The sequence below is a fragment of the Janthinobacterium sp. 67 genome, assembly GCF_002797895.1.
Classification (GTDB): domain Bacteria; phylum Pseudomonadota; class Gammaproteobacteria; order Burkholderiales; family Burkholderiaceae_D; genus Janthinobacterium.
On sequence record NZ_PGES01000001.1, the window covers coordinates 5,435,287 to 5,545,576 of the forward strand.

112 protein-coding genes (2 of these 112 running past the window's edge) are annotated in these 110,290 nt (G+C 63.5%); 71 read left to right on the forward strand and 41 right to left on the reverse strand.

Annotation, left to right across the window (positions count from 1 at the left end; all coding sequences use genetic code 11):
• Both CLU90_RS24310 and CLU90_RS24315 read right to left on the reverse strand, forming a co-directional pair.
• Window positions 1-1,186 carry the 5' portion of an MFS transporter gene (locus tag CLU90_RS24310; RefSeq protein ID WP_100429066.1) on the reverse strand. 65 nt of this gene lie to the left of the window's left edge, so the window shows 1,186 of its 1,251 coding nt (coding positions 1-1,186); it begins with the start codon at window positions 1,184-1,186; its stop codon lies beyond the left edge, outside the window.
• 80 nt (window positions 1,187-1,266) lie between these two features.
• Window positions 1,267-2,292, reverse strand: coding sequence for a CDP-6-deoxy-delta-3,4-glucoseen reductase (locus CLU90_RS24315; protein WP_092716155.1), 1,026 nt, complete (start codon window positions 2,290-2,292; stop codon window positions 1,267-1,269).
• A gap of 12 nt (window positions 2,293-2,304) precedes the next feature.
• Here CLU90_RS24315 and CLU90_RS24320 point away from each other — a divergent pair, with 12 nt between their 5' ends.
• The 4 genes from CLU90_RS24320 to CLU90_RS24335 all read left to right on the forward strand — a co-directional run bounded on the left by CLU90_RS24320 (window position 2,305) and on the right by CLU90_RS24335 (window position 4,494).
• Window positions 2,305-3,222 carry an SDR family oxidoreductase gene (locus CLU90_RS24320; RefSeq protein ID WP_100429067.1) on the forward strand — a complete coding sequence of 306 codons (918 nt, stop codon included), beginning with the start codon at window positions 2,305-2,307 and terminating at the stop codon, window positions 3,220-3,222.
• Window positions 3,223-3,305: 83 nt separating this feature from the next.
• Complete coding sequence (locus CLU90_RS24325; protein WP_086139611.1) at window positions 3,306-3,566, forward strand: hypothetical protein; 261 nt, start codon at window positions 3,306-3,308, stop codon at window positions 3,564-3,566.
• Between the two features lie 176 nt (window positions 3,567-3,742).
• Window positions 3,743-4,012: a hypothetical protein gene (locus tag CLU90_RS24330; RefSeq protein ID WP_092716222.1), complete on the forward strand. Its 270-nt coding sequence runs from the start codon at window positions 3,743-3,745 to the stop codon at window positions 4,010-4,012.
• A gap of 242 nt (window positions 4,013-4,254) precedes the next feature.
• On the forward strand, window positions 4,255-4,494 hold the full coding sequence (locus tag CLU90_RS24335; protein ID WP_029496207.1) for a hypothetical protein: 240 nt from the start codon (window positions 4,255-4,257) through the stop codon (window positions 4,492-4,494).
• Window positions 4,495-4,581: 87 nt separating this feature from the next.
• Here CLU90_RS24335 and CLU90_RS29760 read toward each other — a convergent pair whose 3' ends face one another.
• From CLU90_RS29760 to CLU90_RS24345, 3 genes are all read right to left on the reverse strand, one after another.
• Window positions 4,582-5,295 carry a glycine-rich domain-containing protein gene (locus CLU90_RS29760; RefSeq protein ID WP_198511258.1) on the reverse strand — a complete coding sequence of 238 codons (714 nt, stop codon included), beginning with the start codon at window positions 5,293-5,295 and terminating at the stop codon, window positions 4,582-4,584.
• A gap of 202 nt (window positions 5,296-5,497) precedes the next feature.
• Window positions 5,498-7,345, reverse strand: a complete 1,848-nt coding sequence (locus CLU90_RS24340) for a sensor histidine kinase (RefSeq protein WP_232731323.1) — start codon at window positions 7,343-7,345, stop codon at window positions 5,498-5,500.
• 215 nt (window positions 7,346-7,560) lie between these two features.
• Window positions 7,561-9,327, reverse strand: coding sequence for a glutamine--tRNA ligase/YqeY domain fusion protein (locus tag CLU90_RS24345; RefSeq protein ID WP_092716161.1), 1,767 nt, complete (start codon window positions 9,325-9,327; stop codon window positions 7,561-7,563).
• 161 nt (window positions 9,328-9,488) lie between these two features.
• On the opposite strand from CLU90_RS24345, the gene CLU90_RS24350 reads away from it, so the two are divergent.
• From CLU90_RS24350 to CLU90_RS24365, 4 genes are all read left to right on the forward strand, one after another.
• Window positions 9,489-9,782 carry a DnaJ domain-containing protein gene (locus tag CLU90_RS24350; protein ID WP_092716163.1) on the forward strand — a complete coding sequence of 98 codons (294 nt, stop codon included), beginning with the start codon at window positions 9,489-9,491 and terminating at the stop codon, window positions 9,780-9,782.
• Between the two features lie 98 nt (window positions 9,783-9,880).
• Window positions 9,881-10,393, forward strand: coding sequence for a hypothetical protein (locus CLU90_RS24355; RefSeq protein ID WP_092716165.1), 513 nt, complete (start codon window positions 9,881-9,883; stop codon window positions 10,391-10,393).
• Entirely contained in the window at window positions 10,383-11,171 is a 789-nt protein-coding gene (locus CLU90_RS24360) for a hypothetical protein (RefSeq protein WP_092716167.1), read from the forward strand. Before CLU90_RS24355 ends, CLU90_RS24360 begins: the two co-directional genes overlap by 11 nt.
• 19 nt (window positions 11,172-11,190) lie before the next feature.
• Window positions 11,191-12,063: a hypothetical protein gene (locus CLU90_RS24365; protein WP_100429068.1), complete on the forward strand. Its 873-nt coding sequence runs from the start codon at window positions 11,191-11,193 to the stop codon at window positions 12,061-12,063.
• Window positions 12,064-12,170: 107 nt separating this feature from the next.
• Here CLU90_RS24365 and CLU90_RS24370 read toward each other — a convergent pair whose 3' ends face one another.
• Window positions 12,171-13,073, reverse strand: a complete 903-nt coding sequence (locus CLU90_RS24370) for a LysR substrate-binding domain-containing protein (RefSeq protein ID WP_100429069.1) — start codon at window positions 13,071-13,073, stop codon at window positions 12,171-12,173.
• 107 nt (window positions 13,074-13,180) lie between these two features.
• On the opposite strand from CLU90_RS24370, the gene CLU90_RS24375 reads away from it, so the two are divergent.
• Complete coding sequence (locus CLU90_RS24375) at window positions 13,181-14,455, forward strand: MFS transporter (RefSeq protein WP_092716173.1); 1,275 nt, start codon at window positions 13,181-13,183, stop codon at window positions 14,453-14,455.
• 6 nt (window positions 14,456-14,461) lie between these two features.
• Here CLU90_RS24375 and CLU90_RS24380 read toward each other — a convergent pair whose 3' ends face one another.
• Entirely contained in the window at window positions 14,462-15,100 is a 639-nt protein-coding gene (locus CLU90_RS24380; RefSeq protein ID WP_092716175.1) for a hypothetical protein, read from the reverse strand.
• A 173-nt stretch (window positions 15,101-15,273) separates the two neighbouring features.
• Between CLU90_RS24380 and CLU90_RS24385 the strand changes: the two genes are divergently transcribed.
• Complete coding sequence (locus CLU90_RS24385; protein ID WP_092716177.1) at window positions 15,274-15,600, forward strand: hypothetical protein; 327 nt, start codon at window positions 15,274-15,276, stop codon at window positions 15,598-15,600.
• Between the two features lies 1 nt (window position 15,601).
• On the opposite strand, the gene CLU90_RS24390 is transcribed toward CLU90_RS24385, so the two are convergent.
• Entirely contained in the window at window positions 15,602-16,483 is an 882-nt protein-coding gene (locus CLU90_RS24390) for a LytR/AlgR family response regulator transcription factor (RefSeq protein WP_092716179.1), read from the reverse strand.
• Window positions 16,480-17,598 carry a sensor histidine kinase gene (locus CLU90_RS24395; protein WP_100429070.1) on the reverse strand — a complete coding sequence of 373 codons (1,119 nt, stop codon included), beginning with the start codon at window positions 17,596-17,598 and terminating at the stop codon, window positions 16,480-16,482. Before CLU90_RS24395 ends, CLU90_RS24390 begins: the two co-directional genes overlap by 4 nt.
• A gap of 196 nt (window positions 17,599-17,794) precedes the next feature.
• Between CLU90_RS24395 and ugpQ the strand changes: the two genes are divergently transcribed.
• The gene (ugpQ, locus tag CLU90_RS24400) at window positions 17,795-18,535 is read left to right on the forward strand and encodes a glycerophosphodiester phosphodiesterase (RefSeq protein WP_092716183.1); all 741 of its coding nucleotides are present in this window, start codon (window positions 17,795-17,797) and stop codon (window positions 18,533-18,535) included.
• 179 nt (window positions 18,536-18,714) lie between these two features.
• Here ugpQ and CLU90_RS24405 read toward each other — a convergent pair whose 3' ends face one another.
• Complete coding sequence (locus CLU90_RS24405) at window positions 18,715-20,766, reverse strand: TonB-dependent receptor domain-containing protein (protein ID WP_175539339.1); 2,052 nt, start codon at window positions 20,764-20,766, stop codon at window positions 18,715-18,717.
• Between the two features lie 158 nt (window positions 20,767-20,924).
• Between CLU90_RS24405 and CLU90_RS24410 the strand changes: the two genes are divergently transcribed.
• The 6 genes from CLU90_RS24410 to CLU90_RS24435 all read left to right on the forward strand — a co-directional run bounded on the left by CLU90_RS24410 (window position 20,925) and on the right by CLU90_RS24435 (window position 28,492).
• On the forward strand, window positions 20,925-21,365 hold the full coding sequence (locus CLU90_RS24410; protein ID WP_092714770.1) for a Fur family transcriptional regulator: 441 nt from the start codon (window positions 20,925-20,927) through the stop codon (window positions 21,363-21,365).
• A gap of 121 nt (window positions 21,366-21,486) precedes the next feature.
• Entirely contained in the window at window positions 21,487-24,096 is a 2,610-nt protein-coding gene (alaS, locus tag CLU90_RS24415; protein ID WP_092714772.1) for an alanine--tRNA ligase, read from the forward strand.
• A 238-nt stretch (window positions 24,097-24,334) separates the two neighbouring features.
• The gene (locus CLU90_RS24420) at window positions 24,335-24,562 is read left to right on the forward strand and encodes a sulfurtransferase TusA family protein (RefSeq protein ID WP_010395510.1); all 228 of its coding nucleotides are present in this window, start codon (window positions 24,335-24,337) and stop codon (window positions 24,560-24,562) included.
• 243 nt (window positions 24,563-24,805) lie between these two features.
• The gene (locus tag CLU90_RS24425) at window positions 24,806-25,555 is read left to right on the forward strand and encodes an electron transfer flavoprotein subunit beta/FixA family protein (protein ID WP_092714774.1); all 750 of its coding nucleotides are present in this window, start codon (window positions 24,806-24,808) and stop codon (window positions 25,553-25,555) included.
• A gap of 121 nt (window positions 25,556-25,676) precedes the next feature.
• A complete protein-coding gene (locus CLU90_RS24430) occupies window positions 25,677-26,609 on the forward strand; it encodes an electron transfer flavoprotein subunit alpha/FixB family protein (RefSeq protein ID WP_092714776.1) in 933 nt (310 codons plus the stop codon).
• Window positions 26,610-26,701: 92 nt separating this feature from the next.
• Complete coding sequence (locus CLU90_RS24435) at window positions 26,702-28,492, forward strand: acyl-CoA dehydrogenase (protein WP_092714778.1); 1,791 nt, start codon at window positions 26,702-26,704, stop codon at window positions 28,490-28,492.
• Window positions 28,493-28,691: 199 nt separating this feature from the next.
• Here CLU90_RS24435 and CLU90_RS24440 read toward each other — a convergent pair whose 3' ends face one another.
• Window positions 28,692-29,318 carry a glycine zipper 2TM domain-containing protein gene (locus tag CLU90_RS24440; RefSeq protein WP_092714780.1) on the reverse strand — a complete coding sequence of 209 codons (627 nt, stop codon included), beginning with the start codon at window positions 29,316-29,318 and terminating at the stop codon, window positions 28,692-28,694.
• A gap of 125 nt (window positions 29,319-29,443) precedes the next feature.
• Entirely contained in the window at window positions 29,444-29,878 is a 435-nt protein-coding gene (locus CLU90_RS24445; protein WP_092714782.1) for an NINE protein, read from the reverse strand.
• 299 nt (window positions 29,879-30,177) lie between these two features.
• Between CLU90_RS24445 and rpsP the strand changes: the two genes are divergently transcribed.
• The 10 genes from rpsP (at window position 30,178) to CLU90_RS24495 (ending at window position 37,539) form a co-directional block, all read left to right on the forward strand.
• Window positions 30,178-30,429 (forward strand): 30S ribosomal protein S16, encoded by a 252-nt coding sequence (rpsP, locus tag CLU90_RS24450; RefSeq protein WP_076567307.1) that lies wholly within the window; start codon window positions 30,178-30,180, stop codon window positions 30,427-30,429.
• Window positions 30,430-30,442: 13 nt separating this feature from the next.
• Window positions 30,443-31,000 carry a ribosome maturation factor RimM gene (gene rimM / locus CLU90_RS24455; RefSeq protein ID WP_034759867.1) on the forward strand — a complete coding sequence of 186 codons (558 nt, stop codon included), beginning with the start codon at window positions 30,443-30,445 and terminating at the stop codon, window positions 30,998-31,000.
• Between the two features lie 50 nt (window positions 31,001-31,050).
• Window positions 31,051-31,797 (forward strand): tRNA (guanosine(37)-N1)-methyltransferase TrmD, encoded by a 747-nt coding sequence (gene trmD, locus CLU90_RS24460; protein ID WP_092714785.1) that lies wholly within the window; start codon window positions 31,051-31,053, stop codon window positions 31,795-31,797.
• Window positions 31,798-31,929: 132 nt separating this feature from the next.
• Window positions 31,930-32,313 (forward strand): 50S ribosomal protein L19, encoded by a 384-nt coding sequence (rplS, locus tag CLU90_RS24465; protein ID WP_035825414.1) that lies wholly within the window; start codon window positions 31,930-31,932, stop codon window positions 32,311-32,313.
• A gap of 81 nt (window positions 32,314-32,394) precedes the next feature.
• Entirely contained in the window at window positions 32,395-33,054 is a 660-nt protein-coding gene (locus CLU90_RS24470; RefSeq protein ID WP_092714787.1) for a CoA pyrophosphatase, read from the forward strand.
• Between the two features lie 97 nt (window positions 33,055-33,151).
• Entirely contained in the window at window positions 33,152-34,111 is a 960-nt protein-coding gene (locus tag CLU90_RS24475) for a CobD/CbiB family protein (protein ID WP_092714789.1), read from the forward strand.
• 204 nt (window positions 34,112-34,315) lie between these two features.
• Complete coding sequence (locus CLU90_RS24480) at window positions 34,316-34,651, forward strand: DUF3579 domain-containing protein (protein WP_092714791.1); 336 nt, start codon at window positions 34,316-34,318, stop codon at window positions 34,649-34,651.
• Between the two features lie 81 nt (window positions 34,652-34,732).
• On the forward strand, window positions 34,733-35,182 hold the full coding sequence (locus tag CLU90_RS24485; protein WP_092714793.1) for a CBS domain-containing protein: 450 nt from the start codon (window positions 34,733-34,735) through the stop codon (window positions 35,180-35,182).
• Window positions 35,183-35,260: 78 nt separating this feature from the next.
• Entirely contained in the window at window positions 35,261-36,079 is an 819-nt protein-coding gene (locus tag CLU90_RS24490) for an AraC family transcriptional regulator (RefSeq protein ID WP_092714795.1), read from the forward strand.
• Window positions 36,076-37,539, forward strand: coding sequence for a carbon-nitrogen hydrolase family protein (locus CLU90_RS24495; RefSeq protein WP_092714797.1), 1,464 nt, complete (start codon window positions 36,076-36,078; stop codon window positions 37,537-37,539). Before CLU90_RS24490 ends, CLU90_RS24495 begins: the two co-directional genes overlap by 4 nt.
• 190 nt (window positions 37,540-37,729) lie before the next feature.
• Here CLU90_RS24495 and CLU90_RS24500 read toward each other — a convergent pair whose 3' ends face one another.
• Window positions 37,730-38,470 carry a GntR family transcriptional regulator gene (locus tag CLU90_RS24500; RefSeq protein WP_034759852.1) on the reverse strand — a complete coding sequence of 247 codons (741 nt, stop codon included), beginning with the start codon at window positions 38,468-38,470 and terminating at the stop codon, window positions 37,730-37,732.
• A gap of 388 nt (window positions 38,471-38,858) precedes the next feature.
• Between CLU90_RS24500 and CLU90_RS24505 the strand changes: the two genes are divergently transcribed.
• From CLU90_RS24505 to CLU90_RS24515, 3 genes are all read left to right on the forward strand, one after another.
• On the forward strand, window positions 38,859-41,543 hold the full coding sequence (locus tag CLU90_RS24505) for a TonB-dependent receptor (protein ID WP_092714799.1): 2,685 nt from the start codon (window positions 38,859-38,861) through the stop codon (window positions 41,541-41,543).
• A 177-nt stretch (window positions 41,544-41,720) separates the two neighbouring features.
• The gene (locus CLU90_RS24510; protein ID WP_198511259.1) at window positions 41,721-44,420 is read left to right on the forward strand and encodes a TonB-dependent receptor; all 2,700 of its coding nucleotides are present in this window, start codon (window positions 41,721-41,723) and stop codon (window positions 44,418-44,420) included.
• 65 nt (window positions 44,421-44,485) lie between these two features.
• The gene (locus tag CLU90_RS24515) at window positions 44,486-45,607 is read left to right on the forward strand and encodes an acyltransferase family protein (RefSeq protein WP_092714801.1); all 1,122 of its coding nucleotides are present in this window, start codon (window positions 44,486-44,488) and stop codon (window positions 45,605-45,607) included.
• Here CLU90_RS24515 and CLU90_RS24520 read toward each other — a convergent pair.
• From CLU90_RS24520 to CLU90_RS24570, 11 genes are all read right to left on the reverse strand, one after another.
• Window positions 45,604-46,797 carry a DUF5009 domain-containing protein gene (locus CLU90_RS24520; protein ID WP_157808891.1) on the reverse strand — a complete coding sequence of 398 codons (1,194 nt, stop codon included), beginning with the start codon at window positions 46,795-46,797 and terminating at the stop codon, window positions 45,604-45,606. The genes CLU90_RS24515 and CLU90_RS24520 overlap by 4 nt on opposite strands.
• An 80-nt stretch (window positions 46,798-46,877) precedes the next feature.
• A complete protein-coding gene (locus tag CLU90_RS24525) occupies window positions 46,878-48,194 on the reverse strand; it encodes a tetratricopeptide repeat protein (protein WP_092714805.1) in 1,317 nt (438 codons plus the stop codon).
• Between the two features lie 161 nt (window positions 48,195-48,355).
• Window positions 48,356-49,489 carry an ABC transporter ATP-binding protein gene (locus tag CLU90_RS24530; RefSeq protein WP_100429071.1) on the reverse strand — a complete coding sequence of 378 codons (1,134 nt, stop codon included), beginning with the start codon at window positions 49,487-49,489 and terminating at the stop codon, window positions 48,356-48,358.
• Window positions 49,490-49,503: 14 nt separating this feature from the next.
• A complete protein-coding gene (locus CLU90_RS24535; protein ID WP_092714809.1) occupies window positions 49,504-50,832 on the reverse strand; it encodes an MFS transporter in 1,329 nt (442 codons plus the stop codon).
• Between the two features lie 26 nt (window positions 50,833-50,858).
• Window positions 50,859-51,695: a carbohydrate ABC transporter permease gene (locus tag CLU90_RS24540; protein WP_046685314.1), complete on the reverse strand. Its 837-nt coding sequence runs from the start codon at window positions 51,693-51,695 to the stop codon at window positions 50,859-50,861.
• A 2-nt stretch (window positions 51,696-51,697) separates the two neighbouring features.
• A complete protein-coding gene (locus CLU90_RS24545) occupies window positions 51,698-52,567 on the reverse strand; it encodes a carbohydrate ABC transporter permease (protein ID WP_092714812.1) in 870 nt (289 codons plus the stop codon).
• Window positions 52,568-52,574: 7 nt separating this feature from the next.
• Window positions 52,575-53,834, reverse strand: a complete 1,260-nt coding sequence (locus tag CLU90_RS24550) for an ABC transporter substrate-binding protein (protein ID WP_100429072.1) — start codon at window positions 53,832-53,834, stop codon at window positions 52,575-52,577.
• Between the two features lie 131 nt (window positions 53,835-53,965).
• Window positions 53,966-54,979, reverse strand: a complete 1,014-nt coding sequence (locus CLU90_RS24555) for an SIS domain-containing protein (RefSeq protein WP_092714816.1) — start codon at window positions 54,977-54,979, stop codon at window positions 53,966-53,968.
• Window positions 54,969-56,081, reverse strand: a complete 1,113-nt coding sequence (gene nagA, locus CLU90_RS24560) for an N-acetylglucosamine-6-phosphate deacetylase (protein WP_092714818.1) — start codon at window positions 56,079-56,081, stop codon at window positions 54,969-54,971. The genes CLU90_RS24555 and nagA overlap by 11 nt, the downstream gene beginning before the upstream one ends.
• Entirely contained in the window at window positions 56,078-56,812 is a 735-nt protein-coding gene (locus CLU90_RS24565) for a GntR family transcriptional regulator (RefSeq protein ID WP_052140116.1), read from the reverse strand. The genes nagA and CLU90_RS24565 overlap by 4 nt, the downstream gene beginning before the upstream one ends.
• Window positions 56,813-56,814: 2 nt before the next feature.
• Window positions 56,815-57,687 (reverse strand): BadF/BadG/BcrA/BcrD ATPase family protein, encoded by an 873-nt coding sequence (locus CLU90_RS24570; protein ID WP_100429073.1) that lies wholly within the window; start codon window positions 57,685-57,687, stop codon window positions 56,815-56,817.
• A 336-nt stretch (window positions 57,688-58,023) separates the two neighbouring features.
• Between CLU90_RS24570 and CLU90_RS24575 the strand changes: the two genes are divergently transcribed.
• A complete protein-coding gene (locus tag CLU90_RS24575) occupies window positions 58,024-58,311 on the forward strand; it encodes a hypothetical protein (protein WP_092714822.1) in 288 nt (95 codons plus the stop codon).
• A gap of 51 nt (window positions 58,312-58,362) precedes the next feature.
• Here the strand turns inward: CLU90_RS24575 and CLU90_RS24580 are convergent, their stop codons facing one another.
• Window positions 58,363-58,641, reverse strand: coding sequence for a hypothetical protein (locus CLU90_RS24580; RefSeq protein ID WP_139178316.1), 279 nt, complete (start codon window positions 58,639-58,641; stop codon window positions 58,363-58,365).
• Window positions 58,642-59,064: 423 nt separating this feature from the next.
• On the opposite strand from CLU90_RS24580, the gene CLU90_RS24585 reads away from it, so the two are divergent.
• From CLU90_RS24585 to bufB, 8 genes are all read left to right on the forward strand, one after another.
• The gene (locus tag CLU90_RS24585) at window positions 59,065-59,589 is read left to right on the forward strand and encodes a hypothetical protein (protein ID WP_092714827.1); all 525 of its coding nucleotides are present in this window, start codon (window positions 59,065-59,067) and stop codon (window positions 59,587-59,589) included.
• Window positions 59,590-59,640: 51 nt separating this feature from the next.
• Window positions 59,641-61,284, forward strand: coding sequence for an ExeA family protein (locus CLU90_RS24590; protein WP_092714829.1), 1,644 nt, complete (start codon window positions 59,641-59,643; stop codon window positions 61,282-61,284).
• A gap of 1 nt (window position 61,285) precedes the next feature.
• A complete protein-coding gene (locus CLU90_RS30160) occupies window positions 61,286-61,948 on the forward strand; it encodes a general secretion pathway protein GspB (protein WP_092714831.1) in 663 nt (220 codons plus the stop codon).
• A gap of 100 nt (window positions 61,949-62,048) precedes the next feature.
• Window positions 62,049-63,509 carry an alkaline phosphatase family protein gene (locus CLU90_RS24600; protein WP_092714834.1) on the forward strand — a complete coding sequence of 487 codons (1,461 nt, stop codon included), beginning with the start codon at window positions 62,049-62,051 and terminating at the stop codon, window positions 63,507-63,509.
• Between the two features lie 95 nt (window positions 63,510-63,604).
• A complete protein-coding gene (gene mobB, locus CLU90_RS24605) occupies window positions 63,605-64,141 on the forward strand; it encodes a molybdopterin-guanine dinucleotide biosynthesis protein B (protein ID WP_092714836.1) in 537 nt (178 codons plus the stop codon).
• A gap of 57 nt (window positions 64,142-64,198) precedes the next feature.
• A complete protein-coding gene (locus tag CLU90_RS24610) occupies window positions 64,199-64,399 on the forward strand; it encodes a YjfB family protein (protein WP_034781856.1) in 201 nt (66 codons plus the stop codon).
• Window positions 64,400-64,636: 237 nt separating this feature from the next.
• Window positions 64,637-64,939, forward strand: coding sequence for a BufA1 family periplasmic bufferin-type metallophore (locus CLU90_RS24615; RefSeq protein ID WP_092714838.1), 303 nt, complete (start codon window positions 64,637-64,639; stop codon window positions 64,937-64,939).
• Window positions 64,940-64,956: 17 nt separating this feature from the next.
• Window positions 64,957-66,579 (forward strand): MNIO family bufferin maturase, encoded by a 1,623-nt coding sequence (gene bufB / locus CLU90_RS24620; RefSeq protein WP_100429074.1) that lies wholly within the window; start codon window positions 64,957-64,959, stop codon window positions 66,577-66,579.
• Between the two features lie 4 nt (window positions 66,580-66,583).
• Here the strand turns inward: bufB and CLU90_RS24625 are convergent, their stop codons facing one another.
• The 3 genes from CLU90_RS24625 to fumC form a co-directional block, all read right to left on the reverse strand.
• Complete coding sequence (locus CLU90_RS24625) at window positions 66,584-66,868, reverse strand: hypothetical protein (RefSeq protein ID WP_092714842.1); 285 nt, start codon at window positions 66,866-66,868, stop codon at window positions 66,584-66,586.
• A gap of 105 nt (window positions 66,869-66,973) precedes the next feature.
• Window positions 66,974-67,195, reverse strand: a complete 222-nt coding sequence (locus CLU90_RS24630) for an RNA-binding S4 domain-containing protein (protein ID WP_035825476.1) — start codon at window positions 67,193-67,195, stop codon at window positions 66,974-66,976.
• A 94-nt stretch (window positions 67,196-67,289) separates the two neighbouring features.
• Window positions 67,290-68,684, reverse strand: a complete 1,395-nt coding sequence (gene fumC, locus CLU90_RS24635; protein ID WP_100429075.1) for a class II fumarate hydratase — start codon at window positions 68,682-68,684, stop codon at window positions 67,290-67,292.
• A gap of 172 nt (window positions 68,685-68,856) precedes the next feature.
• On the opposite strand from fumC, the gene CLU90_RS24640 reads away from it, so the two are divergent.
• Window positions 68,857-69,990: a type IV pilus assembly protein FimV gene (locus CLU90_RS24640; RefSeq protein WP_100429076.1), complete on the forward strand. Its 1,134-nt coding sequence runs from the start codon at window positions 68,857-68,859 to the stop codon at window positions 69,988-69,990.
• A gap of 415 nt (window positions 69,991-70,405) precedes the next feature.
• On the opposite strand, the gene CLU90_RS24645 is transcribed toward CLU90_RS24640, so the two are convergent.
• Together CLU90_RS24645 and CLU90_RS24650 are read right to left on the reverse strand one after the other, a co-directional pair.
• Window positions 70,406-70,657, reverse strand: coding sequence for a flagellar protein FliT (locus tag CLU90_RS24645; protein WP_314607443.1), 252 nt, complete (start codon window positions 70,655-70,657; stop codon window positions 70,406-70,408).
• A 222-nt stretch (window positions 70,658-70,879) separates the two neighbouring features.
• On the reverse strand, window positions 70,880-71,707 hold the full coding sequence (locus tag CLU90_RS24650; protein ID WP_092715282.1) for an HDOD domain-containing protein: 828 nt from the start codon (window positions 71,705-71,707) through the stop codon (window positions 70,880-70,882).
• A 138-nt stretch (window positions 71,708-71,845) separates the two neighbouring features.
• Here CLU90_RS24650 and CLU90_RS24655 point away from each other — a divergent pair, with 138 nt between their 5' ends.
• The 3 genes from CLU90_RS24655 (at window position 71,846) to CLU90_RS24665 (ending at window position 74,997) form a co-directional block, all read left to right on the forward strand.
• On the forward strand, window positions 71,846-73,921 hold the full coding sequence (locus tag CLU90_RS24655) for a M13 family metallopeptidase (RefSeq protein WP_100429557.1): 2,076 nt from the start codon (window positions 71,846-71,848) through the stop codon (window positions 73,919-73,921).
• Window positions 73,922-73,991: 70 nt separating this feature from the next.
• The gene (locus CLU90_RS24660; RefSeq protein WP_092715286.1) at window positions 73,992-74,636 is read left to right on the forward strand and encodes a class I SAM-dependent methyltransferase; all 645 of its coding nucleotides are present in this window, start codon (window positions 73,992-73,994) and stop codon (window positions 74,634-74,636) included.
• Window positions 74,637-74,811: 175 nt separating this feature from the next.
• The gene (locus CLU90_RS24665) at window positions 74,812-74,997 is read left to right on the forward strand and encodes a CsbD family protein (protein WP_034759763.1); all 186 of its coding nucleotides are present in this window, start codon (window positions 74,812-74,814) and stop codon (window positions 74,995-74,997) included.
• Between the two features lie 70 nt (window positions 74,998-75,067).
• On the opposite strand, the gene CLU90_RS24670 is transcribed toward CLU90_RS24665, so the two are convergent.
• Together CLU90_RS24670 and CLU90_RS24675 are read right to left on the reverse strand one after the other, a co-directional pair.
• Window positions 75,068-77,275 carry a S9 family peptidase gene (locus tag CLU90_RS24670; protein WP_092714851.1) on the reverse strand — a complete coding sequence of 736 codons (2,208 nt, stop codon included), beginning with the start codon at window positions 77,273-77,275 and terminating at the stop codon, window positions 75,068-75,070.
• 202 nt (window positions 77,276-77,477) lie between these two features.
• Window positions 77,478-78,872 (reverse strand): MATE family efflux transporter, encoded by a 1,395-nt coding sequence (locus CLU90_RS24675; RefSeq protein ID WP_092714853.1) that lies wholly within the window; start codon window positions 78,870-78,872, stop codon window positions 77,478-77,480.
• Between the two features lie 189 nt (window positions 78,873-79,061).
• On the opposite strand from CLU90_RS24675, the gene CLU90_RS24680 reads away from it, so the two are divergent.
• The 5 genes from CLU90_RS24680 (at window position 79,062) to CLU90_RS24700 (ending at window position 83,158) form a co-directional block, all read left to right on the forward strand.
• Window positions 79,062-79,724: a beta/gamma crystallin-related protein gene (locus CLU90_RS24680; protein ID WP_092714855.1), complete on the forward strand. Its 663-nt coding sequence runs from the start codon at window positions 79,062-79,064 to the stop codon at window positions 79,722-79,724.
• Between the two features lie 267 nt (window positions 79,725-79,991).
• Entirely contained in the window at window positions 79,992-80,975 is a 984-nt protein-coding gene (locus CLU90_RS24685) for a beta/gamma crystallin-related protein (protein ID WP_175539341.1), read from the forward strand.
• 160 nt (window positions 80,976-81,135) lie between these two features.
• Complete coding sequence (locus tag CLU90_RS24690) at window positions 81,136-81,825, forward strand: beta/gamma crystallin-related protein (protein ID WP_092714859.1); 690 nt, start codon at window positions 81,136-81,138, stop codon at window positions 81,823-81,825.
• 97 nt (window positions 81,826-81,922) lie between these two features.
• Window positions 81,923-82,843 (forward strand): DnaJ C-terminal domain-containing protein, encoded by a 921-nt coding sequence (locus CLU90_RS24695; RefSeq protein ID WP_092714861.1) that lies wholly within the window; start codon window positions 81,923-81,925, stop codon window positions 82,841-82,843.
• Between the two features lie 3 nt (window positions 82,844-82,846).
• Window positions 82,847-83,158, forward strand: a complete 312-nt coding sequence (locus CLU90_RS24700; RefSeq protein WP_046685292.1) for a MerR family transcriptional regulator — start codon at window positions 82,847-82,849, stop codon at window positions 83,156-83,158.
• A 3-nt stretch (window positions 83,159-83,161) separates the two neighbouring features.
• Here the strand turns inward: CLU90_RS24700 and CLU90_RS24705 are convergent, their stop codons facing one another.
• Both CLU90_RS24705 and CLU90_RS24710 read right to left on the reverse strand, forming a co-directional pair.
• Window positions 83,162-83,389, reverse strand: a complete 228-nt coding sequence (locus CLU90_RS24705) for a hypothetical protein (RefSeq protein WP_092714863.1) — start codon at window positions 83,387-83,389, stop codon at window positions 83,162-83,164.
• A gap of 109 nt (window positions 83,390-83,498) precedes the next feature.
• On the reverse strand, window positions 83,499-84,413 hold the full coding sequence (locus CLU90_RS24710) for a LysR family transcriptional regulator (RefSeq protein WP_092714865.1): 915 nt from the start codon (window positions 84,411-84,413) through the stop codon (window positions 83,499-83,501).
• A gap of 133 nt (window positions 84,414-84,546) precedes the next feature.
• On the opposite strand from CLU90_RS24710, the gene CLU90_RS24715 reads away from it, so the two are divergent.
• The 3 genes from CLU90_RS24715 to CLU90_RS29990 all read left to right on the forward strand — a co-directional run bounded on the left by CLU90_RS24715 (window position 84,547) and on the right by CLU90_RS29990 (window position 86,303).
• Window positions 84,547-85,152, forward strand: a complete 606-nt coding sequence (locus tag CLU90_RS24715; RefSeq protein WP_058051372.1) for an FMN-dependent NADH-azoreductase — start codon at window positions 84,547-84,549, stop codon at window positions 85,150-85,152.
• A gap of 194 nt (window positions 85,153-85,346) precedes the next feature.
• Window positions 85,347-85,799, forward strand: coding sequence for a hypothetical protein (locus CLU90_RS24720; RefSeq protein ID WP_139178317.1), 453 nt, complete (start codon window positions 85,347-85,349; stop codon window positions 85,797-85,799).
• 360 nt (window positions 85,800-86,159) lie between these two features.
• Complete coding sequence (locus CLU90_RS29990) at window positions 86,160-86,303, forward strand: hypothetical protein (protein WP_232731324.1); 144 nt, start codon at window positions 86,160-86,162, stop codon at window positions 86,301-86,303.
• Here the strand turns inward: CLU90_RS29990 and CLU90_RS24730 are convergent.
• Complete coding sequence (locus tag CLU90_RS24730; RefSeq protein WP_092714869.1) at window positions 86,285-86,524, reverse strand: TIGR02450 family Trp-rich protein; 240 nt, start codon at window positions 86,522-86,524, stop codon at window positions 86,285-86,287. The two genes, CLU90_RS29990 and CLU90_RS24730, sit on opposite strands and share 19 nt — an antisense overlap.
• Window positions 86,525-86,596: 72 nt before the next feature.
• Between CLU90_RS24730 and CLU90_RS24735 the strand changes: the two genes are divergently transcribed.
• Both CLU90_RS24735 and pncB read left to right on the forward strand, forming a co-directional pair.
• Entirely contained in the window at window positions 86,597-87,460 is an 864-nt protein-coding gene (locus tag CLU90_RS24735) for a cysteine hydrolase (RefSeq protein ID WP_092714871.1), read from the forward strand.
• 79 nt (window positions 87,461-87,539) lie between these two features.
• Entirely contained in the window at window positions 87,540-88,742 is a 1,203-nt protein-coding gene (pncB, locus tag CLU90_RS24740; RefSeq protein WP_092714873.1) for a nicotinate phosphoribosyltransferase, read from the forward strand.
• Window positions 88,743-88,854: 112 nt separating this feature from the next.
• Here the strand turns inward: pncB and CLU90_RS24745 are convergent, their stop codons facing one another.
• The 3 genes from CLU90_RS24745 to CLU90_RS24755 all read right to left on the reverse strand — a co-directional run bounded on the left by CLU90_RS24745 (window position 88,855) and on the right by CLU90_RS24755 (window position 90,160).
• Entirely contained in the window at window positions 88,855-89,154 is a 300-nt protein-coding gene (locus CLU90_RS24745) for an antibiotic biosynthesis monooxygenase family protein (RefSeq protein WP_092714875.1), read from the reverse strand.
• An 83-nt stretch (window positions 89,155-89,237) separates the two neighbouring features.
• Window positions 89,238-89,711, reverse strand: a complete 474-nt coding sequence (locus CLU90_RS24750; RefSeq protein ID WP_157808892.1) for a host attachment protein — start codon at window positions 89,709-89,711, stop codon at window positions 89,238-89,240.
• Window positions 89,712-89,737: 26 nt separating this feature from the next.
• Window positions 89,738-90,160, reverse strand: a complete 423-nt coding sequence (locus CLU90_RS24755; protein ID WP_092714880.1) for a hypothetical protein — start codon at window positions 90,158-90,160, stop codon at window positions 89,738-89,740.
• A 171-nt stretch (window positions 90,161-90,331) separates the two neighbouring features.
• Here CLU90_RS24755 and CLU90_RS24760 point away from each other — a divergent pair, with 171 nt between their 5' ends.
• The 4 genes from CLU90_RS24760 to CLU90_RS24775 all read left to right on the forward strand — a co-directional run bounded on the left by CLU90_RS24760 (window position 90,332) and on the right by CLU90_RS24775 (window position 93,744).
• Complete coding sequence (locus CLU90_RS24760) at window positions 90,332-90,913, forward strand: DJ-1/PfpI family protein (RefSeq protein WP_092714882.1); 582 nt, start codon at window positions 90,332-90,334, stop codon at window positions 90,911-90,913.
• 64 nt (window positions 90,914-90,977) lie between these two features.
• Window positions 90,978-92,210, forward strand: coding sequence for a GAF domain-containing sensor histidine kinase (locus CLU90_RS24765; RefSeq protein ID WP_092714884.1), 1,233 nt, complete (start codon window positions 90,978-90,980; stop codon window positions 92,208-92,210).
• A gap of 32 nt (window positions 92,211-92,242) precedes the next feature.
• On the forward strand, window positions 92,243-92,890 hold the full coding sequence (locus tag CLU90_RS24770; RefSeq protein WP_092714886.1) for a response regulator: 648 nt from the start codon (window positions 92,243-92,245) through the stop codon (window positions 92,888-92,890).
• Between the two features lie 155 nt (window positions 92,891-93,045).
• Window positions 93,046-93,744 carry a Crp/Fnr family transcriptional regulator gene (locus CLU90_RS24775; RefSeq protein ID WP_046685278.1) on the forward strand — a complete coding sequence of 233 codons (699 nt, stop codon included), beginning with the start codon at window positions 93,046-93,048 and terminating at the stop codon, window positions 93,742-93,744.
• Here CLU90_RS24775 and CLU90_RS24780 read toward each other — a convergent pair.
• Window positions 93,741-94,931, reverse strand: coding sequence for an MFS transporter (locus CLU90_RS24780; RefSeq protein WP_092714888.1), 1,191 nt, complete (start codon window positions 94,929-94,931; stop codon window positions 93,741-93,743). The two genes, CLU90_RS24775 and CLU90_RS24780, sit on opposite strands and share 4 nt — an antisense overlap.
• Before the next feature lie 91 nt (window positions 94,932-95,022).
• Here CLU90_RS24780 and CLU90_RS24785 point away from each other — a divergent pair, with 91 nt between their 5' ends.
• Window positions 95,023-95,475 (forward strand): winged helix-turn-helix transcriptional regulator, encoded by a 453-nt coding sequence (locus CLU90_RS24785; RefSeq protein WP_092715288.1) that lies wholly within the window; start codon window positions 95,023-95,025, stop codon window positions 95,473-95,475.
• Window positions 95,472-96,674, forward strand: a complete 1,203-nt coding sequence (locus CLU90_RS24790; protein WP_092714890.1) for a D-amino acid dehydrogenase — start codon at window positions 95,472-95,474, stop codon at window positions 96,672-96,674. Before CLU90_RS24785 ends, CLU90_RS24790 begins: the two co-directional genes overlap by 4 nt.
• Here CLU90_RS24790 and CLU90_RS24795 read toward each other — a convergent pair.
• Both CLU90_RS24795 and CLU90_RS24800 read right to left on the reverse strand, forming a co-directional pair.
• Window positions 96,671-97,750: a hypothetical protein gene (locus CLU90_RS24795; protein WP_092714892.1), complete on the reverse strand. Its 1,080-nt coding sequence runs from the start codon at window positions 97,748-97,750 to the stop codon at window positions 96,671-96,673. The genes CLU90_RS24790 and CLU90_RS24795 overlap by 4 nt on opposite strands.
• 67 nt (window positions 97,751-97,817) lie before the next feature.
• Window positions 97,818-98,852, reverse strand: coding sequence for a MerR family transcriptional regulator (locus CLU90_RS24800; RefSeq protein WP_092714894.1), 1,035 nt, complete (start codon window positions 98,850-98,852; stop codon window positions 97,818-97,820).
• A 339-nt stretch (window positions 98,853-99,191) separates the two neighbouring features.
• Here CLU90_RS24800 and CLU90_RS24805 point away from each other — a divergent pair, with 339 nt between their 5' ends.
• The 12 genes from CLU90_RS24805 to CLU90_RS24860 form a co-directional block, all read left to right on the forward strand.
• Window positions 99,192-100,202: a zinc-binding alcohol dehydrogenase family protein gene (locus tag CLU90_RS24805; RefSeq protein WP_092715291.1), complete on the forward strand. Its 1,011-nt coding sequence runs from the start codon at window positions 99,192-99,194 to the stop codon at window positions 100,200-100,202.
• Window position 100,203: 1 nt separating this feature from the next.
• Window positions 100,204-101,340, forward strand: coding sequence for a D-mannonate oxidoreductase (locus tag CLU90_RS24810; protein WP_092714897.1), 1,137 nt, complete (start codon window positions 100,204-100,206; stop codon window positions 101,338-101,340).
• Between the two features lie 114 nt (window positions 101,341-101,454).
• Window positions 101,455-102,372, forward strand: coding sequence for a GntR family transcriptional regulator (locus CLU90_RS24815; protein WP_092714899.1), 918 nt, complete (start codon window positions 101,455-101,457; stop codon window positions 102,370-102,372).
• 25 nt (window positions 102,373-102,397) lie between these two features.
• Entirely contained in the window at window positions 102,398-102,733 is a 336-nt protein-coding gene (locus CLU90_RS24820) for a UxaA family hydrolase (protein ID WP_092714901.1), read from the forward strand.
• Window positions 102,730-103,953 carry a UxaA family hydrolase gene (locus CLU90_RS24825; RefSeq protein WP_092714903.1) on the forward strand — a complete coding sequence of 408 codons (1,224 nt, stop codon included), beginning with the start codon at window positions 102,730-102,732 and terminating at the stop codon, window positions 103,951-103,953. The genes CLU90_RS24820 and CLU90_RS24825 overlap by 4 nt, the downstream gene beginning before the upstream one ends.
• Before the next feature lie 11 nt (window positions 103,954-103,964).
• The gene (locus CLU90_RS24830; RefSeq protein ID WP_092714905.1) at window positions 103,965-104,984 is read left to right on the forward strand and encodes an aldo/keto reductase; all 1,020 of its coding nucleotides are present in this window, start codon (window positions 103,965-103,967) and stop codon (window positions 104,982-104,984) included.
• A complete protein-coding gene (locus CLU90_RS24835) occupies window positions 104,981-105,811 on the forward strand; it encodes an amidohydrolase family protein (protein WP_198511260.1) in 831 nt (276 codons plus the stop codon). Before CLU90_RS24830 ends, CLU90_RS24835 begins: the two co-directional genes overlap by 4 nt.
• 100 nt (window positions 105,812-105,911) lie before the next feature.
• Window positions 105,912-106,241: an L-rhamnose mutarotase gene (locus CLU90_RS24840; protein ID WP_100429077.1), complete on the forward strand. Its 330-nt coding sequence runs from the start codon at window positions 105,912-105,914 to the stop codon at window positions 106,239-106,241.
• An 83-nt stretch (window positions 106,242-106,324) separates the two neighbouring features.
• Window positions 106,325-107,080 (forward strand): SDR family oxidoreductase, encoded by a 756-nt coding sequence (locus tag CLU90_RS24845; RefSeq protein WP_100429078.1) that lies wholly within the window; start codon window positions 106,325-106,327, stop codon window positions 107,078-107,080.
• Between the two features lie 188 nt (window positions 107,081-107,268).
• On the forward strand, window positions 107,269-108,135 hold the full coding sequence (locus CLU90_RS24850; RefSeq protein WP_092714912.1) for a fumarylacetoacetate hydrolase family protein: 867 nt from the start codon (window positions 107,269-107,271) through the stop codon (window positions 108,133-108,135).
• A 54-nt stretch (window positions 108,136-108,189) separates the two neighbouring features.
• Window positions 108,190-109,728 (forward strand): sugar ABC transporter ATP-binding protein, encoded by a 1,539-nt coding sequence (locus CLU90_RS24855; RefSeq protein ID WP_092714914.1) that lies wholly within the window; start codon window positions 108,190-108,192, stop codon window positions 109,726-109,728.
• Window positions 109,729-109,748: 20 nt separating this feature from the next.
• Window positions 109,749-110,290, forward strand: partial view of an ABC transporter permease gene (locus CLU90_RS24860; RefSeq protein ID WP_092714916.1) — the 5' portion only. It continues 433 nt past the right edge of the window; 542 of the gene's 975 nt are visible here — the first part of the coding sequence; the start codon lies at window positions 109,749-109,751; its stop codon lies beyond the right edge, outside the window.

The window sequence follows — 110,290 nt, forward strand, 5'->3', positions numbered from 1 at the left end:
TGCGCGACAGCACGGGGAACAGCACGGCCCAGATGCCCGTCACGGCCAGGGTGGCGGCGCCGCCGAAGAGTACGGCGCGCACCAGGCCGAACCAGCCGGCCGTCAAGCCCGATTCGAATTCGCCCAGCTCGTTCGAGGCGCCGATGAAGACGGCGTTCACGGCGCTGACCCGGCCGCGGATCTCGTCCGGTGTCTCGAACTGCACCAGCAGGTGGCGGATGTAGACGCTGACCATGTCGCCTGCGCCCATCAGGAACAGCGCTACCAGCGCCAGAGGGAAATAGCTGGTGCTGCCCAGCACCAGGGTGCCCAGGCCGAAGACGGCCACGCCGCCGAACATCCACGGACCCACGCGGCGCGTGATGGGGAAGATGGCCAGCAGAATCGAACACAGGGCCGCGCCGGCGCCCGGCGCCGTGCGCAGCAAGCCCAGGCCGCTGGGGCCGATGTGCAGCACGTCGTGCGCGAGCGCCGGCAGCAGGGCCGTGGCGCCGCCGAACAGCACGGCGAACAGGTCGAGCGAAATGGCGCCCAGCACGATGGGTTTCGACCAGACGAAGCGCAAGCCTTCGAGCAGGGTATGCCAGCTGGCCGGTTCCCGCCTGACCACTTGCGGCGCCGGCGTGGTGGCGCGCATCAGCAGCACGGACAGCACCAGCAAGGCCGAAGAAATCAAATACACTACCTTGGGGCCGAAGTAATACAGCAAGCCGCCCAGGGTAGGCCCCAAGATGATGGCCACGTGCGAACTCGACGAGCTGAGCGCGACGGCGCGGCTGAAGTGTTGCGTGGGCACCATGTTGACCAGCACGGCTTGCGTGGCCGGCATCATGAAGGCGCGCGCGCTGCCGAACAGCACCAGCACGACAAACACGGGCCAGACGATGGCAAGTCCACTCAGGGTGAATGCCAGCAGGGCAAGCGCGCAAGCGAGCTGCGCTGTCATGCACCAGGCGATGATGTTGCGGCGGTTGTAGCGGTCGGCCACGTGGCCGGCCGGCAAAATCAAGACGAGGAAGGGGGCGAACTGCGCCAGGCCGATCAAGCCCAGGTCGAACAGGCTGCCCGTGATCTGGTACACCTGCCAGCCGATGGCCACGCTTTGCATCTGCACGGCCACGGTGCCCAGCACGCGGGCGGAAAGGTAAAAGGCGAAGTTGCGGTGACGCAGGATGGCGAAAGACATGAACACTTTCCAGGGAGCGGCGGGATGGGGCGGGTGGCGGCAGCGGATGCCGCACCTGCAGCATCCCGCTGTCTGGATGCTTACTTGGCCAGGTCGGCTTCCGTGGTGAAGGCGTCGGCGTAGAACTCGTCGGCCGGCAACCGGCACAGCTGCACGAAATCGCGGTGGGCCGAATCGACCATCACGGGCGCGCCGCAGGCATATACCTGATACGCGGACATGTCCGGAATATCGGCGATGACGGCCTGGTGCACGAAGCCCGTGCGGCCGCTCCAGCCGTCTTCCGGCAAGGCGTCCGACACGACGGGAACATAGGTGAACTGCGGCAAGTCGGCGGCCCACTGGCGGCACAGCGCATCCATGTACAGGTCGTGCGGACGGCGCCCGCCCCAGTACAGGGTGATCGGGCGCGTGGAGCGCTCGTTGATCATGTGCTCGACGATGGCTTTCAGCGGGGCGAAGCCCGTGCCCGAGGCCAGCAGCACGACGGGCTTGTCGGAATCTTCGCGCAGGAAGAAGGTGCCCATCGGGCCTTCGAAACGCAGGATGTCGCGCTCTTTCATGGTGCCGAATACTTGGTCGGTGAACAGGCCGCCCGGCAGGTGGCGGATGTGCAGGGTCACGGGGCCGCCGTCGGCGGGCGCGCTGGCCATGCTGTAGCTGCGGCGTTTGTTGTCGCGCAACAGGATTTCGATATACTGTCCGGCGCGGTAGTTGAGGCGCTCGCTGGCCGGCAACTGCAGGGTCAGCACGACGACGTCGGGAGCGACTTTCTCGATGGTGGTGACGCGCGACGGCATTTTCTTGATCGGATAGTCGCTGCTGCCCGCCACTTCGCGCGCTTCGATGACGAGGTCGGCGTTCGTGGTGGCGCAGCAGAACAGGGAAAAGCCGGCCGCTTCCTCTTCCGGCGTCAGGGCGCGCTGCTGGTGCGCCTTGTGCTGGACGGTGCCGGAAAGCACTTTGCCCTTGCAGGAACCGCAGGCGCCATTTTTACAGCCATACGGCAAGCCCACGCCGGCGCGTATCGCCGCCGCCAGCACGGTTTCGTCCGCTTCGCAGCTGAACTGGTGGCCGCTGGGCTGAACAGTAACTTGAAAAGTCATACAATCCTTGAGATGAAAAATATGTTAACGCATTCTTTGCGCAAGCCCTCAGGCTTGCCGCGCCTGCTGATCCTCGGTTGCGGCGACGTCGGCATGCGCTTGCTGCCGCAGCTAGCGGCGCGCTTTCGCGTCTTTGCCGTCACCAGCCAGCCGGCGCGCTGCGCGCAGTTGCGGGAAGCCGGCGCCGTGCCCATCGTGGCCAACCTCGACGACCGCGCCAGCCTGAAACGGCTGGCCGGACTGGCGGCCAGGATCGTGCACCTGGCGCCGCCCATGTCGTCGGGCTTGCTGGACCGCCGTACGCGCAATCTGGCCGCCATTTTACCCGAGCATGCACGCATGGTGTATGTGAGCACCAGCGGCGTGTATGGCGATTGCGGCGGCGCCTGGGTCGATGAAACGCGGCCGACGGCACCTGCCAATGCGCGCGCGAAGCGGCGCGTGGATGCCGAGCAGGTCTTGCGCAACTGGGGCGCGCGCCGCGGCGCCACAGTGGCCATCCTGCGCGTGCCCGGCATCTATGCGGATGACCGCCTGCCGTTGAAACGCTTGCGCGAAGGCACGCCGGCCCTGGCCGCGGATGACGACGTGTACACCAACCATATTCATGCGGACGACCTGGCGCGCATCATCGAGCGGGCCTTGTGGCGGGGCAAGCCGGGACGCGTGTATCACGCCAGCGACGACAGCGAACTGAAAATGGCCGAGTATTTCGACGCCGTGGCCGATACGTTCGGCTTGCCGCGCCCGCCGCGCCTGCCCCGTGCCGAGCTGCGGCAAGTGGTTACGCCGATGCTGCTGTCGTTCATGTCCGAATCGCGCCGCCTGCACAATACGCGCATCAAGCGCGAGCTGGGCGTACGCCTGCGCTACGCGCGCGTGGCCGATGCCTTGCAGGCGATGGCGGCCGGCGGGGCCGGCATCGGGTAAAATGGCCGGTTATCTGCGCACTTTGCTGGGCCGGCGCGCAGCGCGCCGTTCCCGCGCCGCGCCACTCACTTAAGGAATACAGCATGAGCACCCTCACTTACGAAGCATACCTGGACGAGGTCACCACCGTCCTGACGGAACTGTACGACCTCGATGACGACGCCGCCATCAAGCTGGTCGTGGCGGCGCAGGACGCCGAATTCTTTGTCCCGCACGATGCGCATGAAGAAATGCGTACCGTCGAGCAAGCCAAGAAAGATGCGGTCACCCTGTTCGAGCGCAAGCAGAATCGGCAGCAAACGCAGGAAAAACAGCAACAGCGCGTGCGCCAGCAAAAGAAATAAATGGATGGGGCAGTACGGGCTTCGGCGCAACACCGGGGCCTTGCCATTGATGCAACGCAAACGTGTCATCGCGTGCTGGCGATATGGTGAGCAATGTCGTCGCGCGCCTGGGCTCTTGTGGCGGGCTCTGCATCTACAACCAGCGTGACGCTGTTTCCCGTCAGCAGGAGCGAGCCATGCGAGCTACGAATCACCCCAGCAAGGAACAAGTGCGCGCCTATATGCGGCGCCGCGAACATGCGCTGCAGCCGCCGCCACCGCCCGATGAAATTCGCCGGCAACTGGCCTGGTGCCACACGGACGATTTTCTCTGTACCTGTCTTCCTGCCACCCCGGCCGGCATGGCTGCGCGAGGCTGGCATCTTTCCGCCGAAATGGCTCGCTTGGGTGCCCTCATGGCGATTGCCTGGCTCATGCGTAGCGGCGTTCCTCATTGTAAAAATTGATGACTTGCAGCAAATTTTTCCGATTTGAGTTATCCTCTAGCACATCCCAAGTGCGTCAATTCTCTTCAATTATCACAATTTTGCTTTAAGTTACGCAAAAATCAACAATAGCGTGTATTATATTGTTTGCGGCGTAAAATCCGCATAAGTGATGGCGCTTTTTAGTGTGTTTACCCTGAATTAGTGCAGAGGAGACATTCTGTTTTTTCTTGCTCTAATACAACAAGTACGGATTTTTGATCATGTCTCTCAAACAAATTACCTCTTTGCCTACCTACAACCCGAATCGCGTCCTCGATGCGATCATCGACAAGCTGCAGTTGAAAAACGATGCCGCCTTGTCGCGAGCTCTGGAAGTGGCGCCACCTGTTATCAGCAAGATTCGTCACAACACCTTGCCGATCGGCGCCACGATCCTCATCCGCATGCATGAAATCAGCGATTTCAGCATTCGTGAACTGCGCGAGTTGATGGCTGCCTAAGAGCGCCTGACAGACGGCAAACTGAGAGGTGCCGTCTGGGTAAGTCAGGCTTGCCGCGTGCGGCAGCCACATTTGTTTTCCGCTTTTCTATTGCGTGTCGCGGTTCAGTACCGGACGATCAACATAGAAGCGCCCCAATTCCAGGCCAGTCGAAGACGATTTGACCACCGCCGCCGTCAGTGAGGCAGGCGCGCTGGAAAATGCGGTGCCGGCAGCCCCGGTCGCGCGGCCCGAATACGCCGTCGCCTGTACCGCCGCACTGGAAAACGCCGTTTGCACGGCCCGGCCCGAGTATGCCGTCGCCTGTACCGCACGTCCCGAATACGCCGCCTGTACCGCACGTCCCGAATATGCCGCCTGCACGGCACGGCCCGAATACGCCGCCTGTACGGCGCGCCCCGAATACGCCGTTTCTGCGCGGATATAATCTTCCCCGAACGTTTGCTCATACAGTTGCTTCATGCGCTCGCCCACGCGATGGTGCGCCGCTTCGTCGTCTTCGCCGCGCAAGCCGATGTAGGGGAAGTGATGGAGGAAGTAGCCAAACACCTGTTCGCAGTCCGCCGCATATTTCAGGGTGTCGAGGATGTGGTAGTGCCAGAAGGTATCGACGTCCATCAAAGGCGCCGTTTCTTCTTCCGGAAACTGTTTCATCAGGATCAGGAAGCGGCGGTATTCGAATTCCACCGCATTCGCCTTTTCCAGGCTCCATCCTTCGCCTGATTCCCGGTGCATCAGCTTGACCTTGATCGCGTCCAAATTCAAATCGGCAATTGCCTTGAAACTGTCGTTCGTATCCATGAATGTCCTTTGGTAAAAAAGAGCGTTGTGGGAAATACGGTGAAACAAGGGAGAGCGGCGCTTGTGTGGCGGTTGTGTACTCCTGGCAAATGGTCGAGGAATGCCTGGCCCATGGCGGGCGGGCGCTGAATTGTTCTACATCAATATTGCATCTAATTACGAAATATGCAAGCTGAGCTTGTTTCATGCGGGCACCCGCCTGTCAGCTGCTGGCCCTGCTTTCTTCCTGGTAGGGAAACGCGGTGGCGTCCGCGCCCAGCGGCACGCTGACGTGCACGCTCATGCCGGCGCCGGGGCTGCTTTCGATGTAAAAAGTTCCACCTAACAACTTGATGCGTTCCTCGATGCCTACCAGGCCAAACGAGCCCAGCTTGTTGCGCCCGTCGATGGCCGCGCCCACGCCGTTGTCGCTGATGCTCATCGATACGGTATCGCGGCACTTTTCCAGCTTCACTTGCACGCGGCTGGCATGGGCATGCTGGGAAATATTGCTCAGCGACTCTTGCAGGATGCGAAACAGGGCCGTCGCGCATTGATCGCTGAGGCAAATGTCGTCGTGGCTTTCGCTCACCTCGCAGTCGATGCCCGTGCGCAGGCGAAATTGCGCCACCTGCCATTCGACGGCCGCATTCACGCCCAGGTCCAGCACGGTAGGGCGCAAGTCGTTGATGATTTGCCGCACGCTCTTGATGGTGGCGTCGATCTGTTCCAGGGTCGAGCGGGCGCGGGCATTCAGGCGCGGGTGGCGGCGTTGCGTGCGCGAAGCGAGCATGTCGGCGTCGATGCGCAAGACCAGCAGGTTCTGCCCCAGGTCGTCGTGGATTTCGCGCGCGATGCGCTTGCGTTCTTCTTCCTTGATCTGGTCGGCGTGGGCCGCCAGGCGGCGCAGTTTCTGGTGCGACAGCTGCAAGCGAATCTGGCTGGCGCGCAATTCCTCCGTCATGCCGTTGGCCATCTGGATGGCGCGCCGGCGCGACGAGGCCAGGGTATGGAACAGCATGTAGAGCAGCATGGCGCTGGCGAAACCGGTCAGCAGGGCCAGCCATGGCAAAAAGGCGTCGAAGCGCGTGTACAGGTCGCTCTTGCGCACGCTGAACAGCGCTTGCCAGACGCGGCCATTGTGTTTGATTAGCATCGTGCTGCTCAGGTAGCGGCCCGAACTGCCGGGCAGCCACCATGGCGCATGCATGCCCGCCGTCGTGCTGTCGAAGATGGGGCGCATGTCGTGTGGTAAGTCTAGCGGTGCGCGCGCCTGCGGGCCGATATCGAACAGGGTCAGGCGGACGTTGCGCACCGGCATGTCGGCCAGCGCGCTGCGCATCATCGTCACCAGGTCGTAGCCGATGCCGACGGAGCCCTGGTACGCCGCGCGCCTCTGCTCCACGGTATCGGTCGGCATGCCGTAGCGGTACACAGGCAGGCGCATGGCCATGCCCGTCAGCTGGGGACGGCCTTGCATCGGCACGGGCACGCCGGAATTGCTGATGTTGCCGGAATCGCGTGACTGCGCCAGCGCTTCGGCGATCAGGGGACGCGAGGCGATGTCATAGCCATATTTTTCCGGGGCGCTGGCAATCGGCTCGATGTACACGAGCACGGAATAATGGGAGCGCGGGGCGGGCGGATGGATGGCAAACGCCGGATAGCCATCGCGTCCGGGCGGATAGTCGCGCCGCATGGCCGCTTCGAAGACGGGGCGCTGCGCTTCGTCCAGTTCCTGGCTGTAATTGAGGTTCATCACACCCGGGTAGTTCTGTTGCAGGGCGATATTTTCCACGTAGCGGTGGAATTGCTCGCGGCTCACGTGTTCGTTGGCGTGGAACAGGCTGGCCGTACCGCGCAGCAGATTGGCATACGACTGGACGCGCGATTCGATGTTTTTCCGGGTATTGCGCGCCAGGTTGTCGAACAGGTCGCTGGCGTCGCTTTCGACCGACAGCGAGGCGGCCATGTAGAACAGCAGACCTGCCATCATCGACATCACGAAGCCGAGCAGCCACAGCGGTCTTTTTTCAGCAGATAAGGGGTGTTCGCCGGCAGTAGAAGACATTGCCATCCGCATCAGGAGGAGGAATCGGGTGCCGCCTGGATGGCGGTGGCTGGACTGCGTTGTACAAGCGCTATCGAAATTGCAAATTGCTCAATAGCTGCCTAATATACAAAATTATTGTGAATGTAGTCAACAGGCAATATTCTCAGTGACATATGTTGTTGAAACGAAAAAAAAACCGCCGCAGCGGTTTTTGTGTGTGTGCCATCCAGCTCTTATTTGGCGGGCTGCCAGCTGTCTTTCAGGGTGACGATGCGGTTGAAGACGGGCTTGCCCGGCTGGCTGTCGACCCGGTCGGCCGCGAAGTAGCCGTGGCGCTCGAACTGGAAGCGCTCTTCCGGCTGGGCCAGTTCCGCGCCCGGTTCCAGCCACGCTTGCACGACTTCCTTGGCCAGCGGATTCAGGGCCAGCTTGAAGTCCTTGCCGCCCGCGTCCGGTTGCGGGTCCGTGAACAGGCGGTCGTACAGGCGCACTTCGGCGGGAATGGCCGTCGGCGCGCTGACCCAGTGCATATTGCCCTTGACCTTGTAGTTGGCGCTGCCTTCCGTGCCCGACTTGCTGTCCGGGAAATAGGTGCAATGCACGGCGATGACCTTGCCGTTTTCATCCTTGTCAAAGCCCGTGCACTCGATCACGTAGCCGTAACGCAGGCGCACGCGGCTGCCCGGCTTGTCGTCGATCGGCGGATACAGGCGGAAATAGCCCTTGTTCGGCACTTCCATGAAGTCGTCTTCCTCGATCCACAGCTCGCGCGAGATGGGGAAGGTGCGCAGGCCGCGCTCGGGGAAGTGCGGGTGCACGGGGGCCGTGCATTCCACGCTTTCGCCTTCGGGGAAATTGTCGATGATCAGTTTCAACGGACGCAGCACGGCCACCGTGCGCGGCGCTTTCGGGTCCAGGTCTTCGCGCAAACAGCCTTCGAGCACGCTGTAGTCGATCCAGCCGTCGGACTTGGTCACGCCCGTGCGCTCGCACATCAGCTGGATCGCTTCCGGCGTGTAGCCGCGGCGGCGCATGCCCACCAGGGTCGGCATGCGCGGGTCGTCCCAGCCGTCGACGATCTTTTCTTCCACCATCTGGCGCAGCTTGCGCTTGCTGGTGACGATGTAGGTCAGGTTCAGGCGCGAGAATTCGTACTGGTGCGGCACCGGCTTGGCGAAGAAGCCGCCGGCCGACAGGGTTTCCAGCAGCCAGTCGTAGAACGGGCGGTGATCCTGGAATTCCAGGGTGCAGATTGAATGCGTGATGTTTTCCAGCGCGTCCGAGATCGGGTGCGTGTAGTCGTACATCGGATAGATGCACCAGGCGTCGCCCGTGCGGTGGTGGTGCGCATGGCGGATGCGGTAGATGGCCGGGTCGCGCAAGTTCATGTTCGGCGAACTCATGGCATCTTCGCTCATCTTCGCACGCAGGATGTGCTCGCCATCCTTGAACTGGCCCGCCTTCATGGCGCGGAACAGGGCCAGCGATTCGTCGCGCGGACGGTCGCGGAACGGCGAATTCTTGCCGGCCTGGCCGAAATTGCCGCGGTTGGCGGCCATGTCTTCGGCGCTCTGGCTGTCCACATAGGCAAAGCCGGCCGTGATCAGGTATTCGGCCATCGCGTACAGCTGGTCGAAATAATCGCTCGCGTAATGCAGGTGGCTCTGGCCGTCGCCATTTTTCGGTTCCCAGTCAAAGCCCAGCCATTTCACGCTGTCCATGATGGTGTCGACGTATTCCTGCTCTTCCTTGGCCGGATTGGTGTCGTCGAAGCGCAGGTTGCACTGGCCGGCGTAATCGCGCGCCAGGCCGAAGTTGACGCAGATCGACTTGGCGTGGCCCACGTGCAGGTAGCCGTTCGGCTCCGGCGGGAAACGCGTGATCACCTGGGGCAGGCCGGGACGCACGTGGGCGCCGGCGGCCAGGTCGGCTTCGATGATGTTACGCAAGAAATTGGGCGCCAGCGCTGGCGCGGCGGTATTCGGTTTATCGTTGCTCATTGATCAATGCGGAAGAGTGACAGTAAAGAGCATTTTACCGTACCGCAAGCGCTTTATAAGCACGTATTTGACCCCATATCCGAGCATCCAAGCGACGCGGACGCCGTTCTATAGGATAATTCGCCTTTAATTAGTAGAAAAACGTGACCCCGGAGCCTTTTATGGAAAATTTGTATAACGTCCTCGGTGTCGCGCCCAATGCCAGCGACGATGAAATCAAGAAGGTTTACCGTTCGCTGGCCATGCGCTACCACCCCGACCGCAACCAGGCCCCCGGCGCCGAGGCGCGCTTCAAGAGCGTCACCAAGGCGTATGAAATCCTGGCCGACCCGGCCAAGCGCGCCGAATACGACCAGAGCGTGAACCACCGCATCATCATCGATCCGGAAGCGGAAGCGTATGCGCTGTGGTGCGGCGTGTTCCGTCTGCATGGCACCGCGCTACCCGCAGACTGAATCGCTGCGGCCCGCTCGGCAGGCCTGATTTACTTGAAAAACAACAACAACGGCGCTTTTAATTTAACAGCGCCGCGCATCACATTCGAAAGCACAGCATGAGAAGAGTACACCCTGAATTCGCGTACCAGTCGCGCGAGCTGGAAGGCCAGATCGAAGGCATCCTCGGCGATCCGCCGAACCGCAAGAACTACAAGAGCATGGTCGATGCATTGGTCGGCGAATATGCGAGCGGCGGCGGCATCGAAGACGTGAACATGCTGGCCTTCGCGCTGGTCGACCACATAAGCTTCAGCGACCCGAAAGGCTTGCTGGCCGAAAGCGAAGACTACGAGTTCGGCGACCCGGCCCGCGTGTTTTCCATGGCCAGCTGTGCCGATCCGGAAGCTGCGAAGATGTACGCCGCCATCGAGGACAGTTTCCCCGACCTGGCGCGCCAGGCCATCATCACGGCCTTTTTGCACAAGAACCCGCGCCTGTGGGACGACGACGACCAGTCGCTCGACCAGCTGGCCGCCAATGACGATGGCGACGACGATCACGACGAAGACGAAGCCACCGACGATTTCGCCCAGATGTTTGACCAGGATGGAGATGACCATGGCCGATAATAATGAACAAAAGAGCAATCTTCCCGCGCTGACGAAACAGGTCACGGAATTGGTGCTGTCCGGTTCCCTGGGCCACGCCGAGCAGGCGTTTGCCGACGCGGCCGACCAGTACGGCGACCTGGCCGTGGTGGAAGTGCTGAGCGCCATTCCGCCGCAAGTGACGGCCCTGCACCTGGCCGGCTTCGACGGCGGCAAGATGTCGCTGGCCACCCTGCTGGTGCCGCCGAAGGCGTGGGCCGACAGCCTGGCCTTCATCGCCGCCACCTGGAGCGACGACCAGATCGAGGATGATCCGGAACGCATCGCCGAGGCCCTGTTCGCGCACATCCATGGCGTGGTGTTTTCCACCGACGACGCCGAGCGCCGCCGCGAGCTGCTGCTCGAAGCGTCCGCCACCGACTGGGGCGCCACGGCGTTCGCCATCCTGTTCTCGATGGCGCCGAAGGAAATCCTCGAAGTGGCGGGCGAGATCGTCATCAAGGGACCGTACGTGACGGGCGTGACCTCGTCCGACAACGACGTCGTGCCGCTGGCCATCGAACTGGCGCAAGCGAATGAAGACGGCTGGGACCGCTCGCTGTTCGAACTGTTCCCCGACTTCCGCCACAGCGCCGACCTGGCCGACGCGGAGTACTCGGACGATCCGGACGAAGAGCCGACCATGTTGCAGCGGAGCACCAAGGAATTGCTGTACCGCCTGCGCAAGCAAGTGCCGAGCACGCGCAGCGCGCCGCGTTCCAGCACGCGCCGCAGCCTGGGCACGGGCATTTTCTCGTAATGAAAGCAGGGAACGTCTAATGCTGCCAGCAATTGTTGTAGAGAATCTTCCGCGCCTCGTGCGCGCCATCAAACTGTTGCCGGGCGACCCGCGCGAAGACGCGGCCCTGAACCTGGCCGACGAATTGACGGGCATCACGGCCATGGTGGCCGAGAAGTTCACGAATGAACGCACGGCCGACGGCATCCAGAAAGCGCTGTACCTGACGGTGGGCGGCGTGTCCCTGGGCCTGGAACAGGCCGTCACGCATGAAGGCGACCAGGCCGCCCTCGACTTCCTCGTCGAGCACGGCGCCGAGCACGCGTTCCAGGTGGGCTTTCGCCTGATCAAGGAATTGTCGCAACTGCCCGAAGACGCTCTCGTCGGCGAATACGACCAGGACCCCGTCTACCTGGCGCGCCGCCTGCGCGAGCTGTTCATCGATATTTGCCAGGCCGACCCGAACCAGAACTGGGCCGGCTATGAAAAGTATGCGGTTCAATTGCAACAGCGCAAGGAAGTGCAAGCCGTCGTGCGCCTGGCCGGCTGGCTGCGCCGGCACCATGACAACGGCCCCGTCTGCGACAGCGACTTGAATGCCGAGGGCGTCATCGCCCTGGCCATCATCTTCGCCATCGAAGGCGGCGGGCGCATCATCGCGCGCACGGGCCAAAAGGAGTTTGAACGCTTCGTGCGTTCCGTGCGCAAGAACAAGCCCGACTTCGAAGAAGGCTGGGCCGCCCTGGTGGCCAAGGTGCCCGCGCAGCACCACCCTGTGTTGCTCGACCGCATCGATTCCTACCGCCGCAGCTGCACCGTCGTGCATAAAATCCTCACGCGGGCCAGCATGAAAAGCCTGTTCGAGGACCTGGAAAATTATGCGGGTTCGGAGCTCGATGCGGATTATTCGTGACCGCTGGTGTCGGATTACGGCCTGCGGCCTAATCCGACCTACGCCGGCGCGCGTCCCGTAGGTCGGCTTAGCTGCGGCACAGCCGCAGCGTAAGCCGACACGGCAGCTTATGCTCCCCCTTCCATGGCCGCTTCCTCGGCCAGTTTGACAAACGCCGCCACCAGCGGCGACGTCTCTTCTTCCCGTTGTGCAAGTAATAAGCTCGTGGTCGCCTGCGGGTCGGCGATGGGGCGGTAGCACACGCCATCCATGCGGATGCGGTCGAACGAAGAGGGCAGCACGGAAATGCCGCAGCCGGCTGCCACCAGGCCGATGATGGTCGATGCCTCGCCCGCTTCCTGCGCCACCTGGGGCACGAAGCCTGCCGCCTTGCACAGGCGGAAGATCTGCGGATAAATCCCCGTGCCCGCATCCTTGGGATACATGACAAAACCTTCGCCCGCCATGTCGGCAATCGCGATCGCGTCCTTGGCCGCCAGCGCGTGGGCGACGGGCAGCACGAGGAAGAGCGGGTCCTGGCGCAATTGCGTCAGGCGGATATCGTCCGGATACGTCGTTTCCGGCGGGCGCACGAAACCCAGGTCCATCGTCCGGCCACTGATCGCTTCGAGCTGATGCAAGGTCGCCATCTCGTGCAGGGTCAGGGTGACGTGCGGAAACTGCTGGCGGTAGCGGTTGATGACGGTGGCGAAGTAGGGCGTGAACGGCGTGGAAAACGTAAAGCCGATGCGCAATTCGCCCGCTTCGCCCCGCTGGGCCCGGCGCGCCGTGACGGCCGCCTGTTCCGACAAGGACAGGATGCGCCGCGCATCGTCGAGAAACAGTGCACCTGCTTGCGTCAGCCGCACGGAGCGCTTGTTGCGCTCGAACAACTGCGCACCCAATTCCGCTTCCAGTGCCTGGATTTGCTGGCTCAGCGGCGGCTGGCCGATGTGCAGGCGCTCGGCCGCGCGCGTGAAGTGCAGCTCCTCGGCAACGGCGACAAAGTAACGGAGGTGGCGCAGTTCCATATTGTCCAGTAATCGTTTTAAAGTATGAGTTGGGCCTTGAATATATATTGGACGATATGAGTTGGCAATCCTAAGATGAAGACTCGCTCCTTCTTCGAAACACGGCCATGTCTGATTCATCGCTTGCCTTTGCCCCCGCTGCCCCATCCGCCATTCCGGTTTCCGCTCCCGCTCCCCGCACGGCCATCGCCAAGGGTTCCATCGAATTCAAGCGCAGCAACCGCGCCCTGTTCTTCGGCGGCTTTTCCACCTTCAGCTTGCTGTACTGTATCCAGCCCCTGTTCCCGCTGCTGTCGCACCAGTTTCAACTGACGCCGGCGCAAAGCAGCTGGTCGCTGTCCGTGTCGAGCGGCTTGCTGGCCATCTCGCTGGTGCTGCTCAGCGCCGTCTCGGACCGGGTGGGCCGCAAGCCGCTGATGGTGGCGTCGATGTTTTCCGCCGCGATACTGACGATCTTGTCCGCGTTCGCCCAGGATTATGCGCAGTTGCTGGTCATCCGCGCCGCGCTGGGCATTGCCCTGGGCGGCATGCCGGCCGTGGCCATGGCTTACCTGGGCGAGGAAATCGAGGGCCCGTCCCTGGGCTTGTCGATGGGCTTGTATATTGCGGGCAGCGCCTTTGGCGGCATGTCGGGGCGCTTGATCGCTTCCATGCTCAGCGATTTCCTGTCGTGGCGCTGGGCTTTGGGCGTGCTGGGCGTGGCCGGCGTGCTGGCTGCCGCGGAATTCTGGCGCAGCCTGCCCGCATCGAAAAATTTCGTGCCTACAACCCGTGGCTGGAATGCCTTGCCGCACGCCATCAAGCAGCATTTTTCCGACCAGGGCTTGCCGTGGCTGTTCTGCCTCGCGTTCGTGCTGATGGGCTGTTTCGTCAGCCTGTATAACTACATCGGCTACCGCCTGCTGGCAGCGCCATTCGGCTTGCGCCAGAGCACGGTCGGCTTGCTGGCCTTCTTGTACCTGATCGGCATTTTCAGTTCCGTCTGGGCCGGTCGCCTGGTGGACCGCCTGGGACGCCGGGGCGTGCTGTGGATCATGCTGTTGGTGATGTTGTCCGGCATTTTATTGACCCTGTTCGACTCGCTGCCGCTGATCGTCATCGGCATGGCGCTGGCCACCTTCGGCTTCTTTGCCTCGCACTCGATCGCCAGCAGCTGGGTCAGCCGCAGGGCCCGCGCGCCGCAGGCGCTGGCCTCGGCCTTCTACCTGCTGTTCTATTACCTGGGCTCGAGCCTGATCGGCTCCGCCTCGGGCATGATGTGGGGCTTCGACGGCTGGACGGGCGTCATCATCATGCTGGGCCTGTGCCTGGGCGGCGGCGTGCTGATCGCCTTGCGCCTGCGCCATCTGCAGCCGCTGGGCGCGCGCGAAGCGGTGGGCTGAGTCCGGTTATTTGGGGCACATGCCGATCATCGTTTCCCCCTGCTTGCCCGCGCGCGTGGTCACGCACAAGCTGCCCAGCGCGCTGGTGATCTTGTAGGTGCGGCTGCCCCTGGCCTCGTTCGCGCCGATTTCCTCGATCTTTGACGCCTCGTACCATTTCGGCGGCACGGCCGCATAGGCTTCGGCAAAGCCCTGCTGCATGCGCTTGTAGCCCGTGTCGTCGAATTTCTCGCCGCCCCGCTGCGGGAATTCCTTGCGTAAATCCTTGTCGATCTTGCCTACGTCGCGCTTGGCTTGCGCCAGGATATCGGCCGCGCTGGGCGGCGCGACGGCCGTGATCGCTTCCGGCGTTGCCGGCGCCGGCTCGGCGGCGGGTGGCGGCAAGGGGCGGCTGATGGGCACTGGCATTGGCAGGCGCGGCACTCTTGCGGTGGCTGGTTTGGCGCTGGGCAACGCCGCAGGTACGGGCTTGGGCGGCGCAGGCGCGCTGTAGCGCAACCAGGTGATGGCCGGACCCTGCGGCAAGTTCTCGTCTGTGACGGCACGGGGTCGCGACTGCAAGACAACATATGCCAGGCCTACATGCAGCAGGATGATCAACAGCAGGCCGGGAGCGCGGCGGGGCAGGGACGGCAGCGAGGTCATGGGTGGTGTGGTGGTTCAGGTACGCCAATGTATATGAAGGATTTGATAATTATCTAGAATGTCACAAGCGCTTACAAAAAAGTGCCGCATGGAAATTTCGACCTTGTGGCCGCCAGCGGGGAACCCTGTGCGGCCTTGACGATCCAACTCCCTACACTGTGGGAGGACACATCATGATGCAGGTAAAGGAAGTGGCACGGCGCTTTGGCGCCATCGAACACGCAATCGGCCAGGCGGCCCAGCTGTGCGGCCAGCAGCAGGGCATGCCCATGGATTTGAAGGATTGCATCAACCAGCTGGACCAGCAAAAGAGCGCCGTGCGGCAAGCCATCGATACGCAGGACGATACGCGCATCCGGCAAGCCGTCGACCAGATGGAGTCGCTGGGCGACCGCGCCAAGCGGGCCTGTGGCACGGCAACCAGCGTGACGCCGGAAATGAAGAGTGCCGTGCTCAAGGTCCACGATGAGTTGTCGGACTTAAAACATCAGCTGCATTAGCTTACATCTGGCGGAACAGATGCGCATATAAAGGGCTGACGCGCAGTTGTGCCGGGTGCTGGCGCAGGGTCAGCGACAGCTTGCCCGCCTCGTCGCGCACGGCCGTGGCGATGGCGCTGGCGTTGACGATGGTGCCCCGGTGGATTTGCCAGAATTGCTGCGGGTCCAGCTGGGGCAAGAGCTCCTTCAGGCTCGTGCGTATCAATGATTCGCTGTCCTGGCACACGACGTTGATGTATTTGTCCAGCGCTTCGAAATACACGACGTCGGCCAGGGCGATCATGCGCACGCTGTTGCCCACGGCCGCCCGTATCATTTGCAGGCGCGGCGCGGGCGGCAGCATGGCTTGCAGCTGGCTCAGCAGGCGGGCCATGTTGTCGTCGCTGGCGGTTCCGGCTGTTGGCGCTGCCGTGGCGGTCGTCGCTGGCGCTGCTGCTGCCGTGACTGTGGCTGTAGCGGTGCCGTTGCCGCCGCCTTTGCCAGCACCGCTGTCGCGCAAGCGCTGTTGCAGCCGTTCTACCGTCTTGCCCAGGCGCGCATCGTTGACGGGTTTTAAGACGTAGTCGGCGGCCGCGTGTTCGAAGGCGGCCAGCGCGTATTCGTCGTAGGCGGTCACGAACACGATGTGGGGAAATGGAATGCCGTCGGGCCACTGTTCCGCCAATTCCTCGGCCGCTTCCAGGCCCGTCTTGCCTGGCATTTTGATGTCGAGAAACAGAATGTCTGGCTGCAGCGCCAGGCCTTGGCGCAAGGCTTCCACGCCGTTGGGGCAGGTGGCAACGATGTCGAGTTCCGGCCACAGCCGCTGCAAGGCGTGCGCAAGGGCGGCGGCAAGTATGGGTTCGTCTTCGGCGATCAGGGCGCGCGGTGAGGTGCTGGTCATGGCGTGGGGCTCGCGGTGGTGGAGTGAATGGGGAATTGAAGGCGGGCGACGACGCCTGCCGGCGTGTTGGCGGCCAGCGACAGGCTGGCGTCATCGCCATGCATGCCGCGCAGGCGCTCGCGGATATTCGCCACGCCCAGCTGCGTACCCTTGGTCTGGCCCGGATGGTCGAGGCCCAGGCCATCGTCGCTGACGGTGAGCAGCAGCGCGCCGCCATCCATGGACGCCTGCACGTGGATATGGCCGCCTTCGATCTTCGGCTCCAGGCCGTGCTGGATGGCGTTTTCCACCAGCGGCTGCAGCAGCATGGGAGGGACCTTGATGTGGCGTAAGGCATCGGGCAAGTCCAGCGTAAAGCGCAGGCGCGCGCCCATGCGGATGGACATCAGGCCCAGGTAGGCTTGCATCAGGGAAAACTCCTGCGCCAGGGTGGTGGACTCGGCGCGCGAGGACGAGAGGGTGGCGCGCAAGTACTGGATCAGCTGGTCGAGCAGCTGCTGGGCGCGGTCCGGATCAAAACTGATCAGGCCTTGCAGATTGGCCAGGGTATTGAACAGCATGTGCGGTTCGATTTGCGCCTGCAGCAACTGCAGCTGGGCCTGCATGGCCTGGCGCGCCACGGATTCGGCGCGGGCCTTTTCCTCGGCAGCCGCCATTTGCAGGCGGGCAATCTTTTCGCGGCTGGAGAAAAACAGCACGGCGCCGCCCGTGGCCAGCAGGGTGAACACGAGGGTGCCCATCATTTGCGTAGGCAGCATGTTTTCAAAGCCGCCCACGTCCACGCCCGTCAGCCAGCTGAACAGCGTCAGGCCCAGCATTTGCGCGACGGGCACGGAAATGAGGATGATGAGCATGAAAGGCAGGAATTTCGGCCGCCGGTCCGCGCCCCATAAGGTCAGGCGCATGCCGTCGATCAGCAGGAAGGCGATCGTGCCGATGCACATCGAGGCGACCAGGTTTTGCCCAAAATGGCTGCCCGGACTGAGGATGAAGGTAATGACCAGCGCACAGATCACGTTCAGCGCCAGCGCATAGCGCGCGTCGTGCAGCATGCGGTAGTACGGAGACCTGGCCTTGGCTGCTGGCGCATCGGCGGATGGAACGTTGGATTTCATGGAGTTGTCTGCTGGTAGCGATGGGGCATTGTGTGCCAGCGCAGGCCAGCGCGCAACAGGGCTGCGACGAAACGGGACTGGCGCGCCGCCATTCGCTGGGGCGCGTCGCCAAACGGGGCCGCTTTACTTTTCGGGACTGGCACGCGATAGTGTGGCAAGACAGTCTTGCTTCCAAAGAATTGCTTAAAGGAATCCCATGTGGCCCTATCCACGCACCCTCGCGCACCGCGGCGGCGGCACCCTGGCGCCTGAAAACACCCTGGCCGCCCTGCGCTGCGGCCTCGCCTACGGCTACCGCGCCGTGGAATTCGACGTCATGCTGGCGTCCGACGGCGTGCCCGTCGTCGTGCACGACCCCGAGCTGGGCCGCACCGTGGCCGGCAGCGGCCACATCAACGATTACACGGCCGCGCAGCTGGGAGCGATGGAGGCGGGCGCCTGGTTCGGCCCCGCATTCGCCGGTGTAGGCGTGCCCACGTTCGAGGCCGTAGTGGCGTATTGCAAGGCGCAGCGCATCTGGATGAATATCGAAATCAAGCCGGCGCCCGGCTTCGATGTGCAAACCGGGACGGTGGTGGCGCACGCCACGCGCGATTACTTTGCGCAGGAAATCGCGGCTGGCGAATTGCTGCCGCTCTTGTCGTCGTTCAGCATCGCAGCCTTGCAGGCGGCGCGCCAGGCGGCCCCGGAACTGGCGCGCGGCTGGCTGGTCGAAGCGATACCTTCAGATTGGCTGAAACAGGCAAAGGAGCTGGGCGTGGTGGCCATCCATTGCGACCATCAGCAGCTGACGCCGGAACTGGCGCGAGAGATCAAGGGGGCGGGATACGGGCTGTTCTGCTACACCGTCAACACCTCGGAGCGGGCCAGCGAATTGCTGGCCTGGGGCGTGGACGGGTTTTGTACGGACAGGATCGATTTGATCACGCCGGTCTGAACGTAACCCAAAGCAACATCTGGGGTCGTACCCTGCAGGGTACGACCCCAGCCTTTGCCGTTGGGTTTAGGCGTAGGTCGGATTAGGCGCGCAGCGCCGTAATCCGACAACATTGTTGGCGCCGCTGGTGTTGTCGGCTTACGCGCTTGCGCGCTAAGCCGACCTACGTTTCAAACAGCTTAGAAAGTTACACGCATGCCGACCGTCAAGTTGCGCCCCGTCAACGGCGCCGCATTCTTGATGAACGAAGTGTGACTGTACGCCAGTTCATTCGTCAGGTTATTCGCCTTGATGTAGAACTGCGCCGGCGTCGTGCCGATGCGCGTGTCGTAGTTGGCGGACAGGTTCAGCATGTTGTAGCCCGGCGTTGCCGTTTCGAATGCCGCCACTTTATCCTGCTTGCCCACGCGGTGGAACTCCGCCACGCCGCTCCATGCCTGCCAGTTGGCGTCGAACTTCACGCCGAAACGCTGTGCCGGGATGCGTGGCAAGTTGCCACCGCCGTCGGCCAGCTTGGCCCGCACGTAGTCGCCGAACACGCTGGCGCCGAACATGGGGTTCAGTTGCTGGCGGATCTGCCCTTCGACGCCCGTAAACGTGGCGTCGCGCTGGGCGTACTGGATCAGCTGGAAGCCTTCGTGGTTGTCCAGGGTGGAACCGAAAATATAATTGTCCACCTTGTTGCGGTAGGCGCTGGCCGAGAAGGTCGTGGCGCCCGCATATTTGCGCAAGGTCAAGTCGATATTGTTCGACGTTTCCTTGCCCAGGTTTTGATTGCCCAGTTCATAGGTCGCCGTGGCCATGTGCACACCGTGCGCATACAGTTCCTCGGCGCTCGGCAAACGGTGCGTGCGCGAAATGGTCGAACCGAGCGAATACTGGGGCGCGAATTTCCACACGGCGCCCAGCGAGACCGAGGTGCCCTTGGCGCTGCGGTCCTGCAAGGTGGCGCTGTCGACCGTGATGTCTTGCCATTCGTGGCGCAAGCCCGCTTCGAAGCGCCATTGGTCGAGCTTGTATTCCTCGACCAGGAAGGCCGCGTGTTTCTTGGTGACCGTCGGCGCCACGTACGCTTCTTCGCCCAGGGCGGAGAAATCGCGCTTCGACGTTTGCAGGCCGACCACGCCGCGCCAGCCGAAGACGGGATGGTGTTCCATTTCCAGGCGCGCGTCGTGGCCCTTGTTCTTGAAGGTAGTGGCGATTTGCCTGCCTTCGATTTCATCGTGCTTGTAGTCGGTGAACGCGGCGCGCAGGCGCAGCTTGGCGAAGCCGGGCACGGGATCTCGCAACTCGCCGCGCACGTCCCAGCGCTCGCTCTTCAGCTTCACGTAGGGCACGCTTTCGTGTGCATGGTCGTGTTCCTCTTCATCACCGTGATCGTGGCCTTCGTGGCCGCCGCAATGCAGGTGCGTGCCGTGCGGGTGGCAGCTTTCGAATTCGTGGTTGTGGCCGGGCAAGCCGTATTCCGCGTGCTGGCTGGTGAAGGCCAGGCCCAGGAAGCCGCGCTGACCTACCCACGACACGCCCACGCTGCCCGTGTCCGTCTTGTTGTAGCTGCCGGCCACCCTGGAACCGCCTTCCCAGCCGCTGCCGACCTTGTATTCCTTGGCGTCGCGCTTGACGCCTTCCGCGTGAAAGGCGATGTTGCCGGAGCCGCCGGTCACTTCAAAGGCGCCCGCCTTTTCGCGCGCGGCCGAATTGGCGCGCACTTCGGCGCTGCCTTCAAAGCCTTTCGCCGGCACGCGCGTGGGGATTTTCTTGTCGATCACATTGACGACGCCGCCGACGGCGCCGCCGCCATAGGCCAGGGCGGACGGACCGCGCAAGACTTCAATCTGTTCCGACAGCATCGGCTCGGCCGCGACAGCATGGTCGGGGCTGATGGTTGACGCATCCTGCACTTCGGCGCCATCGGACAGCACCTTGACGCGCGGGCCATCCATGCCGCGGATGATGGGGCGGCTGGCGCCGGCGCCGAAATGGCTGGACGTGATGCCGGGCTGGCCCGCCAGGGTTTCACCGAGGGTCGCCTCGCGGGCGCGCACCAGTTCCTCGCCTTCCAGTACGGTGACGGGCGTGCTCATGTCGTCGCTGCCCAGGGCCAGCGCGCTGGCCGAGACGGTGACGGCAGGCAAGGTTGTCGCCTGCTGCGCCAGCGCGCTGGCGGGAGCGGCAAAGGCCAGCATGATGGCCAGCGCGAGGGGAGTGGGTTGCTGTGGACGTACGGACATGGGCAGGAATTCCTTATTCGCTATCGGTGTTGGCAGGGTTGGGGCAGTGCGTTGACGTGAAATGGCCTGCCCTAAGTTGATAATGATAACCCATTATCATTACTGTGTGACAGTTTTTCCGGCAGGGAGATACAGGCGGATGGTGTATTCTGTTGGCTATGGAACGCACAACACGTCAAAAAACCGCCATTCAAGCCGCCATCGAGTCGGCCCAGCGCCCCTTGTCGGCGCAGGAAATCCTCGAACAGGCCAGCTTGCAAGTGACGCAGCTGGGCATCGCCACCGTTTACCGCAACTTGAAGTCGCTGGTGCTGGAAGAAAAGGTGCACGTGGTGACCTTGCCGGGCGAAAACCCGCGCTACGAGTCGAACACGGTTGCCAATCACCACCACCACCACTTCCAGTGCACCACGTGCCAGCGCGTGTTCGACGTGCATGATTGCCCGGGCGACTTGAAGCGCATGGCGCCGCAAGGCTTTGTTGTCGAGCGCCACGAACTGACCCTGTACGGCCGCTGCGCCGACTGCAATGCGGCCGCCGGCGCCAGTGTGGCTGGCACAGCCCCGCACGCCTGCGCCAGTCACCACGACCCGGCGTGAACGGACAGGGGGGCATTGCCGGGCAGGCTTGCAACAATGCTGCCCGCCCGGCGCCAATTCCCGTACCTAGATCACGTATAATCTTCCCTTTAAAGCTGCCGCCACTCTTTGCCAAAAAAACATGAAATCAACTGAAATCCGCGACAAGTTCCTCAAATTTTTCGAGTCCAAGGGCCATTCCATCGTCCGTTCCAGCTCCCTGGTGCCAGGCAACGATCCGACCTTGCTGTTGACGAACAGCGGCATGGTGCAGTTCAAGGATGTGTTTACGGGCACGGACAGCCGCCCGTACACGCGCGCTACTTCCGTGCAGCGCTGCGTGCGCGCCGGCGGCAAGCACAACGACCTGGAAAACGTCGGCTACACGGCGCGCCACCATACTTTCTTTGAAATGCTGGGCAACTTCAGCTTTGGCGACTATTTCAAGCGCGATGCGATTCAATACGCGTGGGAACTGCTGACCAAGGTGTATGGCTTGCCGGCTGACAAGCTGACCGTCACCGTCTATATCGAAGATGACGAAGCCTACGATATCTGGGCAAAGGAAATCGGCGTGCCTGTCGAGCGCATCATCCGCATCGGCGACAACAAGGGTTCGCGTTACGCTTCGGACAATTTCTGGCAGATGGCGGACACGGGCCCATGCGGTCCATGCACGGAAATCTTCTACGACCATGGCGCCGACATTCCTGGCGGCCCGCCGGGCTCGCCTGACGAAGACGGCGACCGCTTCATTGAAATCTGGAACCTCGTGTTCATGCAGTTCAATCGCGACGAAGCCGGTGTCATGCACAAGCTGCCGAAGCCATGCGTCGATACGGGCATGGGCATGGAGCGCCTGGCCGCCGTGCTGCAGCACGTGCATTCGAACTATGAAATCGACCTGTTCCAGCATCTGATCCGCGCCGCCGCGCGCGAAACGGGCGCCACGGACCTGGAAAACAAGTCGCTGCGCGTGATCGCCGACCACATCCGCGCCGCCGCCTTCATGATCGTCGACGGCATCATCCCGGGCAGCGAAGGCCGCGCGTATGTGCTGCGCCGCATCATCCGCCGCGCCTTGCGCCACGGTCACAAGCTGGGCCAGACGAAACCGTTCTTCTACAAGCTGGTGGCCGACCTGGCCATCGAGATGGGCGGCGCCTATCCGGAGCTGGAAGAAGCGAAAGACAACGTCGCCAACATGCTCAAAGCCGAGGAAGAGCGTTTCGGCGAAACCCTGGAAACGGGCATGAAAGTGCTGGAAGCGCAGCTGGCCAAGGATGCCACGGGCATCGACGGCGCCACCGCTTTTACTTTGTACGAAACCTACGGCTTCCCGCCGGACCTGACGGCCGATATCTGCCGCGAACGCAATATCACGTTCGACCAGGCCGGCTATGACGCGGCCCTGAAGGAAAGCCAGGAGCTGTCGCGCAAGGGCGGCAAGACGCACAAGGACAGCAAGGTCGAGTACACGGGCGAGAAAAACACCTTCGTCGGCTACGATCAACTGACGTTCAGCAGCAAGGTCGTCGCGCTGTACGCGGCCGGCACCTCTGTGCAGGAACTGAAGGCGGGCCAGGATGGCATCGTCGTGCTCGACACGACGCCGTTCTACGCGGAATCGGGCGGCCAGGTGGGCGACCAGGGCGTGATCGCCTCGGGCGCCGGCAGCTTTGCCGTCAGCGACACCCTGAAAATCCAGGCCGACGTGTTCGGCCACCACGGCGTGCTCGAGTCGGGCGTGCTGAAGGTGGGCGACGCCGTCTCGGCGCAAGTCGACACGGCCAAGCGCGCGCGCACGATCCGCAACCACTCGGCCACGCATTTGATGCACAAGGCCTTGCGCGAAGTGCTGGGCAGCCACGTGGCGCAAAAGGGTTCGCTGGTCGATCCGGACAAGACCCGTTTCGACTTCAGCCACAATGCGCCGATGACGGCCGAGCAGATCGCCGCCGTGGAAACCATCGTCAATAAAGAGATCCTGGAAAACCGCGCCACGCAAGCGCACCTGATGTCGTTTGACGATGCCGTCAAGCATGGCGCGATGGCCCTGTTCGGCGAGAAATACGGCGACGAAGTGCGCGTGCTCGACATCGGCAGCTCGAAAGAGCTGTGCGGCGGCGTCCACGTGCAGCGCACGGGCGACATCGGCCTGTTCAAGATCACGGGCGAAAGCGGCGTTGCCGCCGGTATCCGCCGCGTGGAAGCGGTGACGGGCGAGGGCGCGCTGGCGCTGGTGCAAACCATCAACCGCCGTCTGGTCGAAGCGGCCAACGCGCTGAAGGCGCAGCCGGAAGAACTGACTGCCCGCATCGGGCAAGTGCAGGACCACGTGAAGGCGCTGGAGAAGGAACTGGCCGCGCTGAAATCGAAACTGGCCTCGGGCCAGGGCGATGAACTGGTCACGCAAGCCGTCGACGTCAACGGCATCAAGGTGCTCGCCGCCGTGCTGGACGGCGCGGACGTGGCCCGCTTGCGCGAAACCATGGACAAGCTGAAGGACAAGCTGAAAACGGCCGCCATCGTGCTGGCCAGCGTGGCGGACGGCAAGGTCAGCCTGATCGCCGGCGTGACGGCGGACGCGACTGCCAAGGTCAAGGCCGGCGAGCTGGTGAACTTCGTTGCACGGCAAGTGGGCGGAAAAGGCGGCGGACGCCCCGATATGGCGCAGGCCGGCGGCACCGATCCGAGCGGCCTAGCGAACGCCCTGGCCGGTGTCCCGGCCTGGGTCGGCGAACGCGCGTAATAAGGCGTAAGCTAGAGGGCATGCGGGGTTTTCGCCCCACAGCCCCTTGAAAACGGCCCGCAGACGGTGTTTGCGGGCCGTTTTGCCGTGTGGAATCTCGTTGTGACACCACAACAGCCGATGAACTATTTTGGTGCAGCGCGTCAATGCCCCCGATTTAGAGTAGTATGTCGAAAATCAGTACAACAAATATGGTGGGATATTGATGATGAGCGACACACTACTTGATACCGAGATTATGGAATTTCACAAAGAACTCGACGCGCGGGGCTTGAATTGCCCCTTGCCGATTCTGAAGGCGAAAAAGGCTTTGTCAGAGCTGCAAAGCGGCGAAGTGCTGCGCATCATGGCAACCGATCCCGGTTCCGTGCGCGACTTCCAGGCTTTCGCCAAGCAAACGGGCAATGCCCTGCTGTCGCATGTGCAGACGGGTACCGAATTCGTCTTCCTGATGCAACGCAAATAATTCTGCCAGCCGGGGCCGCCGTGGCGCGGCCTGGTTTTCCTTCCCGCGCCAGCCCTTTTGCTGCCTTGCAGCGTAGCGGCGCACTCCCCTGAAATCCCCGAAGCTGGACAGTTTAGATGGATTGCTCTAACAAAAAATCGCACGATCGTGCTTAAATTCGGTCCAGGATTCAAATTTCTCTTATAATCGAACGCACAATCAGCACTTGATCCGTCATTTTTATAATTTCCCAAAGGCATAGCTATGAAAGTCTTGGTACCCGTCAAACGCGTGGTCGACTATAACGTCAAAGTCCGCGTCAAGAGTGACGGCACTGGCGTCGATACCGCCAACGTCAAAATGTCGATGAACCCTTTCGATGAGATCGCGCTGGAAGAAGCGATGCGCCTGAAAGAAGCCGGCAAGGTCACTGAAGTGGTCGCCATCTCCTGTGGCGTGACGCAGTGCCAGGAAACCCTGCGCACGGCCATGGCCATCGGCGCCGACCGCGGCATCCTGGTGGAAACGACGACCGAACTGGAACCGCTGGCCGTGGCCAAGCTGGTGAAATCCCTGGCCGAGAAAGAACAGCCGCAACTGATCATCCTGGGCAAGCAAGCCATCGATGACGACAGCAACCAGACCGGCCAGATGCTGGCAGCCCTGCTGGGTTGGCCGCAAGCCACGTTCGCCTCGAAAGTCGTGCTGGAAGACGGCAAAGTCACCGTCACCCGCGAAGTCGACGGCGGCCTGGAAACCCTGGCATTGACCTTGCCAGCCATCGTCACCACCGACCTGCGCTTGAACGAGCCACGCTACGTGACCTTGCCGAACATCATGAAGGCAAAGAAAAAGCCGCTCGAGACCGTCAAGCCGGAAGACCTGGGCGTCGACGTTGCGCCACGCCTGAAGACCCTGAAAGTCGTCGAGCCAGCCAAGCGCTCGGCCGGCATCAAGGTCCCGGACGTCGCTACCCTGGTCGCCAAGCTGCGTACCGAAGCCAAGGTTATCTGAGCGGTTTTGCCGCCAAAACATAAAATCTGGGGTCAGACCCGACGGGGGTATCAGTTCCAATGGAACTGATACCGATCTCGAAGAGACTGACCCCGGCACTTGCTAACTATTAGGAATAATCATGGTCGCATTAGTTATTGCTGAACACGACAACGCTACCTTAAAGGGCAGCACCCACCACACCGTGACCGCGGCTGCCCAGTGCGGCGGCGACGTGCACGTGCTGGTCGCAGGTTCGAACGCCTCGGCCGCTGCCGCTGCCGCCGCGCAAATCGCCGGCGTGACGAAAGTCATCGTCGCCGACGCGCCATACTTTGCCGACGGCCTGGCCGAAAACGTGGCCGAGCAAGTGCTGGCCATCGCCGGCAACTACAGCCACATCCTGGCGCCAGCCACCGCCTACGGCAAGAACATCCTGCCGCGCGTGGCCGCCAAGCTGGACGTGGCGCAAATCTCGGAAATCACCAAGGTCGATTCCCCTGACACCTTCGAGCGCCCGATCTACGCCGGTAACGCGATTGCCACCGTGCAATCTAGCGACAAGGTCAAGGTCATCACCGTGCGCACCACCGGTTTCGACGCCGCTGCCGCCACCGGCGGTTCGGCTGCCACGGAAACCGTTGCCGCCGTTGCCGACGCGGGCAAATCGGCCTTCGTGGGCCGCGAACTGGCCAAGTCCGACCGTCCTGAACTGACCGCCGCGAAAATCATCGTGTCGGGCGGCCGTGGCATGGGTTCGGCCGAGAACTTCCACATCCTGGAGCCGCTGGCCGACAAGCTGGGCGCCGCCATGGGTGCCTCGCGCGCCGCCGTCGACGCCGGCTTCGTGCCGAACGACTGGCAAGTGGGCCAGACGGGCAAGATCGTCGCGCCATCGCTGTACATCGCCGTCGGTATCTCGGGCGCGATCCAGCATCTGGCCGGCATGAAAGACTCGAAAACCATCGTCGCCATCAACAAGGATCCGGAAGCGCCGATCTTTGCCGTGGCCGACTACGGCATCGTGGGCGATCTGTTCGAGATCGTGCCGCAACTGGTCAAAGAACTGGGTTAAGTCACACCCCTTCCGGTTTTGTTACTGACAAAGCCACGCCGGCCCGCCCCACACGGCGAGCCGCGCGTGGCTTTTTTCTTGGAGAAAAGAAGATGAGCTATCAAGCCCCGCTGAAAGACATGTTGTTCGTGATGAACGAACTGGCCGGCCTGGCCGAAATCCACACTTTGCCCGGCTGCGAAGACGCCACGCCCGACACGGCCGAAGCCGTGCTGGAAGAGAACGCCAAGTTCTGCGGCGGCGTGGTGGCCCCCTTGAACGGCCCCAGCGACAAGGAACCGAGCTTCTGGCACGACGGGCAAGTGACGACCTCGAAAGGCTTCAAGGAAGCGTTCAAGGCGTATGGCGAAGCGGGCTGGCAAGGCGTGCAGCATCCGACTGAATTTGGCGGCCAGGGCTTGCCCAAGCTCCTGGCCACGCCCTGCATTGAAATGCTCAACTCGGCCAGCATCTCGTTCGCCCTCGTGGCCCTGCTGTCGGACGGCGCCATCGAAGCGCTGTTGACGGCCGGCAGTGACGAACAGAAAGCCGTCTACCTGGAAAACCTGGTGTCGGGCAAATGGACGGGCACCATGAACTTGACGGAGCCGCAGGCCGGCTCCGACCTGGCCGCCGTGCGCACGCGCGCCGTGCCGCAGGAAGACGGCACCTATAAAGTGTTCGGCACGAAGATTTTCATCACCTACGGCGAGCACGACATGGCGGAAAACATCGTCCACCTGGTGCTGGCCCGCACGCCGGACGCGCCCGCCGGCGTGAAAGGCATTTCGCTGTTCATCGTGCCGAAATTCCTCGTCAATGCGGACGGCAGCCTGGGCGCGCGCAACGATGCCCATTGCGTGTCCATCGAGCACAAGCTGGGCATCAAGGCCAGCCCGACGGCGGTATTGCAGTTTGGCGATCACGGCGGCGCCATCGGCACCCTCGTGGGCGAGGAAAACCGCGGCCTCGAATACATGTTCATCATGATGAACGCGGCCCGCTTCGGCGTGGGCCTGCAAGGCATTGGCCTGGCCGAGCGCGCCTACCAGCAGGCCGTGGCGTTCGCGAAAGACCGCGTGCAGTCGCGCGACCTGGCCGGTTCGCCCGGCCCCGTGTCCATCATCCACCACCCGGACGTGCGCCGCATGCTCATGTCCATGCGTTCGCAAACGGAGGCGGCGCGCGCGCTGGCCTACGTGGGCGCGGCCATCAGCGACGTGGCGCACCACCATCCGGACGCGGACGTGCGCGCGGAAAGCCTGGCGACGTATGAATATCTGGTGCCCGTCATCAAGGGCTGGTCCACGGAAATGTCGCAGGACGTCACGCGCGACGGCGTGCAAGTGCATGGCGGCATGGGTTTCATTGAGGAAACGGGCGCCGCCCAGCATTACCGCGACGCCAAGATTCTGACCATCTACGAAGGCACGACAGCCATCCAGGCGAACGACCTCGTGGGTCGCAAGACGGTGCGCGACGGAGGCGCCGTGGCGAAAGCCATCATTGCCCAGGTGCGCGCCACGGAAGCCCAGCTGGGCGAGCTGACCGGCGCCGACTTCCAGGCCATGCAGCGCCACCTGGCCGAAGGCAGCGCCGCGCTGGAAGCCGTGGTGGAATACGTGGTGGCGAACATGAAGTCGGACATCAAGGCCGTGTTTGCGGGCAGCGTGCCGTATCTGAAACTGGCCGGCATCGTGCTGGGCGGCTGGCAAATGGCCCGCGCGGCCGTGGCTGCGCAGCAAAAGCTGGGCGAGGGCAGCGGCGACGCGGCGTTCTATAATGCAAAAATCGCCACGGCCCGCTTCTTTGCCGACCACATCCTGTCGCAAGCGCCGGGCTTGCGCGCCACCATCATCGACGGCAGCGCCGGCGTGATGGCGCTGTCGGAAGAGCAGTTTTAACCGGGGTTAGACCCCTCGTCCGCTAACGCCGAGCTTCGATGTTAGCGTTGGCGAGGGTCTGACCCCAGCAGTTTGCTGAAGGCAGTCTGAATGCAAAAAAGCGCTGGAGATCACTCTCCAGCGCTTTTTTTAACCCCAAACGTAAGTGCCGGGGTCGGACCCTGAGGGTCCGACCCCAGTCCTTGCTCTTGGGTTCAGCTTACCTTCTGGCAATACCATTACCCGAATTGCGCACCAAGTCGCCAGCAGCCAGCCCTGGATCCTGGTCAAACGCGAAGTCGGCCTTGGCGCCCGTTTCGTATTGCACGGTCACGGTCCACGTCTTGGCGTTCTTCATGTGGCCTTCAACTTGCTTGCCGGCATATGCGCCGCCAGCGGCGCCGGCCAGGGTGGCCAGATCCTTGCCGCGTCCGCCGCCGACCTGGCGGCCCAGCAGGGCGCCGGCCACGCCGCCGCCGATCATGCCCAGCGCGCCGCCTTCACCGGCTTTTTCGGTGACGTTCACTGCCAGCACCTTGCCGCATTCGGCGCAGATCTGGTGTTGCGGCTGTTTGTTTTGCTGGGCAACACCGGAGTTGCCGGCCTTTTGCGCGGCCTTGGCGTTGATGATGGCCTGGTCGTATTCGCCCTTGGCGTCGCGCAGGCATTGCATGCGGGCTTTCGAGCTGCTTTCTTCGGCGCACAGTTTCTTGTCGTCCGCATAGCGCGTGTTGGCTTGTTTCGTGTCGTACGCGTATTGCGCCTTCGGCGACAGGTTCTGTGCAAAGGCGGAGGTGCTGAACAGGGCCGTGATGGCGACTGCGAGGATGAGTGGGCGACGAATCATGATCTTCTCCTGTGGGGTGTTAAATGTGCCAGTAATGTCGACATTGTGAATGCAGTATAGAGGAAAATCATGATTGCTTACCAACACTTACATGTGCGCGCGTTGCGTTGATTCCCGCGCGGGAGTTAACCGTAGGCGCCGCCCGTGTACAGCAAGTCGAACAGGCGCGCCATGGTGGCGATCAGCACGCCCGCGCCTAGCATCAAGGTAGCGACCAGCACGACGGCCAGAGGCCAGCCCGTGTCCGACTGGCGGCTTGATGCGGCGTTGTAGCGCGCGTCCCATTTGTCGTCCGGCATCAGTCCCAGTACCAGCGCTTCCAGGAAACCGCCCAGGGCGGACAGGGTCAGCGGCAATATTTGATAAAACCAGTCGGCGTCTGGAAACAGCTGGCGCAGCAGCAGGCTGGCGGGCAGGGCGGCCAGATGTAGCCAGCCCCAGCGGTCCTTGGCGCCGTGCAGGTAGAAGCGGTGCGCGCCCAGCATGCCCAGCAAAAAGGCCAGCAGGCTGGTGAATGCCTTGTTCTTGTGCGACTGTTGCAAAATGGTAGCGGTGGTCATGGGACTCCAGAGTTGCTCATCGGTAAAGATTGCCAGTATCGGTCATTGCCTGCCGCAACGATAGCACTTTCGTGCCGTGTTCAGGCGATGCTGTCGCGCAATATCATGGCCTGGTCGCCGCCTGGGCGTGGCATCGGCGGCACGATAGACGCACGCGCCTATTGCGTCTTCGGCCATGACTGGTCATAATGTTTGATTAGCCCAAATTACACGCCCGTCATCATAACGCTTGCTGCATGGCGGTAAAGCGCGCTATAATTTGCGGCTTTTTCCGCCTCAGCACACTTTTTGGAAATATTATGGTCGTTATTCGTTTAGCTCGTGGAGGCGCCAAGAAGCGCCCGTTCTTCAACATCGTCGCTACTGATTCGCGCAATCGCCGCGATGGTCGCTTCATTGAGCGTATCGGTTTTTACAACCCGATGGCGCAAGGTGGCGAAGTCCCACTGCGTATCACCGCAGACCGTCTGGCCTACTGGCAAGGCGTTGGCGCACAATTGTCGCCAACCGTTGCTCGTCTGGTTGCCAGCAACGGCAAAGCAGCAGCTTAATTAGATCACTGGTTTGACGGTCAAGACTGCATCCGGGGTGAAAGTCCCCGATGACCTGGTACAGGTAGGCTATGTCTCCGGTGCCTATGGCATTGCTGGCGGAGTCAGGATCACTCCTTTCTCCGACGACGCGGATGCATTATTAAGCGTCAAAACCTGGTGGTTTGATAAACCGACCTTGCATGATGTTCAAGTCAGGCAAGCGAAGTTACACGGCGGCGACGTCGTGGCCCAGCTGGTGGGTGTGGTCGGGCGGGATGCCGCAGAAGCGCTGAAAGGCGTCTCTGTGCAAATTCCGCGTAGCCATTTCCCGACGCTGACGGCCGATGAATTTTATTGGTCCGATCTGATCGGACTGACAGTCGAGAATTTGCAAGGCGAGTGCCTCGGCACAGTGCACGACATGATGAGCAACGGTCCGCAGTCGATCTTGCGCGTTACGCCCGTCGCCACTGCCGATGAGACCGTTGAAAAGGCGCCTGAGCGCCTGATCCCGTTTGTCGGCCAGTTTGTCATTAACGTTGACAAGGCTGCCAGCAAGATCACGGTCGACTGGGGCCTCGATTATTAAACCGCCTGCGCTTAATTTTGCGCCGGGCAATGTTTTCAGGATGGTGAGCGATGCAATTTGATGTCGTGACCCTGTTCCCGGAAATGTTTGCCGCGCTGACGCAGTCGGGTGTGACCCGGCGCGCCTTCGAGCAGGGGAAATGTGGCTTGTCGCTGTGGAATCCCCGTGATTTCACGACCGACAATCACCGTACCGTGGATGACCGCCCCTATGGCGGCGGCCCTGGCATGGTGATGATGGCCCGTCCCCTCGAAGCGACAATTAATGCCGCGAAGCAACGCCAGACCGATCTCGGCCTGGTGGCGCCCCGCGTGGTGTTCATGTCGCCGCAAGGCCGTCCGTTGACGCACGAGCGCGTCACGCAGCTGAAAGCCGAACCTGGTCTGGTGATCCTGTGCGGCCGCTATGAAGCCGTGGACCAGCGTTTGCTGGACCGTTGCGTCGACGAGGAAATCAGCGTCGGCGACTTCGTCCTGTCGGGCGGTGAATTGCCTGCCATGGCGCTGATGGATGCGGTGATCCGCCTGTTGCCGGGTGTCTTGAACACCGAGGCATCGGCCATCGAGGACAGCTTCGTCAATGGCTTGCTCGATTCGCCGCACTACACGCGGCCGGAAACATATGAAGGCATGGCCGTGCCGCCCGTCTTGATGGGCGGCAATCATGCCGAGATCGTCAAGTGGCGCCGCCAGCGCATGCTGGAAGCGACCGCGACAAAGCGGCCTGACCTCTTGCTCAGTGCGCGCGCCGCCGGCTTGCTTAGCAAGGCCGACGAACAATTCTTGGCCAGCCTGTAGGCCGTCTTCGGACGGCCGGCAGGGTGGCCAGTAGTGCCGGGCATGTTGCCCAAATTGGTAATACCCATCCTCTACCGGGCGGATACTTGCTATCCACAGTGCGCCGGCATGATGGTTTTCGGAGTGTTAAAAATGGACTTGATTCAACAATTAGAGCAAGAAGAGATCGCCCGTCTGGGTAAATCGATTCCTGACTTCGCACCAGGCGATACCGTTATCGTCAGCGTCAACGTAGTCGAAGGTACGCGCAAGCGCGCCCAGGCTTACGAAGGCGTCGTTATCTCCCGTCGTAACCGTGGCCTGAACTCGAACTTCATCGTTCGCAAGATCTCGTCCGGCGAAGGCGTTGAGCGTACGTTCCAACTGTACTCGCCGCTGATCGCTTCGATCGAAGTGAAACGCCGTGGTGACGTTCGCCGCGCCAAGCTGTACTATCTGCGTGAGCGTTCGGGTAAATCGGCGCGTATCAAAGAAAAATTGCCAAATCGCCGCGTTGTGGCGAAAGCAAGCGCGTAATATCAGCGTCTGCGTTGGAAAAAGGGGTGCCTCTGATGGTGCCCCTTTTTTTATTCTGAATTGCTATTGAGGCAAGCTGCCATGGCCACCATTGCATTTGATCCAAAACAATTAGCCATCGATTCGATCGCCGGCGAAGCGGCGCTGGACGCCGCGCGCCTGACGCCCGAGTGGCTGCGCCAGCGCCTGGCCGAACAGCCCGACTGGCAGCCCGAGATTACCCAGGATTTTCTTTCCGCCCGCGCCGTGCCCGTGCGCGCCGCCGTGCTCATTCCGCTCGTGCAGCGCCCGGACGGCCTGACCATCTTGCTGACCCTGCGCACCGACCACCTGAGCAGCCATGCGGGCCAGGTCAGCTTTCCCGGCGGGCGCAGCGAAGCTTTCGATGCGTCGCCCGTCGCCACGGCCCTGCGCGAAACGGAAGAAGAGGTGGGCCTGGCGCGCGAGCACATCGAGGTGCTCGGTTGCCTGCCCGATTACCTGACGGGCACCGGCTACCAGGTCACGCCCGTGGTGGGCCTGGTGACGCCGCCGTTCGAGCTGCGCGCCGACCCGTCCGAAGTGGCGGAAATCTTCGAAGTGCCGCTGGCCTTCCTCATGGATGGTCTCAACCATCAGCGCCTGTCGGTGGAATTGCCCGGCGGGCGGCGCTCGTTCTACGCCATGCCCTACGAACGCTTCTATATCTGGGGCGCCACCGCCGGCATGCTGCGCAATCTGTTTCACCTCTTGCGCGCGTAAAATGGCGCCCCGCACGTAATAAGTTTGATTCCAGCACTGCACTGCGCTATCGTAGCGGGCATTGCGGTATTGCTGAAAAAGACAAAAAGGACGTTTGATGACATTTCTCTCCATACTTTGCGCATTGCTGATCGAGCAGCTCAAACCTTTGCGCGCGGACAATCCGATCTACGCCGAAATCAAGAGCCTGGCAATGCGCATGGAGACCTGGTTCAATGCCGGCCACGCCAACCACGGCCGCATGGGCTGGTTCCTCATGATCGGCGTGCTGATGGTGCCGACGGCAGGCATCTACTGGCTCTTGCTGCATTATCAGCTGACCCTGCTGGCCTTTGCCTGGAACGTCCTCATCGTCTACCTGACCCTGGGCTTCCGTCACTACAGCCATTACTTTACCTCCATCCAGCTGGCCCTGAGCGCCGGCGACGAAGCGACCGCGCGCACCTTGCTGGCCGACTGGACCAAGCTCGACACGGTGGGCATGGAAGCGAGCGAAATCGCCCGCATCGCCGTGGAAAAAGCCCTGGTCACCACGCACCGCAATGTCTTTGGCGTGTTTTTCTGGTTCCTCATGCCGCTGGGCCCTGCCTGCGCCGTGATGTACCGCGTGGCCGAATACCTGGCGCGCGCCTGGAACGAACCCGAGCACATGCGCAATGAAGCGTTCGGCCAGTTCGCCGCGCGCGCCTTTTACTGGATCGACTGGATTCCCGTGCGCCTGACGGCCGTGGCATTTGCCGTGGTCGGCAATTTCGAGGACGCCATCTATGCCTGGCGCAATTTCGCCCAGCGCTGGCAGGACGAGGCCATCGGCATCATCCTGACGGCCGGCGGCGGCGCCATGGGCGTACGCCTGGGCACGCCAGCGGAAACGGCGGCCCGCGTGCTCGTCACGCCGGACATGGCCGTCGATGACAGCGACAGCGAAAGCGATATCCTGCCCGGCGAAGAGCCGGGCGCGCGCGCCTTGCAGAGCACGGTCGGCCTTGTGTGGCGCGCCTTGCTGCTGTGGATGCTGCTGCTGTTGCTGATGTCGGGCGCCGTTTTCCTCGGCTGACGCGGGGCCTGGCGCGTGGAACAGGGTTAAAATAGGGGCTGGCGCGCAAGCGTGCCGGCCCCTGTTTGCATCGTCAGGGCAGATCGAGGTAGAACCCAAGTCTTCTATAAGATATAATACTGGCTTACCGCAGCAAACGTAGTTGAATTACCAGCCCGGCCTACCCGCCGGGGCCATTCACGCAATCCAGTCCCGACAAGCCACATGGCCGAGTTATCTCAAAAAACAGGGGAACTCTCAGACGAGTTCTTCATCCTTGGTCTCACCAGCAATGGCAAGCAATTCCGACCCAGCGATTGGGCCGAGCGCCTTTGTGGAGTGATGTCCTGTTTCAATCCCGAAGGCGGCGGGCGCAATGCGCACCTCCAGTATTCGCCCTACGTGCGCCCGACCGTCGTCAATGGCGTCAAGTCGGTGGTGGTCAACACCAAGCTGCGCGAGATCGAGCCGATGGCGTTTCACTTCGTGCGCGAATTTGCCAAGGATAACGACCTGCAGATCGTCGAAGCCTGCTTCCTGCCGCCCCCCGAAGATAAGTAAGATCGTTTCAATTGATTTGCCTCAAACCCGCCACGGCGGACTGGCGTAGCGTGGACACTCTGCCTCTAACGGAGTGGCGACATGCGCATCGGCGACATCTGTACCCTGCATACCATCCATTGCCAGCGTGACACCAGCGTGCAAGACGCGGCGCTGCTGATGCGCCAGCACCACGTGGGCGACCTGATCGTGGCCGAACAGCCGAACGGCGAGCGCGTCCCCATCGGCATCCTCACCGACCGCGACATCGTCATTTCCGTCATCGCCCTGGGCCTCGACCCCGCCAGCCTGCTGGTGGGCGACATCATGAGCGAGCAGCTGCTCACGGCCAGCGAAGACGAAGACGTCTACGACATCATCGAACGCATGCGCGTTAACGGCATCCGCCGCCTGCCCGTCGTCAATAGCCTGGGCGCGCTTTCCGGCGTCGTCAGCATCGACGACCTGCTTGCCTTCCTGGCCCAGGAAATGGCCGAACTGGCACGCATCAGCAGCGGCCAGCTCGTACATGAAAAGCGCACCAGAAAGTAGGCCTGCATTGCGCAATTCCGGTCAAGTCACGCCTGCCTGAAAATGCTACAGTCGCTGCTCGTTCAACGGGAAGCGTTCATGCACACTCTGGCCAAGGCACTCTGGTATATCGAATCGCATTATGCGGAGAATATCTCGCTCGGCGATATCGCCCGCGTGGGCGGCGCTTCACCGTGTCACCTGACGCGCGCGTTCGGCCTGGCCACGGGCCACTCCGTGATGCGCTATGTGCGGGCGCGCCGGCTCAGCGAGGCGGCCCGCGCGCTGGCCCAGGGCGCGCAAGACATCCTCGCCGTCGCGCTGCAGGCCGGCTACAGTTCCCATGAAGCATTTACGCGGGCCTTTCGCGACCAGTTCCAGGTCACGCCGGAAAAGGTGCGGGCCCGGCGCCACGTCGCCAACCTCGCGCTGGTCGACGCCATCAAGATGGATGTGGCGCGGGGTATGCCTTTGGAAGCGCCCCGTTTCGAACAGGGACCCGCCTTGCTCGTGGCGGGCCTCGTCGAACGGTATCGCGCAGAAACGGCCGCCGGCATTCCCGCCCTGTGGCAACGCTTCCTGCCCCATGTGGCGCCCGGCCAGCTGGTGTATGGCGTGTGCTGCAACAATGACGACGCAGGCAATTTCGATTACCTTTGCGCCATGCCGGTGAGCGACTTCTCCCAGGCGCCCGACGACTGGATGCGGCTGCGCATCGTCCCGCAGCGCTATGCCGTGTTCCAGCACCGCGGGCATATTTCCACCATCCGCACCACCTGGCATGCGGTGTGGAACGAGTGGCTGCCCCAGTCGGGCCTGGAAGTGGCCGACGCGCCCGACTTCGAACGCTACGACCGGCATTTCGATCCCACCAGCGGCAACGGCGGCGTGGAAATCTGGCTCCCCTTGAAAGCATGAGCATGCTCAATACCTTGTCTGCACCAGCCCTGTTCGCCGGTGGCGCCGCGCTGCGCCAGCGTCTGTTGCAAATTGCCGCCGCGCTGGCGGCGGGCTTGCCCCTGTACTGGGTGCTGGGGCCGCAGCCGCTGGGCCCGCTGGCCTGGTGCGCGCCGCTGCCCGTGCTGTGGCTGGCCCTGCGTTCGTCGCGCCGCGATGCGGCCTGGATGACGTTGCTGGCCGCCATGCTGGGCTTGTCATCGAACTTTACTTATTTCCGCCTGCTCATGCCCTTGCCGGCCGTGCTGGTCGTGATGCTCGTCAAGGCACTGTTGTGGATGCTGGTGGTGCTGGCCACGCGGCGCCTCGTGCTGCGCTACCGGGCACCCTGGACGGTGCTGGCCTATCCCGTGCTGTGGGTGGCCATCGATACCCTGATGGCGACCCTGCTGCCGGACGGTAACTGGGGCAGTCTTGCGTATTCGCAAGCCGATAACGTTGCCGTGCTGCAGGTGACGGCCCTGGCGGGCGTGCCTGGCCTGCTGTTTTTGCTGTGCCTGGCGCCCTCCGCGCTGGCCTTGCTGCTGGCGGGAGGCCGCGCGTATGCGCCAGCGGCGGGCATGACCGTGTTGCTGCTGGCGGCCGCGTTCGCCGGCGGCGCCTGGCGCGTGCACGGTGCGCCGGCGCCAACCGGCCCGCTGGCAGGGCTCGTGGCCATCGATGACTTTATCGGTCCGGCCACGCCGCCGGCGCGCGCGCAAGCCATCTGGGACCAGTACGCGCGCCATGTCGAACGATTGGCGGGGCAGGGCGCCAGGCTGGTGCTGCTGCCGGAAAAGATCGCCGTGCTGGCGCCCGCGCAGGCGGACGCCGTGCGGCGGCGTTTCCAGGCGCTGGCACGCGACACGGGCGCGTGGATCACCGTGGGTATCGGCGTGCAGGACGCTGCCGGCCGGCGCAATCTGGCCTGGCTGTTCGCGCCCGATGGGAGCGCGCCCGTCAGCTACCAAAAACACCATCTGGCGCCGCCCGAGCGCGAGTTTCTTGCCGGCAGCACGTATGCCGTGCAGCCGGTGGAGGGGCTGGCCATGGGCCTGGCCATCTGCAAGGACATGCATTTCGCTGCCCTGGGGCAGGCGTATGGCGCGGCCGGCGCGCAAACGATGCTGGTACCGGCTTGGGATTTCCAGCTCGACGCCTGGATGGGGGCGCGCATGACGGTGGTGCGTGGCGTGGAAAACGGTTATGCCGTGCTGCGCGCGGCGCGCGAGGGCGTGCTGACGGTCAGCGATGCGTATGGACGGGTGCTGGCGGAGCGGGCCAGCAGCGCCATGCCGGGCGGCACCTTGCTGGCGCCGCTGCCGGCACACCCGTCCGTCGCCACCCGGGCAGGATGGCTGGGGCCGCTGTTCGGCTGGTCGTGCGTGGCGCTGGGCGTGCTTTTGCTGTGCGTCGGCCGCCGCGCCGCGCCCGCCACCTGACGAGATTATCTATTTTGCTGCGGAGCACAAAAAACAGCTGGCGCGTGCATTTTCATATTATTCGCGGCGCAGCCATATAATGGCCGATCACCATTTCACCATTGCAGTGCATATACAGGCGCGATGCCCGTTATATATTGCACTGCAATAAGTGGTTTTCTCTGGTATTGAGAAATGCGTGAAACTGGTATTAATTGGTACTTAATTCCGCCACGAAGTCATACATATCGCCGCGGAAGTAGGAGCGGCAAAATTCCACGGCGCGTCCATCGCGCAAAAAGCCCAGCCTTTCCACCGACAAGCCCGCGTCGCCTTCCTCCGCCTGCAGCAGGCTGGCCTGCTCCCCCGTCAATAAAAGCGCGCTGAGCCGCTGCAAGGCGCGCACGGGCCGGTTGCCCGCCTGTTCCAGCGCGTCATACATCGATACGTCGACGGCGTCGAGTGCCGGCAGGCAGCTGGCGACGATGGTCGCGTACTCGAGGCACATCGGCACCTCGTCCGCATAGCGGATACGGTGGAAGCGGTACACGGGCGCGCCCGGCGACAGCCGCAGGCGCAGGGCCTCTTCCGGCGTCACGGTGCCCTCCGCGCGCTTGAGCCACACGCTGCGCGGCGTGCGTCCGCGCGCCCGCATGTCCTCGGAAAACGACGTCAGTTTGGCGAAGTTTTTCTCGATGCGCGTATTGATGAAATTGCCCGAGCCGGGACGGCGCACCAGCAAACCCTCGTTGACGAGGCCATCGATGGCCTTGCGCACGGTGATGCGCGAGACGGCCAGGTCGCTGGCCAGCTGGCGTTCGGCCGGCAGGGCTTCGTCGGGGCCGAGGATGCGCTTGTCGATCGCTTCGCGCAGCGCGCGCTGCAGTTGCTGGTACAGGGGCAGACTGCTCGTCTGCCCCAGGCCTTGCATGATGTGAGCCAGGGTTGTCATACGCTGAGGGTCTCCGTTACGGCGCGTTGCAGACGCGCTCTGTATCTGTTTTGTGTCGCTGGATAATACCAAAAAAGACCGTTGTAAAACCAATTTGAATTATCAGGCCGGCAATTTATACCTGCCCTCGCTGGTATTTACCCCGGCCATACGGGCTATAGATTGATTCAGCTGAAGTGGTCTGTGTGATTCAAACAACGTTATAAAAAAAAAGTTGCAACTGGTAGTATTCTGGTATTGGATAGTAGTATATTGGCGTTGAATTGGTTTTGTAAGTGGTTGTGCCGAAGGGTCTGCAGCGTGCTGGCAAGAATGGGCGGGCTGGAAAGAAGACCTACGTTAAAAATGAAAAGGTTCCAATCCTGGAGCCTAAATCAAGGGGGAGTACATGAAACGCAATTTGACACCTGCAGCTGCCGTCGTGAAATCGGGCTCGCGTAGCCGTACGCCGATCGCTGCGGCCGTTGCCGTGATGGTCGCCGGTCTGTCCTTTTCGGCACAGGCGCAGCAAGCAGCCGCCGAAGACGTGGCCACCGTGGTGACGGTGACCGGCGTGCGTGCCTCGCTGGAAAAATCGCTGAAGCAAAAACGTAATGCGGATTCCGTGGTGGAAGTGGTCACCGCCGAAGATATCGGCAAGATGCCAGACCGTAACGTGGCTGACGCGATCCAGCGCCTGCCAGGTGTGAATACCCAATCGTCCGCCGGTGGCGAAGGCGGCTTCGGCGAAAACGACCGCGTCAGCCTGCGCGGCACCAGCCCCAGCTTCCAGCAAACCTTGTTCAACGGCCACGCCATCAGCACGGGCGACTGGTTCGTGCTGAACCAGTTCGGCGGCAACGTCGGCCGCAGCAGCAGCTTTTCCCTGCTGCCATCGGAACTGGTGAGTTCCGTTGTCGTGCACAAGAGCGCCACGGCGGACCTGCCTGAAGGCGGTGTCTCGGGCGTGATCGACGTGATCACCCGCCGTCCGCTGGAATTCAAGAACCAGATCACGGCGGAAGGTTCGATCCAGGCTTTCCACAACGACCTGGCCGGCAAGACCGATCCGCAGTTCTCCGGCCTGGTGAACTGGAAGAATGACACGAATACCCTGGGCATCATGGTGCAGGGTTTCTCGCAAAAATCGACCGTGCGCCGCGATGGCCAGGAAATCCTCGGCTACACGCCGATCGCCGCAGGCAGCAACGCGGCCAAGGCCCATCCTGAACTGGCCGGCGTGAAAGTGCCGACCTTTATCGGCGCCAGCCTGTTCGAGCAAAAGAAAACCCGCGAAGGCGGCGCGTTCGACGTCGAATTCAAGCCCAGCAAGGACTTGACCCTGGACGTGAACGGCTTCTACTCGCAACTGAAGGCGCCGCATCAAAATACCAACTGGCTGGCCGCGCCTGCCAACTCGATCAACAGCACGGACGACAAAGGCGTGTCGACGGGCCAGGTGCCGACCAACTACACGGTCAAGAATGGCACGCTGACCGGCGCCACCTTCGCCAAGAACGCAGGCGAGGTCGATAATATCTACCGTCCTGATGCTGGCGGCGAATCCTACTATCTCGATTTCAACTTCAAGTACCGTGCCACCAAGGACCTGACACTGACGGGTAAACTGGGCAAGACCCACGGCGTCGGCTATGACCGCGACGATGTGTACTACCAGAACAACGTCGATGGCGGCATGGTGTATCAACTGAATGGCTTGAGCCCTGCCAGCGTTTCCTATCCGGGCGGCACCACCACCAAGCCAGGTTCGACGGCATGGGCCGGCGGCGGCGAATCGCGTTCCGTCGATCAGGAAAAATATGCGCAGATCGATGCCGAGCTGCGCCTGTCTTCCGGTATCTGGGATTCGGTCAAGTTCGGTGGCCGTCTGACCGATCACAAGCGCGATGCCGAGCATCCGTTTGAAACCCGTCCGGGCGCCCTGGGCTTCTCCAATCCTGGCCCTGCCTGGAATGGCACGATGTACCCGAGCGACTTCGCCAAGGACCTGGGCGGCAACCTGTCGAGCAACTACTTCAAGTACGACGGTTCAGCACTGGGTGCCTGGGGCGCCGCACCGGGCAACCGCCTGTTCGACTACGTGCGCCGCCATAACTGGACCGACGAGTTCAAGTTGAAGGAAAAAACTTCGGCCATCTATGCCATGGCCAACCTGACGGGCGACAACTGGAGCGGTAACTTCGGCCTGCGCGCCGTCCACACCAAGCAGTCGACCCTGGTGAACCAGGCCGGCGGTCCGATCACCGGTTCCGACTGGGGTGCGTACTCGCAGCATCTGTACGAGCGCAGCTACAACGACTACCTGCCGAGCGCCAACATCAAGTTCGACGTGCGCAACGACCTGGTCGTGCGCGCCGCCGTGGCCCGCACCATCGCCCGTCCCGACTACAGCGCGCTGGGCGGTTCGGTATCGCTGAACGACGACGCCTTGAGCGGCAGCGGCGGCAACGTCAACTTGAACCCGGTCAAGTCGGACAACGCCGAAGTCAGCGCCGAATGGTATTTCGCACCGAAGTCGGCTTTCTCGGTGGGCCTGTTCTACATGGACCTGAAATCGGTCGTGTCGAACGGTACCGTCAACGCCACGTACTTCAACAGCAAGCGTAATGCCAATGCCGTGTACCAGATCACGTCGCCATTCAATACCAGCGGCAAGAACAAGGGCGCGGAATTCAGCTACCAGCAACCGCTGTTCGGCGACTTCGGCATCCTGGCCAACTACACCTATGCCGACGGCAAGCTGGACAATGGTGATGAACTGGTCAATGCATCGCGCAGCACGTACAACCTGACGGCCTTCTACGAAGCCAACGCCCTCAGCGCACGCCTGGCCTACAACTACCGTTCCGCTTACAAGGCGGGCGTGGACCGTGGCGCCAGCCAGCACGTTGCCGGCGCGGGCGGCCTGGCCGGTTCGCTCAACTACAAGATCAACGAACACTTCACGATCACGTTCGATGCGCTTAACTTGACGAACACGACCATCAAGATGTACGCGGAAAACAAGGATCAGCCACGCGCTTTCTATAGCAACGGCCGTACCTTCTACCTGGGCCTGCGCGCCAAACTGTAAGCACGACGATCAGGCCTGATGCGCCCGCGTCAGGCCCGGTCTTCCTCGGTCTTTTCAAGGCAAGTTCCTGTTACGGGAGCTTGCCTTTTTTTTCGACGCCCGCTGACTGGGCGCCTGCCGTCTGTACTCATATAAAACCGTCCCGCCACGATGGCGGACATCTATAACGAGGAGTCTATGAACAGTCGTTTGCACCCCGTACTACACCCCATCGCCGCCGCTGCGGCCTTGCTGTCCATGAGCATGGCGGCCCAGGCGCAGCAATCCCCCATGCAGGAAGTGGTCGTCACCGGCATCCGCGCCTCGCTGGAACAGTCGCTGAGCCAGAAGCGCAACAGCGATTCCGTGATCGACGTCGTCAGCGCGGAAGACATCGGCAAGCTGCCCGACAAGAACGTGGCCGACGCCGTGCAGCGCGTGCCGGGCGTGAACATTTCCTCGTCGGCCGGCGGCGAGGGCGGCTTCTCGGAAAATGACCGGGTCAGCATCCGCGGCACCAGCCCCAGCCTGACGCAAACCCTGATCAATGGCCACGCCGTGGGCACGGGCGACTGGTTCGTCACGGACCAGGTGGGCACCGTGGGGCGCAGCGTCAGCTTTGCCTTGCTGCCGTCGGAAATCGTCAGCCGGGTCACCGTGCAAAAGAGCGCCCAGGCGGACCTGGTGGAAGGGGGCGTGGCCGGCTCCATCAATATCGAGACGCGCAAGCCGCTCAGTTTCAAGCAGCCGTTTACGGCCGAGCTGGCCGTGCAGGCCATCTATGCGGACTTGCCGGGCAAGACCGATCCGCAAATGAATGCCTTGTTCAACTGGAAGAACGAAGCGAAGACCATGGGCGTGCTGTTCCAGGTGTTTTCCGAAAAACGCCACGAGCGCCGCGATGGCCAGGAATTCTTCGGCTATGGCGCCATCGACGCCAACAGCCCGGCCGCGCAGAAATATCCGGAACTGGCCGGCGTGCTGGCGCCGCTGGGCATCAACTCGGCCCTGTTCGAGCAAGTGCGCAAGCGCCAGGGCGGCAGCGTCGACCTGCAATTCAAGCCGACTTCCGACCTGATGCTCGACGTCAACGGCTTCTATTCCAAGCTGGACGCGGCCAATTACAACCGCAGCTTTTATAATCAGCCGGGCGCCAACCTGAATGCCGTCGACAATGACGGCAAGCACGTGGGCGTGATTCCCAGTATGTTTACGGTCAAGAACAATACCCTGGTGGCGGCCGATTTTCCCGCGTCGCAATTTCCTGCGGCCAACGCCACCACGCCGTATAACGGTCAGCTGTATCCGGCCCTGGTCGACCAGATCTACCGTCCCGGCTCGAACTCGTCGACCGCCTACATCGATGTCAATGGCAGCTACCGCGCCAGCGAGCGCCTGCGCATCACGGGCAGCCTCGGCTACACGCGGGGCATCGGCGAGACGCCCGTCGACCTCGGCTATGAGGCGGGCTTGACGGGCGTCGGCGTGTCCTACCAGCTGAACGGCCTGTCGCCGGCCAGGCTGAATTTCCCGGGTCTCGACATTTCCAAATTCTCCAACGCGGTCACGGCATCGGCCTGGGGTTCGCATGTGGAAACCCTGGATACGGAAAAATATGGCCAGGCCGATGGCGAGCTGAGCATGGACTATGGCGTGCTGGAGTCGTTGAAGTTCGGCGCGCGCTACGCGGAACACCACCGCAATGTGTCCTGGCCGGAAAACCGCAGCTGCGCCGTGTGCGACGGCACGACGAACGCGCCCTTGCCGAAGTGGAATGGCGGCACCTATCCCGGTGATTACGGCAAGGGCCTGGGCGGCAGCGCACAGGGCCGCTACTGGCAGCTCGATCCGGCCGACCTGGTGGCGTGGGCCAACAAGTACGACAATTCGGGCGGGCCGAATTCGCGCAACTGGCCGGCCGAGCTGGACGTGAAGGAAAAGGATAGCGCGGCCTACCTCATGGCCAACCTGGCGGGCAACAAGTGGCGCGGCAACGTGGGTGTGCGCGTCGTACGCACGCAGCAGACGACGGTGACGAACGTGCCGGGCGGCGAAAATCCGATCGGCCAGGAGAATATTTTCGGCACCTACACGCCCACCGTCGTCAAGCACAGTTACACGGATGTGCTGCCCAGCGCGAACATCAAATTCGACTTGAGCAAGGACTTGGTGGCCCGCGCGGCTGTGGCGAAAACCATGGCGCGCGCCGACTACAGCGCACTGGTGGGCGCCGTCAACCTGAATGACCAGTTGCTGACGGGCACGGGCGGTAATCCGGATTTGAAACCGATACGCTCGACCAACTACGACGCCACCCTGGAATGGTATTTCGCGCCGAAGGCCATGCTGTCGGTGGGCGCCTTCTATATGGACATGAAATCGTACGTGACGTTTGGTACGGCGCCCGTGAGCTACTACAATAATACCTTCAAGAAATTCAACACCTACGTGATCCAGTCGCCGACGAATATCGGCGCCAAGAACAAGGGTGTGGAACTCAGTTACCAGCAGGGCTTGTGGGGCGGTTTCGGCGTGGTGGGCAATTACACCTATACGAATGGCAAGGCCGACGATGGCGCCGCAGTCGTGGGCAGCTCGCGCGGCACCTACAACCTGGAAGGCTATTACGAGGACGCGCGCCTGAGTGCGCGCCTGGCCTATACCTACCGCTCCAGCTTCCTGGCCGGCCTGTTCAGCAGCTCGCCCCAGTACGTGCACGGCGTGGGCAACCTGGCCGCGTCGATCAACTACAAGATCGACGAGCGCTATTCGCTGACCTTCGATGTGCTGAACCTGAATAACCCGGTGCTCAAGTATTACGGCGCCAACCAGGACCAGCCGACGGCCCTGTATTCGAACGGCCGTCAGTTCTACTTTGGCCTGCGCGCCAAGTTATAGGTTTTTTTTACCGGCTTTCCGCCACAAGCGGGGAGCCGGCTTTTATCTTTTGGAATTGCTTGACCATGACTATTGCTTCCCAACGCTACCTCGCCCTCGACGTCCTGCGCGGCCTGACCGTCGCCCTGATGATCGTTGTCAATACCCCTGGCGACTGGGGCAGCGTGTATGCGCCGTTTTTACATGCCGAATGGCATGGCTTTACCCTCACGGACCTCGTGTTTCCCAGTTTTCTGTTTGTCGTCGGCAATGCGCTGGCCTTTGCGCTGGGCAAGTATGAAAATCTGGGCCATGGCGCCGTGCTGGCCAAGCTGTGCAAGCGCAGCGCGCTGATCTTTTTGCTGGGCTTCCTGCTGTACTGGTTTCCCTTCTTCAAGATCGACGACGCGGGCCAGTTCGCCTGGTCGCCGCTGTCGCACACGCGCATTCCCGGCGTGCTGCAGCGCATCGCCGTGTGCTACCTGGCCGCCGCCCTGATCCTCCACTACTGGAAGACGCGCGGCGCGCTCGTCTTCAGCGCCTGCGCCTTGCTCGGTTACTGGGCCATCCTCGCGACCTGGGGCGACTACAGCTTGCACGGCAACGCGCCGGCCAAACTCGATTTGATCTTGCTGGGCGACAGCCATCTGTACCACGGCGAAGGCATCGCCTTCGATCCGGAAGGCATCCTCGGCACCTTGCCAGCGATCGTCAATGTGATTGCCGGCTACCTGGCGGGCAGTTTCGTGCGCCGCACGGCACCGGCGCAGCTGCGTGCCGCGCTGTATCGGCTGGTGGCGGCCGGCATCATCTGCGTGGCCGTGGCCCTGTGCTGGAACGAGGTATTCCCGATCAACAAGAAGCTGTGGACCAGCTCGTACGTAATGCTCGGCATCGGCCTGGACTTGCTGCTGCTGGCGCTGCTGATGTTCGTCATCGACGTGCGCAAGATCACGGGCTGGACCTACTTTTTTGAAGTCTTCGGCAAGAACACGCTCTTCATTTACCTGGTGTCGGAAGTACTGGTGATCATCGCGTTTACCGTGCGCATCGGAGGCGGCAATCTGTACCAGTGGCTGTACCAGCACTGGTTTACGGGCTGGGTGCCGGCGCGCGTGGCTTCCTTGCTGTTTGCCGTCAGCTTCATGCTGCTGTGCTGGCTGATCGCCTACGTCATGGACAAGCGCAAGATCTACATCAAGGTCTAGAATTTCAATTTCAGGCCGTAGCGCGTGGCCAGTGCGGTGAAGAGCAGCATCAGGGCGGTGACGGCCGCCGCATTCCACAGGCCGGCCGCGCCGCCCGTTTCCCAGTACGGCCACCAGAAGCGCGGCAAGTGCAGCACGGCCGCCAGTTGCTGCCACAGGTCGGGCACGATGTAGGCGAACAGGGCATTGGTGCCAGCGGGCAAGAGCACGACGGCCCAGGCGCGCCAACGCCACACGTCGATGACGACGTAAAACACGAGGAAGAGGGCCAGGATGAGGGCGCCGCACACGAGCGTGTAGGATTCCGTCGCCGCGATCTTGTTGATGTGGTGATACGGCCGCAACAGCATGCCGGCCGCGAACATGCCCAGCGCAAACCACGCCATGAAGCGGATGCGCTGCCCATGGTCCAGGGCGGCGCCGCGCAGGAAGAGCTGGCCCACCAGCGTGCCGGCCAGCACATTGGCCGTCGTCGAACCGAGCACTTGCGGCACGTTGACGATGGCGTTGATGCCTGCAGGCAGGAAATCGAGGCTGCCCGCCGTGCCGCCCATGTACAGCACGAGCAGCAGGGCAAACATACCCATCAGCGCCGTGCCGCTGCCCCGGCACGCCAGGTACAGCAGGCTGCACAGCAAATAGGACCAGCCTATCATGCCGAGGATGCCCCACCACGACGGTTGCAGCCAGGTACTGGAAAATTCCGCATTCAATTCGCCACGGAACGTCGCCAGCAGGAACAGCATCAGCGCGCCGCCGGCGGCCAGTTCCAGCTTGCCCGCGCCCTGGCGCCACAGCAGTATCATGGCCACATAAAACAGCAGGAAGTACACAGCCTGCGGCAGCGGCGCCGCCTGCGCATCGTAGCGGTAGGCATTGGCCATTACCACGCCGGCCAGCATCAGGCTCGCGGAGCGCCACAGCAGGCGCCCCAGCAAGGCTGGCGTGACGTGGCCGCAATGGCGTTGCAAGGCCAGCGGTATGGCCATGCCGACCATGAACAGGAAGCCGGGAAAGACCAGGTCGGGCAAGGTGATGCCGTCGGCGCGAGGCCCCGCATGCTCGAGCCACCAGGCGATGCGGGGCATGCCGGCCAGGTAGTTGACCCAGATCATGATGACGATCACGCAGCCGCGGAAGGCGTCCAGGCTGGTCAATCGTTCGGCGGTGGCGGTGGTGGCTGGCGGCATGGGACAATGGCAAAGGTCGAAAAAAAAGCAGCCCCGGCGTGAGCCGGGAACTGCCTTGCGCATGCTGGCGGGAGCGGGAATTACTGTGCCGCTGCTGCCGGTGCCGCCGCTGGGGTGGCAGGACGGTTCAGCCACAGGATCCAGTAGCGGGCCAGGTCGCCCACGCCGTCGCCGCCCTTGACCGTTTCCAGGACCTTGATGGCTTCATCTTTCTTGCCGGCCATGGCGTAGGAATAACCGAGGCGCAGCTTGGCGTCTTCTGGACGCTTCAGGCCGCCCTTGGCGATGCCTTTCTGGATCAGGTCGATACCTTTGTCGAACTGGTCCATCGTGACGAAAGCGTAGCCGAGGTTGATCAAGCCCGTGCCATCCTTGCTCTTCATGGCCGATGCTTCGCCGCTGGCAATGTTTTTCGCATCGTCGGCGGCACCCTTGTTGGCCTGGTCGCGCAGTTTCTTGTGCTTGGCGGCATTCGCGCCCGTGCCCAGCACGCCTTTGGCAAAGCCCGCGTCGAGGACTTTTTTCGCTTCCGTCGGGAAGGCGTTCTGCAGGGCGATTTCAGCCATGTCGCTGTAATCTTGCGGCGGCATCGTGCCCACGGCCTTGAATTGCAGGCGCAGCACGTCCAGGGCGAAACGGTCGGAATAGCCGGCCTTGCCTTGCGTGCGGCTCAGCAGATCGCTCCAGTAGTCATCGGATGGGTAGTAGCGCACCAGGTTTTCCATGGCGACCAGGTAGGTGGCCGGATCCTTGCTTTTCGAACCCGTGTTGGCCAGCAATTGCAGTTCTTCGATCGTCGGCGTCTTGCCGGCCGCTTGCTTGGCCGTCAGGTCGGCCATCAGTTCCTGTTTCGCGCGCGCGAAATCATTGCTGAAGTAGTAGGCGCGGATGATGTACTGGCGCACGCCAGCGACGTCACCGGTTTCCGTCTGGTAACGGGTGAACCATTTGATGGCGTTCGGATAATCCTTGGCGTTGTAGTGGTAGTTGGCCAGCGCCTGGATGAAATCGCCTTGTACCTTTTTTTCCAGCTTGCCCGATTCGATGACCGCTTCCAGCGCCGTCATGGCCATCGGCGCATTGTTGGTGGTCGACGCCAGCGCCACGCGCAGGCGGTTCAGCACGAACAGTTCGTACGGTGTCAGGGCGGGAATGGCGGCAGCCTGGTCGATGCGGCTTTGCACGTCGGCGTAGTTTTTCGCATCCATCGACGCTTTCACGGCGTCCGGATCGAGCAGTTTGAACACTTCAGGACGCACCGTGTCGGCAGGTACGGCGGCGGGCGCACCGGCGGCAGCGGCCGGCTTGGCATCCTGCGCGTGCGACACGGCTGGCAGGACATTGAGGCCGATGGCGGCCAGGAGCAGGCTAAGGCGTGCAAGACGGAATTGGGACATGGGTTACCCTTCAATCAATAACAAAAATACGCACCGGCACTGGCAGCCGCAACAATCGTGCAGTGGCATTGCCAGAGGGGCAAGGAAGCTCGAAAAAACATCATTCTGCCAGTCTGCCTGCACAAGTCAAACAGAAGCGGCATGATACAAAACGGCTATTGTCACATAAACGGCTGAGCGGGTGCGGCAAACGTGCGCGCCAGGGCTCGCCCTTTGGCATCGAACAGCAGGCAGCGCTGCGGCGGCAGATGCAACCGCATGGCGTCGCCCGCGTGGCGCAAGCCTTCCTCGGCCGGCAGCTTGACTGCCAGCATATCGTTCACCCCCGGCATGCTGGCGTAAACGATGGCCACGTCGCCCAGGTATTCCACATGGCTGACGGCCGCGTCGACCACGTTGTCGCCCCCATTGGCACCGTGCCGCAGGCTGACGTGCTCGGCGCGCACGCCCAGGGTCAGCGGGTCGCCGGGCGTCACGCCATCACCCTGCGCCTCGACGTCGATGACGGTGCCGCCGGGCAGGCGCACGGCTACGGAGCCGGGACCACAGGCGACGGCCTCGCAAGCGACGAAGTTCATCTTCGGCGCGCCAAGGAAGCCGGCCACGAACAGGTTGCCGGGATTGTTGTACAACTCGTGCGGACTGCCTACCTGCTCGATGCGCCCGCCGTTGAAGACGACGATGCGCTCGCCCAGGGTCATGGCCTCGACCTGGTCGTGCGTGACGTAGATCATGGTCGTCTTCAATTCCTGGTGCAGGCGCGAGATTTCCACGCGCATCTGCACGCGCAGCGAGGCGTCGAGGTTCGACAGCGGTTCGTCGAACAGAAAAACCTTGGGTTTGCGCACGATGGCGCGGCCGATGGCCACGCGCTGGCGCTGGCCGCCCGACAGGTCCTTCGGCTTGCGTTTCAACAGCGGCGTGATCTGCAGGATCTCGGCCGCGCGTTCGACGGCGGCGCGCACCTCGGCCTTTTTATGTCCGGCCAGCGAGAGGGCAAAGGCCATGTTCTCGTACACCGTCATGTGCGGATACAGGGCGTAGCTCTGGAAGACCATGGCCAGGCCACGTTCGGCCGGCGCGACGTCGTTGGCCAGCTGGCCGCCGATATGCAGCTCGCCGTCCGTGATGTCTTCCAGGCCGGCGATCATGCGCAGCAGTGTCGATTTGCCGCAGCCGGACGGCCCGACGAAGACGACGAATTCGCCGTCGCGGATATCGAGGTCGATGCCGTGGATGACGGGGTGCTTGTCGTCGTACAGCTTGACGATATTTTTTAAAACGATATGTGCCATGGCTTGTGCGATTCCTAGCTGGCGCTGGCCGGCGCGGATGTGGCGCCGGCGTCAGATGGGTCGGAGGTATCCTTCGGGCCGATGCGCATGAAGCGCGACAGGATCAATACGGGCACGGCCGACACCAGCACCCACAGGAAGAAGGTCTTGTAGCCGAGCGCCGTCTGGATGTCGCCGCTGATCATCTTGAACAGCACGAAGCCCAGCTGCATCACGCCGGTGGCGAACGCATAGTGGGCCGTCTGGTATTTGCCGACGGAGACCACCTGCATCATGAACAGGATCAGGCCGACGAAGCCGAAGCCATAGCCGAACATCTCCACGCTGAGCGCGGCCGTGATCAGGGTCAGGTCGGTGGGCATGCTGTGGCTCAGGTAGTAGAACACCAGGTTCGGCAAGTTCATGGCCAGGATCAGGAAGAACATGGCGCGCTTGAGGCCCAGCCACGACGTGAAGTAGCCGCCGCCGATGCTGCCCAGCAGGAAGGCGACGGTGCCGGCCGTGCCGTACACGGCGCCCACTTCCGTCGTCGACAGGCCCAGGCCGCCCAGTTCGCGCGCTTCGCGCAGGAACAGCGGGCCGATGGTCTGCACTTGCGCCTCGCCCGCGCGGAACAGGATGATGAAGGCGATCATGCCCCAGATGCCGGGCTTTTTCAGGAAGTCGACCAGCACGTCCCACAGGGTGCGGCTGATGCCCGCGACACTCTTGTCGGCCACGGCCGCATTGCGCACCTGCGGCAGCGCCCACAGGTGGTAGGCGGCCAGCGACAGCATCATGGCGCCGATGATCAGGAAGATGACCGACCATGCCGGCTTGATGCCGATTTTTTTCTCCAGGTAGCCGGCCAGGATCACCAGGCCGCCCAGCGAGATGAATTTTCCGGCATTGAAAAAGGCGCCTTGCCAGCCCGCGTAGGCCGCCTGCTGCTTGTCCGACAGGCTGGCGATATACAGGCCGTCGCAGACGATGTCGTGCGTGGACGAGGCCAGCGCGGCGACGAACAGCACGGCGATGCAGGCGGCGAACCACAGCGGCGTTTGCAGGGCCAGCGCGATCAGGCCCAGGCTCAGGCCGCCAAGGAACTGGAACAGCACCACCATGGTCTTCTTGCTCGACGCCAGTTCCAGGAAGGGGCTCCACAGCGACTTGAAGACCCAGGCAAAGCCGATCAGGCCCGTCCAGCGGGCGATCAGGTCGTTCGGCACGCCCATGCTCTTGAACATCAGGCCGGCCACCAGGGCCACGGCGTAGAACGGCAAGCCCTGGGCGAAGTACAAGGTGGGCACCCAGGTGATCGGGCTGCGGACTTTCTTGCTGATGCTGATGCGCTGGTCGTGCATGGGGGCTTCCTTATCGAGAGACGTTTTCATTTGACTGCGCCGTCCATGCCGCGCATGAAGAAGCGTTGGGTAAACAGGAAGGCGAGCAGGGTCGGCACGATGGTGATCAGGGTGCCGGCCGCGATCACGCGCGTGCTGCTGCCGAAGGTGCCGCGCAAGTACAGCACGCCCACCGACAGGGGAAATTCATCGGGCTTGCTCATGACGATGGAGGGCCAGATGTATTCGTTCCACGACTCGACGGCCGTGAGGATGCCGACGGTGGCCAGCCATGGCGTAATCAGCGGCAGCATGATGCGGCTGAAGATCACCCACTCGGACGCGCCATCGACACGCGCCGCGTCGATCAGGTCTTGCGGCACTTCCTCGAACGCCTGCTTGAGCAGCAAGATGGCCACGGCCGTCACCACGTTGGGCAGGATCACGCCCGTGTAGGTGTCGACCAGGCTCATTTGCGTAATGGTGATGAAGTTGACGAGGAAGTTGACCTCGGACGGCAGCACCAGGGTGGCCAGGATCAGGCCGAACACGAGCTTGCGGCCGCGGAACTTCAGGCGCGCCAGCGGATACGCGGCCAGTGAACACAGCAGCAGTTTCCAGAACACGGTGAACACGGCGATCAGCACGGAATTCTTGAAGAACGACCAGATCGGGATCGCCTTGAACACTTCGATGAAGTTGTCGAATGAGGGCGCCTTGGGCCAGAAGGTGGGCGGGAAGGCGAAGATATTGCCTTCCGTGGAAATGGCCGTCACCAGTGTCCACCAGAACGGGAAGACGCAGACGACGGCGATCGCGCACAGCACGGCGTAGTGGCCCAGGATGTGCAGGCGCGTTGTCAGGGGACGGGATCGTTTTTTCATGGTCAGCGGTGCTTCGGTTTCAGATAGCGCAGGCACAGCAGGGCGATGGCTATGCAGAACAGCGAGACGACGAAGCTGGCCGCCAGCGCGCGCGGCAGTTTCAAGTGTTTCAGGCCCTGGTCATACGCGTAGTACAGCGCCGTGAAGGTGGAATTCATCGGCCCGCCCTGGGTCAGCACGTCGACTTCCTGGTACGCCTTCAAAGCCGCCAGCACGGACAGGATGGAGCACAGCATGATGGTGGGGCGCAGCATCGGCACGGTGATCTTCCAGAAGCGCTGCCAGCGGTTGGCGCCATCGAGCATGGCCGCTTCCTGCATGTCCGAGGGGATAGCCTGCAGGGCCGCCAGATACATCACCATGTACCAGCCCAGGCCGCGCCACAGGGTGACGAACATCACGGCAAACAGGGCCAGGCTGTCGTTCGACAGCCAGCCCACGGGCGCGTTCACGAGTTTCAGGGTCATCATCACGTAGTTGAGCGCGCCCTGTTCGTGGAACATGAAGCCCCACATGATGCCGACCACGGACACGGTGGTGACCACGGGCACGTAGAAGGCGGCGCGGAACAGGCGGATGCCGGGCAGGCGGTTGTTCACCAGCACGGCCAGCACGATGGCGCCCACCTGCACGAAGGGCACCATCAGCAAAAACATCAGCGAGTTTTTCAGGCCCGAGACGAACATCTCGTTGTTGAAGATGTAGCGGAAGTTGTCGAGGCCGACGAAGCGCGTCTCGCGTATCAGGCTGTAGTCGGTGAAGGCCAGCACGGAGCCGTAGCCGACGGGCCAGAAGGAAAAGGCGGCCAGCAGCAGCAGGGCGGGAGTCAGGAACAGCCAGGCTTGCACGGTATGGCGGTGGGCGAGTTTCATGGTGTCCTCAGTGACGCGGCAGGGTGGCCAGCTTGCGGTTCCAGATGGCGACGGCCTGGTCCAGCGCCTGCTTGACGTCCTGCTTGCCCGTGACCCCGGCCTCGACGGCCTTCACGAGCGAGCGGCGCAGCTCGTCGTAGTCGTCGATGCCGGCCACGTACAGGGTGCGCGCGTGGCCCATCGACAGGGCGCCGGCGGCCACCGCCTTTTCGGCCGCGCCCGCGTTTGCTGGCGTGGCGAGAAAGAACGGGTCGGCCGCCGCCTTCACGGTGGTGGGAAAGACGCTGGCCTGTTTGGCGAAGGCCAGCTGGTTCTCGTCGTTCGTCAGGAAGCGCGCGAACTTGCCGACCGCCGGCAGCTGGCGCGCCGGCACGCCTTTCGGAATGGCGAAGTGCACGAGCCAGCCGCCATCGGCGATGCCGGTCGGGCCCAGCGGCGCGGGCGCCACGTCGGTGATGGCGTAGATGTCTTTCGCATCGCCGCGGATGCGCTGCATGGCCGTCGGCGGCGCCAGCAGCATGCCCAGGCGACCGCCCTTGTAGGCGTCGATCACGGCCGGGAAATTGTCTTCGGCGAACAGGCTTTCTTTCAACAGGCCTCCCACCTTGTAGGTGTCGGCCAGTTTCTGCACCAGCGCCACGTGCTGCGGCGAATTGAAGACGGCGCGGTTGTCGGTGATGACGGCCAGGCCCTGTTGCATGAACAGGCCGTCGATCTTGGACAAGGCGGGGGCGATGCCGGCCTTGCCCGTGCGTTGCGCGATCTGGCGCGCGTACGCCAGCTGTTCATCGAGGCTGGCGGGGCCGCGCGTGAGGCCCGCCTGCTTGAAGATGGCGGTATTGAAGGCGATCACCGCGACATTGCTGTACATGGGAAAACCGTAGGTGCGGCCCTTGAAGCGCAAGTCGTCCAGGGCGCTGGGAATGTAGCTGGCGCGCGCTTCCCCGATCAGGCCATCGACGGGGCTGAGCAGGCCGTCGCGCGCGAATTCGTCGGCCCAGGGCACGTTCAGGCTGACCAGCGCGGGCGGCGTGCCGGCCACGATGCGCGTGACCAGCTTGGTCTGGATGACGTCCCACGGGAAGTCGATCCATTCGATCTTGACGCCGGGATTCTGCGCCTCATAGCGCGCCACCACCGCATTGAAATACGGCGTGAACTTGGGCTTCATGCTGAAGGTCCAGAATTCGATTTTCTCGGCAGCCCATGCCTGCGGCGCGAGCAGGCCCGCGCAGGCAACAACCGCCAACAGTCTCTTGATCGTCATTTTTATCCTGGAGCGCGAAGCTCCAATGTCCATGAGTCCGCGGCGCGGGTACATGCCCTTGCCGTCGCTTATATGCGTGCTGCTGCCGGCAGCCGCGCCCCATGTGGGGGGGCGCAGCTGCCGGGTAGTGCTTAATTGGTCTTGGTGACCTTGCTCAAGTGACGCGGCGCATCCGGGTCCATGCCGCGCGCGGCCGACAGTTTTGCCGCCATCACGTAGAAGGACTGGATGGCGACGATCGGATCGAGGTCCGGCGTGGCCGCCACGGGCAGGGTCAGGTCGCGCTCGGCCACGTCGGCGGGCGCCGCCAGCAAGACCTTGGCGCCGCGGCCGCGCATTTCGCTGGCCAGTTGCAGCAGGCCGGCCTGGGTCGGCCCGCGGGTGGCGAAAATCAGCAGCGGGTAGCCTTCTTCGATCAGGGCCATCGGGCCGTGCTTGATTTCGGCGCCGCTGAACGCCTCCGCCTGCAGGGCCGACGTTTCCTTGAATTTCAGGGCCGATTCCAGCGCCACGGGGAAGCTGATGCCGCGTCCGACGACCATGATGTTGCGGGCCGGGGCCAGCACGTCGATGGCCGGCGACCAGTCGACGCGGGTCGCTTCAAGCAGCGCCTCCGGCAGCGCTTCCAGGCCGCCCAGCAGCTCGGGGTCGTTCTGCCACTGTGCCACCATGCGCGCACCGGCGACCAGGCTGGTAATAAAACTTTTGGTGGCGGCGACGCTTTGCTCCTTGCCGGCGCGCAGGGGCATGGCCCACTCGGCGGCGTGCGCCAGCGGCGAATCGATGTCGTTGACGAGGGCCACGGTGGTGGCGCCGCCGTCGCGGAAATAGCGGATCGGCTCGACCACGTCCGGGCTCTGGCCCGATTGCGAGATCGAGATGGCCAGGGTGTCGCGCGTCACCAGCGGCGATTTGTTCAGGGTCACCAGCGACATCGGCAGCGATGCCACGACACGGCCCAGGCGCGCCATGATCAGGTAGGCGACGTAGTTGCAGGCGTGGTCGGAGCTGCCGCGCGCGATGGTCAGCGCGGTCGAGAATGAGGTGCTCCTCAATTTGCGGCCCAGTTCCGCGTAGCGTTCCGTGTCGCTGGCCAGTTGCAGGGCGACGCATTCGGCGGCGGAAATGGCTTCTTTAAGCATCATTGAGGTCACAGATTTCTCCTTCTATATACACAGCTTTGAGTTTGAGATCGCGATCGAGTACCACCAGATCGGCGTAAGTGCCGGGGGCCAGCCGGCCGCGTTCTTCCAGGCCCAGGTAATCGGCGGCGTTGGTTGACACGCGCTTGGACGCGTCGGCCAGGTCCAGTCCCAGTCCCACCAGGTTGCGCAGCGCCTGGTCCAGGGTCAGGGTGCTGCCCGCCAGCGTGCCGTCGGGCAGGCGCACGCCGCCCATGCATTTCTGCACGGCGTGGCGGCCCAGCATGTATTCGCCGTCCGGCATGCCGGTGGCGGCCGTCGAATCGGTAACGCAGTACAGGCGCGGGATGGCGCGCAGGGCCACCTTGATGGCGCCCGGGTGCACGTGCAGCAGGTCGGGAATCAGCTCCGCATATTCGGCGTGCGCCAGGGCGGCGCCGACCATGCCCGGCTCGCGGTGGTGCAGGCCGCTCATGGCGTTGAACAGATGCGTGAAACCCATGGCGCCGTGCTCCAGCGCGGCCACGCCGTCTTCGTAGGAGCCGAGCGTGTGGCCGATCTGCACGCGCACGCCGGCGTCGGCCAGCGCCCGCACCAGGTCCAGGTGGCCGGCGATTTCCGGCGCCACGGTGATGACGCGCAGCTTGGCCAGTGTTTGCAGGCGTTCGATTTCAGCCAGCGTGGCGGCGCGCGCGAAGTTCGGCTGCGCCCCGAGCTTGCCGGAATTGATGTACGGGCCTTCCAGGTGGGCGCCCAGCACGCGCGCCGTGTTCGGGCGGCGGTGGTTGGCGGCGATGCCGATGGCCGTCAAGGCCATGTCGATGTCTTCCGGCGGCGCCGTCATGGTGGTGGCCAGCAGGCTGGTCGTGCCGTGGCGCGCATGGATGGCCGCGATGGCATAGACGGCGTCGCCGCCTTCCATGATGTCCTTGCCGGCGCCGCCGTGCACGTGCAGGTCGATGAAGCCGGGCAGAATATAGTCGTCGCTGTTGTTCGACGGGTGAAGGGAATCGCCCGTGATGCTGTCGACGCGCTCGCCGAAGGCGATGGCGCCGTGGATCCAGCCGCCGGGGGTAAGGATATTGCCTTTGATAGTGCTGCTCATCTGCGCGACTCCGCTACGAATTCATAATAATCACTGCGGCAATACGAGTGGGTCAGTTCCACCGCTGCGCCGTTGTCGAGATAACTGACACGGGTGATGTGCAGCATGGCTTCACCCGTCTTGATGTTGGCCAGCTTGGCCTGTTCCGCCGTGGCGTTGACGGCGCGGATATGCTGCAGCGCGCGCATCGGGATGGTGCCGCGCGACTCCAGGTAGCCGTACAGCGAATCGGTCACCTGCTGCGGGTCCGGCATGTACAGCGCGGGGATGGTGGTCGTTTCGATCGCCATCACCACTTCATCGGCCGTGCGCAGGCGGCGCAGGCGCGCCACCGGCATGTGCGGCGACAGGCCCAGCGACAGCAGTTCCAGCGGCGCGGCCGAGCCGATGTCGCGCTGCAGCCAGCGCGAGCCGGCCGTGAAACCGCGCTGGCGCAATTCTTCCGAAAAGCTCGTCAGGCGCGACAGCGGCTGTTCCAGCTTGGGCGTGATGTAGGTGCCCGAGCCGCGCTTGCGCGTCAGCATGCCCCGGTCGCACAGCATGTCGATGGCCTTGCGCGCCGTGACGCGCGAAATTTCCAGGATGTCCGACAGTACGCGCTCGGAGGGCAAGGCCTGGTTGGCGCGCCAGTCGCCGCTGGCGATGCCGTCCGACAGCATGTTCGCCAACTGCATGTAGAGCGGCGTGTCGCTGGCCGGATTGGGTTTGAAGGCGGACAGTTTGGCCAGCATGGTCATTGCTCCTGCAAGTGCTTGCGGATCAGGCGCAGACCGCCTGCGGCCGAGTCGCCCTGTGCCGGCACGACCAGTTGCAACAGTTCCGCCGGCAGGTAGCCCGACAAGGGCGCCGCCAGGCCGCCGCAGAGGGCCACGGGCAAGGCGCCGGCCGGGTCGAGCGCCCTGGCGATCAGCGCGATCTGCCGGCCCGCGTCGACCAGGATGGTGTACGCCACGGCATTGCTGGCCGCGTGTTCGAGCACCAGGCGCGCCAGTTGCGCGAAATTGGTCTGGCTGGCCGCGGCCAGCCACACTTGCATGGCGTCGCGCTGGCCGCCGCAGGCATCGATGATGGCCGTGGCGAAGGCGCTGCCGGGCACGCGGCCGTCGACCACTTGCTGCGCGTGGTTGATGGCGCGCATGCCGATCCAGGCGCCGCCGGCCTCGTCGCCGGATGGGAAGCCCCAGCCGCCCACTTCGTGGCGGCTGCCGTCCGCGTGCAGCACTTCGCCCACGCTGCCCGTGCCGATGGCAACGATGGCGCCCGGCTGGCCCGCATGCGCGCCCAGCAGGGTGGTCAGGGCATCCGATTCCAGCGCCACATGGGCATAGCCGGGATTGTGTTCGACGAAGCTGGCGGCCCACTGCTTGTTGTGCACGCCGGCCAGGCCCAGGCCGATGGCCATGCGCTGCAGCGACGGCTGTTCCAGGCCGGCCGCGCGGAAGGCCAGGGTGACGGCGTGCGCGACGGAGGTCCACGCCCGTTCGATGCCCAGTCCCAGGCCCGATGGGCCGCTTTGTCCCTGCGCCAGTTCCTGGCCGTCCAGGCGCGCCAGGCGTACGCGGGTACCGCTTCCCCCGCCGTCGACGCCGATTATGTATTCGATCATGTTGTGCAGTCCCGCGTTTGGTTGAGTGCGCCTGTCTCGGTTCTTTTATTTGTCGGGCGGCGAAAAAGCTGAAGGCACTATATTGTCGCCCCGAGGGCTTGTCAACAGGTATTTAAGTGGTATTAAAAAATGCATGGCGCGGTGTTGCGCCGAGCCCGAGAGGCATATTGCAAGTGTTTGTTAATAAAGGAGTTTTTGCGGATGGTGAATGGTATTGAAATTGGCCTTGTTTAATGCCAATTTTTCGCCACTGGTCTGCGCCGCGCGCCATAGTATTGCTTGGCAAGGGACGCCATGAAGAGTAAAGTCCGCCTTTTACACCTGAGTTGGAAGAGCATGATGAACGACAAGGCAGCAAAGAGCGAGTACTGGGACGACTGGCAGCAGGAGGCGCTGGCCGCCGGTGTGTCGGCGCCGCTGGCCGCGCTGGGCATGGAAATGATGCGCACGCACCGCAAGAACCGCTGGCCGAAGGATTTCCTGGGCCGCGAAAGCGATGGCCCCGTCATGATCGAGATGTGCCTGGAAGACGAGGCGGAAACGGAACTGTTCTTTATAGAGAACCTGTATCCCTACGATACGGCGCTGATCGAAAAGACGCGCCGCCGTCTGTGCCTGCACTGAATGTGCGCTGACGCGTGACTGGAGCGGCCGCCTTGCGCGGCCGTTTTCACGTCAGGTGCTGAATTTTTCGCTGTTGGTGGTGGCGCTGGCGCGCATGCGCAGGCTCAGCAGCACGATGGTGACCAGCAGCAGTGAATGCGCGCCCGGTTCATGCTGGGCCGGGGCGCGCAGGCTGGCGTCCTGCGACTGGAGGCTGGCCAGCTGCATGGCCAGGGTGACGGGCGCCGCCCGGTAGGTGGCCGCCTGCATCGGCTGTGTATCCGCCGCATAGGTGTTGCCAGCGGCCCAGAGCGACAGGGCCGCGCCCAGCAAGATCATTGTTCTCATCATATTGTCTGTTTCCGTCTATTTCCGCCGAGGGCTGCAAGTCGATTTGCCATGGTCCGCCGCATGCCGGCCATGTCCTGTCCCCAGTTTGTATGCTTGTTTCCGTGCTGGTCACGCCGCACCAAAATGATATCTATTTATAAAGTCCGTGTATTAAAACACAATAGAATAAAAATGCAAACGTCTTTTTTCAAATAAACGCATGCGCTGCCTGTGCTTGCCGGGCGGGATCAATTGCATAGGGGAAATGATGTGGCATTTTCATGGGGGAGTGTCATAATGGCTCAGGCATTTCCGCCCAGGCATGGAGTAGATGATGAGCAAGGCACAGGACAGCAAGAAGGAAGCCAAGAAGGAACCGGCCAAGACCATGAAGGAAAAGAAGGAAGCCAAGAAGGTCAAGAAAGAAGAGCGCAAGCGCTGATCATGCGCGTGCGCCGTTCATTGATGCGCCCGTGGCGTGCGCCGGCCCGGCTGGCGGTGTTCGCCCTGCTGGCCTGCGGCGTGCCCGTGTCCGGCGTGCTGGCGCAGCAGAAGCCGCCGCCATCCACGTTCGGGCAAGTGGTGGGCAATGCCGTGCTGTGCATCGACCAGATCGACAACAAGGCTTTTTATGCCTATCTGCTGACGGCCTTCGGCCCCGCCTACAAGCATGAAGGGGGCGCCTACTGGTTCCGCACGGACGCGACCTTGTGGGGCGCGCCGATTACCGACGTGATCGTCAGCGACGACACCAGCCCCCTCGTGTTCATGGGCGTGGTGGCGGACTCGACGCCGGAAAAACTGGAGCCGGCCATCCGCGGCGCCTCGGGTCTGCGTTTCAATAAACTCGACAATTCCGCCTTTCCCGTCCGTGGTTCCGTGCCTGGCAGTAAAATCGTCTACTTCCGCAGCAAGGCAAAAGTCTATTGCGCCAAATACAAGCCGTTGCCGCCCGCCCGCACCCGATGAGGGTATCGGCTTGCCGCCGCGCATTTTGATCGTTTCATCCGCAGGGTCTCCATGTACACGCATTATTTCCAGCTCAAGCAATCGCCGTTTTCGATCGCCCCCGATCCGCGCTACCTGTTCATGAGCGAACGCCACCGCGAAGCGCTGGCGCACCTGCTGTATGGCGTGGGCAGCGGCGGCGGCTTCGTGCTGCTGACGGGCGAAATCGGCGCCGGCAAGACCACCGTGTGCCGCTGCTTCATGGAGCAGATTCCGGAAAACTGCCAGCTCGCGTATATCTTCAATCCGAAATTGTCCGTCGAGGAACTGCTGCTGTCGATCTGCGAGGAATTCCGCATCGCCCCGGCGCCTGGCGTGGCCAGCGTGAAAGGCTATGTCGACGCCATCAATACGCACTTGCTGGCCAGCCATGCGCAGGGCAAGAACAATGTGCTGATCATCGACGAAGCGCAAAACCTGTCTGCCGCCGTGCTGGAACAGTTGCGCTTGCTGACGAACCTGGAGACGAGCGAGCGCAAGCTGCTGCAGATCATCCTCATCGGCCAGCCGGAATTGCGCGCCATGCTGGCCCGGCCGGAACTGGAGCAGCTGGCGCAGCGCGTGATCGCCCGCTATCACCTGGGGTCGCTGACGGCGGACGAAACGGCCAGCTATGTCCGCCACCGCCTGGCTGTGGCGGGCAGTACGGCGCAGACGCCGTTTGCCCCCCGTTTGATGGCGCAAATCCACGCCTTGAGCAAGGGAGTGCCGCGCCGCATCAATCTGCTGTGCGACCGCGCGCTGCTGGGCGCCTACGTGGAAAACCAGCCGCAGGTGACGCGCCAGATCTTGCGCCGCGCCGCCGAGGAAGTGTTTGCGGAAGAGGGCAAGCCGGCTACTGGACGGGGCTTGCGCTGGCCCCATGTGGCGGGCGGGGTCTTGGCCGGCGCCGTGGTCACGGCCGCGCTGGCCTGGCATTTCATGCCGCGCCCATCCGCTGTGCCTGCGGCTCCTGCCGTGGCCGCCTCTGTGCCTGCCGCGTCCGCCGTGGCGGCTGCCGCCGCATCGGCACCTGCACCCGCCAAGGTGCCGGACCGCAACGCCGTGCTGCGCCAGCTGGCCGCCCTGTGGGGCGAGCAGTTGCCGGCCGGCGATGCTTGCCAGGCGGGCGCCCGCGCCGGCCTGCGCTGCCTGCACAGCCGGGGCGGCATCGCCGAGCTGCGCGTGCTGGACCGTCCCGCCATGCTGGCCTTGCGCGATGCACAGGGGATGGAACAGCTGGCGCTGCTGACGCGCCTGCAGGACGAGAGCGCCACCTTGATGCTCGACGGCAAGCAGCAAAGCTTGCCGCTGGCCCAGCTGGCCCAGCTGGCGCAGCGCAGCGATGGCAGTTTCACGACCTTCTGGCGCGCTCCGCGCAGCTGGCGCGACGAAGTGCCGCTGGGCGCCCGCGGCGTCGACGTGGACTGGCTGGCGCAGCGCCTGGCGCAACAGCAGGGCTTGCCGGCACCGGCCGCCAATCTGCCGCTCGATGCCGAGATGCAAGGCCTGCTGCGTGCTTTCCAGCAGCGCCAGAACTTGCGGGCCGATGGCCTGGCCGGCCCGAAAACGTTCATACGCCTGATGCAGCTGGGTGACAATGCGGAGCCGCGCCTGAGCAGCGCAGCTCCTGCCGTGGCAGCGCCCGCTGCGACGGCGATGGTGGCGGGGAAATAAGATGTCCTACATACTTGAAGCACTGAAAAAATCGCAAGCCGAGCGCCAGCTGGGCGAGTTGCCGTCAATCCACGCACCGCAAGTGCAGCTGCACGATGGCGCCGCGTCCGGCGCGGCGCGGCGCGCGCCCGTCTGGCTGGCGTTGGGCGGCGTGACGGTGGCCGTGGCTGCCGCCCTGCTGTTCTGGCAGCCTTGGCAGGCGGGCACGGCTGCACCTGCGGCCGCTCCTGCCGTCTTGGCCCAGGCCGTGCCCGCGCCGGTGCCGGCAGTCGTCCCATCCGTCGTCCCGGCGCCTGTGCCGGTGGCTGTGACGGTGCCGCCAGCAGCCACCGCCGCGCCCGTGCACCATGCCCGGCCCGTGGCGGAACCGAAGCAGGAGTCGCCATCCCCCGCTCCTACGCCGGCCGTGCCCGTACCTGCGCCTGCCGCCGAAGAGGCCGTGCCCGGCATGCGCGACCTGCCCGAGCCGATACAGCGGCAAATCCCTCCGGTCGCCATCGGCGGCTATATCTATTCGAAGAATCCGGCCGACCGCCTGTTGCTGGTCGATAAGGTCCTGCGCCACGAAGGCGAGGAACTGGCGCCCGGTCTGGTGCTGGAAAAATTGCAGCCGAAGGCGGCCATCTTCAGTTTCAAGGGCTACCGCTACCGCGTGCCATACTGAGTTGTTGTGCATCAAGGCCGGGCCGCCATAGCTGAACCATACTGGCCTGGCCTGGTCGAACCAGGGTCGCTGCGCCCGTGTGCGCGGCCGGGGAGGTCAGATGATTGCTGCCGCAGCTGGTGAGGGTGTTCTTGACGCGCATGGCCTGGGTAATCTGGCGCGCATCGACCATATCGTCGTGCTGATGATGGAAAACCGATCGTTCGATCACATGCTCGGCTACCTGAGCCTGGAAGGCGGGCGCGCCGACATCGACGGCTTGCAGGCCGGCCATGCCAACGTGCATGCGGGGGTGTCCTACCCCGTGCACCATTTGCGGCGCACGGCCTTCGGCCCGCAGCAAGATCCGTCGCATACGGGCATGTCGGTGGCGCAGCAATTGCAGAATAATAATGGCGGCTTTGTCGACGACTATGCGCAAACGCATCCGGGCGACCCCGACATCGATCTGGTGATGGGTTATTACAATGCAGCCGACTTGCCCATGTACGATTTCCTGGCGCAGCAATTTTGTGTCTGCGACCGCTGCTACAGTTCCGTGCCGGGCGCCACCTGGCCCAACCGCCTGTATGCGGTCAGCGGCAAGGCGGCCGGCAGCCACGACAGCAAGCGCGTGCCCCTGTACACGAACAAATCGTTCGTGCGCCACCTCGAGCGGGCCCAGGTCAGCTGGAAATTTTATTCCGCCTGGAAGCCCTGGAGCCTGGCCCTGACGGACGACCATTACCGCTCGTCCGAGTGGTACGAACCGTTCGGTTCCAGCGCGCGCCGCTATGGCTTCATCGGCGATGCGCTGGCGGGCACCTTGCCCTCGGTCAGCTGGATCGATCCGCATTTTTTTGACAATGACGACCACCCGCCGGCCGATATCCGCGCCGGCCAGGCGCTGGTGGCGCAGGTCTACCAGGCTTTGTCGCGCGGCCCCGCCTGGGCGCGCACCTTGCTCATCCTCAGCTATGACGAGCACGGCGGCTTTTTCGACCATGTGCCGCCTGGCCCTGCCATTGACGACGATCCCGCGTTTCGCCAGTACGGCGTGCGCGTGCCCATGCTGCTCGTGTCGCCGCTGATTGCGCCCGGCAGCGTCAGCCACGAGGTGGTCGACCACACGTCGATCATCAAAACCATCCTGCAGCGCTTTTGCCGCGCCGCCGATGGCGGCTTGCCCCAGATGGGCGCGCGCGTGGCGGCCGCCAGCGGCCTGGGCGCCGTGCTGACCCTGGCGCAACCGCGCGCGGCGCCCGCCGTGCCTGCCGCCGTGCTGGCGCAGCGCGCCGCATGGGACGCGGATGTGCGGGCGCGGGACTTCGCCACGCTGGCGCCGGCCAGCCTGCCTGATGGCGAACTGGGTACCGTTGCCGGCGTACCGATCCAGTCCGATGCCGAGGCGGGCGCGATCGCTGCCCACCGGCAATTGGCGCGCAAGGCCAGGAATGCGCAGGCGATGAGTGGTAAAACAGCGAGTAAAACGGCGGGCGCGGCAGCGCCGAAGCCGGCGGGCAGGCGCCGGCGTCACGTGCCCGCCGGCGCGAAGAATGGCGGAAAACCGGGAGTTGCTTGACCTCGGTGTTAACTTGGGCAATGCGCGACGCCTGTGCCGGATGGCCGCGCCCGTGGCGCTGCGTATAATCATTCCTTCTCAATCAAGGAGTGACCATGCACGATGCGATGCCCGCACACCCGGTACTCGGTGTGATCGGCCGTTCCGGTAGCGGCAAGACGACCCTGCTGGAATTTGTGGTGAAGGAAATGGCGGCGCGCGGCTTGCGCGTCAACCTGGTCAAGCACAGCCACCATGACCTGGCGCTGGAGCCGCCGCAAAAGGATAGCGCCCGCCTGCGCCTGGCCGGGGCGGCGGAAGTGCTGGTGGCGTCGCCGTACCGTTTTGCCATCGTGCATGAGCTGCGCGGCGCGCCCGAGCCCAGTCTTGCACAGCAATTGGCCCGCATGGGGCCGGCAGACCTGACCCTGGTCGAGGGTTTCAAGACGGACCCCATCCCCAAGCTGGAAGTGTTCCGCCCGGAAGTGGGGCAATCGCCTTTGTATCCGCACGACCCGCACGTGATCGCCGTGGCCTCCGACAGCCCGGCGCCGGCCGATTTGCGCGAGGGCGTGCAATGGCTGGACTTGAATGCGCGCGAGCACGTGCTGGCCTGGCTGCTGCTGCAGTTGGAAAATAAGCTGGAAAAATAAGCTAAAGGTTTGCCGGCGACATCCGTTAACAAGGGTAGAACCTCATTGGAGAAATGTATGGACGTCGGAAGCATTGCTCAACTGTCAACCACGATGGCGGAGACAGGCACGCGGCAAGCCGTCGGCTTGACTGTCCTGAAAAAAGCCCAGGATATCCAGAGCTCGACTGCCACGGCCTTGCTGGCAGCATTGCCGCCGGTACAGTCGGCGCCTAGCCTGCCGGCTCACCTCGGTAACCGCATCAACACGACTGCCTGAGCGCGGTCCGCGGCGCCAGCCTGGCGCCCGCTATATTTACGCCCACACTACCGTCATCGACGGTGGCGCGTGGGCGTTTTTGTCTGCCTTCCTGTCCCTGTGAAATGAAGTAATTGAGCCTGGTTCGCCATGGCACGGCCGATTCAGTAGAATGACGTCCATCGCCTCGTGTTGCTCATGGTGCAGCCCGGGGCGTGCCCACTTATCGATTACTTTGACCCATGCAAGAGGAATTCCATGAATAAACGTCAAGCTCTCATCGCCGCCGCCCTCGCGGGTCTCTGCGCCGGCACTTCCGTCAACGCGGCCGCGCACGATGGTCCCGCCCCTGGCGACAAGGAAAAATGCTATGGCGTGGCCAAGGCGGGGCAGAACGATTGCGCCTCGTCCGACGGCGCGCATTCCTGCGCGGGCCAGGCGGAGGCGGACAATCTGCCCACGGAATGGTCCTATGTTGCCAAGGGCACGTGCGAACAGGCGGGCGGCTCCGTCAAACCCATCAAGGCCGGCAAGGCTGCAAAACCGGCTACCCAGCCCTAAGCGTCCGCCGCCTGCCCATGCCGCCGCCCATCCAGGCGCTTGCCGGCGTCGGCTTGCGCGCCGCGCATTACCGCGACTTCCTGGCGCGCCGGCCCAGGGTGGGCTGGCTGGAAGTGCACACTGAAAATTATCTGCAGCCCTCGGGCTGGGATCATCACGTGCTGCAGACCCTGCGCGAGGAATACCCGATCAGTCTGCATGGCGTGGGCCTGGGCCTGGGTTCCGCGCGCGGTTTTTCCGAAGCGCACCTGCAGCGCGTGCGCGCCGTGGTCGAGCGCATCGAACCGGTCCTCGTGTCGGAACACTTGAGCTGGGGCGCCGTGGCGCAGCGGCAACTCAACGATCTGTTGCCGCTGGCCTTGAACGGCGCCGCCCTCGATTTGCTATGCGCCAGAGTGGGGCGGGTGCAGGATGTGCTGAAAAGACCGATCTTGCTGGAGAATGTTTCCACTTACCTGCGTTTTGCCGACGATGCCATGAGCGAAGCACAATTCCTGGCGGAGCTGGCGCGCCGCAGCGGCTGCGGCTTGCTGCTCGATATCAATAATCTGTACGTGAACCAGTGCAACCACGGCGAAGACGCCATGCTTGCCATGCAGTCCATCGCGCCGGGCAGCGTGGGCGAGCTGCATCTGGGCGGCCACTTGCTGACGCCGCACGCCGTGATCGACCACCATGGCGCTACCGTTGTCGAGCCCGTCTGGGACTTGTATGCGGCCGCCTTGCGGCGTTTTGGCGCCGTGCCCACCCTCGTCGAATGGGATACGGATTTGCCGCCGCTCGATATCCTGCTGGGCGAGGCGCACAAGGCGCAGGCCATGCTGGCGCGCCTTGCGCCGCAAACGCCCTGGCAGGGAGAGGCGCTGCCATCGACGCCAACGCCCGCGCCGCTTGACGCGCTGGTAGCCGGCCAGCAAGCGTTTGCCACGGCCTTGCTCGATACCGCGGCTGCCCTGCCATCGTTCGCGGGAGCGGCGGTATTGGAGCGTTTTTCACTGTACCGCGGCAACTTGAGCGCCACGTGGCGCCGCACCCTGGGCCATGCCTACCCCGTCGTGCTGGCGCTGGTGGGCGAGGAATTCTTTGGCGGCCTGGCGCGCGCGTATGGTCGGCAGTATCCGTCAGATAACGCCGATTTGAACCAGTTTGGCGAGCGTTTCGCCGATTTTCTCGCTGTTTTTCCGCCTGTGGCTGACTTGCCCTATCTGCCCGACATGGCGCGCCTGGAATGGGCCGTGCACCTGGCCCATTACGCGGCCGATGCGCAAGGCATGGCGCCCGAGTCGCTGGCCGCCATGCATCCCGACCAACTGGAAGCGCGGCGGTTTAGCTTGCATCCCGCTTGCGCCTTGCTGGCCTCCAACTGGCAAGTGGCGGTCCTGTGGCAGGCGCATCAGGATGGTGAAGGGCAGGGGATGTTTCCGCAGGATATGCAGGTGGCCAGTTGCGCGCTCGTATGCCGACCGCGCTGGAAGGCGCAGGTGCTGGTAGTGGATGCGGCTGCGCATGCAGCCTTGCTGGCCTTGCGGCAGGGGCAGACGTTTGGCGCCGCACTCGATGCGGCGTTCGAGCTGGACCCGGCGTTCGATTTGGCCGCACACTTGCGCCAGTGGCTGGCGCACGCGGTGTTGACGGCGTAACGGTTTATTCGAAGGCCCGCAGCAGGCGCGCTTCGCCCGTCTGATCGCGGTACAGGGCATTCGCCGCCAGGGTGGCGTCCATCATGCGCGTCACTTGCTCTTCTTCAAAGCGGGCCAGTTCGGCCGTGGCCGCGACGAGGGCCAGTTCCAGCCGGGCGCGCGCGCTCTGGTACAGGCTGCTGGTATATTTGTCTGTGTTGCGCAGTAATTCTTCCGCGTTTTCTATGACCTGGCGCAAGTCGCCGATCAGGCGCTCCTGGCTGCGCGTACCTTGTGCGGGATGTTCCATGGTGCTTCCCTTCTGCAATCGATATTCATCTGGCAATAACGACGTGTTGCAGCTTGATCCAGGCACCCGGCTGGCATGGGGCTGCTTTAGCGCCCCATGCCGACATCACACGGGAGCGACGACCGTGATACGGATATCGCCCACGCTGACGACCTGGCCTGCGCGGATCTTGGCGGTCTTGCGCAATTCCTTCTTGCCATCGACCTTCACCACGCCGCTATCGACCATGACCTTGCCTGCGCCACCGCTGTCGCACAGGCCGACCAGCTTCAACAGCTGGTTCAGCTCGACGAACTCGGATGTTAAATCAAAGCTTACTTTTTGCATTGTATCCCTTATTGCAATGATGTGTTTTCAACACTTGATGACGACCTCAACTAACTCGTAGTTTACCTGAAGCCGCCAGCAATGCAGGGGGAAGTCAGCTTTTGTTGGGCCGCGTCATCTCCAGCGGCACGATCCACGCACTGAATTGCTCTTCCGTCACAAAGCCCAGGGTCAGCGCCGCTTCCTTCAGGGTTGTGCCTTCGTGCTGGGCCTGTTTGGCGATTTGTGCCGCCTTGTCATAGCCGATGTGCGGCGCCAGCGCCGTGACCAGCATCAGGGAACGCTCCATCAGTTCGGCGATGCGCGCGCGGTTCGGCGCGATGCCGTGCGCACAATGCTCGTCGAAGCTGCGCATGCCGTCGCCCAGCAGGCGCGCGCTTTGCAGGAAGTTGTGTGCAATCAGGGGCTTGAAGACGTTCAGCTCGAAATTGCCCGAGGCGCCGCCCACCGTGATGGCCACGTCGTTGCCGAACACCTGGCAGCACAGCATGGTCAGCGCTTCGCACTGGGTAGGATTGACCTTGCCCGGCATGATGGAGCTGCCCGGCTCGTTTTCAGGGATTGTGATTTCGCCGAGGCCGGAGCGGGGGCCGGACGCCATCCAGCGCACGTCGTTGGCGATTTTCATCAGGGCCGTGGCCAGTGTTTTCAGCGCGCCATGGGCCGCGACGAGGGCGTCGTGGGCGGCCAGGGCGGCAAACTTGTTGCTGGCCGACTCAAACGGCTGGCCCGTCAGGCGCGCCAGTTCTGCCGCGATGCGGCCGGCAAATTTCACGTGGGCATTCAAGCCCGTGCCAACGGCCGTGCCGCCGGCGGCCAGCTGCAGCAGCGGCGGCAACGATGCCGTGATGATGTGCTCGGCAAAGTCCAGCTGCGCCACGTAGCCGGAAAATTCCTGGCCCAGGGTCAGCGGCGTCGCATCCTGCAAATGGGTGCGGCCGATCTTGACGATGTCGGCAAATTCCGTGGCCTTGGCGTCCAGGGTGGCGCGCAGCTGGCGCAGCGGCGGCAAGACCGTGTTGGCGACGGCCAGGGCGGCCGCCACGTGGATTGCGGTGGGAAAGATGTCGTTCGAGGACTGGCCCAGGTTGACGTCGTCGTTCGGGTGCAGCAGGCGCTCGGCGCCCCGCAAGCCACCGATCAGCTCGGAGCCGCGGTTGGCCAGCACTTCGTTCATGTTCATATTGCTTTGAGTACCCGAGCCCGTCTGCCAGACGGCCAGCGGGAATTCCGCGTCGTGCTTGCCTGCCAGCACTTCGTCGGCAGCCTGCGTGATGGCAACGGCTTTCTTGCCATCCAATAAGCCCAAGTCCAGGTTGACGTGGGCGGCCGCGCGCTTGACGGTGGCCAGGGCGGCGATCAGTTCGGGCGGCATCTTTTCCGTGGAGATATGGAAGTGCTCGAGCGAGCGCTGCGTTTGCGCTCCCCACAGCCGGTCGGCGGGCACGTCGATCGGGCCGAAACTGTCGCGTTCGATTCTGCTACTCATGGCATCCCTTTCATCGATAGAGGTGGATCGAGTGTACTCCAGGCGCCAAAAAGGCACAGGACGATGCTGTATTGCATCATTTTTGCCATGACCCATCTATATTTTTGCGATTTCCTGCCGTTAAAGACAGGCGAGTTCCCCTTATTTATCTTGTTATCAAAGCGATCAGTCCATGCAGAGCAGCATCTTTTCCCGTTGGTCCCTGATCGCGTGCGCCGCCGCCAGCCTGGCTTTGCCGTCTGTGGCGGGCGCGGCCGAACTGGGCGAGATGGCGGTGCTGTCGCACGTGGGCCAGCCCCTGCTGGCCGAAATCGAATTGACGGCCCTGGCGCCCGACGAAGCCAGCGGGGTGGCCGTGCGCCTGGCCTCGTCCGATGTGTACCGGGGCGGCGGCATCGGCATGGACCCGGCCCTGCAAACCTTGACGATCAGCCCGCTGGAGCGTGGGGGACGCCACTATGTGCGCGTGAGCACCCGGCAGGCCATCCAGGCGGGGCATGTGCATTTGTATTTATTGCTGGGCAATGGCAATGGCGCCGTCGTGCGCCTGGCTACCTTGTGGCTGACACCGGCGCCGCCCGCTGCCGTCAGTGCGCCACTCCGGCCCGCCGTTCCCGCGCCCGCGCCTGTCTCCACGCCTGTGCCGTTGCCACGCGCCGTACCCGTCGCGCCATCGCCCGACGCCGCCGCGCTGGCGGCCCGCGCCCGTGCCGAGGGCCTGGTGCGTCCGCCGCGCGTGTTCGTGCCGCCGCCCGCCATGCCCATGCAGATGGCTCCCGCGCCGCGTCCGCCGCGCCGCGCCACGGCGCCCGTGGCCGCTTGCGCGCCGCAAGCCGATATGGAGCAGGCGCAAGCATGTGTGGCGCTCGATGAGAAAAACACGGCCCTCAATGCCAGGCTTGGCGAACTGGAAGGCAAGCTCGGCGCTTTGCAAAAGGCGCTGGCGCTGCCTGCCGCCGCCGTCGCTGTAGCGCCAGTCGCCGCGCCCGCCGAGGCGCAGGCGCGGGCGCCCCATGCCAAGCCCAAGCCGCTGCACGCGGCGCCCGCCGCCGACAAGGAAAAGAAGGGGGGCGGCAACGGCATGCTGTGGCTCGGTCTCGGCACCCTGGTCTTCCTGCTGCTGACTGCCCTCATCGTGTATGTGGTGCGCAAGCGCAGGCAGGCGACGGGGCCGCGCGCACCGTCGAAATACTGGGTTCTGCTGCGCAAGCCGTTTGGCCGCAAGAAAAAAGATGTGCCCGTGCTGACGGAAGCCGTGGAAGAGGGCGCGGTGGCCGAAGCGGAGCCTGAGCCGTTCTCGCGTTGACGAGGTGGCAAATCCAGGCCGAAATTTGATGTAAAAAAAGATATTGAAAAAATACAGGAAAACGCCGGCCAATCGCGTTGCCTTTTTTTTAAAGATGGTGATATGATGAATTCAGTGGACTTGCTCTACGACAAAACAGCCCCAGCCTGGCGCAGCCACCAACGATAGTGTGGCGCGGCAAACAGGTGTAGCGTTGCATAAACGCCTGGGTCTGGAAGCGGTTCGCGATGCCAACGATGTGCTCGCGAACGCCGGATGCAACCGGCAGCGAGGCGACGCCAGGAGATACCTGGGGCTCGCCTTCCACATTCCCCTCCTTGCTTCCCGGGCGCCGCAGATGGCGCGCTCGCTGCGAAGGCGGCAGATGTAAAAAAAGCACCCTCGGGTGCTTTTGTGTTTTCTGGCGCGGCAAGTTTCACATGCGTGCGCGCGCACCTTGCATGGCGTTCGGCAGCTGCGTCATCCACGGTTCCGTGATGGCGCGGATTTCGCGGTCATTGGCCAGGATTTGCTTGAGCAAGTCAATCTTGCGCAGGCGCGAGGCGCCGGCCAGGGCAGGGGCCTTGCCCGTCATGGTCGCGCTGGCGGCGCTGGCGCACTGGTTTTCCAGGGTATCCAGGCCATCCCAGTCGCTCGAACGTGCGGCCACGACCATTTTATTGGTCATTCCTGCAATATTTTCGTACATCGAAAGAACGTCGTTGGAGGTCATGAGCACACCCGTAACTAGTGAATGGATTACCGCTTGTCAAGATTAACGGCAGGTCCAGCAGGAACTTGAGGGTGTTTTTGAAAAAAAATGAAAATAATTTAGATGATTGCCTGCCTGCTGCCGGAATCGCCCGCCAAGCCGCATGGATGCAGGGGGAGAATTCCGGCAGCGGCGGACTTATTTGACGAGTTCTTCCAGTCCCGCGCTCAGTTCGGCCGGCGGCGGCATCTTGTCGATCAGTACCGAGGGCGGCAAACCGAGCGCTTCGGCCACGTCGCCGGGGTAGCAGGCGATGATTTCTTCATTGCTCAGTGCGTTCTCCTCGATGCGGGCGCGCCAGGCGGCCAGGTGGATGATGGCGGCCAGGCGATTCAACGGTGTCTTGGCCAGCGGATCGGGAAAGGCGGCGATGGCGTCGGCAAAGGCGGCGGGGAACTTCCAGCGGCGCGCCAGTTCGGCGCCCACCTGCGCATAGTCATAGCCCAGCGACACCCGCTCGGCGTCGAGCCGGCGCGCGTCGAGCGGCGGGGCGATCTTGTCGAGCTGCATGGCTTGCTCGGGCATGGCGGCATGGATCACCAGTTGACCGATCGCATGCATCATGCCGACCGTGAACGCCAGGTCCTGGTTGTCGCCCGTCTGTCTGGCGATCCAGCGGGCCGACACGGCGCTGTGCAGGCTGTAGCGCCAGAACTGGGGCAGGTTCAGCCCGGGCACGGTCTTGTAGCCGCTGACCAGGCCCGAACTGATGACGAGCGTGCGCACGGTTACAAAGCCGAGCATCAGCACGGCGTCTTCCACCGTGCCGATGCTGCGCGAGACGTGGTAATACGCCGAGTTTGCCAAGCGCAGCAGCTTGGCGCTCAAGGCCGGGTCCGCTCCCAGCTGGCGCGCGATGTCTTCGGTGGAGCTGGCGGGGTTGTCGAAACTGCGCACCAGTTCATCGACGATCTTCGGGGCGGCAGGCAGGGCGTGGGGTTGCTGGAACAGCGCTTCCAGTTGCATGGCAATCTCCTTGGCGTTCGCGCGGCATGGGGTCGTGAAACTATATGCCGATTTTTTATGCGCATGCAAAAAAATTGCGGGATGCTCTTTTCATGGGAAACAGGCTATGATTTTGACTATTCCATCGAAAGGATCGCCATGCACGGTTTGTGTTTTTCCTGGGCCCGGACGCCAGTCCAGGCTGCCATCGTCCTCGCCCTGGCCGGCGTCTCGCTGATCGGTTTGCCGGTCCAGGCGCATGGCCAGCAAGCGGCGGCCGCCGCGGTGCCTGCTGTCCCCGCTGCCGCCACGGTCTTGCCCGGCGACGATTTCTACGATTATGTGAATGGCGACTGGCTGCGCAATACGGAGATTCCCGCCGACCGCAGCAGTTGGGGCTCGTTTGCCATCCTCGCCAACGCCACCAACGAGCGCATCATTGCCCTCGTCGAAGGCCTGGCGGCGGCGCCGCAGGCCGATGCCTCCGCGCGCCAGGTCAGCGATTTTTACCGTTCCTGGATGGATGAATCGGCTATCGAAGCGAAAGGCTGGGCGCCGATCAAGCCGCTGCTGAAGAAGATCGATGGCATACGCGACCAGGCGGGACTGGCCCGCGCGCTGGGCGAAAGTCTGCGCGCCGATGTCGATCCGCTCAATGCCACCAATTTTTATACGGAAAATCTGTTCGGCCTGTGGGTGGCGCAAGACTTGAACGACACCACGCGCAATGTGGCTTATCTGCTGCAGGGCGGACTGGGCTTGCCCGACCGCGCCTTTTACCAGAGCGACAGCGCCCGCATGCAGAGCTTGCGCGCGGGCTACCAGGCGCATATCGCCGCCATGCTCAAGCAGGCAGGCTACAGCGATGCGCCGGCCCGCGCCGCGCGCGTGTTTGCGCTCGAGCAGCAAATTGCCGCCAGCCACGCCAGCCGCGAGGATTCGGCCGATGTCGCCAAGGGCAATAATGCGTGGCGCGCCGCCGACTTCGCCAGCAAGGCGCCCGGCCTGGACTGGAAAACCTTCTTCCAGTCGGCCGGCCTCGGCAAGCAGGCGGATTTCATCGTCTGGCATCCGACGGCCATGACGGGCAGCGCGGCCCTGGTAGGTAGCGTGCCGCTGGCCACGTGGAAGGATTTCCTGGCCTTCCACGCGATCAACCATTTCAGCACGACCTTGCCGAAGGCGGCCGCCGACCAGCGCTTTGCCTTCTATGGCAGCGCCCTGAGCGGCACGCCGCAGCAGTCGCTGCGCAGCAAGCGCGCGCTGGCCGCGACGAATGCGGCCTTGAGCGACGCCGTCGGCAAGCTGTATGTGGAGCGCTATTTCCCGCCTGAATCGAAAGCGCGCGTGCAAGACATGGTGACGAATATCGTCGCCGCCTTCTCGCGCCGCATCGACAAGCTGGACTGGATGGCGCCGGCTACCAAGGCGCAGGCGCAGGAAAAACTCAAGACCCTGTACGTGGGCGTCGGCTATCCGGAGCGCTGGGAAAATTATGCGGGCTTGCGCGTCGTGCGCGGCGATGCGCTGGGCAATGTGCAGCGGGCGGAACAGTTCCATTACCGGCAGGAACTGGCCAAGCTGGGCCAGTCTCCCGACCGCAAGGCCTGGGCCATGCCGGCGCAGCTGGTCAATGCCGTCAACCTGCCGCTGCAAAATGCGCTGAATTTCCCGGCCGCCATCCTGCAGCCGCCGTTCTTCGATCCGACAGCGTCCGACGCGGCCAACTATGGCGGCATCGGCGCCACCATCGGCCACGAGATCAGCCACAGTTTTGACGACCAGGGCGCCCAGTTCGACGCCCAGGGCAAGCTGCGCGACTGGTGGACGCCGGCCGACCTGGCGCATTTCCAGGCAGCCTCGAAGCAATTGGTGGCGCAGTTCGCGGCCTACAAGCCGTTCCCCGACCTGGCCGTGAATGGCCAGCTGACCCTGAGCGAAAACCTGGCCGACCTGGCCGGCGTGGCGGCCGCGCATGACGCGTTCACCCTGTCGCAGCAGGGCAAGCCGGCGCAGCCGGGCGCGGACCGTGATTTCTTCATCGGCTACGGCGTCAGCTGGCGCAGCAAGGCGCGCGAAGCGGCGGCGCGCCAGCAAATCCTCACGGATGGCCACGCGCCGGCGCAATACCGCGCCGCCACCGTGCGCAACCTCGACGCCTGGTACCCGGCCTTCGACGTCAAGCCGGGGCAGCAGCTGTACCTGGCGCCGGAACAGCGCGTGCGCGTCTGGTAGCAGATGTGGACGGTGCCGGCACGCAGCGCGCCGGCACCGTAAAATGGCGGAACATATCGACAGGACCGCCATGAAGCCGACCCCACCGCAAGACCCGCAAGACCCCATCCACGCCATCACCGGGCGCACCCTGGCCCATTACGACGCCAGCGCCGAGCAGTTTTTCGAAGGCACGCGCGACCACGACGTCAGCCAGAACATCAGCGCGCTGCTGAATGCCATCGGCAAGCCGGCGCCTTTGGCGATCCTCGACCTCGGTTGCGGCCCCGGCCGCGACCTGAAAGCGTTCACGGCCATGGGTCACCACGCCACCGGCGTCGATGGCAGCGCCCGCTTCGTCGAGATGGCGCGCGCCTACAGCGGCTGCACCGTGTGGCAGCAGGATTTCGTCGACCTCGACTTGCCAGCCGCGCACTTCGACGGCGTGTTCGCCAATGCCGTGCTGTTCCACGTGCCCAGCGCCGTCCTGCCCGGCGTGCTGCGCGCCTTGTACGCGTGCCTGAAGGAGGGCGGCGTGCTGTTCAGCTCGAACCCGCGCGGACACAACCAGGAAGGCTGGAACGGCGCGCGCTACGGCAGCTACCACGACGAAGCGACATGGGCCGCGTACGTGCAGGCGGCCGGTTTCAGCCTGGTCGAGCAGTATTACCGTCCGTCCGGCCTGCCGCGCGAGCAGCAGCCGTGGCTGGCGACGGTATGGCGCAAAGCGGGCTGATTTCGCGTAATTAGCTGATTTTTGGCATGTGTTAGGGACCGTACATAGTTTTTGCAACCTCAAGCGTAGTATGGACACATCGACACGCAGCAAGCAGTTTGCAACGGCGTGTGAGCCGCAGTACCGGCCCTTCGGGGCAGGACAACAGATGTACCAACTACAGTGAGGATTTATCATGAACAAAGATCAAGTCGAAGGTAAACTGAAGGAAGTCGGCGGTAAAATCCAGGAAGCCGCTGGCAAAGTCGTCGGCAGCGAAGAACAGCAAGCCAAGGGCCTGGCAAACCAGGTCGAAGGCAAAGTGCAAAAGAAAGTGGGCGATGTGAAAGACGCGGTGGAAACCGTCACGCGCAAGCCGTAATCTGACGCACGCATAAAAAAAACCGCCGCCTGTCGCAAGACAGGCGGCGGTTTTCATTTGCGGGCGCGCTTTACTTCGCGACGCCCAGGTTCTGCTTGAAGAACATTTCGATTTTCCTGTACACGTGGCGCTGGCCTGCGCGCGACGAGATGCCGTGCTTGGCGCCCGGGTACGTCATCAGGTCGAATTGCACGCCGCGGTTCACCAGCGCGTCGATCAAGCGCGTGCTGTTGCTGAACAAGACGTTATCGTCTGCCATGCCGTGCACCAGCAGCAGCGGCGACTTCAAGCCGTCCAGGTGGGCGAACACGGTGCTGGCCTTGTAGCCGTCCACGTTTTCCTTCGGCATGCCGAGGAATTGTTCCGTGTAGTGGGTGTCGTACAGCGACCAGTCGGTGACGGGTGCGACCGAGACGCCCATGGCGATCTTGTCGGAGGCTGCCGACAGCAAGCGCAGGGTCATGAAGCCGCCGTAGCTCCAGCCGAACACGCCGATGCGCTTGGCATCGACGAAGCTTTGCTGGCCCAGCCAGGCTATGCCGACCAGCTGGTCGGCCACTTCGGCCGCGCCCAGGTTGTGGTAGATGGCGTCCGTGAACGCGCGCTCGCGGCGCGACGAACCGCGGTTATCGAGGCGGAAGACGACGAAGCCCTGCTGCGCCATGTACTGGTCGAAATTGTTGCCCCAGCGGCGCGCCACGTGCTGCGAGTGCGGGCCGCCATACGTCGACAGGTAGACGGGGTAGCGTTTGCCCGCGTCGAAGTTCGACGGTTTCACCAGCGAGTAGTGCAAGGTCTGGCCATCGTTGGCCTTCAGGGTGCCGTACTCGGTCGGCAGGTGGTCCGCCTTGTACTTGAAATACGGGTGGCTCGCGTTCAGCGCGTTTTCTTCCAGCCAGCCCACCATGGCGCCGTCCGGGCGGCGGATGCTCACTTGCGGCGGCGTGGCCGGGTCGGAATAGGTGTCGACGAAGACTTCGCCATTGCGCGAGAACGTCGTGTCGTGCCAGCCATCGGCTTTCGTCACGCGCTGCGGCTTGTCGGCCGTGCTGCCATCGAGCGCCAGTGCGTAGGTCTGCTTGTCGATGACGGCGTCGCGGTTCGACGCGACGAACACTTTGCCGGTTTTCTGGTTCACGGCCAGCACGCCGTCGATGCCCCACTCGCCGGAAGTGACCGGGTGCAGCAGCTTGCCGCCCATGTCGTACAAATACAGGTGATTGCGGCCCGTGCGCTCGGACGACCACAGGAAGGTGCCGTTGGACAGGAAGCGCAGGTCGTCATGGATGCTGACCCAGGTCTTTGACGTTTCCGTCAGCAAGGTGCGTTGCGCCAGCGTGCTTGCGTCGACGGCGACCAGGTCGAGGGTCTTCTGGTCGCGCGACTGGCGCTGGTACACGAGCGACTTGCTGTCCGCGCTCCAGTCGGCGCGCACCAGGTAGATGTCCGGGTTCGTGCCCAGGTCCACCTGGCGCTGCGCGCCCGTTTCCGGCGAGACGATCAGCAGCTGCACCAGCACGTTCGGGTCGCCGGCGGCAGGGTAGCGCTGCTCGACGACGTCCGTGCGGTCGGCAAAGATTTCGAAGCGGCGCACGACGGGCACGGGCGCTTCGTCATAGCGCTTGTAGGCGATGGCGGAATCGTCCGGGGCCCAGTAGTAGCCGGTGCGCTGGCCCATTTCTTCCTGCGCCACGAATTCGGCTTCGCCATTGTGGATGGCACCTTTGCCATCGGTCGTCAGCTGGCGTTCCTGGCCCGACTTCAAGTCGATCACATAGATGTTCTGATCGCGCACGAAGGACATGTAGCGGCCTTTCGGCGAGATTTTCGGGTCGAGCACATTGCCCTTGGCGACCAGGCGCGCCTTGTCCGGACGGGCCGCGTCGACCAGGTACAGATTGCCGGCCAGCGGTACCAGCAGCTGCTTGCCATCGGGCGACCAGCTGTAGCTGAGAATGCCGTTCAGGCTGGCCGTGCGCTCGCGTTCGCGGCGCGCCTGCTCTTCGGGCGAAATCGTTTCATTCGGCACCAGCGCCTTCGAGTCGACCAGGCGGTGCGTGCTCTTGTCCTTCAGCTTGAATTCCCACAGGTCGAGCTGGAACTGGTTGTCGGCGCGGCCGCGCAGGAACGTGACTCTCTCGCCATCGGGCGAGACCTTCAGGTTGCGCACGCCGGGGCCGGCCAGCGCCGGATCGGCGTGGATGCGTTCCAGGGTCAGCTTTTCAGCCGATGCGGGAACGCTGGCCATCGCGGCCAGAAAACAAAGAATAAAACGCATGGATGTCTCGGTGATTGTAAAAGAATGGCCAAGCTGATGCTTGACGGCAAACGATACCAGAGCACGGCGTTTAATGCGATAGGGCAGGCCACGGAATAAGCCGTCGATTACCTGCTTTACTTCGGCGTAATGGCGAAGAAAGCAATGTTTTATATGGTGATGTGGGCAGTCGGCGCGCATTCATTGCGCGCCGACTGCTCCTTCAACGGGCCTCGCGCAGGCGCTGCAGCGACAGTCGGTTCAAATACCAGGTCAGCAGCACGGCGGCCACCGTCAAACCCGTCACCAGGCCGATCCAGAAACCGGCGGCGGCCATCGGCTCGGCCGGCGACCAGATGAAGCCTTGCGGCGCGAGGCCCAGCACATAGCCGATCGGCAGCGAGAAGCCCCAGAAGGCCAGCAGCTGGATCAGCATCGGCTGGCGCGTCACCTTGTAGCCGCGGATGGCGCAGGACGTCGCCACCTGCGTCGCGTCGGACAGCTGGAACAGGGCGGCGAACAGCAGCAGCTGCGCGCACAGCGCCTGCACCTGCGGGTCGGACGTGTAGGCTTGCGCGATCTGGTGGCGGAAGATGGTGATGACGGCGGCCGAGACGATGGCCGCCGTCAGCGACATGGCCACGCCCACCCACGAAATGAAGCGGGCGCGGCGCAAATTGGCTTCGCCCACGGCGTGGCCCACGCGCGTGACGAGCGCGATGCCGAACGTGAGCGGCACCATGAAGACGACGGACGAGAAATTCAGCGCGATCTGGTGCGCCGATACCTGGATCACGCCGAAGCGGGCGACCAGCAGGCTGATGACGCCAAAGGCGCTCACTTCGGCAAAATAGGTGACGCCGATGGGCAGGCCCAGGCGCAGCATGGGGCCGATGGACGACAGCTGCGGCCATTCCCAGTGCGTGAACGGATACGTGGCGTGGTAGGCGGGCGCGATCCTGATCCAGGCCAGCATGGCCAGCAGCATCATCCACACGCAGCAGGTGGTGGCCACGGCGCAGCCCACGCCGCCCAGTTTCGGCATGCCCCAGTGGCCGTAGATCAGCAGGTAATTGACGAAAATGTTCAGCGCCAGCGCGGCCAGCGCGATCACCATCACGGGCTTGGTCTGGTTGATGCTGGTGCTGTAGCCGTACAGCGCGCGGTAGGCGGCGAACGGCGGCAGCGCGCAGCTGATGATGTGCACGAACAGCTTGGCCTTGGCGGCCACCGCCGGTTCCAGCATCAGGTGATCGAACACGAGCGCCGCCATGTTCGTCAGCAGACAGGCCACGAGGCCCACGAGCAGCGCCTTCCACAGCGACTGGCGCACGATGTGCGGTACCTTGTCGTGGCGCGCGGCGCCGATTTCATGCGCCACCAGGGTATTGATCGCCATCATGATGCCGCTCACGGTGACGAGCACGATGGACCAGATGGCCGCGCCCAGCGACACGGCCGCCAGTTCCTCGGGGTTCGTATGGCCCGTCATGGCCACGTCGGCCGCGCCCATGCCGACGGTGGCCAGCTGGCCGATCAGGATGGGCCAGGCCAGCTTCCACAGCGACGCGACTTCAGTGCGGATGGCGGGCAGGGTGAACGAGGTAGTGTGTGGCATGGGCGGCAAGCTTGTCTAAACACAAGATTCTACCGGCATTCGCCGTGCTTGTCCGCCGTGGCGCCCAGGGCGTCCGGACACGGTAATCATTTGTTACAGCTAAGTGGGCCGGTCGCGGATAGACTGCGCGCTCTATTTGGCAAAATGACCAAATAGTCAACCGCAGTACCCTGACTATGGAGTAAGACCATGTTGAAGAAAGCCTTGAACTGCGCCCTGTTGCTGGGCGCCGCCATGACGGCCGAACTGGCCGGCGCCGGCGAACTGACCCTGTATTCGCGCGACGATTATCACGGCCGCTCGCACACCGTGCGCGATACGGTCGCCGACCTCGAAGACGTCAATTTCAACGACACGACGCAAAGCATCCGCGTGCGCTCGGGTCGCTGGGAGGCGTGCGAGGAAGCGGAGTTCCGCGGCGCCTGCTTCCTGCTCTCTGCGGGAGAATATCCGTCGCTCGATGGCCGCGCCAACAAAATCAGCTCGCTGCGCGAAGTGCGCGGCGGCTGGGATGGCAGGCATCCGGGACGCGACCGCGACTGGGAGCGTGACCGCGAACATGAGCATGAGCATGAGCGCGGGCATCTGCCTGGCCGCGCCATGGGCGGCGAGCTGACCCTGTACACGCGCGACGACTTCGCCGGCCGCAGCCTGACCGTGCGCAATGGCGCGGCCGACTTGCGCGAGCGCGATTTCAACGACACGGCGCAAAGCGTGCGCGTGCGCACCGGCTACTGGGAAGTGTGCGAGGACGTGGGCTTTCGCGGTCGCTGCCGCACCCTGCAACCGGGCGAGTACGCAAGCCTCGAGCGCATGAGCAACCGCATCTCGTCGGTGCGCGAAGTGCGCTGATACGGGTCAGCGAGTACCTCAAATGCCAATAACCGGCTCCCGCAGGGCCGGTTATTGCTTTTGGTAACAATTTATTGTGCCTTTCCCATACTTTGTTACACCGTTTTTTCTGTGGATGGCTACACTGACATCCGTTGTCATGTAGATCATGCATACGCTTTGACGAAAGAGTCGACGATCTTCCGCGCGGGCTGGCACTTGTTACAATGGCATCCTGGCGTTTTGGCCAGGCAAATCATCACCAAAGAATGAAGAATGGAGTTAATCATGACGGGCCCTTTCAAACACACGCTGGCATGCGCGGCCACCTTGCTGCTCTCGCTGGGGGCCCATGCGGGCGATATCACCTTGTTCGAAGACGTAGATCTGCGTGGCCGCGCGGTGAACCTGCGCGAGACGACGGATGACCTGTCGCGCTTTGGCTTCAACGACAAGGTGTCGAGCATCCTGGTGCGTTCGGGCACGTGGGACGTGTGTACCGATGCCGGTTTCCGCGGCAATTGCCGCACCCTGGGGCCGGGCGAATACCGCTCGATGCCGGGCATGAACGACGCCATCAGTTCGGTGCGCGAGTCGGGCCGCGGCGATGGCAACAATCCGGGACGTCCCGGACGCGATCCCGACCGGGGCCATGGCGGCGGCTATGGCCGTGGCGGCACCCTGGAAGTGTATTCGGGCGCGGGCCAGAATGGCGGCTCGGCGCGCCTGAACCGCGACACGGACGATTTCGTCAATATCGGTTTCAACGACCGCACCACCAGCATCGTCGTCTATAACGGCTACTGGCAGCTGTGCAGCGATTCGAACTACAACGGCGTGTGCCGCATCTTCGGCCCTGGCCGCCACGACGACCTGGGACGCGGCCTCGATGGACGCGTCTCGTCGGCGCGCATGGTCGACGAGCGCGAAGCGCGCCGCCAGCAGCAGTACGATAACCAGTACCAGCGGCCGCAATACGACCAGCCGCAATATCCGCAATACCAGCAGCCGCAGTACCAGCAGCGCGGCGCCGTGCTGCTGTTCCCCGAGGCGGGCATGCGCGGCGAACCGCTGGCGCTGGACCACAATGCGGAAGACCTGGTGCGCTACAACTTCAACGACCGCGCCTCGTCCATCGTCGTCAACGAGGGCCAGTGGGAAGTGTGCAGCGATTCGAACTTCCACGGCCGCTGCGAAGTGATCGGGCCGGGCGAGTACGGCCGCCTGAACGCGATGGAAAACCAGATTTCCTCGCTGCGCCGCGTGCGCTGATTTTCTCCTGCCGCCATGCGGACAGGCCGCCTGCCGGGTTGATCCCGCCAGGCGGTTTTTACATGCGCTGCCGTGCGCTGACATTTGCTTGCCCTTTGTTACACTCGCCGCCTGCCGCCTGGTCTACACTGGCGAAAATGTCATCAGTATTGGAGTTGTCATGGTTCGATCTTTCCGGCCCGCGCTGTTATGCGCCGCCACCTTCCTCGCCCCCCTTGCCGCATCCGCGGGCGAAATCACCCTGTTCGAGGACGCCGGTTTCCGTGGCCGCCCTGTCACCCTGCGTTCCGACACGGGCGACCTGTCGCGCATGGGCTTTAACGACAAGACCTCGAGCATCATCGTGCGCTCGGGTAGGTGGGAAGTGTGCAAGGACGCCAATTACCGTGGCAACTGCCGTACTTTCGGACCTGGCCGCTACGACAGCATGCCGGGCATGAACGACGCCGTGTCTTCCGTGCGCGAAGTGGGCCGCCCTGGCCATGGCGGCGGCGACCACCGTCCGTATCCGCCGCGCCCGCCGCGTCCGGAGCCGGACCGTCCTCATCCAGGCTATCCCGGTTATCCCGGCCACGGTGGCGGTCACCGTCCCGATGCGAATGGCGCCGTGCTGCTGTTCCCCGATGGCGGCATGCGCGGCCGCCCCGTGCGCCTGGACCGCGAAGTGCGCGACTTGAGCCGCTATGGCTTCAATGACCGCGCCGAATCGATCGTCGTCAATTACGGCCGCTGGGAATTCTGCGTCGACGCCAACTTCCGCGGCCGCTGCGTGGTGATGGGGCCAGGCAGCTACGGCCGCCTGCACGGTGGCCTCGACCGCCGTATTTCCTCGCTGCGCCGCGTGCGCTGATCGCGGCGCGGGGCGGGCGCCGTATTGTGCGCACGCTGTCCTTTGACCAATTCGTGTACTCTTCCCATAGGCACTTCAACCATGGGGAGCAGGTACGGTGGAATACAAGGACTACTACAAGGAACTCGGCGTCGAGAAGACGGCGTCCGAGGCCGATATCAAGAAGGCGTACCGCAAGCTGGTGCGCAAATACCATCCCGACGTGAGCAAGGAGCCGGACGCCGACAAGCGCACCAAGGCCCTCAACGAGGCCTATGGCGTGCTGGGCGACGCGGAAAAGCGCGCGGCCTACGATGAACTGGGCCGCAACCAGGGCGCCCAGGGCCAGCCATTCCGTCCGCCGCCGGACTGGGGCTCGGGCTACGAATCGTCGGGCGTCGACGACAGCGACTTCTTTGCCGACCTGTTCGCCCACGTGGGCGGGCGCCGCCGCGCCGGCGGCAGTTTCCAGATGCAGGGCGAGGACAGCCACGCCGCCATCACCATCGATTTGCAGGACAGCTACCAGGGCGCCAGGCGCCACATCGTCATGCGCGTGCCCGAGGCGGATGCGCAAGGCCGTGTCGTCACGCGCGAGCGCACCCTGGAAGTGACGATCCCGAAAGGCGTCACGGAAGGGCAGCAGCTGCGCATGAAGGGGCAGGGCAATCCCGGCAGCGGCGGCGCGCCCGCCGGCGACCTGTACCTGGAAATCCGCTTCCGGCCCGATGCACGCTACAAGGTGGAAGGGCGCGACGTGTTCGAGACGGTGCCCGTCACGCCATGGGAGGCGGCACTGGGCGGCGACATCGACGTGCCCACGCCATCGGGCACGGTCACCGTCACCGTGCCGCCCAATTCGCAGACGGGCCGCAAGCTGCGTCTGAAAGGACGCGGTATTCCCGCCGCCCAGCCGGGCGATCTGTATCTGCTGCTGGAAGTGGTGCTGCCGCCGGCGAACGACGACAAGGCGCGCGAACTGTATGCAACCATGGCGCGCGAGATGGCTTTCAATCCACGCCAGAAGCTGGGAGGCTAAATCATGACGAACAAGGTAATTGGCGAATTGCTGGAAGACCGTGCCCTGAGCCTGGAAGAGCTGGCGCGCGCCTGCGCCGTGGAACCGGACTGGGTGGTGCAGCACGTGCAGACGGGCGTGCTGCTGCAAAATGGCCCGCCGGCGGGCCAGCTGACGGCTTGGCGCTTCACCAGCCTGGACCTGGTGCGCGCGCGCCGCCTGCATGAAATCGAATCCGTGTTCGACGCGAACGCCGAACTGGCCGCGCTGGTGGTCGATTTGTCGGAAGAAGTGGCGCGCCTGCGCCGCCGCCTGCACGTGCTGGGCGTCGAGTAGCGCTTACTCAGACTCGCCGTGGCGCGCCACGGTGAGCCTGGCAATGTAAAACTGCCCGTTGACGACGACCCGGTGCGGTATGCCGGCCACGTCGAAGCCGGGACCGCCGTCTTCCATCCACTCCTGCGCCAGCGAGTCGAATTGCTGCGGCGTCATGCGCAGCATCTGCGCCGTGATGACGAAACGCGCGCCAGGTTTCTGTTTGTTGACGAAGTCGTCGATGCCGGCCATGTGAATCCTTGTAATTGAAAGTTGACCCAAGTAAGGCCGGGGTCGGACCCTCAGGGTCCGACCCCAGTGTCTGCCGTTGGGGGCTAATCATACCTGTGGCCCACTTTTTCTAAAACCCCTGCACCAGCAACGGCAACTGCTCCGCAAAACGTTCAGTGAGCCATTTGCCCGCCTGGCCCGGCGGCGTGTCGGCGCGCTGGATCAAATAAATCGGGTAATTCTCGCCATTGTCGACGGCCAGCGGCAGGTGCACCAGACGGCCTGCCTCCAGGTCGTCGCGCACCATCGCTTCGGGCATGTTGCCCCAACCCAGGCCCGCGCGCAGCAGCGCGTGCTTGGAGCCGAGGTCGCCCAGGCGCCAGTTGCGCAATCCCAGCACGCCGAAATCCTGGCCCTGCGTCAGCACGCTGCGGTCGCTGAGCACCAGCTGCACGTGTTCGCGCGCCACGTTGGAGGCAATCGGCCCGGCCAGCTGCGCCAGCGCGTGGCTGGGGGCGGCCACGGGAATCAGGCGCACGTGGCCGACGGCCAGGCGCTCGAAGACGCTGGCCGTGGCCGTCATCCAGCCACCGAGGCCGATGTGGCAGCTGCCATCCATCACCAGTTGCGCCACGGCGCCCATGGCTTCGATGCGCAGGCGCAGGGCGACGGTGGGGAACTGCGCCTGGAACGCTTCGAGCACGCGCACCAGCACGCAGGTGGGAAACATCACGTCGACCACCACCGATACTTCCGCTTCCAGCCCGCCGGCCAGCGCCTTGGCCCGCGCGCGCATGCCGTCGACCTTCAGGGCCACGGCGCGCGCGTCGGCCAGCAGGGCCTTGCCCGCGTCCGTCAGGGTGGGCTTGCGCTTGCCGCGGTCGAGCAGCACGACGTTCAGTTGTTCTTCCAGGTTGGCGATGGTGTAGCTGATCACCGATTGCGTGCGGTGCAGCTGGCGCGCCGCGTGGGCGAAGCCGCCCGCGTCGATGACGGCGACGAAGACGCGCAACTGGTCGAGCGAAGGCTGGCCCGGTTCTCTCATGCTGGCTCCATATCTAAAAATTCGATGCTAATCATTTATATTTAAACGGTTTCATCGATAGTAGACCCGAACTATGATGTGTGCAAGTGCAGCAAACGCCGCACCCCATCTATCGATCTTGAAGGAGTGCATCATGGCAAACGTACTACACATCAATAGCAGCGTGCGCAACAGCGGTTCCCTGTCGCGTCAACTGTCGGGCGAATTCGTCGCCAAGCTGGCCGCGCAAGGCGACACCATCGTCGTGCGCGACCTGGCCGCGCAACCGGTGCCGCATCTGACGGAAGAAGTCATGGGCGCGTTCTTCACGCCGGCCGAACAGCGCAGCGCGCAGGCGGCAGCGGCCGTGCAATTGTCCGATACCCTGGTCGATGAATTGCTGGCCGCCGACGTGCTGGTGCTGGCAGCGCCCATGTATAATTTTTCCGTGCCTTCGACCCTGAAGGCGTGGATCGACCACGTGGCGCGCGCTGGCCGCACCTTCCAGTACACGGCCAATGGCCCCGTCGGCCTGGCCACGGGCAAGAAAGCCGTGATTTTCACGGCCAGCGGCGGCGTCTACAGCGAAGGCCCGGGCGCCGCGTATGACTACCTGAGCACCTATCTGCGCACGGCGCTGGGCTTCATCGGCATCACCGACATCGAGTTCGTGCAAGCCGAAGGCGTGGCCATGGGCGAGGATGCCGTCACCAGCGCGATCGCCAAGGGGCGTGCGTCGATCGAGGCGCTGGCTGCCTGATATACGCCTTTCGAGGGATTGCCAAGCTGGCATGCTTGGCATAAGCTTGCCGGCGGCACGCCCCGTGCCAGTCGGCGAGCCGTTCGCCATGAAAGTCCCTCATGCACAAGTTGGCCAGCGCAGTATTGTTCGGATGTTCCTTGTTTTCAGCAGGTATTGCGCCGGCGCAGACTGTGCCCCCGGCGCCGTCCCACGTGGGACGTCATGCCTCCACGCCCGAGGATATCCGCGCCATCGAGAAAGTCGTCGCCGACTTCCAGGCGGCGCTGATCGCCAAGGATGTCAAGCTGCTGTCGTCGCTGCTGCTGCACACGAACATCCTGTTCGCCTCGCCGGCCGATGACGCTTTCATCCAGAAAATGCGCGACACGACGGACGTCCACTTCGACGGCGTCCCGGCGGCCGGCTACGTCGGTTTCGCCAACTACATCAAGCGCGAACCCCTGCGCACGGAAGAAAAATTCTACAACGTCAAGATCACCCAGGACCGCCATGTGGCGTGGGTCAACTTCGACTACGAATTCCTCGTCGGCGACAAACTGTCGAACTATGGCGTCGAAGCGTGGCAGATGGTCAAGCGCGACGGCCTATGGAAAATCCTCAGCGTCGTCTGGTCCATGCATGCCGCAGCCGAGGCGGCGAAATAGGGCAGGCGCCAGGGGCGTTCAGTACAGAGTTGCCTTCTCATAATTTTTTCGCATCGTCTATACTTTCAATGGGCGTGCCGCCATGCCTGGAAATCAGGCAGGCGTTCAAGTTTTTCCCTGTGCCGCGTAATAAAAAGCAGATAAGTGAGTCAGTATCCTGAGCAAGCGCGATTGCATGTATTCCAACCCTACGCCGGGCAGGGCCGTTGAGACAGGCTGCCCGGGGATGTCATTTTTGGAGCAAACATCGTGCCGATAAAGTACGTTGATACGTATGAGATAAATTACACGGCGGAACCCTTGCGCGGTTGCAAACTGTGGGGCGCCTATGTGTCTCTGTACACCCCATCGAGCAATCCCATGCATCGAAACAATATCGTCAAAAAGCACCGCGTGCTGGCCGACCATCCGTTCGCGACGGAAGCCGAAGCCGTCAGCGAGGCGGCCGAGGTGGCGTTGAAGCTGGTCGAGCGGCGCCAGCGCCGTTACGTCTTCCACCCCTGATGCCATTGCGCCGCATCTTCCAGCGCGCGCCAGGGCAGGATCTGCACGCGGCCCGAATGCACGGCTTCCAGTTTCACATGCGTAACCGGCTCACCCGGCGTGGCCGCCGCGCACACCTTGATGACGAGGAAATGCTTTTCCTTGTTGACCGGTGTCACGGCAGTCCATTTGCTGTTGAGTAATTTGTTTGGACGCAAGTTATTGCGATGTGGAAGGTGCATGGCGGGCCCCGGATTGGCGTGATGGCGATCTTGCCATTATCATGCAAGTTCCCGCCACGCACGAGGACCGCCATGAAACGCCAGTTGCACCTGCTCGTCATCGACCCGCAAAACGATTTTTGCGACCTGCCCGCCGAATGGCTGCCTGCCGGCGCCGCGCCTGCCCTGGCCGTGCCCGGCGCCCACGCCGACATGCTGCGCGTGGCCCAGCTGATACGTGAAGGGGGCAACGGCTTGACGCAGATCAGCGTGACCCTTGACGCCCACCACCGCTACGACATCGCCCACCCCGCTTTCTGGCGCACGGGCGACGGCGCCCCGGTCGCGCCATTTACGCAGATCTGCGCCCGGCAAGTGCGCGACCGCTTGTTCCTGCCCGCCGCCAGCGGCGCCTTGCCGCGCGCGCTGGCCTACCTCGATGCGCTGGAGCAAGCGGGGCGCTATCAATTGATGGTGTGGCCCGTGCATTGCGAGATTGGCAGCTGGGGCCAGAATATCCACGCCGCCGTGCGCGCCGCCTACAACGCCTGGGAAGTGGATCATTTGCAAGTGGTGGCCAAGCTGAGCAAGGGTTCCAATCCGTGGACCGAACATTACTCGGCCGTCATGGCGGAAGTGCCCGATGCGCAGGATGCGGCCACCCAGCTCAACCTGGATTTCCTCGCCACCCTGCTGCCGGCGCAGCAGATTTACGTCACCGGCGAAGCGGGCAGCCATTGCGTGAAAGCCAGCACCGAGCACATCGCCGATTACCTGGAAGGGCAGCAAGGCAAGCAGGCCCTGTCGCGCCTGGTCCTGCTGACGGATTGCATGAGCCCCGTCACGGGCTTTGCAACGCAGCAGCGCGACTTCCTTGCCGCCATGCACGAGCGCGGCGCGCGGCTGGCCACGTCGGCCGACGTCTTGCCCGAGTTGCTGGCCAACGCAGGCGATTGAGGCTGTCCTGCAAGCGGACCCTGCCGAAATGCCTGCGGTGGCGTACTATTCTGGCTTCAGGAAGTTGGAGAAAACACACATGACCCCGATAGTGCGCAGTTTGCTGGAAACCGATCTGTATAAATTTACAATGTGGCAAGCCTTGCTGCACGGTCATCCGAATACCCATACCGAATACGAATTTGTCTGCCGCAACGCCACCGCCTTTCCCCTGGCCGAACTGAAGGGCGAGCTGGAAGAACAGCTCGACCACCTGTGCTCGATGTCGTTTGCGGACGATGAGCTGGCTTATCTGCGCACCCTGCGCTTCATGAAGAGCGACTTCGTCGACTTTTTGACGGTGTTCCGCTTCCAGCGCAAGTTCATCGACGTCAGCACGAATGGCGACACCTTGCTCGTGCACGCGGCCGGGCCGCAGGTGCACGTGATGGGTTTCGAGATTTTCGTGCTGTACATCATCAATGAACTGTATTTCCGCCGTTTTGACCTGGACGCGGCCATGCGCGAAGGGCGCCACCGCCTGGGCTTGAAAGTGGAAGCCGTCAAGGAATTCGGCAAGTTGCCGCGGCGCAAGCATCCATTTGAATTTTCCGACTTCGGCGTGCGCCGGCGTTTTTCCGGCGCCTGGCACGACGAAGTAGTGCAGCGCCTGGCGCGCGAAGTGCCCGAGTATTTCAAGGGTACGTCGAATGTCTACCTGGCGAAAAAGCTCGGCATCGTGCCGATCGGCACCATGGCGCATGAATACATGCAGTCGTTCCAGTCGTTCGGCGTGCGTCTGCGCGATTTTCAAAAGGCGGCACTGGAAGACTGGGTGCAGGAATACCGGGGCGACCTGGGCATCGCCCTGACGGACGTGGTCGGCATGGATGCTTTCCTGGCCGACTTCGACCTGTATTTCGCCAAGCTGTTCGACGGCTTGCGCCACGATTCGGGCGACCCCGTCGAGTGGGGCGAGAAGGCGCTGGCCCACTACGCGGCCCTGCGTATCGACGCCAATACCAAGCGCCTCGTGTTTTCCGACGGCCTGGACCTGGACAAGGCCTTCGCCCTGTACCAGCACTTCGCCGACCGCATCATGACGGGCTTTGGCATCGGCACCAATCTCACCAACGATGTCGGCTTGACGCCGCTCAACATCGTCATGAAACTGGTGCGCTGCAATGGCCAGTCCGTGGCGAAGCTGTCCGATTCGCCGGGCAAGACCCTGTGCAAGGATGAGACCTTCCTCGCCTATTTGCGGCAAGTGTTTCACCACCCCGCCGTCCAGGCGCCTGTCTAGTGGGGTAGGTCGGATTAGCGGGGCCGCCGAGGCGGGGCAAAGCCGCGCGTAATCCGACAAAGCTGACAAGCCCGGCGGGCAGCCGGTGCGCCTGGGTGTTTGAAACCTCGCCTTAAAACCCCGTCACCACCGTATTCATATGCTCGACCTGCGGCGGTGCGGCAAAAAATTCACCGACCAGGCCGCGCCATGCCTGGAAGTCCTCGCTGCCGCGGAAATGCACGGTATGGTCTTCCAGGGTTGTCCAGCCCACGACCAGGCGGTAGGCGTCGCCGTTTTCGATCGAGCGCTCCAGGCGCATCGATTCGCAGCCGCGCGCGCGCTGGAACAGGGGGACGGCTTTCGTCACGGCCGCTTCGAAGGCTGCGTGCGTGGCCGATTTGATCTGGATGTGGGCAATTTCAAAAATCATGGCAAGTTCCGGTTTTGAAAGAAAGAATGCAGATCTTGCCACAGATTGTGCCCGCTTGCGGGCGGTAATGGGGCTGTTGCCGTTCAGCTGGCGCCGCTGTCCCTGTCCAGTGCTTGCTGCAAATAGGCTTCCAGCTGGGGCACGTTCATGCTGGCGACCTCCCTGGCCAGGGCATGGCTGAGCCGTTTTTCCACCTGGGCGTCCAGGCTTAGACGCAGCTGTCCCAGGAACTTGGGCGCGGCGACGAGGCACAGCTTGCTGTAGCGCCGTTGCTGCAAGCCCTGCTGCAACACTTGCGCGATCTGCCGGGCAAACTGTTCGTTCGCATGCTCGACTGGCGCCACCCTGGGCTCGGCCGTGTGCGCCTGCGTGCCCGCCTGCGTCCCGGCCCGCATGCCGCTGCCGAAGCGTCCGCTGGCATCGCTGTTCAGGGCGTTCTCCGTTTCGCGGCCCGCCGGATTGACAAAATCCTGCAGCTCGCCCAGCTGGTTTTGCTGTCCCAGCGCAAACAGCCGCGCCCGGCTGCTGTCGGCCACTACCACCCACGTGACGTCCATGCTCATTCTCCTTGCTGTGCGCCCGGCTAGCGCGACAGGGCCGCCACGCCGCCGTGCCTGTTCTGGCCGCAACGGGCCGTACGCTGTTCGATATCGCTGCCGCCGCACGCCTGCACGATGGCGTGTGCGCGCTCGTGTTCATCGGCATGGCGCGTGGCCACCACCAGGCGGACCATGCCGCGAAACGCCGCCTTGCCGTAGTTGCGCCGGTACAGATCGTTGTCGCCGCCGAACAGGGCATGGACGGCCCGTTCCAGCCAGCTGCTGAGGGTGTCGTAATTGCCGACCGTAAAATTGCCCTGCACGGGGCCAGCCTCGTCGTCGCCCGCGTCCAGCTGCACGGCGTGAGGAGGAAAGCCTTCGGCCAGCAGCCGGTTGCGGGCGCGCTCGGCATCGGGCAAGTGGTCGAAGATACGGATGAGGGTAATGTTGCCGCTGCTGCTGTCCATGGTCCGGCCTTTCAAGGAGGTGTACTTGATTTGACCGGCGAGGCTGTAAATAATTCTGTCTCAGCCTGTAAAATCCTCGATCAAGAGGCAAAAGTTTGATAAATATCCAGTATGGCTGCCAAGTCGCGCTAAGATACGCCTTGGGGAATCAATCTTTCATAGGAGAACCAAATGGCAGCGAAAAAAATTCTGTTTTTGACCGGCGATTTTGCAGAAGATTATGAAACGATGGTGCCGTTCCAGGCCCTGCTGATGCTCGGCCATACCGTGCATGCCGTCTGCCCCGGCAAGAAGAGCGGCGAGACGATCAAGACGGCCATCCACGATTTCGAGGGCGACCAGACCTACACGGAAAAGCCGGGCCATCTGTTCACCCTGAACGCCAGCTTCGACGACATCGATCCGGCCCACTATGACGCCGTGATGATCGCCGGCGGACGCGCCCCTGAATACCTGCGCCTGAACGAGAAAGTCATCGCCGCCGTGCGCCATTTCGCCGAAGCGGGCAAGCCCGTCGCGGCCGTCTGCCACGGCGCGCAGTTGCTGGCCGCCGCCGACGTCATCCGCGGCAAACGCATTTCCGCCTATCCCGCTTGCGCGCCGGAAGTGAAACTGGCGGGCGGCACGTATGCCGACATCGCCGTCACGGACGCCGTCACGGATGGCCAGTTCGTCACGGCACCCGCCTGGCCCGCGCATCCGGCCTGGCTGGCGCAATTCGTCAAGCTGCTCGGTACCGAAATTCATTTGTAACCTTCACCAGCCCGGCAGGCCGCAGCGCTTGCCGGGCGCATCACTTTTCAGATTCGAGTTCTTCATGCATGCGCCGCGCAGTCAACCTTCCCGCAAACAACTTCCAGCGTCGCGCTGGCGCCAGCGCCGCCTGGCGCAAGCCGCATCGGGCCTGAGCGCCGCGCAGGAACGCCAGCTGGCCACCCTGCACGAGATTTCCACCTTGCTGGCGGGACAGCACGCCATCGATGCATTGTGCCGCGGCTTCCTGCGCCACGTGATGGAGTTCGCGCAGGCCGAGGGCGGCACCGTGCGCATCCTCGATCCGCAGCAGGACACCGTGCACATCATCGTGCACGAGGGTATTTCCGACGCCATGGTGGAAGAGGAGCACTGCATCCGCAACAACGATTGCCTGTGCGGCGCGGCCGTCGCGCAAGGCGTGATCCAGATCCGCGATTTCCGCCAGGTCGATGCGCTGCAGCGTTATCGTTGCCAGGAAGAAGGGTTCATCGCCATCGCCGTCTTTCCCATCCTCGCGCGCGAGCAGGTGGTCGGCAGTTTTTCGCTGCACTTTGCGCGTCCGCAAGCCGCCCATGCGCAGCAGCAGGGCTGGCTGGAAACCCTGGGCCAGAGCCTGGGCATCGCCATTGAAAACCAGCGCCTGATCGCGCGCGAAAAGGAATTCGCCGTCGCGCGCGAACGCAGCCTGCTGGCCGAAGGCTTGCATGACAGCATCGCGCAAAGCCTGAACTTCATCAGCCTGCAAGTGCAGATGCTCGACGACTCCGTGCGCCGTGGCCAGCTCGACGAAGCGGCCGAAGTGCTGCCGCTGATGCGCATGGGCGTCGAGCAAAGCTACCAGGACGTGCGCGAACTGCTCGTCAATTTCCGTACGCGCTGGCATGGCAGCGACCTGGAAAGCAAGCTGTCGGAAGTGCTGGCCAAGTTCGAGCTGCAGACGGGCGTCGTCGGCTCGCTGGAAATGAGCGGCAACGGCGCGCCACTGGCGCCCGAGCAGCAGCTGCAGATCCTGTTCATCGTGCAGGAAGCGCTGTCGAATATCCGCAAGCACGCGCAGGCGAGCAACGTGGCGCTGCGCGTGGACAACGGGCGCGACTTTGCGCTGCAGGTGCGCGACGATGGCGAAGGCTTCGCCGCCAACCTGCGCGACAAGAAAACGGAATTGCAGATCGGCTTGCGTATCATGCAGGAAAGAGCCGAGCGGCTCGGTGCGCAATTTGCCATCGACAGCACGCCCGGCGGCGGCACGACGATCTCGCTGGCCTTGCCGGCGGCCCGGCGCCAGGCCGCGTAACAAATGAATCATCTTTATCAGGCAACAAACACGTGAACGTACCAATCAAAATCCTGCTGGTCGACGACCACACCTTGCTGCGCAGCGGCGTCAAGCTGCTGTTGCAGCGCAATCCTCAATTCCAGGTGGTGGGCGAGGCATCGAACGGGCTGGACGGCGTGCGCCTGGCGGCCGAGCTGCAGCCCGACGTGGTGCTGATGGACTTGAACATGCCCGGCGTGTCCGGCGTCGAGGCGCTGCAGCTGATCTTGCAGGACCTGCCGCAGATGGTGGTGCTGATGCTGACCGTGTCGGAAAACGCGGCCGACCTCGGTGCCGCCCTGCGCGCGGGCGCGCGCGGCTATTTGCTGAAAAATATCGAGGCCGAACAGCTGGGTCAGGCCATTTGCCGCGCGGCCGCCGGCGAATCCGTGATCGCCGACGCCATGACGGCCAAGCTCGTGTCGCAGTTCCGCGCGGGGCAGAACGCGCCCCAGGAAGACTACGACAAACTGACGCCGCGCGAACGCGAAGCGATGGCCTGCCTGGCGCAAGGACTGAGCAACAAGGAAATCGCGCGCCAGCTGGACGTGGCCGAAAGCACGGTGAAAATCCACGTGCAAAACATCCTGAAAAAGCTTAAGCTCAGCAGCCGCGTGCAGATCGCCGTCTACGCGGTCGAGCGCGAGTTGAGCAAATAAAGATCAAGCAAAGCGCAAATACACAACAAGGAATCCGCGATTGTTTGACCTGCATGGCGTTCCGGCCTAGACAACCCTAGTTCCTTTGACGTATGGCCTTGACCGTGCCGGCCCATTACACTCTTAGTCATTCGCTAATCTAATAAGAGAGTGTCATGCATAAGGTCAACGTCGATGGCTTGCTGTCGAGCCAGGCTCTGTTCCGCCATATTTCCCCTTCGCAATTAGAGCAATTGCGCCAGGATGTCGTGCGCGTCGAAGTGGAAAAAGGCAAAGTGCTGTTCCGCAAGGGCGAAGTGGCGGAAGGCGCCTACGTGGTGGTTTTCGGCCTCGTCAAGCTCAGCGTGTTTTCCATGGAAGGGACCGACAAGGTTCTGGAACTGATCCGCCCGGGCCAGAGCTTCGGCGAAGCCATGATTTTCCTCGATGAACCCTATCCATTCTGCGCCGAAGCGCTCGAACACTGTTTGTTGCTGCGCATCCCGCCACACGCGCTGCTGCGCCTGCTTGACCAGTCGCCCCGCATCGCGCGCCAGATGATGAACAGCCTGTCGCACCACCTGATGGGTTTCATCCGCAATGTGGAGCGCTGCTCCGTGCAGAACGCCACCCAGCGCGTGGTCGAGTATTTGCTGCAGGCGTCGGACCAGCAGCGCTCGAACGAAGTCAAGCTGGACCTGAAGAAAAGTTTATTGGCATCGTTCCTGAACCTGGCGCCCGCCACCCTGTCGCGCGTGCTGCACCAGCTGACGGACTTGCACCTGATTAAAGTCAGCGGTTCGCTGATCCAGATCCAGCCCGATGCCTTGAAAACGTATCGTCACGGTTCCGCCACCGCGGCCATGCTGAATTAAGCTTTTTCAGCAGGCAAGGTCAGCCGCCAGAACAGCAGGGCGAGCAAGCTGACCGCCGCGCCCAGCGCGCACACCCCATGCCAGCCCGCCAGCGCATACACGCTGGTGGCGGCAATCGCTCCGAGTCCGCTTCCCACCGCATAAAACAGCATGTAGCACGCCACCAGGCGGCTGTGTGCGTCGCTGTCATCCTTGAAGATCAGGCTCTGGTTCGTCACGTGGATGGCCTGGCCCGCCAGGTCCAGCGCGATGATGCCGACGATTAACGGCCACAGGGCCGCGCCCGCAAAGCCGAGCGGCAGCCACGCGGCCAGCAGCAGCAGCAGGGCCGCGCCCGTCGTCCATTGCGCGCGTCCCTGGTCCGCCATGGCGCCCGCGCGTGCCGCGCCCAGCGCGCCGATCACGCCCACGAGGCCAAACGCGCCGATGGCCGCATGGCTATAGCCTTGCGCCGTCAGGGGCAGCACGAGGGCGCTCCAGAAAATATTGAAGACGGCAAACATCAGCAGGGCCAGCATGCCCCGCACGCGCAAGACCTTGTTGTGCAGCAGCATGTCCAGCATCGAGGCGAGCAGGGCGCCATACGCGAGCTTTTTGCTGGACAGCGCCGGCGGCGGCAGCATGCGCCACAGCAGCAGCAACAGGGCGCCAGCGATGGCCGCCGAAACAAAATACACGGCGCGCCAGTCGGCCACATCGGCTACCACGCCGGACAGGGTGCGCGCCAGCAGCAAGCCGATCACCACGCCGCCCTGCGCGATGCCGACGACTCTTCCCCGCTCATGGCTGGCCGCCGCGCTGGCCGCGTAAGCGATCAAGCCCTGCGTCATGGCCGTGCCCAGCAAGCCGACCATCAGCATGCCGCCCAGCAAGGCGGCCGTGGAACGGGCGCAGCCCAAGGCCACCAGGGTAATGGCCAGCATGGCCAGCTGGAACAGGGTCAGCCGGCGCCGGTTCAGCATGTCGCCCAAGGGCACGAGCAGCAGCAGGGCCAGCGCGCAGCCGATCTGCGTGGCCGTGATGACCATGCCGCTGGCGGCCTCCGTCATGCCGAACTCGTGCGCCAGGGTGGCGAGCAAGGGCTGGGCGTAATACACATTGGCCACGCTGAGGCCGGCCGCCGTGGCAAACAGCCAGACGAGGGTGGCGGGAAGTGCTGTCGTGATGGGAGTCGTTGTATCGCGCATGGGAGGTCAATTAAGTAGTTTCAAATTAAAACCAGTTGGAGTCTACGCCGAGAAGTTTTAAAATGCAACCACTCAATCCTGGAGAATGCCCGTGGCCAAGCGCAAGAGCCTGAAAACCGACCCCTGTCCCGTGGCGCGCGCGCTCGACGTGATTGGCGAGCGCTGGTCGCTGCTGATCGTGCGCGACGCCTTCGACGGCATGCGCCGGTTCGGCGAATTCCAGAAAAGCCTGGGCGTGGCGAAGAACATCCTGGCCGACCGCCTGCACACCCTGGTGGAAGAGGGCATCTTCACGGTTGCGCCCGCCTCGGACGGCACGGCTTACCAGGAATACGTGCTGACGCCCAAGGGGCTGGCGCTGTTTCCCGTCGTCGTCGGCTTGCGCCAGTGGAGCGAGGCGCAATTGTTCGAAGCGGGCGAGGCGCATTCGACCTTGCTGCAGCGTGGCTCAGGCTTGCCCGTGCGCCGCATGGACGTGCTGGCGCCCGATGGGCGCGTGTTGCAGGCTGGCGACACGGTCGTGCACAAGGTGTCGGCACAATGAAGCGCGTGGCCGTGCTGGGCGGTGGCATCACGGGCGTGACGACGGCGTATGCGCTGGCCAAGCGGGGCGTAAACGTGACCCTGATCGAGCGCCACCGCTACGCCGCCATGGAAACGTCGTATGCGAATGGCGGACAATTGTCGGCCTCGCACGCGGAAGTGTGGAATCACAAGGCAACGATTTTGAACGCCCTGAAATGGATGGCGCGGCGCGATGCGCCCTTGCTGCTTCATCCCTGGCCCAGCTGGCACAAGCTGAGCTGGTTTGCGGAATTCCTCGCCGCCATGCCTGGTTATGAGCGCAACACCATCGCCACGGCGCGCATGGCGATCGCCGCGCGCGCGCATCTGTTTGCGTGGGCCGAAGCGGAAAACATCGACTTCGATCACCGCCGCGCCGGCATCCTGCACGTCTACCGGGAGCGTGCAGGCTTCGAGCGGGCGGCCGGCGTGTCGCGTCTGCTGGCGCAGGGCGGCTTGCAGCGGCGCGCCGTCACGCCGCAGGAAATGCGCGCCATCGAACCGGCCCTGGCAGGCGACTTTTACGGCGGCTACTACACGGACAGCGATTCCACGGGCGACATCCACAAATTCACGAACGGCCTGGCCGACGCCTGCGCCCGCCTGGGCGTGGCCTGCCGCTATGGCGAGGAAGTCACGGCGCTGGCGCGCGAACACGGCAAGGTGCGCGTCGCCATGAGGGAGGACAGCAGCCTGTTCGACGCCGTCGTCATCTGCGCGGGCACGGCCAGCCGCGCCATGGCGGCCAGCCTGGGCGACCATGTGAACGTGTATCCCGTGAAAGGCTATTCGATTACCGTGCAGCTCGATGATGCCGCCAGCCGCGCGGCCGCGCCACAGGTCAGCCTGCTCGACGACGCGACCAAGCTGGTCAGCAGCCGCCTGGGCGAAGACCGGCTCCGGGTGGCGGGCACGGCGGAATTCAACGGCGTCAATTACGACATCCGCGCCGACCGCATCCGCCCGCTGTTGCAGTGGGTGCAGCAGTGCTTTCCCGGCGTGAACACGCGCAAGGTGATCCCGTGGGCGGGCTTGCGCCCCATGCTGCCCGACATGCTGCCCAAAGTGGGGCCGGGCAAGGCGCCGGGCGTGTACTACAACACGGGCCACGGCCACTTGGGCTGGACCCTGGCGGCCGCCACGGCGGAGATGGTGGCGACGATGATTGGTGCTGGCTAGTTCTTCGGCAGCAAATCGCTGAGCGCGGCACGGCCCTTGACGGTGAGGAAGGGGCCGACCTTGTTGTAGGGCAGTAAAAAGTCGTTTTCGCAGCCGCTGCCGTTCGGATCTTCCCAGAACGATACGCCTTCCGGTTTCAATGACAGGTGGAAGCGGCCGCGGCCGTCGTAATCCGTGCCCTTGCATTCGGCGTCGATTTTCACGCCCTTGAACAGGGCCTGGCGCAGGCGGTCCGGCAATGCGGCCTTGTCGTCGCCATCGCTGGCGCTGGCGCCAAACCAGTTCCATACGTCCGTTTCCTGGCCCGTTTTCACGTCCCAGGTGCGGAACTTGATGGAGATGCCGCTGGCGCCATAGCCGGCCGCCCAGCGGTAGAACTTGACCGTCACCCAGCGCGGCGACCAGTAGGTGGGATCCGCATACACTTCGTCTTCCGTCGTGAAACCGTTGCGGCCCAGGTATTCGCGGCGCGTGGCATAGAAGTCTTCCAGGTCCTTCTTGTTTTTCGCCAGCACGGTGCGTAGCTGCGCATTGATTTTCGCCACGCCGTCGCCGGGCGCCATCAGTTCCACGGTGATGGTGTCGCCCACTTGCAGATTGCGGTATTGCTTGCCTTCGAAGGTGACGGGTTTGCTTACCTTGGTGGCGGGAAAATCTTCCAGCGCCAGGTTGTAGGCGTCGCTGGCGCACGATGGATGTTCGCGGTCGCCCGCCGCTTCCAGCAGGGTCAAGGCCAGGGGCAGGGTCTTGCCGCTTTTCGGGGCCGTCCAGGTGCCGACGAGTTTTCCGCCTTGCTGCGCGTTCAGCGACCACGTCCCCGTCGTATTGCCCTTGGCGTCGAGTTCCTGCCACAGGGCCTTGCCGTTCGGCTTGGCCAGCATGATCGGCGTCTTGTAGCGCGCGTAGTAATAGCTGCCGCTGCGGTCAGACCCTTGCGTGGTGCTGGGCTGGTTGAAGCAGGCCACGATATTGGCCTTGCCCACGGTGCCCTGCCACACACCTTGCACGGGCGGCTCGGCGGCCATGGCGGCATTCAGGGCGGGCAGGGTCAGGCAAGCAAACAGAAAGCGGCGCATCGGTTAATCCTCTCGTGGGCGAAGGCCGATTCTACATGGCCGCGCCCACGAGATGCCACACCTGAAGCTATGCGCCGGGACGCTCCTGCGCCACGACAGCCATCGCCGCGCCCAGGTATTGCAGCATGGCCGCGTCGACGAAGCTGCCTTCCATCAGACGCGGTTCCTGCTGGTGCGCCTGGCGGAATTTCAGCTGCGTGGCCGGGTCCGTGCCCGCGTAGGAGCGGAACAGTTCCAGCCACTGCCGCGCCAGTTGCAGCACGGCCGGATCGGTGGGCGGCGTGCGCGCATCGATGGCGGCGCGCACGGCGGCGATCAGGGCCGGCCACTCGCCCGAACGCTTGCCGTAGTTGGCCACCAGATGCGCGTATTCCTGCTCATCGAGGAAAGGTTTGTACAGCGCCATGCGCGAGGCGTTGAAGGCGGCGAGGATGAACTGCATCAGGTCCGCATCGATGCTGGTCGTCGCCTGCATCGATGGTTCCTGCGCATGCATGTCGTTCAGGCGCGCGAACAGGCCAGGGTGGGCCCCCGTGTCGCGCACCAGCTTGACCATCCATTCCGTGGCCAGCGCCTGCGCTGGCGCATCGCCGGGGCCCGCGCCCGCGTCCTTGGCGGCGCGCACTCTCATTACCAGCGCTTTCCATTCCTGTTCCACGGCCGCATCGGACAGCAGCGGCAGTTGTTGCAGTTCTTCGTGACTAAAGTATTTGTCGTACATGGTCATCAACTCCATAGTGGTGAGCCACTCGGCCAGTTCCGGCGCCTGCCCCTGCGTCAGCTGCGTTTGCAGGGTGCGCAGGCGTTCGCGCAAGGTGGACGCCTGCGCGATCTGGCGCTCCAGCATGGCGATCTGCCGCGCCACGATGGAGGAGAGCGGCAGGTCCGGGCCGGCGAGGGCGTTGGCGATATCGGCCAGCGACAGTCCGAACTTGCGCAGCGCCATGATCCGGTGCAGCCGGTCCATGTCGCCGTGCTGGTACAGGCGGTAGCCAGCTTGCGTGCGCGCCGAAGGCGAGAGCAGGCCGATGCTGTCGTAGTGGTGCAGGGTGCGGATGGTCAGGCCCGTAAGCCTGGCCAGTTCCCCGATTTTCAACAGCATCGTCTTCTCCTTGTCTTCAGTGCGTGTCGCCACGATCGCGCCTGACGTAAGGTCAGGGTCAAGCAGGAATGTAGCAGAGGAGCCGAAAAAACCGTAAAAAGAATCCGTTGACCTTCATTTTTTTGTACGGTATATTTATAAAACCGAACGACGACTGCAGCATGAGCGGCGCGTTCGAGCCACATGGAATAACGAAAAAAACGTTGTGCGGCGCAGCAAGACGCGCCGTAGGCAGGGCTGGAAAGATAATCCGCGCAGACGGATTTTTTTCACAGTTGGTTTGTACGTTAAATATAATATGCCACCGGCAAGACCCGGGCGGCGAGAGAGACGACCATGATGAAAAGTATCGTTTGCGATACGCCCGGCAGTTTGCGCATGGAGCAGCGCGCCGTGCCCGTGCCCGCCGAGGGCGAAGTGCTGCTGCGCATACGCCGCGTCGGCATCTGCGGCACCGACATGCATATCTTCCGCGGCACCCAGCCTTTCCTCAGCTATCCGCGCGTGATGGGCCATGAACTGTCCGGCCATATCCACAGCGCGCCAGCCGGCTCGCGCCTGGCCGCGGGCGACCAGGTTTACGTGATGCCCTACCTGTCGTGCGGTACTTGCGTGGCCTGCCGCCAGGGCAAGACCAATTGCTGCACCCGCATCGAAGTGCTGGGCGTGCACCGCGACGGCGGCATGACGGAATACCTGGCGCTGCCCGAGCGCTTCGTCTTCAAGACGGAAGGCATTTCGCTCGACGACGCGGCCATGATTGAATTCCTGGCCATCGGCGCGCATGCCGTCAAGCGCGGCGCGGTCGATGCCGGCAAGCGCGTGCTGGTGGTGGGCGCCGGCCCGATCGGCATGGCCGTGATGCTGTTCGCGTCCTTGAAAGGCGCCGACGTGACGGTGCTCGACGGCCGCGCCGACCGTTTGCAGTTCTGCCGCGACGCGCTCGGTATCACCCGCACGGTGCAGCTGGGCGACGGCGACAAGGAGCAGCTGTCGGACGCCACCGGCGGCGAATTCTTCGACGTGGTGTTTGACGCCACCGGCAATATCGCCGCCATGGAGCGGGGCCTGGACTTTGTCGCCCACGGCGGCTCCTATGTACTGGTGTCCATCGTGCGCGACCGCCTGTCCTTTTCCGACCCTGAATTCCACAAGCGCGAAACGACCCTGCTGGGCAGCCGCAACGCCACCGTCGACGATTTCGAGGAAGTGGTGGCGGCCATGAAGGCGGGCAAAGTCCCCACCGCGCTGCTCAATACCCACCGCACCACGCTCGACGAATTTACGGGCGTGCTCGATCGCTGGATGCAGCCAGAAGCTGGCGTCATCAAGGCCATCGTCGAGGTCTGAGATGAGCGATCTCAACCCCATCCTGCAGTTTGGCACCAGCCGCTTCCTGCAGGCGCACGCCGACCTGTTCGTCAGCGAAGCGGCCAAGACAGGCGAGGCGCTGGGCCATATCACCATCGTGCAGACGACCGGCAGCGCGCAGGGCGCGGCGCGGGTGGCGGCGTTTCGCCAGGCCGGCGGCTACCCCGTGCGCATCCGCGGCTGGCACGACGGCGCCCAAGTCGACGAGGTGCGCCGCGCCGACGCCGTCACGCAGGCGTGGCAGGCCGGCAGCGACTGGCGGCAGGTGCGCGATGCGGCCGTGGCCGCGCGCGTGATCGTCTCGAACACGGGCGACACGGGCTACCAGCTCGATGACGCCGACCACGCCGGCATGCTCGATGGCGCGACCGTTCCCGCCAGCTTTCCCGCCAAGCTGCTGGTGCTGCTGCACGGCCGCTTCCTGGCCGGCGCCGCGCCCATCTCGATTTTTCCGTGCGAACTGGTGGCCGACAACGGTCATGTACTGCGCCAGGTGGCCGTGACCCTGGCGCGGCAGTGGCGCTGCGATGCCGTGTTCATCGCCTACCTGCAAACGGGCTGCCTGTGGATCAATTCCCTCGTCGACCGCATCGTTTCCGAAGCGATCGAACCGATAGGCGCGGTGGCCGAACCCTATGCGCTGTGGGCCATCGAGGCGCAGGAAGGCATGCTGCTGCCGTGCCGCCATCCGCAACTGGTGGTGACGGGCAATCTGCGCGAGTATGAACAGCGCAAGCTGTTCCTGCTTAACCTGGGTCACACCTATCTGGCGCAGCTGTGGATGGAACGGGGCAGCCCGGCCGGCATGACGGTGCGCGAGGCGATGGACGATGGCGCCATGCGCGCCGCGCTGGAAGCCCTGTGGCACGAGGAAGTGCTGCCCGTGTTTGCGGCCATGGGCACGCGGCACGGCGACGCGGCGCTGGCCTATGTGGCGCAGGTCAGGGAACGCTTCGGCAATCCCTTCCTCGCGCACCGCCTGGCCGACATCGCGCAGCACCACGCTGGCAAGATTGAGCGGCGCATGGCGCCCGTGGCGGCGCTGGCGCGGCAGCTGTGTCCCGCCCTGGCGCAGCCTCGCCTGCGCGCCATGCTGGCGCCGGGAGCGCAGCCATGAACGCCCCCGTCACCGCTGTTGTTTCTTTTCTGGCATGCCGATCCAATCCGATATCGACTAAAATGGCCCACTCATCCACTTTCCCTTTCGCTGGCATAGCGCGTTCATTCATCCATGTCCAAACCCGCCACCGTCTTCAAGCGCAGTACCAACCTGCTGTTGCAATTTCTCGCCGAGAATGTCGCAGTGGGCGAGATGCTGCCGACGGAGCAGTTCCTGACCACGATCTGCCAGGGCAGCCGCACGGCCATCCGCAGCGCGATCGCGTATCTGTCGACGCGGCGTCTGATCGCCAGCCCGGCGGACCGGCGTTTGCTGCGCAAACCCATACCGGGCGACTACTTCGATATCTCCGAATTGCAGTCGGGGGCGGAGCGCATCCAGCAGGTGCTGATGGAGCGCGTGTACCAGCGCGACATGCCACCGGGCGCGGAGTTTTCGGAGGCGGAGCTGGCGCGCGAGGCGGGCGCCAGTACCGTCAGCGTGCGCGAATTCCTGATCGGTTTTTCGCGCTTCGGCCTGATCGAAAAGAAGCCGCGCGGCGGCTGGCGCCTGTGCGCGTTCGACCGCTCGTTTGCCACCGAACTGGCGGACATGCGGCGCATGTTCGAGATGGCGGCCGTGGAGCAGTTTGCGCACCTGCCGCATGGCGATCCGGCGTATGCGGAACTGGCGCGGCTGATCAAGCAGCACGAGAAGCTGGCGGCCAGGATAGACACACGCCACAATGCGTTTCCGGCGCTGGACCGCGAGTTCCACACCTTCCTGATCGGCCTCTTGAACAACCGCTTCGCGCAGGGCTTCTACGATATCGTCTCGTTCGTGTTTCACTATCACTACCAGTGGGACAAGGGCGAGGAAAAGGGCCGCAACCAGTACGCGGTGCAGGAGCATCTGGCGATCCTGCGCGCGCTGGCCGAGCACGACGTGCCGAAGGCGCTCGAGGCCATGCGCTCGCACCTCGATTCATCGCGCAGCACCATGCTGTCGTCGATCGGCACGCGGGAAAAACTGAGCCAGCCGGGCGCCTAGCCGTTTTTGCCGGGGAGGGTGCGCCATGAGCCTCGCTTCCCGGCCTAGCAGCCTGCTCCTGATGTCGCCCGAGGATAACTGCCTGATCGCCAGGACAGCCCTGGCCTGCGGCGAGGTCGTCGCCATCGACGGCCTGCCCGTCACCCTGGTGCAAAACATCCACATCGGCCACAAGGTGGCGCGCCGCGCGCTGGCCGTGGGCGACAAGGTGCTGCGCTACGGCGCCCTGATCGGCAGCATCACGGCCCCCGTCGCCATCGGCGAACATATCCATACGCACAACCTGGCAAGCGATTACATCCCCACGTTTACCCTGGGCCAGGACGGCCACCATTTCCTGGACAAGGACGACCAAGCATGAACGCTCCAACGACGACACCCGCCCTGTCGGGCTACCTGCGCGCCGATGGCCGCAAGGGCATCCGCAATATCGTGGTGGTGGCCTATATGGTCGAATGCGCGCACCACGTGGCGCGCCTGATGGTCAACGCCTTTCCCGGCCAGCCCGTGCACCTGATCGGCTTTACGGGCTGCTTCCCCAACGAATACGCGGACCAGGTGATGCGCCGTTTGCTCACGCACCCGAACGTGGGGGCCGTGCTGCTGGTGTCCCTGGGCTGCGAAGGCTTCAACAAGTACGGCCTCTCCAGCGCCGTGACCGACAGCGACCGCCCCGTGCACACGATCACGATCCAGGAAAACAGCGGCACGCGCCCCAGCGTGAGCAGCGGCGTCGAGTGGATCGGCTGGGCGCTGGAACACCTGGCGCGGCAGGAGCGCGTGCCGATGGGCATCGATGAGCTGGTCGTCGCCACCATCTGCGGCGGCTCCGACAGCACCAGCGGCATCAGCGCCAACCCGGCCGTCGGCGTGGCGTTCGACACCCTGATCGCGGCCGGCAGCCCCTGCATCTTCGAAGAGACGGGCGAGCTGGTGGGCTGCGAATACCACATGCAGCGGCGCGCCATCAGTCCGGACCTGGGCAATGCCATCGTCGAAACCGTGGCCAAGGCCGCCCGCTACTACACCATCATGGGCCATGGCAGCTTCTCGCCGGGGAACGCCGATGGCGGCCTGACCACGCAGGAAGAAAAGTCGCTGGGCGCCTACGCCAAGAGCGGTTCCTCGCCCATCGTCGGCATTCTGAAACCGGGCGACCAGCCGGCCGGCGGCGGCCTGTACCTGCTCGACGTGGTGCCGGACGGCGAGCCGCGCTTCGGTTTCCCGAACGTGTCGGACAACGCGGAAATCGTCGAACTCATTTCCTGCGGCGCCCACATCACCTTGTTTACCACGGGCCGCGGATCGGTGGTCGGTTCGGCGATCTCGCCCGTCATCAAGGTGTGCGCCAATCCGCAAACCTTCGAGCGCCTGGCCGACGACATGGATATCAACGCGGGCAAGATCCTCACGGGCGAAGCCAGCCTGGAAGAAGTGGGCGCGGAGATCGTCGCCGCCGTGCTGAACGTCGCCAATGGAGAACTGAGCCGCTCGGAAGACCTGGGCCACCAGGAATTCGTGCTCACCTATAAACAATTCGACGCGGTGGGGCCAGGCTGCTTCCCATTGCGCGCCGCGTGAGGGCCGCATTCATGGACGTCACACAATTGCGTACCCTGCCACGCGGCGGCCTGTCGCTGCCCTGCATCGGCATGGGCTGCGCGCCGGTAGGCGGCTTGTACCAGCCCGTCAGCGACGCGCAGGCGCGCGCCACCTTGGATGGCGCCTGGGACGCGGGCGTGCGCTTCTTCGACACGGCGCCATTCTACGGCTATACCCAGTCCGAACGCCGTCTCGGTGCGGCGCTGCGCGAGCGGCCCCGCCATGAATTTGTGATCAGCACCAAGGTGGGACGGCTGATGCGGCCCGACGCCTCCGTGCGTCCCGGCGACGACGGCTTTGCCGCGCCGCTGCCGTTCCGTCCCCATTACGACTACACGTATGACGGCGTGCTGCGGTCGCACGAGGACAGCCTGCAGCGCTTGGGGCTCGACCGCATCGACATTCTGTTCGTGCACGATATCGGCAAGGCCACGCATGGCGAACACGATCAGCACTACTGGCGCCAGCTGACGGCCGGTGGCGGTTTTCGCGCCCTCGATGAACTGCGCGCCAGCGGCCAGGTGAAGGCCGTGGGCCTCGGTGTCAACGAATGCGAGATCGTGCTGCGCGCGATGGTGGAATTCGACCTCGATTGCACCTTGCTGGCCGGCCGCTACACCTTGCTGGAACAGGCCTCGCTGTCGCCATTGCTGGACGCCTGCGTCGAACGCGGCAACGCCATCGTGATCGGCGGCCCGTTCAACTCGGGCGTGCTGGCCGGGAACGGCAAATTCAATTACGCCGATGCGCCGGCCGCCATACTCAAGCGCGTGGCGCGCCTGGACGCCGTCTGCCGTGAATTCGGCGTGCCGCTGCAGGCGGCGGCACTGCAGTTTCCGCTCGCCCATCCGGCCGTCGCTTCCTGCATCCCGGGCGGCCAGGACCTGGCGCAGCTGCGGCAAAACCTGGATTGGTTCGCCACGCCGCTGCCCGACGCCCTGTGGCTGGCGCTGCGGGACGCGGACTTGCTCGATGCGCGCGCGCCGCTGCCTGCGGGAGTGGCCGCATGATGCGCATCGACGCCCACCAGCATTTCTGGCAACTGGCCGCGCGTGCCGGCAGCTGGCCGCCGCCATCCTTGGCCGCCATCCACCGCGATTTTGCGCCCGCCGACCTGGCGCCCTTGCTGGCCGCGCACGGCATCGACGGTACGGTGCTGGTGCAGTCGCTGCCGTCGTCTGCCGATACCGATTACCTGCTGGCGCTCTCCGAACAAAGCAGCTTTATCCGCGCCGTCGTGGGCTGGACGGAGCTGCTGGCTTTCGATGCGCCGGCCACCATCGCCCGTCTGGCGTCGCAGCCCAAGCTCAAGGGCTTGCGGCCCATGCTGCAGGATATCGATGACGATCAGTGGATCGCCAATCCCGCGCTGGCGCCGGCCCTGGCTGCCATGGTGGAACACGGCTTGCGGCTGGACGCACTGGTGCTGCCGCGCCACTTGCCCGCGCTGCTGCATTGCGCGCGCGCTTATCCGCAACTGGCCATCGTGATCGACCATGCGGCCAAGCCGCCGATCGCCGATGCCGGCTTCGGCGCGTGGCGCGAAGACATGGCGCTGCTGGCCGCGCTCCCGAACGTGCACTGCAAGCTGTCCGGGCTGGTGACGGAGGCGCGGCCCGGCTGGACCGTGGACGACCTGCGCCCTTATGCCGCGCATGTGCTGGACGTGTTTGGCCCCCGGCGCGTGATATGGGGCAGCGACTGGCCTGTGGTCGACCTGGCCGGCGGCTATGCGGCGTGGCTGGCCGCCAGCGAGGCGCTGCTGGCGCACCTGGGACAAGAGGGCAGGGACGATATTTTCGGACGCAATGCGTGCCGGTTTTATGGTTTTGAATGAGGTGGCGGGCGTGTCGGCTTACGCCGTTCCGGCTAAGCCGACCTACGGTCATCGTCAACGGTATTGGCAGGTTGGCGTTAGCCAGCAAAAAGGAGTCGCAATGCAAAGAATGGGCATGGTCATCGGCATCGCGCCGGAGCGCATCGCTGAATACAAAAACCTGCACGCCGCCGTCTGGCCGCAGGTGCTGGCCAGACTGGCTGCCGCGCACGTCCGCAATTATTCGATCTTCCTGCGCGAGCCGGAAAACCTGCTGTTCGGCTACTGGGAATACCACGGCGAGGATTTTGCAGCCGACATGGCGGCCGTTGCCGCCGATCCGGAAACGCAGCGCTGGTGGACCTTTTGCGCGCCGTGCCAGGAGCCGCTGGCCTCGCGCGCCGAGGGCGAGCACTGGGCGATGATGGAGCAGGTTTTTCATATGACGTAGACTCCAAAAAAGGCCGGGGTCGGACCCTCAGGGTCCGACCCCGGAATTGCCAGGTGTTGGGTTAACAAATAAAAGGAGACAACATGACCGCCAGACTACAAGGCAAAATCGCCCTGCTCACCGCCGCCGGCCAGGGCATCGGCCGGGCCACGGCCGAAGCGTTCGTGCGCGAAGGCGCCACCGTGATCGCCACCGATATCAACCAGGCCCAGCTCGACGCGTTGAAGGAAGCGACGGGTTGCGCCATCCGCCGGCTCGACGTGACCGATGGCGCGGCCATCACCGCGCTGGCCGACGAGATCGGCCCCGTCGATATCCTGTTCAATTGCGCCGGCTTTGTCGACGGCGGCACCATCCTCGACTGCGACGATGCGGCCTGGGACCGTTCCTTCGATATCAACGCGCGCTCCATGTACCGCTTGATGCGCGCCGTGCTGCCCGGCATGGTGGCCAGGGGCGGCGGCTCCATCGTCAACATGTCGTCCGTGGCGTCGAGCGTGAAGGGCGCGCCGAACCGCTTTATCTACGGCACCTCGAAGGCGGCCGTGGTGGGCATGACCAAGTCGGTAGCGGCGGACTTCGTCACGCGCGGCATCCGCTGCAATGCGATCTGTCCCGGCACCATCGAGTCGCCTTCGCTGAAGGAACGCATTGCCGCCCAGGCGGCAGCGACGGGTGTGAGCATCGATGAAGTGCAAGCCGCCTTCGTGGCACGCCAGCCAATGGGCAGAGTGGGCAGGGCAGAGGAAATCGCCGCGCTGGCCGTCTACCTGGCCTCCGATGAATCCGCTTTCACGACCGGCATGACTCACGTCATCGACGGTGGCTGGTCTAACTAAGGACACCCGACCAAACCTACTGCGCGTCGCGATATGCGGCTTGCGATGCTCACTGTGCATTCGTACAGCTGCGCTTCTCGGCCACATCTCCCTTCCGCTCGCTACGGTTTTGTCGGGTGTCGTGAAAGTGCGGGCCTGATTGCTACCGAACTTTTTATGTTGTTTGATATTTACTTGAAAGTTTAATCATGAAACTGATGCGTTATGGCGCCAAGGGCGCTGAAAAACCTGCACTGATCGATGCCGACGGCGCCGTGCGCGACCTGTCCGGCGTGCTGACCGATATCACGGGCGCGACCCTGGGCAAGGATGGTTTGGCGACCCTGGCCGCCCTCGATATCGCCAGCCTGCCGGTGGTGGCCAACCCTGGCCGCATCGCGCCGCCGTGGAAGGGCGTGGGCAAGTTTTTGTGCGTGGGCCTGAACTATGCCGACCATGCGGCCGAATCGGGCATGGCCGTGCCGGCAGAACCGGTGCTGTTCATGAAAGCGACCAGCGCCATCATCGGCGCCAACGATGCCGTGGTGATGCCGCGGGATTCGAAGAAAAGCGACTGGGAAGTGGAACTGGGCGTGGTGATCGGCACCACCGCGCGCTATGTGAGCGAAGCCGATGCGCTGTCGCACGTGGCCGGCTACTGCGTGGTGAACGATTTGTCCGAACGCGAATACCAGCTTGAACGCGGCGGCCAGTGGGACAAGGGCAAGGGCTGCGATACCTTCGGCCCGATCGGCCCCTGGCTGGTCACAAGCGACGAAGTGGCGGACCCGCAAAACCTGGGCCTGTGGCTGGAAGTGAATGGCAAGCGCGTCCAGGATGGCAATACCAGAACCATGGTCTTCGGCGTGGCCAATCTGGTCAGCTACATCAGCCGCTTCATGACCTTGTACCCGGGCGACATCATCAGCACCGGCACGCCGCCGGGCGTGGGCATGGGACAGAAGCCGGCGGCCGTGTACCTGAAGCCGGGCGACACCATGCGCCTGGGGATCAGCGGACTTGGTGAACAGAGCCAGACCGTACATGCGTGGAATCCGGAACTGATCGACGGTTAATACAGTAGCAGACCGGCGCGCCGCCAAGATGCTCAGACATCGGCACGCCGGCCTATGGCAGTGGAGTGGAGGAGACACACCATGAATCAATCCGAAGAGATACTGGCGCTGAACAAGGTCAGCAAGCGCTTTCCCGGCGTGCTGGCGCTGGACAACGTCAGTTTCAGCCTGCGCAAGGGCGAGGCGCATGCGCTGTGCGGCGAAAACGGCGCCGGCAAGTCCACCCTGATGAAGGTGATGAGCGGCGTGTACCAGGCCGATGAGGGAGAACTGGTCTACAAGGGCAAGGTGTGCAGTTTTTCCTGCAGCGTGGATGCGGAGGCGGCCGGCATCGCCATCATCCATCAGGAACTGAACCTGATCCCGCACCTGAGCGTGGCGGAGAATATTTTTCTCGCGCGCGAACCGGTGCGCGGCATTTTCATCGACCGCAAGAAAATGCGCGCCGACGCGCAGGCGCTGCTGGACCGGTTAAAACTGCGCATCGACCCGCGCCAGCTGGTGAAAAACCTGTCCTGCGCGCAGCAGCAGATGGTGGAAATCGCCAAGGCGCTGTCGCTCAATACGGAAGTGCTGATCATGGACGAACCCACGTCGTCGCTGACGGAAAGCGAGACGGGCCAGCTGTTCGACATCATCAATGAACTCAAGCGCAACGGCGTGAGCGTGGTTTACATCTCGCACCGGCTCGAGGAGATGCAGCACATTATTGACAGGGTGACGGTGCTGCGCGACGGTAAATTCGTCTGCACCGACGATTTTGCCGCCACCACCCTGGACGCCATCGTGGCGAAGATGGTGGGCCGCACCCTCGATGAAAAATTTCCCGACCGCGTCTCGATGCCGACGGCTGAAGTGCTGCTGCGCGTGACCGATTTGCACCGCAAGGATGTCTTCGGCCCGCTGAGTTTTGATTTGCGGCGTGGCGAAATCCTCGGCTTTTCCGGCCTGATGGGTGCGGGGCGCACGGAAGTGGCGCGCGCCATCTTCGGCGCCGATCCGCTCACGAGCGGCGCCATCCACCTGGGCGACGTGGCGGTCACTATCGACAGTCCCATCGACGCCATCGGCCACGGCATCGCCTACCTGTCGGAAGACCGCAAGAGCCATGGCCTGGCGATCCGCATGTCGGTGGCGGCCAACCTGACCTTGACGAATGTGTCGGGGCTGGCCAACCGCTTCGGCTTCATCGACTTTGCGAAAGAAGAGGCGGTGGCCAAGCAGTACATCGCGGCGCTGGGCATCAAGACGCCGACCTCGAAACAGATCGCGCGCAATCTCTCGGGCGGCAACCAGCAAAAGATCGTCATCAGCAAATGGCTGTACCGCGAATCGAAAATCATATTCTTCGACGAACCCACGCGCGGCATCGACGTGGGCGCCAAGTTCGCCATCTATCAGCTGCTCGACAAGCTCGCGTCGGAAGGCATCGGCGTGGTGCTGATCACGTCCGAGCTGCCCGAGATCATGGGCATGACGGACCGGGTGGCCGTGTTCCACGAAGGGCGCATCAGCGGCATCGTCAATACGCGCGAGTCGTCGCAGGAAGAGATCATGCATCTCGCATCAGGCCGCCAGGCAGCAATGCATTAACATCAGAAAGCCACAAGAAAATGAATAAAGAACTGATCCAAAAATTCGCCGCGCTGGGCAGCCTGTCGCTGTTGCTGCTCGTGTTTTCCCTGACCAGCAACGCCTTTTTCTCCGTCAGCAACGGCATGAGCGTGGCCTTGCAAGTGACGTCGATCGCCTACCTGGGCATTGCCGCCACCTGCGTCATCATCACGGGCGGCATCGACTTGAGTTCCGGCTCCGTGCTGGCGCTGGCCGGCGTGGCCGCCGCGCTGCTGGTGAAAAGCGGCGTACCCGTGCCGGCCGCCATGCTGGGCGGTGTCGTGGTGGGCGCCATGTGCGGCGCCGTCAACGGTTTCTGCATCACGCAACTGAAGCTGCCCCCGTTCATCGCCACCCTGGGCATGATGCTGATCGCGCGCGGCCTGGCGCTGCAGGTGACGGGCGCGCGCGCCATTTCCGGCCTGGGCGAATCGTTCGGCGAACTCGGTAACGGCGTGCTGTGGCGCATCGAGCGCGACACGGGCGGCACCTTTCCCGAAGTCGTCTTCCCTGGCATTCCGTATCCGGTGGTGCTGATGGT

What these genes read in the sequence shown, in the direction of transcription:
- CLU90_RS24315 (WP_092716155.1), bottom strand. Translation starts at nt 2,292, where the DNA reads ATGACTTTTCAAGTTACTGTTCAGCCCAGCGGCCACCAGTTCAGCTGC.
- CLU90_RS24320 (WP_100429067.1), top strand. Translation starts at nt 2,305, where the DNA reads ATGAAAAATATGTTAACGCATTCTTTGCGCAAGCCCTCAGGCTTGCCG.
- CLU90_RS24325 (WP_086139611.1), top strand. Translation starts at nt 3,306, where the DNA reads ATGAGCACCCTCACTTACGAAGCATACCTGGACGAGGTCACCACCGTC.
- CLU90_RS24330 (WP_092716222.1), top strand. Translation starts at nt 3,743, where the DNA reads ATGCGAGCTACGAATCACCCCAGCAAGGAACAAGTGCGCGCCTATATG.
- CLU90_RS24335 (WP_029496207.1), top strand. Translation starts at nt 4,255, where the DNA reads ATGTCTCTCAAACAAATTACCTCTTTGCCTACCTACAACCCGAATCGC.
- CLU90_RS29760 (WP_198511258.1), bottom strand. Translation starts at nt 5,295, where the DNA reads ATGGATACGAACGACAGTTTCAAGGCAATTGCCGATTTGAATTTGGAC.
- CLU90_RS24340 (WP_232731323.1), bottom strand. Translation starts at nt 7,345, where the DNA reads ATGTCTTCTACTGCCGGCGAACACCCCTTATCTGCTGAAAAAAGACCG.
- CLU90_RS24345 (WP_092716161.1), bottom strand. Translation starts at nt 9,327, where the DNA reads ATGAGCAACGATAAACCGAATACCGCCGCGCCAGCGCTGGCGCCCAAT.
- CLU90_RS24350 (WP_092716163.1), top strand. Translation starts at nt 9,489, where the DNA reads ATGGAAAATTTGTATAACGTCCTCGGTGTCGCGCCCAATGCCAGCGAC.
- CLU90_RS24355 (WP_092716165.1), top strand. Translation starts at nt 9,881, where the DNA reads ATGAGAAGAGTACACCCTGAATTCGCGTACCAGTCGCGCGAGCTGGAA.
- CLU90_RS24360 (WP_092716167.1), top strand. Translation starts at nt 10,383, where the DNA reads ATGGCCGATAATAATGAACAAAAGAGCAATCTTCCCGCGCTGACGAAA.
- CLU90_RS24365 (WP_100429068.1), top strand. Translation starts at nt 11,191, where the DNA reads ATGCTGCCAGCAATTGTTGTAGAGAATCTTCCGCGCCTCGTGCGCGCC.
- CLU90_RS24370 (WP_100429069.1), bottom strand. Translation starts at nt 13,073, where the DNA reads ATGGAACTGCGCCACCTCCGTTACTTTGTCGCCGTTGCCGAGGAGCTG.
- CLU90_RS24375 (WP_092716173.1), top strand. Translation starts at nt 13,181, where the DNA reads ATGTCTGATTCATCGCTTGCCTTTGCCCCCGCTGCCCCATCCGCCATT.
- CLU90_RS24380 (WP_092716175.1), bottom strand. Translation starts at nt 15,100, where the DNA reads ATGACCTCGCTGCCGTCCCTGCCCCGCCGCGCTCCCGGCCTGCTGTTG.
- CLU90_RS24385 (WP_092716177.1), top strand. Translation starts at nt 15,274, where the DNA reads ATGATGCAGGTAAAGGAAGTGGCACGGCGCTTTGGCGCCATCGAACAC.
- CLU90_RS24390 (WP_092716179.1), bottom strand. Translation starts at nt 16,483, where the DNA reads ATGACCAGCACCTCACCGCGCGCCCTGATCGCCGAAGACGAACCCATA.
- CLU90_RS24395 (WP_100429070.1), bottom strand. Translation starts at nt 17,598, where the DNA reads ATGAAATCCAACGTTCCATCCGCCGATGCGCCAGCAGCCAAGGCCAGG.
- ugpQ (WP_092716183.1), top strand. Translation starts at nt 17,795, where the DNA reads ATGTGGCCCTATCCACGCACCCTCGCGCACCGCGGCGGCGGCACCCTG.
- CLU90_RS24405 (WP_175539339.1), bottom strand. Translation starts at nt 20,766, where the DNA reads ATGTCCGTACGTCCACAGCAACCCACTCCCCTCGCGCTGGCCATCATG.
- CLU90_RS24410 (WP_092714770.1), top strand. Translation starts at nt 20,925, where the DNA reads ATGGAACGCACAACACGTCAAAAAACCGCCATTCAAGCCGCCATCGAG.
- alaS (WP_092714772.1), top strand. Translation starts at nt 21,487, where the DNA reads ATGAAATCAACTGAAATCCGCGACAAGTTCCTCAAATTTTTCGAGTCC.
- CLU90_RS24420 (WP_010395510.1), top strand. Translation starts at nt 24,335, where the DNA reads ATGGAATTTCACAAAGAACTCGACGCGCGGGGCTTGAATTGCCCCTTG.
- CLU90_RS24425 (WP_092714774.1), top strand. Translation starts at nt 24,806, where the DNA reads ATGAAAGTCTTGGTACCCGTCAAACGCGTGGTCGACTATAACGTCAAA.
- CLU90_RS24430 (WP_092714776.1), top strand. Translation starts at nt 25,677, where the DNA reads ATGGTCGCATTAGTTATTGCTGAACACGACAACGCTACCTTAAAGGGC.
- CLU90_RS24435 (WP_092714778.1), top strand. Translation starts at nt 26,702, where the DNA reads ATGAGCTATCAAGCCCCGCTGAAAGACATGTTGTTCGTGATGAACGAA.
- CLU90_RS24440 (WP_092714780.1), bottom strand. Translation starts at nt 29,318, where the DNA reads ATGATTCGTCGCCCACTCATCCTCGCAGTCGCCATCACGGCCCTGTTC.
- CLU90_RS24445 (WP_092714782.1), bottom strand. Translation starts at nt 29,878, where the DNA reads ATGACCACCGCTACCATTTTGCAACAGTCGCACAAGAACAAGGCATTC.
- rpsP (WP_076567307.1), top strand. Translation starts at nt 30,178, where the DNA reads ATGGTCGTTATTCGTTTAGCTCGTGGAGGCGCCAAGAAGCGCCCGTTC.
- trmD (WP_092714785.1), top strand. Translation starts at nt 31,051, where the DNA reads ATGCAATTTGATGTCGTGACCCTGTTCCCGGAAATGTTTGCCGCGCTG.
- rplS (WP_035825414.1), top strand. Translation starts at nt 31,930, where the DNA reads ATGGACTTGATTCAACAATTAGAGCAAGAAGAGATCGCCCGTCTGGGT.
- CLU90_RS24470 (WP_092714787.1), top strand. Translation starts at nt 32,395, where the DNA reads ATGGCCACCATTGCATTTGATCCAAAACAATTAGCCATCGATTCGATC.
- CLU90_RS24475 (WP_092714789.1), top strand. Translation starts at nt 33,152, where the DNA reads ATGACATTTCTCTCCATACTTTGCGCATTGCTGATCGAGCAGCTCAAA.
- CLU90_RS24480 (WP_092714791.1), top strand. Translation starts at nt 34,316, where the DNA reads ATGGCCGAGTTATCTCAAAAAACAGGGGAACTCTCAGACGAGTTCTTC.
- CLU90_RS24485 (WP_092714793.1), top strand. Translation starts at nt 34,733, where the DNA reads ATGCGCATCGGCGACATCTGTACCCTGCATACCATCCATTGCCAGCGT.
- CLU90_RS24490 (WP_092714795.1), top strand. Translation starts at nt 35,261, where the DNA reads ATGCACACTCTGGCCAAGGCACTCTGGTATATCGAATCGCATTATGCG.
- CLU90_RS24495 (WP_092714797.1), top strand. Translation starts at nt 36,076, where the DNA reads ATGAGCATGCTCAATACCTTGTCTGCACCAGCCCTGTTCGCCGGTGGC.
- CLU90_RS24500 (WP_034759852.1), bottom strand. Translation starts at nt 38,470, where the DNA reads ATGACAACCCTGGCTCACATCATGCAAGGCCTGGGGCAGACGAGCAGT.
- CLU90_RS24505 (WP_092714799.1), top strand. Translation starts at nt 38,859, where the DNA reads ATGAAACGCAATTTGACACCTGCAGCTGCCGTCGTGAAATCGGGCTCG.
- CLU90_RS24510 (WP_198511259.1), top strand. Translation starts at nt 41,721, where the DNA reads ATGAACAGTCGTTTGCACCCCGTACTACACCCCATCGCCGCCGCTGCG.
- CLU90_RS24515 (WP_092714801.1), top strand. Translation starts at nt 44,486, where the DNA reads ATGACTATTGCTTCCCAACGCTACCTCGCCCTCGACGTCCTGCGCGGC.
- CLU90_RS24520 (WP_157808891.1), bottom strand. Translation starts at nt 46,797, where the DNA reads ATGCCGCCAGCCACCACCGCCACCGCCGAACGATTGACCAGCCTGGAC.
- CLU90_RS24525 (WP_092714805.1), bottom strand. Translation starts at nt 48,194, where the DNA reads ATGTCCCAATTCCGTCTTGCACGCCTTAGCCTGCTCCTGGCCGCCATC.
- CLU90_RS24530 (WP_100429071.1), bottom strand. Translation starts at nt 49,489, where the DNA reads ATGGCACATATCGTTTTAAAAAATATCGTCAAGCTGTACGACGACAAG.
- CLU90_RS24535 (WP_092714809.1), bottom strand. Translation starts at nt 50,832, where the DNA reads ATGCACGACCAGCGCATCAGCATCAGCAAGAAAGTCCGCAGCCCGATC.
- CLU90_RS24540 (WP_046685314.1), bottom strand. Translation starts at nt 51,695, where the DNA reads ATGAAAAAACGATCCCGTCCCCTGACAACGCGCCTGCACATCCTGGGC.
- CLU90_RS24545 (WP_092714812.1), bottom strand. Translation starts at nt 52,567, where the DNA reads ATGAAACTCGCCCACCGCCATACCGTGCAAGCCTGGCTGTTCCTGACT.
- CLU90_RS24550 (WP_100429072.1), bottom strand. Translation starts at nt 53,834, where the DNA reads ATGACGATCAAGAGACTGTTGGCGGTTGTTGCCTGCGCGGGCCTGCTC.
- CLU90_RS24555 (WP_092714816.1), bottom strand. Translation starts at nt 54,979, where the DNA reads ATGATGCTTAAAGAAGCCATTTCCGCCGCCGAATGCGTCGCCCTGCAA.
- nagA (WP_092714818.1), bottom strand. Translation starts at nt 56,081, where the DNA reads ATGAGCAGCACTATCAAAGGCAATATCCTTACCCCCGGCGGCTGGATC.
- CLU90_RS24565 (WP_052140116.1), bottom strand. Translation starts at nt 56,812, where the DNA reads ATGCTGGCCAAACTGTCCGCCTTCAAACCCAATCCGGCCAGCGACACG.
- CLU90_RS24570 (WP_100429073.1), bottom strand. Translation starts at nt 57,687, where the DNA reads ATGATCGAATACATAATCGGCGTCGACGGCGGGGGAAGCGGTACCCGC.
- CLU90_RS24575 (WP_092714822.1), top strand. Translation starts at nt 58,024, where the DNA reads ATGATGAACGACAAGGCAGCAAAGAGCGAGTACTGGGACGACTGGCAG.
- CLU90_RS24580 (WP_139178316.1), bottom strand. Translation starts at nt 58,641, where the DNA reads ATGATGAGAACAATGATCTTGCTGGGCGCGGCCCTGTCGCTCTGGGCC.
- CLU90_RS24585 (WP_092714827.1), top strand. Translation starts at nt 59,065, where the DNA reads ATGCGCGTGCGCCGTTCATTGATGCGCCCGTGGCGTGCGCCGGCCCGG.
- CLU90_RS24590 (WP_092714829.1), top strand. Translation starts at nt 59,641, where the DNA reads ATGTACACGCATTATTTCCAGCTCAAGCAATCGCCGTTTTCGATCGCC.
- CLU90_RS30160 (WP_092714831.1), top strand. Translation starts at nt 61,286, where the DNA reads ATGTCCTACATACTTGAAGCACTGAAAAAATCGCAAGCCGAGCGCCAG.
- CLU90_RS24600 (WP_092714834.1), top strand. Translation starts at nt 62,049, where the DNA reads ATGATTGCTGCCGCAGCTGGTGAGGGTGTTCTTGACGCGCATGGCCTG.
- mobB (WP_092714836.1), top strand. Translation starts at nt 63,605, where the DNA reads ATGCACGATGCGATGCCCGCACACCCGGTACTCGGTGTGATCGGCCGT.
- CLU90_RS24610 (WP_034781856.1), top strand. Translation starts at nt 64,199, where the DNA reads ATGGACGTCGGAAGCATTGCTCAACTGTCAACCACGATGGCGGAGACA.
- CLU90_RS24615 (WP_092714838.1), top strand. Translation starts at nt 64,637, where the DNA reads ATGAATAAACGTCAAGCTCTCATCGCCGCCGCCCTCGCGGGTCTCTGC.
- bufB (WP_100429074.1), top strand. Translation starts at nt 64,957, where the DNA reads ATGCCGCCGCCCATCCAGGCGCTTGCCGGCGTCGGCTTGCGCGCCGCG.
- CLU90_RS24625 (WP_092714842.1), bottom strand. Translation starts at nt 66,868, where the DNA reads ATGGAACATCCCGCACAAGGTACGCGCAGCCAGGAGCGCCTGATCGGC.
- CLU90_RS24630 (WP_035825476.1), bottom strand. Translation starts at nt 67,195, where the DNA reads ATGCAAAAAGTAAGCTTTGATTTAACATCCGAGTTCGTCGAGCTGAAC.
- fumC (WP_100429075.1), bottom strand. Translation starts at nt 68,684, where the DNA reads ATGAGTAGCAGAATCGAACGCGACAGTTTCGGCCCGATCGACGTGCCC.
- CLU90_RS24640 (WP_100429076.1), top strand. Translation starts at nt 68,857, where the DNA reads ATGCAGAGCAGCATCTTTTCCCGTTGGTCCCTGATCGCGTGCGCCGCC.
- CLU90_RS24645 (WP_314607443.1), bottom strand. Translation starts at nt 70,657, where the DNA reads ATGACCAATAAAATGGTCGTGGCCGCACGTTCGAGCGACTGGGATGGC.
- CLU90_RS24650 (WP_092715282.1), bottom strand. Translation starts at nt 71,707, where the DNA reads ATGCAACTGGAAGCGCTGTTCCAGCAACCCCACGCCCTGCCTGCCGCC.
- CLU90_RS24655 (WP_100429557.1), top strand. Translation starts at nt 71,846, where the DNA reads ATGCACGGTTTGTGTTTTTCCTGGGCCCGGACGCCAGTCCAGGCTGCC.
- CLU90_RS24660 (WP_092715286.1), top strand. Translation starts at nt 73,992, where the DNA reads ATGAAGCCGACCCCACCGCAAGACCCGCAAGACCCCATCCACGCCATC.
- CLU90_RS24665 (WP_034759763.1), top strand. Translation starts at nt 74,812, where the DNA reads ATGAACAAAGATCAAGTCGAAGGTAAACTGAAGGAAGTCGGCGGTAAA.
- CLU90_RS24670 (WP_092714851.1), bottom strand. Translation starts at nt 77,275, where the DNA reads ATGCGTTTTATTCTTTGTTTTCTGGCCGCGATGGCCAGCGTTCCCGCA.
- CLU90_RS24675 (WP_092714853.1), bottom strand. Translation starts at nt 78,872, where the DNA reads ATGCCACACACTACCTCGTTCACCCTGCCCGCCATCCGCACTGAAGTC.
- CLU90_RS24680 (WP_092714855.1), top strand. Translation starts at nt 79,062, where the DNA reads ATGTTGAAGAAAGCCTTGAACTGCGCCCTGTTGCTGGGCGCCGCCATG.
- CLU90_RS24685 (WP_175539341.1), top strand. Translation starts at nt 79,992, where the DNA reads ATGACGGGCCCTTTCAAACACACGCTGGCATGCGCGGCCACCTTGCTG.
- CLU90_RS24690 (WP_092714859.1), top strand. Translation starts at nt 81,136, where the DNA reads ATGGTTCGATCTTTCCGGCCCGCGCTGTTATGCGCCGCCACCTTCCTC.
- CLU90_RS24700 (WP_046685292.1), top strand. Translation starts at nt 82,847, where the DNA reads ATGACGAACAAGGTAATTGGCGAATTGCTGGAAGACCGTGCCCTGAGC.
- CLU90_RS24705 (WP_092714863.1), bottom strand. Translation starts at nt 83,389, where the DNA reads ATGGCCGGCATCGACGACTTCGTCAACAAACAGAAACCTGGCGCGCGT.
- CLU90_RS24710 (WP_092714865.1), bottom strand. Translation starts at nt 84,413, where the DNA reads ATGAGAGAACCGGGCCAGCCTTCGCTCGACCAGTTGCGCGTCTTCGTC.
- CLU90_RS24715 (WP_058051372.1), top strand. Translation starts at nt 84,547, where the DNA reads ATGGCAAACGTACTACACATCAATAGCAGCGTGCGCAACAGCGGTTCC.
- CLU90_RS29990 (WP_232731324.1), top strand. Translation starts at nt 86,160, where the DNA reads ATGCATCGAAACAATATCGTCAAAAAGCACCGCGTGCTGGCCGACCAT.
- CLU90_RS24730 (WP_092714869.1), bottom strand. Translation starts at nt 86,524, where the DNA reads ATGCACCTTCCACATCGCAATAACTTGCGTCCAAACAAATTACTCAAC.
- CLU90_RS24735 (WP_092714871.1), top strand. Translation starts at nt 86,597, where the DNA reads ATGAAACGCCAGTTGCACCTGCTCGTCATCGACCCGCAAAACGATTTT.
- pncB (WP_092714873.1), top strand. Translation starts at nt 87,540, where the DNA reads ATGACCCCGATAGTGCGCAGTTTGCTGGAAACCGATCTGTATAAATTT.
- CLU90_RS24745 (WP_092714875.1), bottom strand. Translation starts at nt 89,154, where the DNA reads ATGATTTTTGAAATTGCCCACATCCAGATCAAATCGGCCACGCACGCA.
- CLU90_RS24750 (WP_157808892.1), bottom strand. Translation starts at nt 89,711, where the DNA reads ATGGACGTCACGTGGGTGGTAGTGGCCGACAGCAGCCGGGCGCGGCTG.
- CLU90_RS24755 (WP_092714880.1), bottom strand. Translation starts at nt 90,160, where the DNA reads ATGGACAGCAGCAGCGGCAACATTACCCTCATCCGTATCTTCGACCAC.
- CLU90_RS24760 (WP_092714882.1), top strand. Translation starts at nt 90,332, where the DNA reads ATGGCAGCGAAAAAAATTCTGTTTTTGACCGGCGATTTTGCAGAAGAT.
- CLU90_RS24765 (WP_092714884.1), top strand. Translation starts at nt 90,978, where the DNA reads ATGCATGCGCCGCGCAGTCAACCTTCCCGCAAACAACTTCCAGCGTCG.
- CLU90_RS24775 (WP_046685278.1), top strand. Translation starts at nt 93,046, where the DNA reads ATGCATAAGGTCAACGTCGATGGCTTGCTGTCGAGCCAGGCTCTGTTC.
- CLU90_RS24780 (WP_092714888.1), bottom strand. Translation starts at nt 94,931, where the DNA reads ATGCGCGATACAACGACTCCCATCACGACAGCACTTCCCGCCACCCTC.
- CLU90_RS24790 (WP_092714890.1), top strand. Translation starts at nt 95,472, where the DNA reads ATGAAGCGCGTGGCCGTGCTGGGCGGTGGCATCACGGGCGTGACGACG.
- CLU90_RS24795 (WP_092714892.1), bottom strand. Translation starts at nt 97,750, where the DNA reads ATGCGCCGCTTTCTGTTTGCTTGCCTGACCCTGCCCGCCCTGAATGCC.
- CLU90_RS24800 (WP_092714894.1), bottom strand. Translation starts at nt 98,852, where the DNA reads ATGCTGTTGAAAATCGGGGAACTGGCCAGGCTTACGGGCCTGACCATC.
- CLU90_RS24805 (WP_092715291.1), top strand. Translation starts at nt 99,192, where the DNA reads ATGAAAAGTATCGTTTGCGATACGCCCGGCAGTTTGCGCATGGAGCAG.
- CLU90_RS24810 (WP_092714897.1), top strand. Translation starts at nt 100,204, where the DNA reads ATGAGCGATCTCAACCCCATCCTGCAGTTTGGCACCAGCCGCTTCCTG.
- CLU90_RS24815 (WP_092714899.1), top strand. Translation starts at nt 101,455, where the DNA reads ATGTCCAAACCCGCCACCGTCTTCAAGCGCAGTACCAACCTGCTGTTG.
- CLU90_RS24820 (WP_092714901.1), top strand. Translation starts at nt 102,398, where the DNA reads ATGAGCCTCGCTTCCCGGCCTAGCAGCCTGCTCCTGATGTCGCCCGAG.
- CLU90_RS24825 (WP_092714903.1), top strand. Translation starts at nt 102,730, where the DNA reads ATGAACGCTCCAACGACGACACCCGCCCTGTCGGGCTACCTGCGCGCC.
- CLU90_RS24830 (WP_092714905.1), top strand. Translation starts at nt 103,965, where the DNA reads ATGGACGTCACACAATTGCGTACCCTGCCACGCGGCGGCCTGTCGCTG.
- CLU90_RS24835 (WP_198511260.1), top strand. Translation starts at nt 104,981, where the DNA reads ATGATGCGCATCGACGCCCACCAGCATTTCTGGCAACTGGCCGCGCGT.
- CLU90_RS24840 (WP_100429077.1), top strand. Translation starts at nt 105,912, where the DNA reads ATGCAAAGAATGGGCATGGTCATCGGCATCGCGCCGGAGCGCATCGCT.
- CLU90_RS24845 (WP_100429078.1), top strand. Translation starts at nt 106,325, where the DNA reads ATGACCGCCAGACTACAAGGCAAAATCGCCCTGCTCACCGCCGCCGGC.
- CLU90_RS24850 (WP_092714912.1), top strand. Translation starts at nt 107,269, where the DNA reads ATGAAACTGATGCGTTATGGCGCCAAGGGCGCTGAAAAACCTGCACTG.
- CLU90_RS24855 (WP_092714914.1), top strand. Translation starts at nt 108,190, where the DNA reads ATGGCAGTGGAGTGGAGGAGACACACCATGAATCAATCCGAAGAGATA.